General features: G+C 69.2%; 104 protein-coding genes, 1 tRNA gene, 1 pseudogene and 1 riboswitch (2 of these 107 only partly in view). Of the genes and pseudogenes, 51 read left to right on the top strand and 55 right to left on the bottom strand.

Annotation, left to right across the window (positions count from 1 at the left end; translation table 11 throughout):
* On the bottom strand, positions 1 to 347 hold the 5' portion of the coding sequence (locus PVT71_RS10705) for a YeeE/YedE thiosulfate transporter family protein (RefSeq protein WP_353471774.1). The gene continues 79 nt to the left of window position 1, outside the view; the window shows 347 of its 426 coding nt (coding positions 1-347); its start codon is at positions 345 to 347; the stop codon falls past the left edge of the window.
* Between the two features lie 118 nt (positions 348 to 465).
* A complete protein-coding gene (locus PVT71_RS10710) occupies positions 466 to 1,329 on the bottom strand; it encodes an MBL fold metallo-hydrolase (protein WP_353473869.1) in 864 nt (287 codons plus the stop codon).
* 354 nt (positions 1,330 to 1,683) lie between these two features.
* Here PVT71_RS10710 and PVT71_RS10715 point away from each other — a divergent pair, with 354 nt between their 5' ends.
* Both PVT71_RS10715 and PVT71_RS10720 read left to right on the top strand, forming a co-directional pair.
* Entirely contained in the window at positions 1,684 to 1,896 is a 213-nt protein-coding gene (locus PVT71_RS10715; protein ID WP_353471775.1) for a hypothetical protein, read from the top strand.
* A 188-nt stretch (positions 1,897 to 2,084) separates the two neighbouring features.
* Positions 2,085 to 4,070 (top strand): enoyl-CoA hydratase-related protein, encoded by a 1,986-nt coding sequence (locus tag PVT71_RS10720; RefSeq protein WP_353471776.1) that lies wholly within the window; start codon positions 2,085 to 2,087, stop codon positions 4,068 to 4,070.
* A 19-nt stretch (positions 4,071 to 4,089) separates the two neighbouring features.
* Here the strand turns inward: PVT71_RS10720 and PVT71_RS10725 are convergent, their stop codons facing one another.
* Positions 4,090 to 4,305, bottom strand: coding sequence for a hypothetical protein (locus tag PVT71_RS10725; protein WP_226622626.1), 216 nt, complete (start codon positions 4,303 to 4,305; stop codon positions 4,090 to 4,092).
* Between the two features lie 180 nt (positions 4,306 to 4,485).
* Between PVT71_RS10725 and PVT71_RS10730 the strand changes: the two genes are divergently transcribed.
* A complete protein-coding gene (locus tag PVT71_RS10730) occupies positions 4,486 to 4,743 on the top strand; it encodes a DUF2312 domain-containing protein (RefSeq protein WP_353471777.1) in 258 nt (85 codons plus the stop codon).
* A 159-nt stretch (positions 4,744 to 4,902) separates the two neighbouring features.
* Here the strand turns inward: PVT71_RS10730 and PVT71_RS10735 are convergent, their stop codons facing one another.
* Entirely contained in the window at positions 4,903 to 5,784 is an 882-nt protein-coding gene (locus tag PVT71_RS10735; RefSeq protein WP_353471778.1) for a hypothetical protein, read from the bottom strand.
* Between the two features lie 95 nt (positions 5,785 to 5,879).
* Here PVT71_RS10735 and PVT71_RS10740 point away from each other — a divergent pair, with 95 nt between their 5' ends.
* Together PVT71_RS10740 and PVT71_RS10745 are read left to right on the top strand one after the other, a co-directional pair.
* Positions 5,880 to 7,538, top strand: a complete 1,659-nt coding sequence (locus PVT71_RS10740; RefSeq protein WP_353471779.1) for an iron ABC transporter permease — start codon at positions 5,880 to 5,882, stop codon at positions 7,536 to 7,538.
* Between the two features lie 49 nt (positions 7,539 to 7,587).
* Positions 7,588 to 7,663: transfer RNA gene (locus tag PVT71_RS10745), tRNA-Thr, on the top strand.
* 131 nt (positions 7,664 to 7,794) lie between these two features.
* Here PVT71_RS10745 and PVT71_RS10750 read toward each other — a convergent pair.
* The 5 genes from PVT71_RS10750 to PVT71_RS10770 form a co-directional block, all read right to left on the bottom strand.
* Positions 7,795 to 8,076 carry a hypothetical protein gene (locus PVT71_RS10750; protein WP_353471780.1) on the bottom strand — a complete coding sequence of 94 codons (282 nt, stop codon included), beginning with the start codon at positions 8,074 to 8,076 and terminating at the stop codon, positions 7,795 to 7,797.
* Between the two features lie 196 nt (positions 8,077 to 8,272).
* Positions 8,273 to 9,358, bottom strand: coding sequence for an AI-2E family transporter (locus PVT71_RS10755; protein ID WP_353471781.1), 1,086 nt, complete (start codon positions 9,356 to 9,358; stop codon positions 8,273 to 8,275).
* An 81-nt stretch (positions 9,359 to 9,439) separates the two neighbouring features.
* On the bottom strand, positions 9,440 to 10,669 hold the full coding sequence (locus PVT71_RS10760; RefSeq protein WP_353471782.1) for a biotin/lipoyl-binding protein: 1,230 nt from the start codon (positions 10,667 to 10,669) through the stop codon (positions 9,440 to 9,442).
* A gap of 3 nt (positions 10,670 to 10,672) precedes the next feature.
* Positions 10,673 to 11,080, bottom strand: a complete 408-nt coding sequence (locus PVT71_RS10765) for a hypothetical protein (RefSeq protein ID WP_353471783.1) — start codon at positions 11,078 to 11,080, stop codon at positions 10,673 to 10,675.
* A 105-nt stretch (positions 11,081 to 11,185) separates the two neighbouring features.
* Positions 11,186 to 12,826, bottom strand: a complete 1,641-nt coding sequence (locus tag PVT71_RS10770) for a hypothetical protein (RefSeq protein WP_353471784.1) — start codon at positions 12,824 to 12,826, stop codon at positions 11,186 to 11,188.
* Between the two features lie 153 nt (positions 12,827 to 12,979).
* On the opposite strand from PVT71_RS10770, the gene PVT71_RS10775 reads away from it, so the two are divergent.
* From PVT71_RS10775 to PVT71_RS10825, 11 genes and pseudogenes are all read left to right on the top strand, one after another.
* The gene (locus PVT71_RS10775) at positions 12,980 to 13,225 is read left to right on the top strand and encodes a hypothetical protein (protein WP_353471785.1); all 246 of its coding nucleotides are present in this window, start codon (positions 12,980 to 12,982) and stop codon (positions 13,223 to 13,225) included.
* A 118-nt stretch (positions 13,226 to 13,343) separates the two neighbouring features.
* Positions 13,344 to 16,076 (top strand): ornithine decarboxylase, encoded by a 2,733-nt coding sequence (locus tag PVT71_RS10780; protein WP_353471786.1) that lies wholly within the window; start codon positions 13,344 to 13,346, stop codon positions 16,074 to 16,076.
* A 23-nt stretch (positions 16,077 to 16,099) separates the two neighbouring features.
* Entirely contained in the window at positions 16,100 to 17,791 is a 1,692-nt protein-coding gene (aspT, locus tag PVT71_RS10785; RefSeq protein WP_353471787.1) for an aspartate-alanine antiporter, read from the top strand.
* Positions 17,792 to 17,812: 21 nt separating this feature from the next.
* Positions 17,813 to 19,503, top strand: a pseudogene (gene aspT / locus PVT71_RS10790) (aspartate-alanine antiporter).
* Between the two features lie 21 nt (positions 19,504 to 19,524).
* The gene (gene cax, locus PVT71_RS10795) at positions 19,525 to 20,616 is read left to right on the top strand and encodes a calcium/proton exchanger (RefSeq protein ID WP_353471788.1); all 1,092 of its coding nucleotides are present in this window, start codon (positions 19,525 to 19,527) and stop codon (positions 20,614 to 20,616) included.
* The gene (locus PVT71_RS10800) at positions 20,613 to 21,251 is read left to right on the top strand and encodes a hypothetical protein (protein WP_353471789.1); all 639 of its coding nucleotides are present in this window, start codon (positions 20,613 to 20,615) and stop codon (positions 21,249 to 21,251) included. The genes cax and PVT71_RS10800 overlap by 4 nt, the downstream gene beginning before the upstream one ends.
* A gap of 76 nt (positions 21,252 to 21,327) precedes the next feature.
* Complete coding sequence (locus tag PVT71_RS10805) at positions 21,328 to 22,629, top strand: bifunctional aspartate transaminase/aspartate 4-decarboxylase (protein ID WP_353471790.1); 1,302 nt, start codon at positions 21,328 to 21,330, stop codon at positions 22,627 to 22,629.
* A complete protein-coding gene (locus PVT71_RS10810) occupies positions 22,626 to 24,167 on the top strand; it encodes a DUF3300 domain-containing protein (protein ID WP_353471791.1) in 1,542 nt (513 codons plus the stop codon). Before PVT71_RS10805 ends, PVT71_RS10810 begins: the two co-directional genes overlap by 4 nt.
* A gap of 1 nt (position 24,168) precedes the next feature.
* Positions 24,169 to 25,080, top strand: coding sequence for a DUF2950 domain-containing protein (locus tag PVT71_RS10815; protein ID WP_353471792.1), 912 nt, complete (start codon positions 24,169 to 24,171; stop codon positions 25,078 to 25,080).
* 251 nt (positions 25,081 to 25,331) lie between these two features.
* Complete coding sequence (locus PVT71_RS10820; protein WP_353471793.1) at positions 25,332 to 26,282, top strand: hypothetical protein; 951 nt, start codon at positions 25,332 to 25,334, stop codon at positions 26,280 to 26,282.
* A gap of 837 nt (positions 26,283 to 27,119) precedes the next feature.
* Positions 27,120 to 27,482, top strand: coding sequence for a hypothetical protein (locus PVT71_RS10825; protein ID WP_353471794.1), 363 nt, complete (start codon positions 27,120 to 27,122; stop codon positions 27,480 to 27,482).
* A gap of 86 nt (positions 27,483 to 27,568) precedes the next feature.
* On the opposite strand, the gene purU is transcribed toward PVT71_RS10825, so the two are convergent.
* Positions 27,569 to 28,453 (bottom strand): formyltetrahydrofolate deformylase, encoded by an 885-nt coding sequence (gene purU / locus PVT71_RS10830; protein ID WP_353471795.1) that lies wholly within the window; start codon positions 28,451 to 28,453, stop codon positions 27,569 to 27,571.
* Between the two features lie 340 nt (positions 28,454 to 28,793).
* On the opposite strand from purU, the gene PVT71_RS10835 reads away from it, so the two are divergent.
* Both PVT71_RS10835 and PVT71_RS10840 read left to right on the top strand, forming a co-directional pair.
* Complete coding sequence (locus tag PVT71_RS10835; protein ID WP_353471796.1) at positions 28,794 to 30,542, top strand: sugar phosphorylase; 1,749 nt, start codon at positions 28,794 to 28,796, stop codon at positions 30,540 to 30,542.
* Between the two features lie 140 nt (positions 30,543 to 30,682).
* Complete coding sequence (locus PVT71_RS10840) at positions 30,683 to 31,309, top strand: DedA family protein (protein ID WP_353471797.1); 627 nt, start codon at positions 30,683 to 30,685, stop codon at positions 31,307 to 31,309.
* 63 nt (positions 31,310 to 31,372) lie between these two features.
* On the opposite strand, the gene PVT71_RS10845 is transcribed toward PVT71_RS10840, so the two are convergent.
* The 4 genes from PVT71_RS10845 to metF form a co-directional block, all read right to left on the bottom strand.
* Positions 31,373 to 32,758, bottom strand: a complete 1,386-nt coding sequence (locus PVT71_RS10845; RefSeq protein ID WP_353471798.1) for a GntP family permease — start codon at positions 32,756 to 32,758, stop codon at positions 31,373 to 31,375.
* 185 nt (positions 32,759 to 32,943) lie between these two features.
* Positions 32,944 to 34,164, bottom strand: a complete 1,221-nt coding sequence (locus tag PVT71_RS10850) for a glycosyl transferase (protein ID WP_353471799.1) — start codon at positions 34,162 to 34,164, stop codon at positions 32,944 to 32,946.
* A 12-nt stretch (positions 34,165 to 34,176) separates the two neighbouring features.
* A complete protein-coding gene (locus PVT71_RS10855; RefSeq protein WP_353471800.1) occupies positions 34,177 to 34,941 on the bottom strand; it encodes an HAD-IIB family hydrolase in 765 nt (254 codons plus the stop codon).
* Positions 34,942 to 35,153: 212 nt separating this feature from the next.
* Entirely contained in the window at positions 35,154 to 36,020 is an 867-nt protein-coding gene (metF, locus tag PVT71_RS10860; RefSeq protein ID WP_353471801.1) for a methylenetetrahydrofolate reductase [NAD(P)H], read from the bottom strand.
* A 97-nt stretch (positions 36,021 to 36,117) separates the two neighbouring features.
* On the opposite strand from metF, the gene PVT71_RS10865 reads away from it, so the two are divergent.
* Positions 36,118 to 37,023 (top strand): LysR family transcriptional regulator, encoded by a 906-nt coding sequence (locus PVT71_RS10865; RefSeq protein WP_353471802.1) that lies wholly within the window; start codon positions 36,118 to 36,120, stop codon positions 37,021 to 37,023.
* 121 nt (positions 37,024 to 37,144) lie between these two features.
* Here PVT71_RS10865 and PVT71_RS10870 read toward each other — a convergent pair whose 3' ends face one another.
* Positions 37,145 to 37,351: a cold-shock protein gene (locus PVT71_RS10870; RefSeq protein ID WP_353471803.1), complete on the bottom strand. Its 207-nt coding sequence runs from the start codon at positions 37,349 to 37,351 to the stop codon at positions 37,145 to 37,147.
* Between the two features lie 243 nt (positions 37,352 to 37,594).
* Here PVT71_RS10870 and PVT71_RS10875 point away from each other — a divergent pair, with 243 nt between their 5' ends.
* Positions 37,595 to 37,909, top strand: a complete 315-nt coding sequence (locus tag PVT71_RS10875) for an ArsC/Spx/MgsR family protein (RefSeq protein WP_353471804.1) — start codon at positions 37,595 to 37,597, stop codon at positions 37,907 to 37,909.
* A gap of 88 nt (positions 37,910 to 37,997) precedes the next feature.
* Here PVT71_RS10875 and thrS read toward each other — a convergent pair whose 3' ends face one another.
* Complete coding sequence (gene thrS / locus PVT71_RS10880; protein WP_353471805.1) at positions 37,998 to 39,944, bottom strand: threonine--tRNA ligase; 1,947 nt, start codon at positions 39,942 to 39,944, stop codon at positions 37,998 to 38,000.
* 121 nt (positions 39,945 to 40,065) lie between these two features.
* Positions 40,066 to 41,289: an amidohydrolase family protein gene (locus PVT71_RS10885; RefSeq protein WP_353471806.1), complete on the bottom strand. Its 1,224-nt coding sequence runs from the start codon at positions 41,287 to 41,289 to the stop codon at positions 40,066 to 40,068.
* A gap of 308 nt (positions 41,290 to 41,597) precedes the next feature.
* Between PVT71_RS10885 and PVT71_RS10890 the strand changes: the two genes are divergently transcribed.
* Entirely contained in the window at positions 41,598 to 42,266 is a 669-nt protein-coding gene (locus PVT71_RS10890) for a DNA-3-methyladenine glycosylase I (RefSeq protein WP_353471807.1), read from the top strand.
* Between the two features lie 8 nt (positions 42,267 to 42,274).
* Here the strand turns inward: PVT71_RS10890 and PVT71_RS10895 are convergent, their stop codons facing one another.
* On the bottom strand, positions 42,275 to 43,150 hold the full coding sequence (locus PVT71_RS10895; RefSeq protein ID WP_353471808.1) for a LysR family transcriptional regulator ArgP: 876 nt from the start codon (positions 43,148 to 43,150) through the stop codon (positions 42,275 to 42,277).
* A gap of 93 nt (positions 43,151 to 43,243) precedes the next feature.
* On the opposite strand from PVT71_RS10895, the gene PVT71_RS10900 reads away from it, so the two are divergent.
* From PVT71_RS10900 to PVT71_RS10920, 5 genes are all read left to right on the top strand, one after another.
* Complete coding sequence (locus PVT71_RS10900; protein WP_353471809.1) at positions 43,244 to 43,843, top strand: LysE/ArgO family amino acid transporter; 600 nt, start codon at positions 43,244 to 43,246, stop codon at positions 43,841 to 43,843.
* A 45-nt stretch (positions 43,844 to 43,888) separates the two neighbouring features.
* Positions 43,889 to 44,788: a DMT family transporter gene (locus PVT71_RS10905; protein ID WP_353471810.1), complete on the top strand. Its 900-nt coding sequence runs from the start codon at positions 43,889 to 43,891 to the stop codon at positions 44,786 to 44,788.
* A 131-nt stretch (positions 44,789 to 44,919) separates the two neighbouring features.
* Positions 44,920 to 45,117, top strand: coding sequence for a hypothetical protein (locus PVT71_RS10910; RefSeq protein ID WP_353471811.1), 198 nt, complete (start codon positions 44,920 to 44,922; stop codon positions 45,115 to 45,117).
* Between the two features lie 194 nt (positions 45,118 to 45,311).
* A complete protein-coding gene (locus PVT71_RS10915; RefSeq protein WP_353471812.1) occupies positions 45,312 to 45,923 on the top strand; it encodes a thermonuclease family protein in 612 nt (203 codons plus the stop codon).
* A 97-nt stretch (positions 45,924 to 46,020) separates the two neighbouring features.
* Positions 46,021 to 46,278 carry a DUF465 domain-containing protein gene (locus PVT71_RS10920; RefSeq protein ID WP_353471813.1) on the top strand — a complete coding sequence of 86 codons (258 nt, stop codon included), beginning with the start codon at positions 46,021 to 46,023 and terminating at the stop codon, positions 46,276 to 46,278.
* Here the strand turns inward: PVT71_RS10920 and PVT71_RS10925 are convergent.
* Positions 46,275 to 46,793 (bottom strand): glutathione peroxidase, encoded by a 519-nt coding sequence (locus tag PVT71_RS10925; RefSeq protein ID WP_353471814.1) that lies wholly within the window; start codon positions 46,791 to 46,793, stop codon positions 46,275 to 46,277. The genes PVT71_RS10920 and PVT71_RS10925 overlap by 4 nt on opposite strands.
* Before the next feature lie 160 nt (positions 46,794 to 46,953).
* On the opposite strand from PVT71_RS10925, the gene PVT71_RS10930 reads away from it, so the two are divergent.
* Positions 46,954 to 47,223, top strand: a complete 270-nt coding sequence (locus PVT71_RS10930) for a DksA/TraR family C4-type zinc finger protein (RefSeq protein WP_353471815.1) — start codon at positions 46,954 to 46,956, stop codon at positions 47,221 to 47,223.
* On the opposite strand, the gene PVT71_RS10935 is transcribed toward PVT71_RS10930, so the two are convergent.
* From PVT71_RS10935 to PVT71_RS10965, 7 genes are all read right to left on the bottom strand, one after another.
* Positions 47,216 to 47,533: a hypothetical protein gene (locus PVT71_RS10935; protein WP_353471816.1), complete on the bottom strand. Its 318-nt coding sequence runs from the start codon at positions 47,531 to 47,533 to the stop codon at positions 47,216 to 47,218. The two genes, PVT71_RS10930 and PVT71_RS10935, sit on opposite strands and share 8 nt — an antisense overlap.
* Positions 47,534 to 47,626: 93 nt before the next feature.
* Positions 47,627 to 49,441 carry a M3 family oligoendopeptidase gene (locus PVT71_RS10940; protein WP_353471817.1) on the bottom strand — a complete coding sequence of 605 codons (1,815 nt, stop codon included), beginning with the start codon at positions 49,439 to 49,441 and terminating at the stop codon, positions 47,627 to 47,629.
* Positions 49,442 to 49,620: 179 nt separating this feature from the next.
* On the bottom strand, positions 49,621 to 51,915 hold the full coding sequence (locus PVT71_RS10945) for an arginine/lysine/ornithine decarboxylase (RefSeq protein ID WP_353471818.1): 2,295 nt from the start codon (positions 51,913 to 51,915) through the stop codon (positions 49,621 to 49,623).
* 204 nt (positions 51,916 to 52,119) lie between these two features.
* The gene (locus PVT71_RS10950; protein ID WP_353471819.1) at positions 52,120 to 53,712 is read right to left on the bottom strand and encodes an ATP-dependent DNA ligase; all 1,593 of its coding nucleotides are present in this window, start codon (positions 53,710 to 53,712) and stop codon (positions 52,120 to 52,122) included.
* A complete protein-coding gene (locus PVT71_RS10955) occupies positions 53,709 to 54,725 on the bottom strand; it encodes a ligase-associated DNA damage response exonuclease (protein WP_353471820.1) in 1,017 nt (338 codons plus the stop codon). The genes PVT71_RS10950 and PVT71_RS10955 overlap by 4 nt, the downstream gene beginning before the upstream one ends.
* Positions 54,726 to 54,763: 38 nt before the next feature.
* Positions 54,764 to 55,732: an alpha/beta hydrolase gene (locus PVT71_RS10960; RefSeq protein WP_353471821.1), complete on the bottom strand. Its 969-nt coding sequence runs from the start codon at positions 55,730 to 55,732 to the stop codon at positions 54,764 to 54,766.
* Positions 55,732 to 56,022 carry an SCP2 sterol-binding domain-containing protein gene (locus PVT71_RS10965; RefSeq protein WP_353471822.1) on the bottom strand — a complete coding sequence of 97 codons (291 nt, stop codon included), beginning with the start codon at positions 56,020 to 56,022 and terminating at the stop codon, positions 55,732 to 55,734. The genes PVT71_RS10960 and PVT71_RS10965 overlap by 1 nt, the downstream gene beginning before the upstream one ends.
* Before the next feature lie 77 nt (positions 56,023 to 56,099).
* Between PVT71_RS10965 and PVT71_RS10970 the strand changes: the two genes are divergently transcribed.
* The 5 genes from PVT71_RS10970 to PVT71_RS10990 all read left to right on the top strand — a co-directional run bounded on the left by PVT71_RS10970 (position 56,100) and on the right by PVT71_RS10990 (position 61,334).
* Positions 56,100 to 56,651: a hypothetical protein gene (locus PVT71_RS10970; protein ID WP_353471823.1), complete on the top strand. Its 552-nt coding sequence runs from the start codon at positions 56,100 to 56,102 to the stop codon at positions 56,649 to 56,651.
* 77 nt (positions 56,652 to 56,728) lie between these two features.
* Positions 56,729 to 59,740 carry a helicase-related protein gene (locus PVT71_RS10975; protein WP_353471824.1) on the top strand — a complete coding sequence of 1,004 codons (3,012 nt, stop codon included), beginning with the start codon at positions 56,729 to 56,731 and terminating at the stop codon, positions 59,738 to 59,740.
* Positions 59,741 to 59,752: 12 nt separating this feature from the next.
* The gene (locus PVT71_RS10980; protein WP_353471825.1) at positions 59,753 to 60,136 is read left to right on the top strand and encodes an RNA-binding S4 domain-containing protein; all 384 of its coding nucleotides are present in this window, start codon (positions 59,753 to 59,755) and stop codon (positions 60,134 to 60,136) included.
* Positions 60,137 to 60,185: 49 nt separating this feature from the next.
* Entirely contained in the window at positions 60,186 to 60,524 is a 339-nt protein-coding gene (gene fdxA, locus PVT71_RS10985; protein ID WP_353471826.1) for a ferredoxin FdxA, read from the top strand.
* 300 nt (positions 60,525 to 60,824) lie between these two features.
* Entirely contained in the window at positions 60,825 to 61,334 is a 510-nt protein-coding gene (locus PVT71_RS10990) for a CarD family transcriptional regulator (RefSeq protein WP_353471827.1), read from the top strand.
* A gap of 85 nt (positions 61,335 to 61,419) precedes the next feature.
* Here PVT71_RS10990 and PVT71_RS10995 read toward each other — a convergent pair whose 3' ends face one another.
* Both PVT71_RS10995 and PVT71_RS11000 read right to left on the bottom strand, forming a co-directional pair.
* Positions 61,420 to 62,736 carry an NAD(P)/FAD-dependent oxidoreductase gene (locus PVT71_RS10995; protein ID WP_353471828.1) on the bottom strand — a complete coding sequence of 439 codons (1,317 nt, stop codon included), beginning with the start codon at positions 62,734 to 62,736 and terminating at the stop codon, positions 61,420 to 61,422.
* 244 nt (positions 62,737 to 62,980) lie between these two features.
* Entirely contained in the window at positions 62,981 to 64,849 is a 1,869-nt protein-coding gene (locus tag PVT71_RS11000) for a monovalent cation:proton antiporter-2 (CPA2) family protein (RefSeq protein WP_353471829.1), read from the bottom strand.
* Between the two features lie 166 nt (positions 64,850 to 65,015).
* Positions 65,016 to 65,092: riboswitch (SAM riboswitch) on the top strand.
* Between the two features lie 74 nt (positions 65,093 to 65,166).
* Between PVT71_RS11000 and metZ the strand changes: the two genes are divergently transcribed.
* The 4 genes from metZ to PVT71_RS11020 all read left to right on the top strand — a co-directional run bounded on the left by metZ (position 65,167) and on the right by PVT71_RS11020 (position 69,515).
* Positions 65,167 to 66,351, top strand: coding sequence for an O-succinylhomoserine sulfhydrylase (gene metZ / locus PVT71_RS11005; protein ID WP_353471830.1), 1,185 nt, complete (start codon positions 65,167 to 65,169; stop codon positions 66,349 to 66,351).
* A 164-nt stretch (positions 66,352 to 66,515) separates the two neighbouring features.
* The gene (folE2, locus tag PVT71_RS11010) at positions 66,516 to 67,613 is read left to right on the top strand and encodes a GTP cyclohydrolase FolE2 (protein WP_353471831.1); all 1,098 of its coding nucleotides are present in this window, start codon (positions 66,516 to 66,518) and stop codon (positions 67,611 to 67,613) included.
* Positions 67,614 to 67,781: 168 nt separating this feature from the next.
* Positions 67,782 to 68,021, top strand: coding sequence for a hypothetical protein (locus PVT71_RS11015; RefSeq protein ID WP_353471832.1), 240 nt, complete (start codon positions 67,782 to 67,784; stop codon positions 68,019 to 68,021).
* Between the two features lie 45 nt (positions 68,022 to 68,066).
* A complete protein-coding gene (locus PVT71_RS11020) occupies positions 68,067 to 69,515 on the top strand; it encodes a TrkH family potassium uptake protein (protein WP_353471833.1) in 1,449 nt (482 codons plus the stop codon).
* A gap of 8 nt (positions 69,516 to 69,523) precedes the next feature.
* Here PVT71_RS11020 and PVT71_RS11025 read toward each other — a convergent pair whose 3' ends face one another.
* From PVT71_RS11025 to PVT71_RS11060, 8 genes are all read right to left on the bottom strand, one after another.
* Entirely contained in the window at positions 69,524 to 70,177 is a 654-nt protein-coding gene (locus PVT71_RS11025; protein WP_353471834.1) for a glutathione S-transferase family protein, read from the bottom strand.
* A 77-nt stretch (positions 70,178 to 70,254) separates the two neighbouring features.
* Positions 70,255 to 70,734, bottom strand: coding sequence for a VOC family protein (locus tag PVT71_RS11030; RefSeq protein WP_353471835.1), 480 nt, complete (start codon positions 70,732 to 70,734; stop codon positions 70,255 to 70,257).
* A 39-nt stretch (positions 70,735 to 70,773) separates the two neighbouring features.
* Positions 70,774 to 71,193 (bottom strand): VOC family protein, encoded by a 420-nt coding sequence (locus tag PVT71_RS11035; RefSeq protein ID WP_353471836.1) that lies wholly within the window; start codon positions 71,191 to 71,193, stop codon positions 70,774 to 70,776.
* Positions 71,194 to 71,250: 57 nt separating this feature from the next.
* Positions 71,251 to 71,673 carry a DoxX family protein gene (locus PVT71_RS11040; RefSeq protein WP_353471837.1) on the bottom strand — a complete coding sequence of 141 codons (423 nt, stop codon included), beginning with the start codon at positions 71,671 to 71,673 and terminating at the stop codon, positions 71,251 to 71,253.
* Between the two features lie 29 nt (positions 71,674 to 71,702).
* Positions 71,703 to 72,146, bottom strand: coding sequence for an SRPBCC family protein (locus PVT71_RS11045; protein WP_353471838.1), 444 nt, complete (start codon positions 72,144 to 72,146; stop codon positions 71,703 to 71,705).
* Between the two features lie 36 nt (positions 72,147 to 72,182).
* A complete protein-coding gene (locus PVT71_RS11050) occupies positions 72,183 to 72,530 on the bottom strand; it encodes a YciI family protein (protein ID WP_353471839.1) in 348 nt (115 codons plus the stop codon).
* A gap of 116 nt (positions 72,531 to 72,646) precedes the next feature.
* Positions 72,647 to 73,882 (bottom strand): RNA polymerase sigma factor, encoded by a 1,236-nt coding sequence (locus PVT71_RS11055; protein ID WP_353471840.1) that lies wholly within the window; start codon positions 73,880 to 73,882, stop codon positions 72,647 to 72,649.
* 139 nt (positions 73,883 to 74,021) lie between these two features.
* Positions 74,022 to 75,395 carry an FAD-linked oxidase C-terminal domain-containing protein gene (locus tag PVT71_RS11060; protein WP_353471841.1) on the bottom strand — a complete coding sequence of 458 codons (1,374 nt, stop codon included), beginning with the start codon at positions 75,393 to 75,395 and terminating at the stop codon, positions 74,022 to 74,024.
* A 73-nt stretch (positions 75,396 to 75,468) separates the two neighbouring features.
* Between PVT71_RS11060 and PVT71_RS11065 the strand changes: the two genes are divergently transcribed.
* The gene (locus PVT71_RS11065; protein ID WP_353471842.1) at positions 75,469 to 77,145 is read left to right on the top strand and encodes a chloride channel protein; all 1,677 of its coding nucleotides are present in this window, start codon (positions 75,469 to 75,471) and stop codon (positions 77,143 to 77,145) included.
* Positions 77,146 to 77,251: 106 nt separating this feature from the next.
* Positions 77,252 to 78,070, top strand: coding sequence for a hypothetical protein (locus PVT71_RS11070; RefSeq protein WP_353471843.1), 819 nt, complete (start codon positions 77,252 to 77,254; stop codon positions 78,068 to 78,070).
* 57 nt (positions 78,071 to 78,127) lie between these two features.
* Here PVT71_RS11070 and PVT71_RS11075 read toward each other — a convergent pair whose 3' ends face one another.
* A complete protein-coding gene (locus PVT71_RS11075) occupies positions 78,128 to 78,556 on the bottom strand; it encodes an organic hydroperoxide resistance protein (protein WP_353471844.1) in 429 nt (142 codons plus the stop codon).
* 103 nt (positions 78,557 to 78,659) lie between these two features.
* Here PVT71_RS11075 and PVT71_RS11080 point away from each other — a divergent pair, with 103 nt between their 5' ends.
* On the top strand, positions 78,660 to 79,133 hold the full coding sequence (locus PVT71_RS11080; protein ID WP_353471845.1) for a MarR family transcriptional regulator: 474 nt from the start codon (positions 78,660 to 78,662) through the stop codon (positions 79,131 to 79,133).
* 46 nt (positions 79,134 to 79,179) lie between these two features.
* Here the strand turns inward: PVT71_RS11080 and PVT71_RS11085 are convergent, their stop codons facing one another.
* From PVT71_RS11085 to cobS, 7 genes are all read right to left on the bottom strand, one after another.
* Entirely contained in the window at positions 79,180 to 79,593 is a 414-nt protein-coding gene (locus PVT71_RS11085) for a RidA family protein (RefSeq protein ID WP_353471846.1), read from the bottom strand.
* Positions 79,594 to 79,790: 197 nt separating this feature from the next.
* The gene (locus tag PVT71_RS11090) at positions 79,791 to 80,135 is read right to left on the bottom strand and encodes a DUF427 domain-containing protein (protein ID WP_353471847.1); all 345 of its coding nucleotides are present in this window, start codon (positions 80,133 to 80,135) and stop codon (positions 79,791 to 79,793) included.
* A gap of 57 nt (positions 80,136 to 80,192) precedes the next feature.
* Positions 80,193 to 81,971 (bottom strand): aminopeptidase P family protein, encoded by a 1,779-nt coding sequence (locus PVT71_RS11095; protein WP_353471848.1) that lies wholly within the window; start codon positions 81,969 to 81,971, stop codon positions 80,193 to 80,195.
* Between the two features lie 187 nt (positions 81,972 to 82,158).
* Positions 82,159 to 84,036 carry a cobaltochelatase subunit CobT gene (cobT, locus tag PVT71_RS11100; protein WP_353471849.1) on the bottom strand — a complete coding sequence of 626 codons (1,878 nt, stop codon included), beginning with the start codon at positions 84,034 to 84,036 and terminating at the stop codon, positions 82,159 to 82,161.
* A 94-nt stretch (positions 84,037 to 84,130) separates the two neighbouring features.
* Entirely contained in the window at positions 84,131 to 84,478 is a 348-nt protein-coding gene (locus PVT71_RS11105; protein ID WP_353471850.1) for a hypothetical protein, read from the bottom strand.
* Positions 84,475 to 85,170 carry an aspartate/glutamate racemase family protein gene (locus PVT71_RS11110; protein ID WP_353471851.1) on the bottom strand — a complete coding sequence of 232 codons (696 nt, stop codon included), beginning with the start codon at positions 85,168 to 85,170 and terminating at the stop codon, positions 84,475 to 84,477. The genes PVT71_RS11105 and PVT71_RS11110 overlap by 4 nt, the downstream gene beginning before the upstream one ends.
* A 132-nt stretch (positions 85,171 to 85,302) precedes the next feature.
* Entirely contained in the window at positions 85,303 to 86,289 is a 987-nt protein-coding gene (cobS, locus tag PVT71_RS11115) for a cobaltochelatase subunit CobS (RefSeq protein WP_108965094.1), read from the bottom strand.
* Positions 86,290 to 86,545: 256 nt separating this feature from the next.
* Between cobS and PVT71_RS11120 the strand changes: the two genes are divergently transcribed.
* The 3 genes from PVT71_RS11120 (at position 86,546) to msrB (ending at position 88,638) form a co-directional block, all read left to right on the top strand.
* Complete coding sequence (locus PVT71_RS11120; protein WP_353473870.1) at positions 86,546 to 87,049, top strand: sigma-70 family RNA polymerase sigma factor; 504 nt, start codon at positions 86,546 to 86,548, stop codon at positions 87,047 to 87,049.
* A complete protein-coding gene (locus PVT71_RS11125) occupies positions 87,046 to 87,738 on the top strand; it encodes an anti-sigma factor (RefSeq protein WP_353471852.1) in 693 nt (230 codons plus the stop codon). The genes PVT71_RS11120 and PVT71_RS11125 overlap by 4 nt, the downstream gene beginning before the upstream one ends.
* A gap of 426 nt (positions 87,739 to 88,164) precedes the next feature.
* Positions 88,165 to 88,638 (top strand): peptide-methionine (R)-S-oxide reductase MsrB, encoded by a 474-nt coding sequence (gene msrB, locus PVT71_RS11130; RefSeq protein WP_353471853.1) that lies wholly within the window; start codon positions 88,165 to 88,167, stop codon positions 88,636 to 88,638.
* A gap of 334 nt (positions 88,639 to 88,972) precedes the next feature.
* Here the strand turns inward: msrB and PVT71_RS11135 are convergent, their stop codons facing one another.
* Positions 88,973 to 89,599, bottom strand: coding sequence for a J domain-containing protein (locus tag PVT71_RS11135; protein ID WP_353471854.1), 627 nt, complete (start codon positions 89,597 to 89,599; stop codon positions 88,973 to 88,975).
* Between the two features lie 72 nt (positions 89,600 to 89,671).
* Here PVT71_RS11135 and PVT71_RS11140 point away from each other — a divergent pair, with 72 nt between their 5' ends.
* Positions 89,672 to 89,929: a BolA family protein gene (locus tag PVT71_RS11140; protein WP_353471855.1), complete on the top strand. Its 258-nt coding sequence runs from the start codon at positions 89,672 to 89,674 to the stop codon at positions 89,927 to 89,929.
* Positions 89,930 to 89,968: 39 nt separating this feature from the next.
* Here PVT71_RS11140 and PVT71_RS11145 read toward each other — a convergent pair whose 3' ends face one another.
* On the bottom strand, positions 89,969 to 90,418 hold the full coding sequence (locus PVT71_RS11145; protein WP_353471856.1) for a DUF4177 domain-containing protein: 450 nt from the start codon (positions 90,416 to 90,418) through the stop codon (positions 89,969 to 89,971).
* A gap of 276 nt (positions 90,419 to 90,694) precedes the next feature.
* On the bottom strand, positions 90,695 to 91,858 hold the full coding sequence (locus tag PVT71_RS11150; protein ID WP_353471857.1) for a benzoate/H(+) symporter BenE family transporter: 1,164 nt from the start codon (positions 91,856 to 91,858) through the stop codon (positions 90,695 to 90,697).
* Positions 91,859 to 91,993: 135 nt separating this feature from the next.
* Between PVT71_RS11150 and PVT71_RS11155 the strand changes: the two genes are divergently transcribed.
* Positions 91,994 to 93,220: a GTP-binding protein gene (locus PVT71_RS11155; protein ID WP_353471858.1), complete on the top strand. Its 1,227-nt coding sequence runs from the start codon at positions 91,994 to 91,996 to the stop codon at positions 93,218 to 93,220.
* Positions 93,217 to 93,471, top strand: a complete 255-nt coding sequence (locus PVT71_RS11160) for a DUF6525 family protein (RefSeq protein WP_353471859.1) — start codon at positions 93,217 to 93,219, stop codon at positions 93,469 to 93,471. The genes PVT71_RS11155 and PVT71_RS11160 overlap by 4 nt, the downstream gene beginning before the upstream one ends.
* Before the next feature lie 18 nt (positions 93,472 to 93,489).
* On the opposite strand, the gene PVT71_RS11165 is transcribed toward PVT71_RS11160, so the two are convergent.
* On the bottom strand, positions 93,490 to 94,059 hold the full coding sequence (locus PVT71_RS11165) for a carboxymuconolactone decarboxylase family protein (protein ID WP_353471860.1): 570 nt from the start codon (positions 94,057 to 94,059) through the stop codon (positions 93,490 to 93,492).
* A gap of 164 nt (positions 94,060 to 94,223) precedes the next feature.
* On the opposite strand from PVT71_RS11165, the gene PVT71_RS11170 reads away from it, so the two are divergent.
* Together PVT71_RS11170 and PVT71_RS11175 are read left to right on the top strand one after the other, a co-directional pair.
* Positions 94,224 to 94,817, top strand: a complete 594-nt coding sequence (locus PVT71_RS11170; RefSeq protein WP_353471861.1) for a TetR family transcriptional regulator — start codon at positions 94,224 to 94,226, stop codon at positions 94,815 to 94,817.
* A 144-nt stretch (positions 94,818 to 94,961) separates the two neighbouring features.
* On the top strand, positions 94,962 to 96,575 hold the full coding sequence (locus tag PVT71_RS11175; RefSeq protein ID WP_353471862.1) for a glucan biosynthesis protein D: 1,614 nt from the start codon (positions 94,962 to 94,964) through the stop codon (positions 96,573 to 96,575).
* Positions 96,576 to 96,677: 102 nt separating this feature from the next.
* On the opposite strand, the gene gatB is transcribed toward PVT71_RS11175, so the two are convergent.
* Entirely contained in the window at positions 96,678 to 98,192 is a 1,515-nt protein-coding gene (gene gatB, locus PVT71_RS11180; RefSeq protein ID WP_353471863.1) for an Asp-tRNA(Asn)/Glu-tRNA(Gln) amidotransferase subunit GatB, read from the bottom strand.
* The gene (locus PVT71_RS11185; protein ID WP_353471864.1) at positions 98,180 to 99,361 is read right to left on the bottom strand and encodes a hypothetical protein; all 1,182 of its coding nucleotides are present in this window, start codon (positions 99,359 to 99,361) and stop codon (positions 98,180 to 98,182) included. The genes gatB and PVT71_RS11185 overlap by 13 nt, the downstream gene beginning before the upstream one ends.
* Before the next feature lie 552 nt (positions 99,362 to 99,913).
* Between PVT71_RS11185 and PVT71_RS11190 the strand changes: the two genes are divergently transcribed.
* Positions 99,914 to 100,588, top strand: a complete 675-nt coding sequence (locus PVT71_RS11190; RefSeq protein WP_353471865.1) for a transglycosylase SLT domain-containing protein — start codon at positions 99,914 to 99,916, stop codon at positions 100,586 to 100,588.
* A gap of 99 nt (positions 100,589 to 100,687) precedes the next feature.
* On the opposite strand, the gene PVT71_RS11195 is transcribed toward PVT71_RS11190, so the two are convergent.
* Together PVT71_RS11195 and pepN are read right to left on the bottom strand one after the other, a co-directional pair.
* Positions 100,688 to 101,428 (bottom strand): SDR family oxidoreductase, encoded by a 741-nt coding sequence (locus PVT71_RS11195; RefSeq protein WP_353471866.1) that lies wholly within the window; start codon positions 101,426 to 101,428, stop codon positions 100,688 to 100,690.
* Positions 101,425 to 103,974 carry an aminopeptidase N gene (gene pepN, locus PVT71_RS11200; protein ID WP_353471867.1) on the bottom strand — a complete coding sequence of 850 codons (2,550 nt, stop codon included), beginning with the start codon at positions 103,972 to 103,974 and terminating at the stop codon, positions 101,425 to 101,427. The genes PVT71_RS11195 and pepN overlap by 4 nt, the downstream gene beginning before the upstream one ends.
* Before the next feature lie 177 nt (positions 103,975 to 104,151).
* Between pepN and PVT71_RS11205 the strand changes: the two genes are divergently transcribed.
* Positions 104,152 to 104,349 (top strand): hypothetical protein, encoded by a 198-nt coding sequence (locus PVT71_RS11205; RefSeq protein ID WP_353471868.1) that lies wholly within the window; start codon positions 104,152 to 104,154, stop codon positions 104,347 to 104,349.
* A gap of 19 nt (positions 104,350 to 104,368) precedes the next feature.
* On the opposite strand, the gene PVT71_RS11210 is transcribed toward PVT71_RS11205, so the two are convergent.
* The 3 genes from PVT71_RS11210 to PVT71_RS11220 all read right to left on the bottom strand — a co-directional run bounded on the left by PVT71_RS11210 (position 104,369) and on the right by PVT71_RS11220 (position 109,813).
* Positions 104,369 to 104,728 (bottom strand): hypothetical protein, encoded by a 360-nt coding sequence (locus PVT71_RS11210; RefSeq protein ID WP_353471869.1) that lies wholly within the window; start codon positions 104,726 to 104,728, stop codon positions 104,369 to 104,371.
* Between the two features lie 106 nt (positions 104,729 to 104,834).
* Positions 104,835 to 108,530: an efflux RND transporter permease subunit gene (locus PVT71_RS11215; RefSeq protein WP_353471870.1), complete on the bottom strand. Its 3,696-nt coding sequence runs from the start codon at positions 108,528 to 108,530 to the stop codon at positions 104,835 to 104,837.
* Complete coding sequence (locus PVT71_RS11220; RefSeq protein WP_353471871.1) at positions 108,527 to 109,813, bottom strand: efflux RND transporter periplasmic adaptor subunit; 1,287 nt, start codon at positions 109,811 to 109,813, stop codon at positions 108,527 to 108,529. Before PVT71_RS11220 ends, PVT71_RS11215 begins: the two co-directional genes overlap by 4 nt.
* A gap of 306 nt (positions 109,814 to 110,119) precedes the next feature.
* Here PVT71_RS11220 and PVT71_RS11225 point away from each other — a divergent pair, with 306 nt between their 5' ends.
* Positions 110,120 to 110,776 (top strand): hypothetical protein, encoded by a 657-nt coding sequence (locus PVT71_RS11225; protein WP_353471872.1) that lies wholly within the window; start codon positions 110,120 to 110,122, stop codon positions 110,774 to 110,776.
* Positions 110,777 to 110,834: 58 nt separating this feature from the next.
* Positions 110,835 to 111,486, top strand: partial view of a PQQ-binding-like beta-propeller repeat protein gene (locus PVT71_RS11230; protein WP_353471873.1) — the 5' portion only. It continues 671 nt past the right edge of the window; 652 of the gene's 1,323 nt are visible here — the first part of the coding sequence; its start codon is at positions 110,835 to 110,837; the stop codon falls past the right edge of the window.

Raw genomic sequence — 111,486 nt, forward strand, 5'->3', positions numbered from 1 at the left:
CCGCGCAGCGACAGGCGCGACATGCCGCAGACACCGTGCCCCGAGGTGCAGCCGTTGGCGAGCCGCGTGCCGAGGCCTACGAGCAGCCCGGCGGCGACCAGCACGGGGATGTTCGCGGTGATGTGCGTGTCCACCCCGCCGAAGACCGGCAGCAGCAGGATCGGCAGCAGGATCACCCCTGCGAGGAAGCTCAGGCGCTCCCATTTGGTGTCGCCGGCCGAGCCGTCGACCAGCGCGCCGATGATCCCCGAGGCGCCCATGATCCGCCCGTTGAAGAGCAGGTAGACGGCGCCCCCGGTGCCGATCAGCAGGCCGCCGATGAGGCCCCAAATCCAGTCAGGTTGCATGCGTGCGGTTCCTTGTGTCCTGCGGCCCTCTGCCGGGCGGGCCGCTGTGCAGAATGGGAGGGGCGCGCGCCGCCCGGAGGCGGGGCGCGCTTCTTGTCAAAGGCCGTGGCCGGGCCGGTCAGAGCTTGTTGACCGGCACCTTGAGGAAGACGTCGCCCTTCTCGTCGGGCGGCGGCATCCGCCCGGCGCGCATGTTCACCTGCAGCGACGGGATGATCAGCTTGGGCATGGCGAGGGTCGCGTCGCGCGCGTCGCGCATCCGGACGAACTCCTCGGCGGACTTGCCCTCGCCGACGTGGATGTTGAGCGCCTTCTGCTCGCCCACCGTGGTCTCCCAGGCGTAGTCGTCGCGGCCCGGCGCCTTGTAGTCGTGGCCGACGAAGATGCGCGTGGAATCGGGCAGGGCGAGGATCTTCTGGATCGAGGCGAAGAGCGTTTCCGACGAGCCGCCGGGGAAGTCGCAGCGGGCGGTGCCGAAGTCGGGCATGAAGAGCGTGTCGCCGACGAAGGCGGCATCGCCGATCACGTAGGTGAGGCAGGCCGGCGTGTGGCCCGGCGTGTGCAGCACGTCGCCGCGCAGCTGGCCGATGTGGAAGCTGTCGCCCTCCTTGAAGAGCTGGTCGAACTGCGAGCCGTCGCGCTGGAACTCGGTGCCCTCGTTGAACACCTTGCCGAAGGTGTCCTGCACCACGGTGATGCGCTCGCCGATGCCGATCCTGCCGCCGAGCTCGCGCTGGATGTAGGGCGCGGCCGAGAGGTGGTCGGCGTGGACATGGCTCTCGAGCAGCCACTCGACCTTCAGGTCGTGCTCCCGCACGAAGGCGATGATGGCATCGGCCGAGCGCGTGTCGGTGCGGCCCGAGGCGTAGTCGAAGTCGAGCACGCTGTCGACGATCGCGCAGGCGCTGCCACCGGGATCGCGCACCACGTAGGAGATCGTGTTGGTGGCCTCGTCGAAGAAGGCGGTGACGTCAGGTCTCATCATGGACTGATCCTCCGTTTGGAGTTCATATAGGTAAACGTGAATATGTCTTCAAGGATTCGTTGCGATTGACCCATATCATGGTCATCATTGGCGTGTTGGTGCATGATTCTGGCTGTCCGGGGACCCCGGTTACCGACCTTTCGCCCGTCACAATCCCGATGCGCCGACGCGGGAGGACTACACAGGACATGGAAGACCCTGCGGGGCGGCCGCACTGGCCGTTTGCCGGGGGATCGTGAACTTGCCGGCTGCTGCCCTCGGGCGCGCGTGCGGGCATGGCGTCGGCTCCCGTTCCGGGTCCGGCGCTGGTGACAGCATGGCGGGCGCTGCCCCGCAAGGAGGAGAAAGACCATGGACGACAGGTTGAAACGCCGCATCGACACGGTCGAGCGTGCCCTTTGCGAGGCGCGCGGCGCCGAACACGCCGCCCTCGTCGCCGAACTCGAACGGCTCGCGGTCGAGGCGCGGGTCCGCGGCCTCGCCCTTCCCGCGCATGTGCGCGACCGGCTGCGCAGCGAGGTCGACGCCGAGCTCGAGGCTCGCTTCGACAACATGCCGATCTGATCGGCAGCTCCCTGCCTGCCACGCGCGCAGGCGCGACCGCCGCGCGGCCCGTCAGGGGCGGCGCGGCGAATTCTCGTCTTGCCGCGCCTTCCGGAACCCACTAGCTCGCTGTGATGCCGAAGAGGCACAAGGATCGGGCAGGGACCACGGGCGCGGCTGCGCGCTCCGGACGGCGGAAAGGCGGGACGATGGCGCAGACGGCAGGCGCGGTTGAGGAACGGATCGGCGACGGCATCGCCTGGATCGGCGTGCCCAGCGACGCGGCCAGCCATCTGACACCGGCGCTGCGGGCGGAACTCCTCGCGGCGCTGTCCCGCGCCGAGGCCGACGGATCGGTCGCCTGCATCGTGCTGACCGGCAGCGGCAGCGGCTTTTCGGAGGGCGAGGACCCGGCCAGCTTCGAGGCGCCCCATGCGGCACCCACCCCGGCCGAGCTCTGCCTGCGCGTCGAGCGCTGCGCCAAGCCGGTGATCGCCGCGCTGCACGGCCGGGTGCTCGGCACCGGGGCCGAGCTCGCGCTCGCCGCGCATTACCGCATCGCCGCGCCCGGCACCCGCTTCGGCCTGCCCGAGGTGGTGCTCGGCCTGCCGCCCTCGGCGGGGGCGACGCAGCGCCTGCCGCGGCTGGTCGGCGCGGCGGCGGCGCTCGAGATCCTGCTCTCGGGCCGCCCGGTCGATCTTGGCGCCACCCCGCCTCGGGGCCTCGTGGATCACATCGCCGCGGGCCCGCTCGAGGAGGAGGCGCGCGCCTTCTGCGCCGAGCTGCGTGCCGAGGGGCTCGGGCCGCGTCCCACCGCGCTGCGCCGCGACGGGCTCGCCGATCCGATGGCCTACCAGCAGGCGGTCGCCGCGCGCCGCGCCGAGGCGGCGACGAGCCACAACCCGGCCCGGCCCGAGATCGTCGCGGCGGTCGAGGCGGCGCAGCTCCTGCCCTTTGCCAGCGGCCTCGACTTCGAGGAGGACGCCTTCGAGACCTGCCGCGACTCCGAGCCCGGCCGCGCGCTGCGCGCCGTGGCCGCCGCCGAGCGCGCGGCGCTCGCGGCGCGGGTGCCGGGCCCGCTCGGGCCGCGCCGCATCGCGGTGCTCGGCGACGGGCCGCTGGCCGTGCCGCTGGTGCAGGCGCTGCTGCCGGTGCCCGCCTCGGTCGACTGGGGCTGCCCCGCGCCCGAGGCGCTGCACGCGGGCGTTGTGCAGATCCGCGACCGCCTCGAGGCGGCGCGGAGCAGCGGCGCGCTCGGCGACGACGAGGCCGAGCTGCACCTGTCGCGGCTGCGCATCGGCACGCCCGCGGACATGGCCGGCGAGGCCGAGCTGGTGCTGCTTGCGGGCCCGGGGCAGGAGGGCGTGGCCGTGGCGCCGGGCGCGAGCCGCCTTGTCGCCTTTCCCGGCCCGGTGACCGGCGTCGGGCTGCGCTTCGCGCCGTCGCCCGTCGCGGCGCGGCTGGTCGAGGTCATCGCCGGGCCCGAGGCCGGCGCCGCCGGGATCGCCGAGGCCGAGGCGCTGGCGCTGCGCATGGGCAGCGTGTCGATCCGCGTGACCTCGTCGGGCGAGAGCGTCGGCGGCCGGCTCTTCGACGCCTGCTGCCGCGCCGCGGACGCGCTGGTCGACATGGGGCAGAGCCCCTTTGCCATCGACGCCGCCTGCCGCGACTGGGGTTGGCGGCGCGGGCCGTTCCTGCGCCGCGACCAGATGGGGCTTTCGCGGCTCGGCGCGCAGACCCGCGCAGCGGGGGCGGTGAACTGGGCGTCGGATCTGGCGGCGGAAGGGCGGACCGGTCGCGACGCCGGGGCGGGGTTCTACGACTGGACCGGCGCGGGCGCGCCCGCGGCCAGCGCCGAGGTCGAGGCGCTGCTCGCGGCGCGGCGGCCGGCGGCGGAGCCCTGGCCGGCGGCGCGGCTGCGCCTGCTGCTCATCGGGGCGATGGCGAACGAGGGCGCGCGGATGCTGGGCAGCGGCATGCTGCACCGGGCCTCCGATCTCGACCTCGTGGCGCTGCAGGTGCTCGACCTGCCGCGCTGGCGCGGCGGTCCGATGCATGTGGCGCTGCGGCTTGGCGCGCGCGCCGTGCGCGAGGCGCTGGCCGGCGTCGCGCATCCCGACCGCGCCTTCTGGACGCCGCACCCGCTCTGGGACGATCTCGTCACCTCGCGCGCGGCGCAGTGGCCGGAGGGCTGAGCGCCGCCGGCCGTCCGGCTCAGCCGAGCAGGATGCCGACCATCACCATCGCAAGGCCGAAGACCGACAGCAGCAGCGTCGCCATGTTGAGCGGCACGATCTTGCGCATCACCTCGCGCAGCCCCTCGTCGTCGAGCCCGGCGCGCTTGGCGCTCCAGACCTTGATGATGCACCCGAAAAGCCCCAGGAGCCCCGCGAGCGAGACCGCCGCGCCCAGCCAGATCAGCCATTCCATGCCGCCATTCCCTCCGTTTGCGCGGCCCGTGCGCGCTTTCGGGGGCGGGTACTGCATCGCCGCGCGCGGCGCAAGCCTCGCAGCCCGTTGCCGCACCCGGTGATCGGCCCTTGATGGGCGCGCGCCCGGGCGGTAGTCAGACCGGCGATACCGGCAGAAAATCTGGCAGGAGATGAAGTGATGCAGGATAATGGTTCCGACGCCTACGGCGTCGCCGCGGGCGAGCTGAAGCAGTTCATCGAGCGCTTCGAGCGTCTCGAGATCGAGAAGAAAGAGATCGCCGACCAGCAGAAGGAAGTCATGGCAGAGGCCAAGGGCCGCGGCTACGACACCAAGGTCATGCGCAAGGTCATCGCGCTGCGCAAGCGCGACAAGGACGACATCGCCGAGGAAGAGGCGGTGCTCGAGATGTACAAGGCCGCGCTCGGCATGGACTGAGCCTCGCGCTCGGTTACCAGGACACTCTGGAGCTCGGGGCCGCGTGCCCCGGCTCCACCCCCGGAAGGTGATCCCTTATCCGGTCAGGATTTTCCCGTCAGCGTCAGCGTCCCCTTGAGGCGCCCCGCTCAGGGCGCCAGCACCCGTGAGGCGCCCCGCTCAGGGCGCCAGCACCCGCACCCCGTCGATGCTGCCCATCTGCCAGACATCCTCGTCGTAGAGCCCGGTCAGCATGTCGACGTAGGGCGCGTCCCAGCCCGGCATGTCGAGCTCTTCCTCCATCGCCCCGGGCAGGGCGTATTTCTCCATGAAGACGGTCATCACCCGGCGCTTCTGCGCCTCGCTCACCGTGGGGTTCTCGCGCAGGAAGCCGCGGAAGCGCTGCATGGCCTCGGGGCTGACGATCTCGGAGAAGAGGTCGAAGCTGCCGGTGATCTTGCGCTCGGCGTCGATCCCCGCCGCCTCGCGCAGGATCTGCCCCCAGAGCAGCGGCGTGTCCTCGTTGCACCAGAGCGTGATCGGCACCTCGGGCAGGGCGCGGCGGAGGCGCAGCACGAGGTCGGACCAGCGTAGCCGCATCGGGTCGGCGCCCGACAGGAAGCTCTGCAGGTCCTGGTGCGGCGTCGCGCGCAGCATGGCGGGCAGCCAGGTGGCGAAATCCCGGACCCCGAGGAAGATCTGCAGCTCATCCCCCTCGAAGAGCCGCGCCAGCGCCTGCAGCCGCCGCTCGGCCTTGCGGTAGAGCACACCCTCCTCGAGCGCCAGCTTCGGCACCGAGAGCAGCGTCTCGTGGCTGAGGATCAGCCGCTTCACCTGGCCCGGGTCCTCGCTGAGGATGGCGTCGAGCAGCACCTCGCGGGCCTCCGGCGCCGGCTCGCCCGCGCCGAGCGTGCCCACGGCCTCGGAGAGCAGCAGGCGGTAGCGCGACGGGCCGGGAACCGAGATCCCCTCGGCGTGGAACTCGCCCGCGTTGCGCAGCAGGCCCTTCAGCAGGCGATCCTCGTCCGAGCACTGGACGCCGAGATGGAGAATGACCTGCATGACCTGCACTTTCGGTTACCGACGCCAGGCACTATAAGCGGATCGCAGCCGAGGAAAACCGCGCGCCGCGCCGCGCGGGCCACGAAGGAGCCGTCATGAGCCTTGCCGACAACAACCCCCCGCGTCCGCGGCTCGCAAGCCTCGTGCCGAGCCCGTGGTCGCTTGGCGCGGCATTGATCGCCGCCGTGGTGATCGCGCCGATCCTCGCGGTGTTCTGGATCGCGCTCTTTCCGTCCGAGAACATCTGGCCGCACCTCGTCTCGACCACCTTGCCGCGCTATTTCGGCAATACGGTCAAGCTGATGGCCGGGGTGGGCCTGCTCGCCGGCGCGGCCGGGTCGGGCGCCGCCTGGCTGGTGACCCGCTACGAGTTCCCCGGGCGGAAGTGGCTGGAATGGCTGCTGCTGCTGCCGCTGGCGATCCCGGCCTACGTCGGGGCCTACGCGCTGGTCGATTTCCTCGAATACGCCGGGCCGGTGCAGACCGGGCTGCGCGGGCTCTTCGGCTGGAAGACCTCGCGCGACTACTGGTTCCCCGAGATCCGCTCGATGGGTGCGGCGATCCTCGTGCTGTCGGCGGCGCTCTATCCCTACGTCTACCTGCTCGCCCGGAACGCCTTCCGCGAGCAGCCGGGCAGCGCCGACGAGGTGGCGCGCTCGCTGGGGCAGGGTGCCTTCGCGCGGTTCTGGCGGGTCGGCCTGCCGCTCGCCCGCCCGGCGATCGCCGCGGGCATGGCCATCGCGATGATGGAGGCGGTGAACGATTTCGGTACGGTGGACTATTTCTCGGTGCAGACGCTGACCACCGGCATCTTCTCGGTCTGGCTGCAGAGCAACAACGCCGGCGGCGCGGCGCAGATCGCCGGCACCGTGCTGGCGCTGGTGATCGTGCTGGTGCTGCTCGAGAAGGGCTCGCGCCGCCGGATGCGCTTCTTCAACCTCTCGTCGCGGCACCGCCCGGTGGCGCGCACCGCGCTGCGCGGCGGCTGGGGCTGGGGGGCGACGCTGGCCTGCCTCATCCCCTTCGGCATGGGCTTCGTGCTGCCCGCCTGGGTGATCCTCGGCCACGCGCTCGACAATGCCCGGGTCTGGAGCGACCCCGAGCTCTGGCGGGCCGGGGTGAACACGCTGACCGTGGGCGGCATCGCCTCGGTGCTGACGGTGCTGGGCGGGGTCTTCCTCGTCTACGGGGTGCGCCTGTCGGGGCGGCAGCTGCCGCGCCTGCTGCTGCCGGTCTCGACCATCGGCTACGCCGCGCCGGGGGCGGTGCTGGGCGTGGGCATCCTGATCCCGCTGGCGGCGGTCGACCATGCGCTGGCGGACGCGGTCGAGGCCGCGACGGGCACCGACATCGGCCTCGTGCTGACCGGCTCGGCCTTCGCGCTGGTGCTGTCCTATTTCGTGCGCTTCTTCGCCATCGCGCAGGGCGCGGCGGACGCGGCAATGGGGCGGGTCTCGCCCAACCTCGCGCGCGCGGCGCGCTCGCTCGGCCGCAGCCAGGGCCAGACCCTGCGCGAGATCTACTACCCGCTGATGCGCGGCTCGATCGGCTCGGCGCTGCTGCTGGTCTTCGTCGATTGCGTGAAGGAACTGCCGGCGACGCTGCTCCTGCGCCCGTTCAACTACGAGACGCTCGCGACCCGGGTGCACGACCAGGCCTCGCTCGAGAACCTCGGAGGCGCCGCCCCGGCGGCGGTGCTGGTGATCGGCGTCGGCCTCGCGGCGGTGGCGCTGCTGGCGCGCGCCAACCGCTGAATCGCTCTTGCACTCGGGGGCAGAGCTGGCATATCCCTCTGCCCACGGTGCCCCTATAGCTCAGCTGGTAGAGCAACTGATTTGTAATCAGTAGGTCCGCGGTTCGAGTCCGTGTGGGGGCACCAAGAATCTTCCCCCAACTCGTTGTTCTGCATCGGCTTTTGCTCACGCGCAGCTGAGGCGTAGTACATTTTGGCGTACACATCCGCACTGAGCTGACCCCAGCGTCTTCTGTGCCGTGAAGGTGTTCCCTGCCTCAGTTCGGCGGGAAGATGATGATGGTCGTCGAAATGCCGTAGGGCTCAATCCTGATGTCGTGAACTTCCTGTTCATCGGTCGGGACATCGAATTGCCCGGCGGCCTCGCAGATATTGCTCTCGGCCTGCTCGAGGCTGCCGGCCTTCTCTTCGGCCATCTTGACGATGTCGGCATCGACCGAGATGATGAATTTGTCGCACTTGACCTGATCCATGTCGGCAAGCGCGGGGCCGCACGAAACCATAATGGCGATCATGCTGCAAATGGACGACCTGATCATCGGGTGATCTCCTGTAGGAAGAGGGGTGCCTGAAGACGGGCTCCGGCGATCATTTGGAACGTGCGCCGTCGCCTTTGGCTGGTTTGAAACCTGGCTCATGCTACCTTGGCTGCCGCGTGAATGCAGTGAGGCGGAGTGTAACTTACCGTATTCTACGGCAACTTCCGTGATCCGCCGGGTGCCCGCGACGCTTGAGTCAGCGACCCTCCGGGGCAGGATCCTCGTAGTTCAGCCAGGTGACGACGAGGTCGTGGCAGACCGCCAGCACCACCGGCCCGAGGAACAGCCCGGTCAGTCCGAAGCCGAGCGTTCCGCCGAGCACGCCGAGGAAGATGACCAGCGTCGGTGTCCGCAGGCCGCGCCCCATCAGGATCGGTTTCAGCAGGTTGTCCATCAGCGTCAGCGGTACCAGCAGCGCCGTGAGGAGCAGCGCCTGGCCCGTGGCCAGCGCGGACCAGGCCCATATCAGCACCGGCAGGACCACGGGGGCGGGGCCGACCTGCAGGATGCAGAGGATCAGGATGAGGAAGGCAAGCAGGCCGGGGTTCGGAAGGCCGAAGGCAAGCAGCACGACACCGATCGCCAGCGACTGCAGCAGCGCCACCCCGACCACGCCGCGCGACACGTTGCGGATGGTCATGGCGGCCAGCGCGACGAACTCCGCTCCCCGCGGCGAAACCACGCGCGAGACGACGCGCCCGGCGCAGTGCGCCAAGGCCGGTCCCGGCACCAGCAGCAGACCCGCGATGACCGCCGAGACGAGGAATTTCAGCAGGTCGAGGCCGACGGTCGACAGGAGGGCCACGAGTCGCGAGACCAAGGGGACGAGCGCCTCCCGGTGGGTGGAGACGAACCCGTCGAGGTTGCTCGAAAGCTCGCTCCATGCGGCGTCGATCCGCGGGCCGGCGAGCGGCCAATCGGCGACGCTGGCCGGCAGGTCGGGCAGGTGGACGCTCTCGCTGCGCAGCCGCGCGACGAGTGCCTGTGCGGAGTCGGCAAGGTTCGCGGCCAGCGCCGCTGCCGGGCCGGCGACCAGCGCCAGCAGGAGCAGCGCGATCAGCGCCGCCGAGAGCCGCCGGCGTCCTCCGAGCCCGGTCGCGAGCCGTTCGTGCAGTGGTGCCAGCGCCACGGCGAGGATCACCGCCCAGACCAGCATCGGCAGGAAAGGCCTCACGATCGCGAAGGAAAGCCAGGCGAAGAGACCGAGCAGGATCAGGCGGATGACGAGGTCGGTGACCCGCGCCTCGAGCCGGTCGAGGTCTGTGCCGTACCCTTCAGCCAAGGTGCCGCCCCCCGATTGGCCGCCGGGTCCCGGCGTGGCCGTGATGCCTGACCGATGCCATCTGCCTGCCTCCGCCTCCGTTCAATGTCCCTTCAGCACCAGCGTCTGGACCGGCAGGAGCAGGGCCTGCATGCGCAGGATCAGGGCATGCACCAGCCCCACAGCGTCGACCGCGTGCAGGGCGAAGCGGTGCAGCGTGCCGAGGCTCTGGTCCTCCAGCCGGTCGTGGTTGCTGCTGTAGGCGTTGGCGATGCAGGTCGCGCCCTGCGGCAGCCCGTCGAGGGCGCCTTCGTAGAGCGGCTCCATGATCACCGTGATCGTGCCGCCCGGCCTGACCTGGTCGAGATCGAGCAGCGTGTCGGTGGGGCGGATCTGCCCCGCCGCGATGACGTTCTGCACGTCGGTCACCACCATCGGGATGATCTGCCAGGGCTTCGCCATGCAGGCGACTTCGCCGATCATCCCCGGCTTCATCACCTGCGCCTCGATCTGCCCGAAGCCCGCGGCAAGCCCGGTCACGTGGCTCGCGGGCACGAGGATGCCCGCCGGCCTCAGCATCGGGTTGACCACGTCGCCCGTTCTCAGCGCGAACTGCTGCACGATCCCGTCGGTCCCGGCGGTGACCAGCGTCTTGTCGAGCTCGACCTGCGCCTGGTGCAGCGCGGCCTCGGCGCTGGCCTTCGCGGCGGGGATCTGGAAGTCGATCTGCGCAAGCAGCGCCTCGCGGCTGCCGACGGCGGCATCGACCAGCCCCTGCTGGGTGTCCACCGCGACCTGTGCCCGCTGCACCTCGCGTTCCGAGATCGCCGAAGACTGCCCCTCGAGCAGCTGGCTGCGCACCTTGTATTCGTCCACCGCCTGCGTCAGCAGGCCCTGCGCCTGCGCGATGCGTCCGGCCGTCTCCTTGAGTTGCGCCTTCGCCACGACCAGCTGCGCATCCACCTCCTCGATCCGGCGCTTCGCCGCCTCCACCGCCGCGCGCTGCTCGACGTCGTCGAGCCGGAAGATCGGATCGCCCTTGCGCACGGCCTGGTTGATCTCGACGAAGGTCTCGGCGACGCGGCCATTGGTCTCGGGCAGGATGGTGACCGTCCGGAAGACCGAGGTCGCCGTCCGGGTCGATGGGTGGAAGTAGAAGATGGCGGTGATCAGGCTGGTTGTCAGGATCAGGCAGAGCACGATCCCCCAGCGCAGCTCGTACCAGATCGAGAACAGGGTCAGCTCGTGGCCGAAGCGCTTGCCCTGCACGTAGCGGCGATAGAGGTAGTCGGGCAGAACGGTCACGCTGGAGCAGAGCAGGAGTTCGAGCATGGCTCAGCTCCCGTCATCCGGGGTGTCGGTCTTTGCGGCCCCGCCCTCGGGCTGACCGGACATGATCCCGAGCGAGCGCGCCATCGAGGCGAGCGGGGTCGAGATGTTGGGGATCGGCACCATCGCCAGCAGCAGCGCGACGATCCAGAAGGCATGGTTGTGGGTGAAGAGCGCGATGAGCGCCAGCACTGCGACGATCTCGAACTGCACCTTCTGCCCGCGATGCGCCATGTGCTCGGGCAGGGCGTGGAGCTTGAGATAGAAGACGCCGATGCCGACGATGACCGCGAGCAGGAAGATCGCCATGGCGACGAGAAACCAGTCGGTCTCGCCCGGCTGGGTGATGAAAGGGGGCAGGTGCTGCACCGCTTCGGGATGCAGCAGGGTGCCGGTGTCGACCGCTGTGGCCACGTCGGTCCTCCGCTCGCAGCGGCCCCGTGCCGCCGGGGAGAAGTCTAGCCGCGCGTCCGTGCGGCACCGACAGCAGGCATGTAAGTTACTGTTAGCGGCGGGCGGCTACCTGCTCCGCCGGGGACCCCTGCCGGCGCCCCTGGCCCAGCCCGGGTCAACGTCCTGAATGGCCGAGACGATCTTTTCGACGAGCTCGGGGTGGATCTGCCGGAACGCGAGATCCGCGCGCAGCATCGGGCGCAGGGCGGGGGAAAGCCGCTCCGCCTCCTCGAGCCGGGCAAGGGCCTCCTTCTGCCGGCCCATGCGGACGAGCGCGGCCGCCGCCGCCGCGTGAACGACACCGAGGCCGGGCGCGCGGATCTCGGCGGTGGCCTGCAGCGCCTTGTCAAAGCGCCCCTCGGCGAAATGGTAGAAGAAGAGCCCCATCCGGTACTGCCCGCTCTGCAGCGGGTTGCGCCGGTAGGCCTCCTCGATCAGCGGCACGGCGGCGCTCCAGTCCATCCGCATGGCGCTGCGGAAGCCCAGTTCCGCCAGCAGCTCGGGGTCATTCGGGTTGAGCGACCGCGCGACCTGCAGCGTCGCGATGCTGGCCTCGGGCTGGCCCGAGAACCACTCGGCCACCGCGCGCGCGTGGTAGGCGCGGCTCGAGTTCGGGGCGAGCTGGATCGCCCGGCGGGCAAGGTCCATGGCGCGCTCCAGCGGCGGATCCCTGATCTCGGCGAGCGTGTAGCCGTAGCGCGCGGCGTTCGAATAGACCATCGACAGGCAGGCATGGGCGGCGGCGAAGCGCGGATCCCCCGCGATGGTCGCCTCGAGATCCTGCCGCAGCGGCTCGAAACGGTCCGGGTCGAGCGTGCGCCAGTAGTCCTGGAAGTCGAGCAGCTTCTGGTAGCCGGCGAAATGCAGCGGCGCGTCCCCGGCGGATTCTCGGGCCTGGCTGTCGAGGATGCCGTCGCGCAGCGCGAGGATGCGCGCGACGTGGCCCGCGATCTCGGCGCAGAGCCCGATGACCCGCGAGGGCTCGCACGCCGTCTCGAGCGCGCGCTCGACGCTGTGCGCCCAGACGTAGCGCCCGTCCTCGGCGTTCTGCAGCAACAGGTCGGTGCGCAGCGCGTCGCTTGATATCACGATTGTGCCGCCGAGCCGGTAGTCGATCGCCAGCGCGCCCGACCTGTGATCCAGCATCTCGGTGGTATCGAAGCCGTAGACGAAGATCTCGGTGAACCGGGTGAGGGCGGCAACCAGCTGGAGCGTGAGCGAGCGGCCGAGGGTCGGAAAGCCGTCCGACGAGCCGATCTGGTCGAAGGTCTCGACCAGGATGCGCGGCGTCGACAGGTGCAGCACGAGGGGCGCTGCCTCTTCGATCCTGACCTCGGGCCCGGCGGTCGCGGCGTGCTCGGGCAGGGAGCCGCAGAACTCGGGCACGTAGGCGCCCTTGGGGATCGAGATGGTGATCGCGCGCGCCGGGGGGTGCCTCAGGTAATAGCTCTCGAGCGCCCGGCGCAGCCGCGCCGCCTCGATCCGCACGATCGGATCCTGCTGGGCGTCGAAATCCTCGCCGCGCCCGAAGACGACGGTGGCGATGCTGTAGGCCTTTATGCGCTCGGCGCGCCCGGCGAGGGTTTCTTCGACGATATGCGCAAGAAACCTGCGGTTGCGCTCGGACGCCTCGAAATCGGACGAGGCAAGAATGTCCGCGAGTTCGCGGCGCACATCCTCGGCTGCGGGAACGGTGTCGCGAGCCATGTCGAAAATCCGCTTGCTATGCTTTCGTGATGCAAAAATGCGATGCTGCTTTTACCGTAACATACCCCATCCGGGGCGCGCCTGTGCGAAACTTTTCGGGCCCTGTGCGGTTTACCGCTGCAACTCTGCCACTGCCCCGGGACGGCCCCTCCGATGCGTGCAGTCGATCATGCCATCGAAAGATTTCCGGATCATGCCGAAGCCGTCAGGAGGCTTTACCTCTCCGACGAGAGGTTCCGCGCGATCTGCGAGGACCTGTCGCTCGCTCTCTCGTCGCTGCACCATTTCGAGCGCCATCCCGACGCGGGGCGCAGGCCCGAGATCGACGATTTCCGCGAAGTGCTGCGCGAACTCGAGGCCGAGATGCGAAGCCACCTGAACGCCGCGCTTGGCGGCTGATCGGCTTTTCGGAGCTAACAGTAACTTACATAGCGGCAATGGAAGCGCGGGACGGCGCTCCCATAGCATTTCCCTGCAAGGCCGCGGCATGCGCGGTCCCGTGTCAGGGGGAATTGGCATGAACAAACCAGCCGCCGCACCGCCGCCGCCGGGGGTGGATCACTTCTTCTCGTTCCCGGGGGCCCGCGCCGATCGCTGGCGCGCGCTGCACGCCGCGGCGCGGGGCTGGGAGCAAGGCGACGCCGCGCCCGCCGAGGTGCGCGAAGCATTCGACGAGCTTCTGCCCTCCGAGGCCTTCTTCGCCTATCCCGGGCGCGGCCTTCTGGAGAGCCTGCGCAAGCGCATCGAGGGCGGGCAGGCCGGGGCGGCGGCGGCCCTCGCGCGGCGCGTCTCCGAGGCGATCCTGACCCGCTCCTACAAGACCGACCCGGCCGACTGGCAGTCGGCCGAGATCGCGGCCGAGGCACCGGCGGACCTCAACACCCCCACTCTCGCGCGGGGGCAGGGACACCGGCCCTATTTCGAGATGCTGCTGGTGGCCCCGGGCGCCGGGTCGCGCGGCGAGAACCTGATCACCCAGATCCGCCGCCTGCGCCGCCCCGAGGACGCGTTCATCTACGAGCCCGTGCCCGTCGGCAGCTTCGAGGAGGCGATCTGCGCCATTCTGCTCAACCCCGCCATCGCCGCAGTGACGCTCTACGAGGGTTTCGGCCATGAAAGCCCCTCGGAGCTGCCGCTGCTGCGGGAATTCCTCGTCTCGGCGGGCTTCGATGCGGGCCATGTCGCGGGCGCCGACCTGCCGCTGTCGCTGGCGGCGGCGGTGAAGCGCATCCGTCCCGAGCTCGACCTCTATCTGCTGTCGGACCGGCACGTCGAGCGCATTGCCGGCGACCCGCGCGCCGCGGGGATCCGCCGCGTGCTCTACGCGGTCGAGGAGCTCCTGGAGCTGCACCTGTGCGTGCTCGAGGGGGTCGGCGAGCGGTTCCGCACGCCCTTCTTCGACAACCTGAAGAAATACGCGATGCGCCCGATCAGCACCTTCCACGCCCTGCCGATCGCGCGCGGCAAGTCGGTGTTCAAGTCCGACTGGATCCGCGACATGGGCGAGTTCTACGGGCTCAACATCTTCCTCGCCGAGTCCTCCGCGACCACCGGCGGGCTCGACAGCCTGCTGGAGCCCACGGGCAACATCCGCGAGGCGCAGGCGATGGCGGCGCGGGCCTTCGGCGCGGACCACGTCTTCTTCGTGACCAACGGCACCTCGACCTCGAACAAGATGGTGCACCAGGCGCTGGTGGCGCCCGGCGACATCGTGCTGCTCGACCGGAACTGCCACAAGTCGCACCATTACGGGCTGGTGCTGGCGGGTGGGCAGCCGCTCTACATCGACGCCTTCCCGATGACCGAATACTCGATGTACGGCGCGGTGCCGCTCGCCTCGATCAAGAAGGCGCTGCTGGACCTGCGGGCCGAGGGGCGGCTCGACCGGGCCAAGATGGTGGACCTCACCAACTGCACCTTCGACGGGCACATCTACAACACCCGGCGGGTGATGGAGGAATGCCTCGCGATCAAGCCCGACCTGATCTTCCTCTGGGACGAGGCGTGGTTCGGCTTCGCCCGCTGGTCGCCCTTCCTGCGGCCGCGCACGGCGATGGGGGCCGCCGAGGCGATCGCCGGGTGGATGCGCGACCCGGCTTCCGTGACCGCCTACGAGGCGCAGCAGGCGGAGCTTGGCGAGGACCCGACGGAGGCTGCGCTGATGCAGGCGCGGCTGATCCCCGATCCGCGCCGGATCCGGCTGCGCGTCTACCAGACCAACTCCACCCACAAGTCCATGTCGGCGCTGCGGCAGGGCTCGATGCTGCTGGTCCGGGACGTCGATTTCGCCGAGGTCGAGGCGCAGTTCCACGAGGCGGTCTTCACCCATGCCTCGACCAGCCCGAACCAGCAGCTCATCGCCAGCCTCGACGTCGCGCGGCGGCAGATGGAGCTCGAGGGCTACGGGCTCGTCGCAAACGCCATCGAGATCGCGCTCGACATCCGCAAGGAGGTGAACGCGCATCCGGTGATCTCGAAATACTTCCGCGTGCTCGGCGCCGACGAGATGATCCCCGCCGAGTACCGGCAGACCGGCTTCGAGGATTTCCTGAGGCCCGGCGTCAGCTGGACGGACCAGGTCCGCTCGATGCACGAGGACGAGTTCTGCCTCGACCCGACGCGGATGACACTCGTCTGCGGCACGGCGGGGTTCGACGGCACGCAGTTCAAGAAGCTGATGGCGGATGAGTATGACATCCAGTTCAACAAGACCTCGCGCAACTCGGTGCTGCTGCAGTCGAACATCAACAACACCCGCAGCGACGTCGCGAACCTCATCCGGGTGCTGCTGGAGATCAGCAACGGCCTCGAGGCCGACCTTGCCGGGGGCGGGGAAACTGGCCGCGCCTCCTTCGCGGGTCGGGTCAAGTCGCTGATGACCGACGTGCCGGACCTGCCGAACTTCAGCGAGTTCCACGAGGCCTTCCGCTGGGATGCCGGCAAGACGACCCCCGAGGGCGACATGCGCTCGGCCTTCTACAGCGCCTATTACGCCGAGGGCTGCGAGTACCTGCCCCTCGACAGTCCCGAGGTGGACCAGCGGCTGAAGGACGGCCCGGCGATGATCTCGGCCAATTTCGTCATCCCCTATCCGCCAGGCTTTCCGATCATGGTGCCCGGGCAGGTCATCAGCGCCGAGACCATCGATTTCATGCGCAAGCTCGACGTCAAGGAGATCCACGGCTTCGAGCGCGCCAGGGGCCTGAAGCTGATCCGCCCCGACAACGCCAGGGACCACATCCGCAAATAGCGTCCGAGAGGAAAGGCAGACCCATGTTCAGCTACGTCTTCGAGACCCTCCGAGCCAATCCGCAACTGGCGATCTTCCTGACGCTGGCGGTGGGATACTGGGTCGGCGCGATCAGGTTCGGCAGCTTCAGCCTCGGCGCGGTGACCGGCACGCTGCTGGCGGGCGTCATCATCGGCCAGATCGGCATCGAGATCTCGGGGCAGGTGAAGTCGATCTTCTTCATTATGTTCCTCTTCGCCGTCGGCTTCGGGGTCGGCCCGCAATTCGTCCGCGGCATCGCCACCGACGGGCTGCCGCAGGCCCTCTTCGCCGTGGTCGTCTCGGTTCTGTGTCTGGCGGTGGTGTGGATCGCGGCCAAGGTCTCGGGCTACGGCGCGGGGCTTTCGGCGGGACTGCTGGCGGGGGCGCAGACGATTTCCGCCTCCATGGGGCTCGCGACGGACGCGATCACCAGCGCGGGGCTTCCGCCCGAACAGGCCAAGGCGGAGCTTGACCTGATGCCCGTCGCATATGCCATCACCTATCTCTTCGGCACCATCGGCACCGGCTGGATCCTCGCCTTTCTCGGGCCGAAGATGCTGGGCACGAACATCGCCGACGCCTGCGCGCGCTACGAGCGCGAGGTGCTGGCCGGCGGCAGCAAGGACGGGAGCCACCTGAGCGCCTGGCGTGCCCGCGAGCTGCGCGCCTACCGCGTGCGCGAGGGGGGGGCGGCCGTCGGGAAGGCGCCGCTGCGGGTCGAGGAGATGGCGCAGGGCGAGCGTATCTTCATCGAGCGCCTGCGCCGCGACGGCGCGCTGCTTGTCCCCGGACCCGACACGGTGCTGAAGCCGGGCGACGTGGTCGCGGTCTCGGGCAAGCGCGACGTGCTGGTCAACCTCTTCGGGGATACCGAGGAGGTCGATGACCGCGATCTTCTGGACGTGCCGGTCGAGGCGGTGGACGTGCTGCTCACCAGCAAGGATCTGGACGGGAGGGAGCTGATCGACCTTGCCCGCGAGCCCTATACGCGCGGGGTCTATCTCAACTCGATCCGGCGCGGCTCGATGGCGGTGAACATCCCGGTCATGCCGAAGACCAAACTGAACCGGGGCGACATCCTGCGGGTTGCCGGCTCCTCGTCCCATGTCGCCGAATTCGTCAGCAAGGTGGGCTTCGCCGACCGGCCGCTGACCGTGACCAACATGGTGCTGGTGGGGCTTTCCATCTTCATCGGCGGGCTGATCGGGGCCTACGTGCTGCCGGTGCGGGGCATCCCGATCACGCTCTCGACCTCGGGCGGGGCGCTGATCGTCGGCATCCTCGTCGGCTGGTTGCGCACCGTGCGGCCGCAGATCGGCAATATCCCGCAGCCGACGCTGTGGTTCATGAACTCGGTCGGGCTCAACGTCTTCATCGCCATCGTCGGCATCAGCTCCGGCCCGACCTTCATCGCGGGGCTGAAGGAGGCGGGCTTCGGGCTGTTCTTCTGGGGGCTCTTCGCCACCGGCGTGCCGATGCTTCTCGCCCCCTATATCGGCAAGTACATCTTCCGCTTCGACGACGCGATCAACCTCGGCTGCTGCGGCGGGGCGCGCACCTCGACCGCCTCGGTCGCCATGGTCGGCGAGGTCGCGAAAAGCGACGTGCCGATGCTGGGATACACCGTGCCCTACGCCGTCAGCAACACGCTGCTGACGCTCTGGGGCCTTGTCATCGTGCTGCTCATCATCTGACGGGCCGGGGAGGGACCAGACATGGACGCGATCCGATCCTTCTTCGAGGCCTCCCCGATCGCGGTGCTCTTCGTCTGCGTCGCGATCGGCTTCGCCATAGGGCGCATCAAGGTCGCGGGCATCCCGATCGGCGGCATCCCCGGCACGCTCTTTGCGGCGATCATCGTCGGGCAGGTCGGGGTCGAGGTCGACGAGAACATCAAGACCATGGCCTTTGCGCTCTTCATCTACTCGCTGGGCTATGTCTCGGGCCCCAGCTTCTTCCAGAGCCTCGGGCGCAGCACGCTAAACCTCGTCAACCTGTCGCTGGTTTCGAGCGTGCTGATCTTCCTGACGATCTGGACGCTGGCGCAGCTCTTCGGGCTCGACAAGGGCACCTCGGCCGGGCTGCTCGCCGGCGGGATCACCGAATCCGCTGCCGTCGGCACGGCGAGCGAGGCGCTGGCCAGCCTGCCATTGCCGGACGCCGAGATCACCGCGATGCAGGCCAATATCGGCGTTGCCTATGCCATCACCTACCTCTTCGGCTTCACGCTGGTCGTCTTCTTCGTCAGCCTGATCGCGCCCCGGCTCATGCGGATCGACCTCGCGGCCGAGGCGGCGACATACACCGCGGCGCTGGGCGTCGGCGGCGATGACGAGCTGGGGCCGGGGCAGGAGGCGGCGCTGCGCGGCGTGGTGGCCCGGGTCTACCGGATCACCCGGCCGGAAGCGGCCGAACTGGATGTCGCGCGCTTCGAGGCGCGGTTCAACGGCTACGTGACCGTGCAGCGCATCGTCCGGCGGGGGCGCGTGCTCGAGCCGGCGGGCGAGCGCAAGCTGGCCATGGACGACCGGGTCGCGCTGCTGGGCCGGCTCGACGAGGTGCTTGCGGCCGGTCCCTTCCTCGGCGCCGAGACCAGCGACATGCGCGGCCTCGACCTCGTCGGCGAGACGCGGACGGTCGTGCTGACGAACAAGGACTTCATCGGCGAGACGATCATGGCGGTCCGGGCACGGATCGACCCCGAGCAGCGCCGCGGCGTCCACGTGGTGAAGATCTCGCGCGCGGGCCAGACCCTCATCCCGCGCCCGAAGATGCGCCTCGAGGCGGGCGACACGGTGAGCCTCTACGGCATGCCCTCGGGCCTCGACGGGGCCGTGCCGCTGATCGGCTATGCCGTCGATCAGGGCATCGCCGTCGATTACGTCTACCTCGGGCTCGGCATCCTGATCGGCATCCTGGTCGGCATGGTGACGGTGCCCGTCGCCGGGTCTCCGGTCGCGCTGCATACGGGGGGCGGCTGCCTGCTCTCGGGCCTGCTCTTCGGCTGGCTGCGCTCGCGCCATCCCACGTTTGGAGGGCTTCCGCCCGCCACCGCGCTGCACCTGCGCGATTTCGGCCTCGCCATCTTCATCGCCTGCGTGGGGCTCGGCACCGGCCCGCAGGCGGTGACGCTGCTGAAGCAGCAGGGCGCCTTGCTGCCGGTTCTGGCCATCGTCGGGTCAGCGTGCCGATCGTGCTGTCGCTGCTCCACGCCCGCCACGTGCTGAAGATGAACCCGGCGGTCATCTGCGGTGCGCTGGCGGGCTGCTTCACCTGCACCGCGGGGCTGAACGCCGCGGTGCAGGCCGCCGGGAACGAGGCGCCGGTGCTCGGCTACACGGTGCCCTACGCGATTTCGAATGTGACCCTGACCCTGCTCGGACCGATCCTGGTCCTCACCGTCTGACCGCGAAAGGGGGCGCGCGCCATGACCCAGCTGTTCGGCAAGATCCGCACAACGCCGCTGCTCTGGCTGCTCGTCTTCGTGCCCGTCGTGCTGGCGGTCGAGGCGAGCCGCCCCGGGGCGCACACGCTGCTGTTCCTGCTCTCGGTCGCGGCCATCGTGCCGCTGGCGGCGCTCCTCAGCCTCGCCACGGAATCCGTGGCCGAGAAGACGGGCGACGCGGCGGGCGGGCTGATCAACGCGACCTTGGGAAACCTCACCGAGCTGGTGATCGCGGTGACCGCGCTCGCCGCCGGGCAATACGCGCTGGTCAAGGCCTCGATCGCTGGGGCCATCGTGACCAACGCGCTCTTCATGTTGGGGGCGTCCTTCCTTCTGGGCGGGCTGCGCCACCACGTGCAGGACTTCAACCGTGTCGGGGCGCGCTTCCAGGCAAGCCTGCTCTTCATCGCGACGGTCGCGCTGCTCGTGCCCTCGGCGGTGCTGGCGGCGGACAAGGTGAGTGACGCCGCCGCGATCCAGACGCTGAGCCTGATGCTCGCGGTGCTGCTGATCGGCGGCTACGTCCTCGGGTTGGTCTTCTCGCTCGGCACCCACAAGGAGGCCTTCTCCAGCGCCGGGCACGAGGACCACGGCGAGAGCCTGCCCATCGGCATCGCGCTGGTCACGCTGGCGGCGGTGACGGTGCTGGTGGCGCTCGTCAGCCATATCTTCGTGGCCTCGGTCGAGGTCGCGGGCGAGGCGCTTGGCCTCTCGCCCGCCTTCGTCGGCTTCATCGTCGTCTCGCTGGTCGGCGGGGCAGCGGAGTTCGCCTCGGCCTTCTCGGCGGCCCGCAAGGACCGGCTCGACCTCAGCGTCAGCATCGCGCTCGGCAGCGCCGTGCAGATCGCGCTCTTCGTCGGCCCGGTGCTGGTGCTGCTGAGCTATGTCATCGGGCCTTCGCCGATGGGGCTCGATTTCTGGCCGGGCGCGGTGGTGATGATGCTCATCGCCGCGATCTCGGCGGCGATGCTGACCAACGGCGGGCAGTCGACCTGGTTTCTCGGCGTCGTGGTCCTGATGGTCTACGCGATCTTTGGCCTGACGCTCTACGTCCTGCCGCCGGTGTCGCCATGACCCGGGCGCGCGTCCTCGACCCGGTGTCGCGGGCCAGCGAGATACTCTTCGGCCTCATCATGGTGCTGACCTTCACCGCCTCGCTGAACGCCGCCGAGTCCGGGCCGAGCGACGTGCGCCTGATGCTGATCGCGGCGCTCGGCTGCAACCTGGCCTGGGGTCTGATCGACGCGGCCATGTACCTGATGTCGGCGCAGGCAGAGGGCGCGATGTCGCACCAGGCGCTGGAGCGGGTGCGCATGGCCCGCTCGCCGGCATTGGCGCATGACGAGATCCGCGCGGCGCTGCCGCCGCTCCTGTCGGGCCTGCTCGACGACGGCGATCTCGAGAAGATCCGCGCCCGCCTGACCGCAGGCGAGCCGGGTGACGCCCGCAGGCTGACGTCCGGGGACTGGCGGGCCGCCGTGGCGGTCTTTGCGCTGGTCTTCCTCTCGACGCTGCCGGTGGCGCTGCCCTTCCTGCTGATAGGCGATCCGAAACGCGCGCTTTGGACCTCGCACGCGGTCGCCATCGCCTCGCTCTTCCTTGCGGGCTACTCGCTGGGCCGGCATTGGCTGCGGCCGCTGCGGGTCGGGCTGGCGATGGTGGCGCTCGGCCTCGTTCTGGTCGGGATCGCCCTGGCTCTGGGAGGCTGAGATGAGGTCCGAGCGTCCCGTTTCCGCACCCGCCTTCACGACCCGTGGTTGTCCGTGCAGGGATCGGCCTTCGCCGATGGTCGCCGGACGCACCCGGTTCAGCGCATGGGTGAAGAAGGCCCTCATCGAGCAGGAGGCGGGCCGGGTCGAGGAGGAGGGCGTTCCGCCCGCAAGGACGCTGCCCGACGCGGTCGACCACGCGGTCCGCACGTTCGGCTTCGATCCCGACGCCTTCGTCCACGAGCTGACGAATTCGATTGTCGGCGACCTCTACCCGGTCGAGGGCGGGACGGCGGCGATGTGCTACATGTTCAAGGCATTGAAGAACCTGCGGCTTCTCAATGCGGGCGACACCATCGCCCTCGGCACGCCGATCTTCACGCCCTATCCCGAGATGCCCGAGCTCGAGGATTACGGGCTTCACTGCGTCCGGGTCAGCGCCGAGCAGGAAGACAGGTTCCGGTTCACCGACGCGGATTTCGAGCTGCTGGCCGATCCCAAGGTCAAGGCGCTCTTCCTGGTGAACCCCGGCAACCCGTCTGCGGCGGCGATGGACCCCGACACGATGCGGCGGCTGGTCAGCTTCGTGAAGACGCGGCGGCCGGACCTGATGATCCTGACCGTCGATGTCTGCGGTACCTTCGTGCCGGGCTTTGACTCGGGGATGGGGCACCCGCCGCGCAACACCATCGGCGTCCATTCCTGTTCCAAGTATTTCGGCTGCACCGGCTGGCGCCTGGGGGTGATCGCGGTGGCGCAGGACAATATTTTCGACGCGCGCATCCGCGCCCATCCCGAGGAGGTGCTGAAGCTCATCGAGCAGTGCGACAAGGCGCTCACCCCCGAGCCCCGCGCGCTGCGCTTCATCGACCGCATCGTGGCCGACAGCCGGGACGTGGCGCTGAACCACACCGCGGGGCTGTCGCTGCCGCAGCAGGTGATGATGACGCTGTTAGGTCTCGTCGAGATGATGGACGAGGCGAAGCTCTGCCGGAAGGCCTGCATCGCCATCTGCGAGCGGCGCTTCCGCAACCTCGTCGAGGGCATGGGGATCGAGTCCGTCCCCGGGCCCTATTACGACCACCACTGCGGCAGCGTGGACCTGGAGTTCTGGATCCGCAAATATCTCGGCGACGAGATCGCGGCCTGGATCAAGAAGAACATCCACCCGCTGGATATTCCTTTCCGGCTCGCCGAGGACCACGGTATCATGATGCTGAATGGATCCGGCTTCGCCGCCCCGCGCTGGTCGGTCCGCGTGTCCTTCGCCACTCTCGACGTCGCGGCCCATGCCGAGATCGGCCGCGCCGTACGGTCCATCGCTCGAGGCTATCGCCAGGCCCACCAGGCCGCGACAGGTATGGAGATCACGTCATGAGAACCCCGGACCCGCTTGCCCGCCGAAGTCATACCGCACTCGCGGCGCTGCTCGCGCTTGCCTTGGCCGGTCCGGTCGCGGCGCAGGTGCTTGTCGGCGACGGCTCGATCCCCTGTGGCGCGCCCTATGTGGTCACCGCTGGCGACACGCTCAGCCGGATCTCTGCCCGGGCCTATGGCGACCCGATGCTCTACGGCTTCATCGCGGACGCGAACTGGGACGCGCTTGGCGGAAGTCCCGAGAACATCGCCGTCGGCATGTCCCTGACCATCCCCTGCATCGACGCCAGCGGGCAGCAGGCGGCAGGGGACGCAAGGTCGATGAAGGACGTCGTCGCGGCGGAGGGCCTGCTGAGCGGGGAGCAGCTCGACACGCTCTTCGGGCCGGTGGCGCTGTTCCCCGACCAGGTGCTGACCCCGGTGCTCGTCGCCGCGACCTTTCCGCTCGACGTGGTGAAGGCGGCGCGCTTCGTCGAGGACAGTGCCGACCTGTCCGACGAGGATCGCGTCGCGCAGGCCGCCGGGCAGCCTTGGGACGAAAGCGTGCGCGAACTCGCCGCGGGTTTTCCTGGGCTGGTGACCCGGATGAGCGACAATATCGACTGGACCGAGCAGGCCGGCGAGGCGGTCGTCGCCCAGACCGACGACGTCCTGGCCTCGATCCAGCGCCTGCGCGGCAAGGCGAAGGCGAACGGCTATCTCGTCGACAACGAGGCGCAGAAGGTCGAGGAACAGGGCGACACCATCATCATCTCCTCGTCCTCGCCCGGCGTGGTCTACGTGCCGACCTATGACAGCCAGGTGGTCTACACCACGCCGGTCTCGGGGGCGCCGGTCTACCATTACGATGCCGGCCCCTATTCCCATGACGACTGGAACAATGACTGGGGCGACGCGCTGCTTGCCGGCGGGATCCTTCTGGGCGGCGCAGTCCTCATCGACGAGATCTTCGACGACGACGATCACTGGCACGGCTGGGACGTGAACGACGAGATCGACTGGGATCGCGGCGACATCAACATCGACCGTAACGAGATCAACATCGGCGGCGACCGGATCGACATCGGCAACGGCGCGCTTGGCGGGATCGGGTCCGGGGACCGGGTCAGCATCGGCAACAGCGACCGGCCGCAGGTCGACCGCGACGCGCTGCGCGACCGGGCCGGGGCAGCCGGGGCGGGAGCGGCCGCCGGCGCGCTCGCGGCGCAGCGCAAGTCCATCGCCACCCCGGCCAGCCGCGAGGAGGCGCGCCAGAAGATCGAGAAACGCAAGGCGACCGGGGCGGCCCCGGCACGGCTGCCAAACCCGGGCCCGAAGGTGACGCGATCCCCCACCGGCGGCAGGGTGCAGTCCGCGTCGCCGTCCCGGACGGATCGTGTCAGCCGGCCGAAGAACCCGAAGAAGCCGGCGGCGCGCACGCCCAGCCGGTCGAACACGTTCCAGAAACCGCCCGGAGCGCGCCCCTCCGTCTCCAGCCAGCGGGGACGGGCCAGCTATGGCGGCGGGCGCAGCGGTCCCAGACCCGGAGGGAGGCGTTGAGATGAACATGACCTTTGGATGCGTGCCGGTCCTTCTCGGTGCCGCCTTTGCCGGGCCCGCCCTCGCGGCGCCGCAGACCTTCGACAGCCCCGAAGCGGCGGTCGCGGCGCTTGTCTCCGCGCTCGAGGCGAAGGACGAGCCCCGGGTTCTCGCGATCTTCGGTCCCGAAAGCGAGGACGTGCTCTCGACCGGGGATGAAGCTGAGGACCGCGCCGTCTGGGGCGGCTTCCTGAATGACCTGCAGACCCGGAGCCGCCTCGACGTCGAGGACGAGGGGCGCGCCACGCTCTACCTGGGGCGCGGCCTCTGGCCCTTTCCCGCGCCGCTGGTGGCAAAGGACGGGCAGTGGGCCTTCGATGCCGAGGCCGCCCGCGACGAGATGCTGATGCGCCGCATCGGCCGGAACGAGCTTGCGGTGATCGACATCCTGCGCCGGGCCGGCGCGATCCAGGCCGAGTACCGGAAGACCGACCACGACGGCGATGGCGTGGCAGAATTCGCGGCCTCGATCCTCTCGTCCCCGGGGGAGCGTGACGGTCTCTACTGGCCCGACGAGCCCGGCACCGAGCCCAGCCCCTTCGACGAGACCGCCGCCCGCGCCAGCCTGACCGGATTTCATCGCGATGCCGAGGATCGGGGCGCGGAACCCTTCGACGGCTACTATTTCCGCATCCTGCAGGGGCAGGGAGAGCACGCCCCCGGCGGCGCCTACAGCTACATGGTCAACGGCAACATGGTCGCGGGTCACGCGCTGCTGGCCGTGCCCGCCGCCTATGGCGACACCGGCATCATGAGCTTCATGGTGGGCGAAGGCGGGGTGGTCTACCAGTCAGACCTCGGCGAGGAGACCCTGGACCGCGCCATGGGGATCGAGCTCTTCGATCCGGGCGAGGGCTGGGAGGTGGTCAGGTAGCGGCGAAGGCTTGGAGGCGCTGGCAAGCCACTTGGCATCGCGCACCCGGCGCCCCCATCGCGCCCGCAAGGGCCCGGGAGCGCAAGGCCATGATCCGGGAAATGCGGGCGGCGCCCCCGCAGCGCGATTGACCAAGGTCCCGCATGGCATCACACTCGCCGGGATAACTGTAGGTATTTGAGAAGCGCGGCGCCCTCGGGCGCGACATCTTTCAGCGCTTGGGGTGGGTGAGAGTCATGCGATCCGCTTGCTTGGCAACCATCTTCGGTCTCGTCCTGATGGGCGCCCTGTCGGATGCCCGGCCCGGCCACGCGCAACCTGTTGTCGACCTGATCGGGGGCTCCATCGAAAGCCGCGCCTCCGGCGCGCTGGCCCTGCTCGGCCTCGCCGCCGTTCCGAGCGAGACCGCAAGCACCCTGACGCTCGACACGGGACGGCGGCCGGACAGGGGCGTGGACTTCCGGGCGGGGCAGTTCGGCGGCGGGTTCACCTTCAGCGACGAGCTGCCGCTCTACCTCGAGGGCTACCTAGGCTGGAACCGCTACGATCCGGTCTTCCTCGCCTCTTCGGGGACCGAGCAGCGCCGACTGCCGGTCAACTGGAACAGCTTTGCGGCCTCCGGTGCCATCGGCTGGGATTTCAAGCTGTCGGACACGATCGCGCTGCGCCCGCTGCTCATGCTTGCGCTCGGAACGATCGCCAGCGACGCCACGCTGGGGGCCTTCTACGTCGGCAAGAAGCTCGACAAGGACGTGAACTTCCTTCTCGACGGCAACCTGACGGCAGGCGGGCTGGGGGCGGCACTGGTCCTCGACTACAACCGCAGGTGGGACAGCGACTGGGAGGTCGATCTCACCCTGCGGCAGAACTACCTCTACCTCGAGCCGATCTGGGGAGACCGGGACGTTGTCGGCAGCGCCGAGGCCATCACCACCGCGCTCTGGTCACGCCTGAGGGTTCCCACCCAGGAGACGGCCTTCGGGCGACCCATCCGCGCGGTCGGGGAGTTCTCGGTCGGGCATTACGGCGGCGACCAGGAGGCGATCTTCAACTCGCCATGGATTGCCCAGGTCGGACTAGGAGCCGAGATCGACGTCTCGGAAACCGGGGTCCCCTGGGTGACCACGGCGCGCGCGGTCTTCCGCTACACGAAGGGGGAGAACCTCGAAGGCTACGCCCTGGGCTTCGCGGTTAGCTTCTGACACGTCCGATCGGCGCGGGTCCGGACGGCGGCTTGCGAGGGCGGTCAGCCAGATCCCCCATGCGCTACTTCGCGAAGACCTGGAAAATGTTCGAGGCCACCCATGTGAGCATCGGGGGGAGTTTGCCGCCAGGATATCCGGATCGACACCGTGAACCCTTTCTGGAACGGTGAAGCATTGAGTCCACGTACGCGATGGCTCGAGGCGCTTATGGTAGAAGTATCTGGTGCCGGTTTCGTATATCGGCGCGCCATATCCTTCCCTGAAGCCCGAGACGTCGAACGAAACATATTTGACGGCTCGCTTCGACGCGTTTCTGGCCACTACCATGAGTGGATAGTCCTGCGGGCAGACAGTGCCGCTGTTGTAGTTGATCAACACTTTGACCGCAGACAATTCTGCGGCCCGTCTCGCCTCCTCCCGCTCCATCGCGTAGAGAAGGAGTCCAATACCTGCGACCGCGAGTATCGAAAGGCCGACGACCTTGCGCGGAAACGCGAAGAGAAGAAACAGGAATCCGACGACACCAACCACCCAAACCATGTTTCTCTCTTTCGCACTGCCGTGATTTCGCACTTTCTCAGGCTAAACCGATTTTGACCCGTCGGTATACGATTTCCCCACGCCGGCGAAACACGATGGGCTGGCGGGCTCGGGGCGCGCCTTCCCGCATGGCGCGAATGATCGGGGCCGGTCTTTCCAAATAGGGCCCTGCGTTCGGGCGAGGACTTGCCAAGAAGTGACAGTGCCTTCCGCTTCGGATGCCGTTCCTGCTGACGCGCTCGATTTTGGCGAGACCTTGTGCAAGTTTCCGGGTCAGTGAGGTTCGGAGGTCTTATGCGGTATCTTGTTTTCGGCGCGCTGCTGCTTTGCGGCGCCTGCGCCAGTCAGGTCATGGAAGGCTATGTCGGGAAATCGATCCAGGAGCCGATGCTGGATTACGGCCCGCCCACCAGCACGCTGGATCTCGGCGGGGGCAGGCGGGCGTTCCAGTGGCGGATCGACAGCACCGGCGTGGTGCCGATGACCAGCACCAGCTCCTTCGATGTCCACGGCTCGGACGGCCATACGTCGGCCCATGGCACCACGACGAGCTACGTGCCCTATTCCAAGCAGTGCCTCTACACGTTGACGGCGGTGGAACGCGGCAAGGACTACATCGTCGACGGGTTCCGCAAGCCCAGCTTCGAGTGCGAATAGGCGGCGCGCCCGCGCCAGCTGGACTCTGAGGGCGTCGGGCGGGGCCAAGCGCCCCGCGCGGCAGATGCCGGCGGGGCGTCTTCGCGTCAGCCCATGCGCTCGGAGCTGTAGGAGCCCGGCGAGGCGGGGAAGACCACGGTCTTGTCGCCGTTGAGGAAGACCCGGCGGTGGGCGTGGGCATGGATGGCACGGGCCAGCACCTGCGCCTCGACGTCACGGCCGAGGCTGACATAGTCCTCGGGCGACTGCGCGTGGGTCACGCGCACGATGTCCTGCTCGATGATCGGGCCCTCGTCGAGGTCGGCGGTCACGTAATGCGAGGTCGCGCCGATCAGCTTCACGCCGCGCTGGAACGCCTGCTTGTAGGGGTTCGCGCCCTTGAACGAGGGCAGGAAGGAGTGGTGGATGTTGATGATCCGCCCCGACATCTTGCGGCACATCTCGTCCGAGAGGATCTGCATGTAGCGCGCCAGCACGATGAGATCGGCACCGGCCTCCTCGACCACCTGCATGATCGCCGCCTCGGCCTGCGGCTTGTTCTCCTTCGTCACCTTGATACAGTGGAAGGGGATGTCGGCGTTCACCACGACCTTCTGGTAGTCCATGTGGTTGGAGATCACCGCGACGATCTCGATCGGCAGCGCGCCGATGCGGCAGCGGTAGAGCAAGTCGTTGAGGCAATGGCCGAAGCGGCTGACCATGATCACCACCTTCATCTTGGTGGCCTCGTCGTGGAAGGCGAACTCCATGCCGAAGCGCTCCGCCACGGCTGCGAAGGCGGCCTCGAGCGCGGGCAGGTCCGCGCCGGTCTCGCTCAGGAAGCTCACCCGCATGAAGAAGCTGCCGGTGCCGAGGTCGTCGAACTGGGCGCTGTCGGTGATGTTGCACCCCTGCTCGGCAAGAAAGCCGGCGACGGCGGCGACGATGCCGCGGGTGGAGGGGCATTGCACGGTGAGGGCGTAGGAGCTCATGGGGGGTCCGTTTCTTTCCCGAAATCTGTCTGGAGTTCGCTGCCGCCTGCGCCGCGCGAGGTCAAGCGGATTGCGGGCCCATCCTCGGCCAACTGCGCCCGGATGCGCGGCGCGCGGGCGACATGTTTCCGCCGGGATGCGACAGGGCCGCTTTCGGAAACCCGCGTCGCGCCTCAATCGCGGGCCTTCCCGGGCGCATCCGCCCTCGGGGCGGCAGTTCGGGGAGGAAAGTCTTGTGGACCAGGGGCTCAGCGCTTACCCCAAGGGTAAGTGCCCGGACAACCGCGCCTCCCCCGGCCGTCCGGACCTGCGAAACCCGGACCCGTCGAGACCTGTTTTCATGACCGAGACCTCCTTCAGCGCCCGTCTTTCCGAACTGCTGCACTTCATCTACCCCGGGCTCGACGCCGACATCCTTGCAAGCCAGGTCATCGACGCCTTCTGGCCCGAGACCGGTGCCCATGCGGCGCGGACCCGCCGCCGGCAGCCGCGCAAGCCGGGCAACAACCTCTGGTCGCAGAAGGACGCGGTGCTGATCACCTACGGCGACAGCCTGATCGACGGCAGCCACAAGCCGCTCGACCTGATGAACGACTTCCTGCTGCGGCACATGAAGGGGGTGGTGAACGGGGTGCATATCCTGCCGTTCTTTCCCTTCACTTCGGACGACGGCTTCGCGGTCACCGACTATCGCAAGGTGAACCCGCAGCTTGGCGACTGGGTGGACATCACCCGCATCGGGCAGGAGTTCCACCTGATGTCCGACCTCGTGCTCAACCACGTCTCCTCGCAGGGGGTGTGGTTCAACGCCTACCGGCAGGGGCAGAAGCCCTACGACGGGTTCTTCTTCGAGGCGGAGCCCTCGGATGACGTCTCGATGGTGGTCCGCCCGCGCACCACGCCGCTTCTGCAGGAGGTCGAGACGGCCATGGGCCCGCGCCATGTCTGGTGCACCTTCAGCCACGACCAGATCGACCTCGACTTCCGCAACCCCGAGGTGCTGCTGGAAATCCTGCGGATCATCCGGCTGCACGTCGACATGGGGGTGCGGATCATCCGGCTCGACGCGGTGGCGTTCCTCTGGAAGGAGATCGGCACCAGCTGCATCCACCTGCCGCAGACCCATGCGGTGATCCGCCTGCTGCGGCTGCTCGCGGATTACGCCACCGAGAGCATCATCCTGCTGACCGAGACCAACGTGCCCAAGGCCGAGAACCTCTCGTATTTCGGCAACCGCAACGAGGCGCACATGGTCTACAACTTCCCGCTGCCACCGCTGGTGCTGCACGCGATGATGGCGGGAACGGCGAAGTACCTCAACGACTGGCAGCGCGCCATGCCGCCCGCGCCGCTCGGCTGCGCCTATCTCAACTTCACCGCCAGCCACGACGGCATCGGCATGCGCCCCGCCGAGGGGCTGCTGCCGCCCGGCGAGGTGGCGCGGGTCATCGACACCGCGCGCGAGCTCGGCGGGCTCGCCTCGATGCGCTCGCTGCCGGGCGGCGGCGAGAGCGTCTACGAGCTCAACTGCGCCTTCTTCGCCGCCATGGCCCGCACCTTTCGGGGCGAGGACGACTTGCACCTGCCGCGCTTTCTCTGCTCGCAGACCATCGTCATGTCGCTCGAGGGCATCCCGGCCTTCTACATCCACTCGATGCTCGGCACGCCGAACGATCTCGAGGCCGTGCAGCGCCGCGGCATGAACCGGGCGATCAACCGCCACCGCTGGAACTACGCCGAGCTGAACGCGCTGCTGGACGAGCCGGAGACGCTGCACGCGCGGGTGCTGGCGATGCTGTCGGAGCGGCTGAAGCTGCGCGCCGCGCAGGCGGGGTTCCACCCCAACGCGACGCAGTTCACGCTGAACCTCGACGAGCGGGTGTTCGGGCTCTGGAGGCAGTCGCTCGACCGGGCGCAGTCGATCTTCGCGCTGCACAACTGCTCGGGCGAGGAGGTGGTGATCCCGCAGGAGGGGCTGAACCTCATCGCGGACGAGCACTGGGTGGACCTGCTGTCGGGCGAGACCGTCGCCGCCGGGCCCGTGACGCTGGCGCCCTACCAATGCCGGTGGATCTCGAACAAGGGCTAGGGCGGGGCAGGAAGAGGGGGGCTCCGCCCCCGACCGCTGCGCGGTCTCCCCCGGGATATTTGAAACATGTGGAAGCCGGGATGCGGTGAACCTTCCGGCCGGTCCCTGCGTTGGGATCGGGCAAGCGAGCGGAGGGTGGCATGTTCGACTGGATATCGGGGTTCATCGACGCGGTGGGTGCATTGGGCATCGGCGTGCTGATGTTCCTCGAGAACGTCTTCCCACCGATCCCGTCGGAGCTGATCATGCCGCTCGGCGGGTTCAACGCGGCGGCGGGGCGCGAGCACCTGCTGGCGGTGATCGTCGCGGGCTCGCTCGGCTCGCTGGCGGGGGCGCTCTTCTGGTACTGGATCGGCCGCCGCCTCGGCACGCAGCGACTGAAGCGACTCGCCGCCAGCCACGGCCGCTGGCTGACCATCCTGCCCGAGGATCTCGACCGCTCGAACGACTGGTTCAGCCGCCACGGCGGCAGCGCGGTGCTGATCGGGAGGCTCATCCCGACGGTGCGCACCTTCATCTCGGTCCCCGCCGGCGTGGCGCGGATGCCGATGGCGAGTTTCCTCGCCTTCTCGGCGGTGGGCACGGTGAGCTGGACCGCGCTGCTGGCGATGGCGGGCTACCTGCTGCAGGCGCAATATGGCCTGGTCGCGGGCTGGCTCGATCCGGTCTCGACGGCAGTGGTGGCGGGGATCGTCGGGCTCTACCTCTGGCGCGTCGCCACCTACGGGCGGCGCAAGCGGCGCAAGGCGGGCGAGGGGCAGGTCTGAGCCGGGCCTGAACGGAACGGGGCGCCCGAAGGCGCCCCGCTGCTGTCTGGCATGGTGCCGGGATCAGAGACCCATGGAGCCGAGCAGGATCACCAGGATCGTCGCGACGACCGGGATCGCCACGGCCACCACGAAGACGTCCGAGTAGCTCTTCTTGTGGGTCATGCCGGTGATCGCCAGCAGGGTGATGACGGCGCCGTTGTGCGGCAGCGCGTCGAACCCGCCCGAGGACAGCGCCGTCACGCGGTGCATCAGCTCCATGCTGATGCCCTGCTCGGCGCCCATGGCGGCGAACTGCTCGCCGAGCGCCTTGAGCGCGATCGACATGCCGCCCGAGGCCGAGCCGGTGATGCCGGCGAGCACGTTCACCGCGACCGCCAGCGAGGCCACCGGGTTGTGCGGGAAGAGGCCGAGCACCGCGTCGCGGATGATCGCGAAGGCGGGCAGCGAGGCGATGACCGCGCCGTAGCCGACCTCGGAGGCGGTGTTGAAGATCGGCAGCAGCGAGCCCATCGTGCCCTTGTTGACCGTCTCCTTGACGTCGGCGAAGCGCTTCCAGTTCAGCGCCAGCGCCAGCACGATCGACACGACCAGCGAGACGATGATCGCCCAGATGCCCGCGACGCTCTTCAGCGAGGTCTCGCCGTATTGCGGCTGTGCGAGGTAGTCGGCGCTCATGCTGGGGATGATCAGGTAGGTGAAGGCCGCGTTGAGCGCGATCACCGAGATCACCGGCAGGATCGCCGCGAAGAAGCCGGGCATGTCGGCATCCTCGGGCAGCGAGCTGTCGGCTGCGGTGCGCTCGTGCACGCCGTAGCCCTCGCCGCGGCCCTGCGCCGCCTTGGCGCGGCGGCCGAGCCAGAGCGTGCCGCCGCCGAGCATGATGAGGCCCGCCAGCGTGCCGAGCAGCGGCGCCGCAAAGACGTTGGTGCCGAAGAACGGGATCGGGATCGCGTTCTGGATCGCCGGGGTGCCGGGGAAGGCGGTCATGGTGAAGGTGAAGGAGCCGAGCGCGATCGCCGCGGGCAGCAGGCGCTTCGGCACGTCGGCGCGGCGGAAGAGCGCGTTGGCGATCGGGTAGATCGCGAAGGCCACCACGAAGAGCGACACGCCGCCGTAGGTGAGCACGCCGCAGGCGAGGACCACGGCGAGGATGGCGCGGTCACCGCCCACCCATGCGACGATCTTCTCGGCGATGCTGCGCGCCGCGCCGCCGTCGGCCATGACCTTGCCGAAGATCGCGCCCAGCAGGAACAGCGGGAAGTAGGTGATCACGTAGCCGCCGAGCGACTTCATGAAGACCTGGGTGTAGGTTGCCAGCACCGGCAGTCCGCCGGAAAACAGCACGGCCAGCATGGCCAGAAGCGGTGCCAGGATCAGCACGTTGATGCCGCGGTAGGCCAGGTACATAAGCAGGCCGAGCGACAGAACGATCCCTAGGAGACCCATTCTTATCCTCCTCTCGATGTGAAGGGCCCTGCGGGGGAGGGCCGCGGCGATGGGAGGGGCCGGGCCGGCAGGGCACGCAGGTTCTTCTACTCACGGGCGATGACGCGCGCGTCAACGCGACCGGAGCGGAAAAAGCGGGCATTTTCCAGAGGACGTCGCGGCACTTACGCCACGGCAGGCGGTTTTCAGCCGAACTCGGCGTCGTCCGCCGCCACGGCGGCGCGAAAATCGGCAAGCAGCGTCGGGTCCGCCGAATGCACGCGATTCCACGTCGGGATGAAGGGGGTTTCCTGCGGGTTCTCGATGAAGAGCTGCCCGGCGCGCACGATGTTCTCGCCGAACATCTCGATGCTGCGCTCCTCGGCGTGGCGGTCGATGGCGAGACCGTTCATCTTGGCATCGGCGGAATAGGCCTCGAGCAGGTCGAGCGCCGAGCGGTAGTAGGTGGCCTTGAGCGTGCGGAACACATGCGGGGTGAAGACCGTGCCGTCGGCGGCGAGCTTGCGGAAGATCGCCTTGCAGATGTCGACCGACATGCGCGAGAGCCCCTGGCTCGCGTCCTCCGGCGAGAGGTCCTGGTGCTTGTGGTCGTAGACGTCGGCGATCTCGACCTGGCAGACCTGCCGCGGGCCGAGGTTGCGCCAGGCTTCCGAGAGCACGCCGATCTCGAGCCCCCAGTCCGAGGGAATGCGCAGGTCGGGCAGCAGCCCGGTGCGCAGCGCCATCTCGCCCGAGAGCGGGTAGCGGAAGGCGCGCAGGTAATCGATGTAGTCGCGATCGCCGATGGTGCGCTTGAGCGCGATCAGCAGCGGCGAGACCAGCAGGCGGGTGACGCGGCCGTTCAGCTTGCCGCCGCCGACGCGCGGGTAGTAGCCCTTGGAAAGCTGGTAGGAAAAGCTCGGGTTGGCGACCGGGTAGACCAGCCGGTCGAGCATCTCGCGCGTGTAGGTGGTGATGTCGCAGTCGTGGATCGCCATCACCGCGCTGTCGGCGCAGGAGATGAGATAGCCCATGCAGCCCCAGACGTTCTTGCCCTTGCCCTGCTCCTGCGGCGCGAGGCCGAGCGCCTCGAGCCGTTCCATGATCGCCAGCATCCGCGGGCTGTCGTTCCAGATCACCGTGGTCTGCTGCGGCAGCACCGAGAAGAAGGAGCGGGCGTGGCGGTACTGCGCCTCGTCGGCGCGGTCGAGCCCGACGATGATCCGGTGCAGGTAGGTGACGCGGCTCAGTTCGCGCAGGATATGGGGCAGCGCGTCGCCCTCGAGCTCGGAGTAGAGCGAGGGCAGGATCAGCGAGATCTTGCGGCTCTGCGCGAAGGTCTCGAGCTCGTAGACCATCTCCTCGAGCGGGCGCGAGCGCAGATTGTGGAACTGGGCGATGTTGCCGTTCTGCTGGAAGTCGGCCATGGCGGTGGTCTCCTAGAGCCCGAGGTCTGCAAGTAGGTCGAGGATCGCGGCGTTCCAGCCGTCGGGGCCGGGCAGGGCGCTGCGGCGGATGCGCCCCGTGGCCTCGCCGGGCAGGGGCGGGATGGGGGTGCCGTGATCGTTGCGGATGATGACGCCGTGGTCGGCGGCCTCGATCATCTCGATGTCATTGGGCGCATCGCCGAGCGCGAGGGACGTCTCGCAGCCGAGCTCGGCCATGATCGCCGCCATCTGCTGCGCCTTGGTGCCGCCGAAGGACAGCGTCAGGAACCGCCCGCCCTTGCGCGCGTGGATGCCCTTGCCGGCCAGCGCGGCGAGAAAGGCATCCTGCCCGGTCTCGCTGCCGGACCAGAGCCCGGGCTCGGTGAAGCGGCGTTTGCGGGCGAGGGCGGCGCCGTCGAGGGACAGGCCGGTGATGCGGGCCACCTCGGCGACGTCCATGTCGCCGAAGCCCCGGAAATGACTGGCATGATCGGGAAGCTCCGCCAGCGCGGCGCGCAGCCTGTCGTAGACGGGTGCATCTTTGGCAAGGTCTCCGGGCCGCACCCGGTCGGCCCCGTTCTCGACGATGGCGGGCCAGTCGCCGAGGCCAAGCTCGGCCTGCAGCGGCGCGATCTCGGCGGCGGTCTTGGAGGAGGCGAGGATGAGCGGGATGCGCCGCTGCCGCAGTGCCTCGAGCGCGGGCCGGGCGGCGGCGTGGGAGTAGCTGCCATGGTCGAGCAGCGTCCCGTCGAGATCGGTGAATACCGCCAGCCGCATGTCCCTGCCTTTCCCCGAGCCTTTCCCCCGGGGTCAGTAAACCGGATGGGACGCGGCAAGGGAACCGCAGGGGGCCGGGAAAATGGCTCCGCGCCGCGACTTGCCCGATTCAGGGCAGCCACGGGGCGGGGCGGCGGCGACCGCGAAACGGAAAACGCCGCCCGGGGAGGGCGGCGTCCGTGGTCGTTCCGATGCGTGGGCCGGGTCGCGGCTCAGGCGACGTTCTCGAGCTTGTTCTCGGGCGTCACGCCAAGCGCGAAGCAGACGTCGCGGGTCAGCTCGGGGCGGTTGAGCGTGTAGAAGTGCAGCTTGTCGACGCCGCCCTCCAGCAGCTCGTTGCAGAGCTCGGTGCACATGGCGGTCGCCAGCAGGTCCTGCCGGTCGTCGCGCTCGGCCTTCTCGAAGGCCTCGATCACCCAGCCGGGGATCTTGGTGCCGGTGGCCTCGGCAAAGCGGCGCGCGCCCTTCCAGTTCTCGATCGGCAGGATGCCCGGCACGATCGGCTTGTCGATCCCGGCCTTCACGCATGCGTCGCGGAAGCGGAAGAAGCTCTCGGCCTCGAAGAAGAACTGGGTCAGCGCCTCCGACGCGCCGGCGTCGAACTTGCGCTTGAGGTACTCGACATCGGCGGTGGCCGAGGGCGCCTCGGGGTGCTTGTCGGGATAGGCGCCGACGCGGATGGTGAAATCGCCGGTCTCGCGCAGCGCCTCGATCAGCTCGATCGACGAGCCGAAACCCTCGGGGTGGGGGGTGAAGCCGCTGGCGCCCTTGGGCGGATCGCCCCGCAGCGCGACGATATCGCTCACGCCCGCCTCGTGGAACTGCCGCGCGATGGCCAGCGTCTCTTCGCGCGTGGCGTCGACGCAGGTCAGGTGCGCGGCCACCTTCAGGCCGGAGTTCTTGTGCAGGGTGGCGACGACGTCACGGGTCAGCTCGCGCGTGGTGCCGCCCGCGCCATAGGTGACCGACACGAAGCGCGGACCGAGCGGCGAGAGCGCCTGCACCGTGTCCCACAGCCGGAAGGTCGCCTCGATGTTGCGCGGCGGGAAGAATTCGAAAGAGATGTCGGGGCGCGTCATGGGCCGGGACTCCAGTTTGGATTTCGGTCCTTGTGACATATGAGCCTTTGTGAGACAAACTCATACTTCTCAAGAACAACATGAGGCGAACACTGGGATGCACATCGAGTTTCGTCATCTGCGCACGATCAAGGCCATTCACGAGGCCGGGGGGCTCGCGCGTGCTGCCGATCAGCTGAACATAACGCAATCGGCGCTGTCCCACCAGATCAAGGGGCTGGAGGACCAGGCCGGCGTCGAACTCTTCGTGCGCCGCTCCAAACCGATGAAGCTTTCCGCCGCCGGGCTGCGCCTGCTGCGGCTCGCCGACCAGGTGCTGCCGCAGGTCGAGGCGGCGATGGCCGAGTTCGACGGGCTGCGCAAGGGCTCGGTCGGGCGGCTGCACATCGCCATCGAGTGCCACGCCTGTTTCGAATGGCTGTTCCCGGTGCTCGAGGGCTTCCGCAAGAGCTGGGGCGAGATCGATGTCGACATCCGTCCGGGGCTCGCCTTCGACGCGCTTCCGGCGCTGGTGAAGGAGGAGGTGGACGTGGTGATCTCGTCCGATCCCGAGGATCTGCCCGGTGTTACCTTCACCCCGCTCTTCGAATATCACCCGGTCTTCGTCGCCGCCGCCTCGCATCCGCTTGCCGGCAAGCCCTGGATCGAGGCGCAGGATTTCCGCGGCGAGACGCTGATCACCTACCCGGTGGACCGCGCGCGGCTCGATATCTTCTCGCAATTGCTGACCCCGGCCAAGGTCGAACCGGCGGCGATTCGCCAAGTCGAACTCACGGCCGTGATTCTGCTATTGGTTGCGTCGAATCGCGGTGTCGCGGTGCTACCCGATTGGGTCGTGCGCGAGGTGAAGTACAATTCCGATTACGTCACGCGGCCGCTGACCGAGGCCGGGATCACCCGGCACCTCTATGCCGCGACGCGCACCGAGGACCTCGACAAGCCCTACATGACCGACCTGATCCGGCTGGCCGGTCAGGAGGCGCGGCGGCTGCAGGCACAGTAGCGCTCAGCGCAAGGGCATACATGGGCCATGGCGCCGGAAGCTCTCACTCCGGCGGGCAGACGGAAACTGCCGGAACCCGACCCCGGGTAGGGGTAGGGTTGTTCGCTATATATTGTTGTTTTTAAATTGTTTTCAGGTCGGACGCCATCATGCGCCCGTCGCGACCTTCCTTGAGCTCGTAGCTCACTTTCTGATTGTCCGCGAGACCTGTGAGGCCCGAGCGTTCGACGGCCGAGATGTGAACGAAAACGTCCTTGCCCCCTTCTTCGGGCGCGATGAAGCCGTAGCCTTTGGTGGTATTGAACCATTTCACGGTGCCGTTCGGCATGTTTCCCGTGCTCCTTCCAACTTTCCTGTTTCTACCCGTAATGCGGGCGCCCCGTCACGTTCGCCTCTCAGGGGGAGGATCGCCTGTCCCGGTGAAAAACGCGGGAAAATCGTGGCTTTCCGGGTCTGATCATCGAAGGTAACGGGGCAAGAGTTGCACGGTGCCTGTAAAAATCAAGAGAAACGCTTCGCACCTGCGGCATTAGGCAATAAATGGTGTCCCGGAAGATCAAGGAGATGGCGGATGCTGATTTACGGGCTCAAGACCTGCGACACGTGCCGGAAGGCGCAGAAGGCGTTGCCGGACGCGGAATTTCGCGATGTCCGCGCGGATGGCGTGCCGGCCGAGGTGATCGCCTCGGCGCTGGCGGAATTCGGCGACAAGCTGGTCAACACCCGCTCGACCACCTGGCGCGAACTCGACGAGGCCGAGCGCGCCCGCCCCGCGCCCGACCTGCTGGCGGCCCACCCGACGCTGATGAAGCGCCCGCTGATCGTCGACGGCGCCACGATGCACCTCGGCTGGACCAAGGACGTCGAGGCAGCGCTGGTGAAATAAGCCCGCGTCGCTCTCGGGCCTCATGGGACCCGAAATGAAAAAGCCCCGGGCAGGTGCCTGGGGCTTTTTCGTTGTCAAGAAGACCGGCTCAGCGCAGGTCGGGGGCGGTGGCGTCCGAGGACAGCGCCGCGACGATCTCGTCGAGGCTCTGCACCGCGGTGTCCTTCTCGCCGAGACGGCGCACGGTGACGGTGCGCTCCTCGACCTCGCGGTGACCCACGGCGAGGATCACCGGCACCTTGCCCACCGAGTGCTCGCGCACCTTGTAGTTGATCTTCTCGTTGCGCGTGTCGGCCTCGGCGCGGACGCCGGCGGCCTTCAGGGCGGCGACGACCTCGAGCACGTAGTCATCCGCCTCGGACGTGATCGAGGCGACCACAACCTGGCGCGGCGCCAGCCAGAAGGGCAGCTTGCCCGCGTGTTCCTCGATCAGGATGCCGATGAAACGCTCGAACGAGCCCAGCACGGCGCGGTGCAGCATGACCGGGCGGTGCTTTTCGCCGTCCTGGCCGATGTAGCTCGCCTCGAGCCGCTCGGGCAGGTTGGGGTCCACCTGCAGCGTGCCGCACTGCCAGTCCCGGCCGATCGCGTCGGTCAGGGTGAACTCGAGCTTGGGACCGTAGAAGGCGCCTTCGCCCTCCTGGATCTCGTACTCGTAGCCCGCCGCGCGGCAGGCGTCGCCAAGCGCCGCCTCGACGCGGTCCCAGCTCTCGTCCGAGCCGATGCGCTTCTCGGGGCGGGTCGAGAGCTTGATCGTCCAGTTCTCGAAGCCAAGGTCGGAGTAGATCGACGCGAGGAACTCGATGAACTTCTTGGTTTCCGTCTCGATCTGCTCGTCGGTGCAGAAGATGTGCGCGTCGTCCTGGGTGAAGCCGCGGACCCGCATGATGCCGTGCAGCGCGCCCGAGGGCTCGTAGCGGTTGCACGAGCCGAACTCGGCCATGCGCAGCGGCAGGTCGCGGTAGGACTTCAGGCCCTGGTTGAACACCTGCACGTGGCAGGGGCAGTTCATCGGCTTGAGCGCGTTGATCGCCTTCTCGCGGGCGTGCTCCTCGTCGACTTCGACGATGAACATGTTTTCCTGGTAGTTGTCCCAGTGACCGGACTTCTCCCAGAGCTTGCGATCGACGACCTGCGGCGTGTTCACCTCGACGTAGCCGTCACGCTCCTGCCGGCGGCGCATGTAGTCCTGCAGCGTGGTGTAGATCTTCCAGCCGTTCGGGTGCCAGAAGATCTGCCCGGGCGCTTCCGGCTGGAGGTGGAACAGATCCATCTCGCGGCCGAGCTTGCGGTGGTCGCGCTTCGCCGCTTCCTCGAGGAAGTTCAGGTACTTCTTCAGCTCGTCGCGGTTGCGGAAGGCCACGCCGGTGATCCGCTGCAGCATCGGGCGCGAGACGTCGCCGAACCAGTAGGCGCCCGAGACGCCCATCAGCTTGAACGCGTCGGCCGGAAGCTGCGCGGTGTTCTGCAGGTGCGGGCCGCGGCAGAGGTCCTGCCAGTCGCCGTGCCAGTACATGCGGATCGGCGCGCCCTCGGGGATGCGGTCCACCAGCTCGACCTTGTAGCTCTCGCCGCCGTCCTTGTAGAACCGGCGCGCACGCTCGCGATCCCAGATCTCGGTCTTCACCTCGTCCCGGGCGGCGATGATGTCCTTCATCTTCGCCTCGATCTGGCCGAGGTCCTCCGGCGTGAAGGGCTCGGCGCGGTCGAAGTCGTAGAACCAGCCGTGGTCGGTGACCGGGCCGATGGTGACCTTGGTGTCGGGCCAGATCTCCTGCACGGCGCGCGCCATCACGTGCGCGAGGTCGTGGCGGATCAGCTCGAGCGCCTGGTCCTCGTCCTGCATCGTGTGGATCGCGATCGTGCTGTCCGCGTCGATGGGCCATTGCAGGTCCCAGTGCGCGCCGTTCACGGTGGCGGAGATGGCCTTTTTCGAAAGGCTCTTGGAAATGGCTGCGGCCACGTCGGCAGGGGTCACGCCCTTGTCGAACTCGCGCGCATTGCCATCGGGGAATGTCAGGGAAATCTGGCTCACTGGCCTTGTCTCCTCGTCGGTCTGGCGCCCACGGAACGCCCGGTTGCGGGTTATATGTCGTGCCGCCTTGTGGCCTTCGGGGGAAGGGGTGTCAAGCCGCCGGGCGGGAGGGCGTCGCGCCCTAGGGCCGCAGGATCCTCGGGGCGGGGGCTTCGAAGGTCATCCTGCCGCCGCGCATCCCCCAGACCGGGCGCCGTATCTCGGCCATCGCCGCGGCGCGGCTCGCGCAGGGCAGCAGCACCAGATCCGCGGGACCGCCGACCTCGATGCGGTCCTCGACGCCGAGCAGGCGGAAGGGATCGCGGCTCACCATGTCGAAACAGGCGGCCAGTTCCTCGGCCCCGCCAAGCTGCGCGACATTGGCGAATAGGTTCGCCATGCGCGGCAGCGAGCAGTCGCCATAGGGGGTGAAGGGGTTCAGCACGTTGTTCGTCGCCACGGTGCAGCAGACGCCGGCCTCGTGGAAGCGGTGCGCAGGCGCAACGCCGCGCGGCACGGCGTGGTCATGCCCGCGCCCGGTGATGAAGAGGTCCGTCGCGGGCAGCACGGTGAGCGCGATCCCGGCCTCCTTCAGCAGCGCGACGCTCCGCGCCAGCTCGGCGGGGGGCAGCATCGAGAGCTTGGTGACATGGCCGATGGCGACGCGCCCCTGCATCCCGAAGGCGATGGTCTGCCGCGCCACCTCGTCGAGGTGCCGCCAACTGGTGTCGAGGTCGAAGTCGAGGTGGAAGTCGAGGTCCACGTCGAATTCCCGCGCCATGGCGAAAAGGAGGGCGATCTGCCCCTCGGGGTCGGTGTCGGTGTAGGGGCAGCCGCCGAGCAGGTCGGCGCCATCCGCCAGCGCCGCGCGCAGCAGCGCCTCGGTGCCGGGGTAGTTGAGCAGCCCTTCCTGAGGAAAGACGCAGATCTGCAGATCGAGCGCCCATGCGTAGTCGGCCTTCAGCCGCTTCACCGCGTCGAACCCTGCCAGCCCGATCACCGGGTCGATCTCGACCTGCGTGCGGATGAGCGTGGTGCCCTGTCCGATGGCCTGCTCGAGCACCCGCGCGCCGCGGGCATGGACATCCCCGGCGGTGAAATCCTTCTTTGCGGCGGTGACCGCCGCGAGCGCGCCCTTGAGATCGCCGGTCAGGTTCACCGCGCGTTCGAGGATGCAGGCCTTGTCGAGGTGCAGGTGGCTGTCGGCAAAGCCGCGGAAGACCAGCCCTCCGCCCGCGTCGAGCGCCGGGGCATCGGTGGCGAGGTTCGGGGTGACAACAGCGATCCGGCCCTCGGCGATGCCGATGTCGACCGGCGCCGCGCCGTCCTCGAGGCGCGCGCCCCGGATGACCAGATCGAGTGTCATTCTCTGTGCTCCCGCCTGCGTGCGAACTTGCCCGCGCTCTGCCTCCGGCTCTGGATAGGCGCCGCGCAAGCCCCTGTCACGCCGGAATTCCTTGCCCGTTTCCCGCTCCGTGACCGGACGGGACCGGCCTCGCAAGGCTTGGCGCGGGCGAAAGCATGGGCGCTGCACGGCAAGGTGACTCCGGACGCCGCGCGTGCACAAGGAACCCGCAGTCTGCCGGGATTTCCGGCACCTCGCGGACGCCCGCGCAGCGCTTCCCAAGCGCGCCCGAATGCGCCACGCTGCGCGCAGATCGAGAAGGGGGTCCCATGCGCACATTCGACGACATCCTCGGCATCGCCGCCGAGCGCCACGGCGGCCGCGAGGGCGCGCTTGCCGGGATCCCAGTGCCGCTCTCCGCGGACGCGATCGCCGCCCAGCCCGACGCGCGCTTCCTCGCCGCCATGGCGCGGGGCATCCTGCAGGCCGGGATCAGCTGGACCGTTGTCGATGCCAAGTGGCCGGGCATCGAGGAGGCCTTCCACGGCTTCGAACCCGGCCGCGTCGCGATGATCGAGGGGGATGCCTTCGACGCGCTGCTGTCCGACACCCGCGTGATCCGCTCTGGGCCGAAGCTCGCCGCGATCCGGGACAACGCCGTCTTCATCACCGAGGTCGCCGCCGATGCGGGCAGCTTCGCGCGCAGGATCGCCGACTGGCCGGTGACCGAGTTCGACGCGCTGCTCGACTGGCTGAAGACCCGCGGCGCGCGGCTCGGCGGCAATACCGGGGCCTACATGCTGCGCAGCGTGGGCAAGGACGGCTACGTGCTGAGCCGCGACGTGGTAGGGCGGCTGATCGCCGAGGGGGTGATCGACAAGCCCCCGACCTCGCGCAAGGCGATGGCGGCGGTGCAGGGGGCGTTCAACCACTGGGCGGAGGAAAGCGGGCTGCCCTACACCACGATCAGCCGGGTGCTGGCGCGCAGCATCGGCTAGGTGCCGGTTCAGCCGGGCAGCAGCGCCTGCCGCGCCGCGGCCCGCACAGCGCGGGTCAGCGGGGCAAGCGCGCCCGACACCAGCCGGTTCACCTGCCAGGTGAGCGCAAGGTCCTCGGGCTCCTCCGGCAGCATTGCCACCAGCGCGCCCGAGGCGAGCAGGGGCGCGGCGAGGCTCTCGGGGTTGAGGCACCAGCCGAGCCCCAGCCGCGCCGCGTCGAGAAAGCCCTGCGTCGAGGGCAGGCGGTGGCTGGTCGGATGCAGCGCCTTGCCGGTCACCCGCCGCAGCCAGTGGTGCTGCAGCACGTCCTTGCCGTCGAACTGCACCAGCGGCGCGGTGGCGAGCGCCTCGGGCGTCACGCCCCCGGCGAAGTGCCGGGCGTGGAACTCCGGCGCGCAGGTCGCCACGTAGCGCATCCGCCCGAGCGGCACCGCGTCGCAGCCCTGCACCGGCCGGGCGTGATCGGTGATCGCCGCCGAGACCTCGCCCCGCCGCAGCCAGTCGGCCGAGAAGGCCTGATCGTCGAGCACGATCTCGTAGAGCAGGTCGAGCCCCGCCAGCGCGGGCAGGAACCACGTGCCGAGACTGTCGGCATTGACCGCCAGCCGCAGCCGCGCCTGCGGGGCGGGCTGGCCGAGATCGCGCGCCAGCGCCGCCTCGAGCAGCGCCACCTCCGACGCGTGGCGCGCCAGCCGCGCCCCGGCAGGGGTCGCTGTGCAGGGCGCAGCGCGGATCACCAGCGCCGCCCCCGCGCGGTCCTCGAGCGCCTTGATCCGCTGGGAAATCGCCGAGGGGGTGACCGACAGCGCCCGCGCCGCCGCGTCGAAGCTGCCAAGGCGCAGGACGGCGTCGAGCGCCGCGAGCTGGGAAGGATCGTACTGCATTAGCGCATCTTAATCAGGATGAAACTCTTTAACTAGTCTTTCTCTCGCGCCGCGTGATAGCCCGGCCTCCGGACCAAGGAACGGAGACGGACAATGCAGGCAGCGGTGGCGGGATTTGCGCTGGGACTTTCGCTGATCGTGGCGATCGGGGCGCAGAACGTCTTCGTGCTGCGGCAGGGGCTGCGTCGCGAGCACGTGCTGCCGGTGGTGCTGGTCTGCGCGATCTCGGACGCGGTGCTGATCGCCGCCGGGGTGGCGGGTTTCGGCATGCTGGCCGCGCAGCTGCCGGGGCTCGAGACGGTGATGCGCTGGCTCGGCGCGGGGTTCCTCGCCTGGTACGGCGCGCGGGCGCTGCGCTCGGCGGTGCGCGGCGGCGAGGCGCTGCGGGCCGGGGACGCAGCCGGGCAGGTCTCGCTGCGCCGCGCGTTGCTGACCTGCCTCGCGCTCACATGGCTCAACCCGCATGTCTACCTCGACACGGTGATGCTGCTCGGGGCGATCTCGGCGCAATACGACAGCCGGGCGCTCTTCGGCCTCGGCGCGGCGGCGGCCTCGGGGGTCTTCTTCTTCGCGCTCGGATACGGCGCGCGGCTGCTGGGGCCGGTCTTCGCGCGGCCCGTCGCCTGGCGCGTGCTGGACCTCGGGATCGGGCTCACCATGTGGCTCATCGCGGCGAAACTGCTGCTTGGCTGAGCGACGGGCCTTGCACTGGTCGTCAGGGGCGCTACCAAAGCCATCATGAGCACGACGCACGCGAACCCGGTCCGGGGCATCCTCTTCATGGTCGTCACGGGGCTTTGCTTCGTCGGCGTCACGGTGACAGTCAAGATCCTCGGAGGCCGGGTCCCGGCGGCGGAGTCGGCGTTCCTGCGCTACTTCTTCGGCCTCGTCTTCCTGATCCCGGCGTGGAACCAGCTGCGCGCGCTGCGCATGACCCGGCGCCAGTGGAGCCTCTCGGCGGTGCGCGGCGCGGCGCAGACGCTGGGGGTGATCTGCTGGTTCTTCGCCATGTCGCGCATCCCGCTCGCCGAGGTCACGGCAATGAACTACCTCACCCCGATCTACGTGACCGTTCTGGCGGTGTTCGTGCTGCGCGAGCGGCTGGCGATGCGCCGGATCCTCGCCATCGTCGCGGCCCTCGGCGGGGCGCTGCTGATCCTGCGGCCGGGGTTCCGCGAACTCGATCCGGGGCATTTCGCCATGCTCGGCACCTCGCTGATGTTCGCCATCTCCTACCTCATCGCCAAGATCATCACCGACGAGCTCTCGCCCGCGATCGCGCTGGCGCTGCTGTCGATCTCGGTGACGCTGGGGCTGCTGCCCTTCGCGCTGGCGGTCTGGGTCTGGCCGAGCTGGGGCGACGTGGCGATCCTGATGACCACCGCCGCCTTTGCCACCGCCGGGCACTACGCCATGGTGCTCGCCTTCGCCAGCGCGCCGGTCACCGTGACGCAGCCGGTGACCTTCCTGCAGCTGGTCTGGTCGGTCGCGATCGGGGCGCTGTTCTTCGCCGAGCCGGTCGATCCCTTCGTGGTCGGCGGCGGGCTGGTGATCATCGGCTCGGTGCTCTTCATCACGCTGCGCGAGGCGATGCTGAAGCGGCGGGTCACGCCGTCGGGACCCGAGACCAAGTTCTGACCCGGGAGCGGAGGCGGGCACGGGAAACAGATCGTTTCCCGTCCATGAAAAATCCCCGACCGCATCGCATTTCGGCCTCATTCCCGGGCGAGGGTTTCCCCCAGTGAAACAGTTTGACCGGGTGAGTAACCATGTTTGCCAACAACCATCTGACCGAGAACCTCGACGAGATCCGCGCCTTCCTGCTCGATGAGCGCCGCAAGTCGCTGTCCGAGACCGAATGGCGCTTCCGCATGAAGGGCTACGGCTACCAGCTGCGCCGGACCACCGGCGGCGTTGAGGTCTCGCGCCTGCCGCAGAACCGTCTTCTCGGCACGCTCGACGCCTGACCCGTACGGGCGTGGCGCGCGGCGCACGCATTAACAAAGATTAAGCTCCCTGCCTTGCGCTCGCCGTCGGGCGCAGTGAAATTGGCCTGATGATCAGGCTTTGTTCACGCTTTGTAAGCGTTTCATTCATCATCGTTTCCCTTGCGTCACCCTTGGGTGGCCTGGGAGTCCCTTCCGCGAGCGCGGCGCAACCGGTGATCTCCGGCACCCTCCGGGTGATCGACGGCGACACGTTCGACGTGGGCGACGTGCGCGTGCGGCTCTTCGGGGTCGACGCGCCCGAGAAGGACCAGACCTGCCGCGACAAGGCGCGCGCCAACTGGCCTTGCGGCGCCTGGGTGACGCAGGAGGTCCGCAGCCGCTACGAGGGCAAGCGCGCCCGCTGCGAGCGGGTGGACACCGACCGCTACGGCCGCGCCGTGGCGCGCTGCTCGGTCGGCGGGCAGGACATCGGCCGCGCGCTGGTGACCGACGGGCTCGCCTTCGCCTACCGCGACTACTCGATGGATTACGACCTCGACGAGAAGGGCGCCGTGGTGCGCGGCGTCGGGCTGCATGGCGCGCAGGTGCAGCGCCCGGCGGAGTACCGCGCCGAGACCCGCCGCGCCGCCAATGCCGCCGCGCTCGAGGAGGCGCCACAGGGCTGCGTCATCAAGGGCAACATCAACTCCAAGGGCGCGCGCATCTACCACATGCCCGGGCAGCAGCATTACGGGCCCACGCGCATCGACGAGAGCGAGGGCGAGCGCTGGTTCTGCTCCGAGGCCGAGGCCCGCAAGGCCGGTTGGCGCAAGGCGCGCCAATGATCCGCCGCTGACCGCGCGGCAGGTTGATCCGGATCAAGGTGGGGGGCTGCGGCGCATGCCAAGACAAGGGCAAGACACGTAAAAGGAGGCACACGCCATGTCCCACGTTCCGCACGCCCTCGCCGAGGAATTCCCGCAATTCGCCGCGCGCATCTCGGCGCTGAAGCAGCAGGGCGGGCATTTCGCCACGCTGGCCGAGCGCTACTACGAGGTGAACCGCGAGGTGCACGGCGCCGAGTCCGGGCTCACCCCGATGGACGGGCTGGCCGAGGCCGAACTGCGCAAGAAACGCGCCGCGCTGAAGGACGAGATCTACGCCCTCCTGGTGGCGGATGCCGAGGGCATCGAGGGTTAATCGAGCAGCGGCTCGATTGTCCCGGTGATCGGCTCGGACAGGGGCAGCGTGGTGCTGCCCCACCCGGCGACGAACTCGCCCTCGGGGCCGATCAGCACCTTGTTGAAGTTCCACGAGGGGGCAAAGCCCTCCTCCTCGGCCAGCTCCCGGTAGAAGGGATGCGCCTCGGCCCCGGTCACATGGGTGATCGTGGTCATCGGCAGGTCGAGATCGAAGTTGATCTCGCAGAAATCCTTCACCTCGGCCTCGCTCCCCAGCTCCTGCCTGAAATCGTTCGACGGCACCGCCAGCACCACCAGCCCGCGCGCGCGGTAGCGGTCGTAGAGCGCCTGCAGCCCGTCATATTGCGGCGTGAAGCCGCAGCGCGAGGCGGTGTTGACCACCAGCACCGGCCTGCCGCGCCAGCTTTCCAGGTCCAGGTTCCCGCCGTCGATCGACTCGAAGACCGTGGTCTCCGAGGCAAGGGCGGGCAGGGCACAGGTGGCAAGCACGGCAACGAGAGAGAGGGCACGCATGGGAGGACTCCTTTGCGTTCACAGATAGTCTCGCCCGCGTGAAGTCAACGTCGCGTGACCTTGCGGAAAGCGCGCCCCGGTTGTGCGAAAATGCATCGCCCTGAATCCGCTTGGAGCTTTGCCACCCCGCGCCTATCTTCAGGGATCAGGAGGTGACGCCATGGCCGGAGGCTGGAGCCGCGACGGAGCGGTGCAGGAGCAGATCGAGGACAGCATCAAGGACGAGCTGTCCCGGATGCAGGCGCGCAGGCGCCCGGTGGGCGAGAGCGCGACCCATTGCGCCGAATGCGACGAACCGATCCCCGAGAAGCGCCGCGTGGCGATCCCGGGCGTGAAGCTCTGCATCGACTGCCAGCAGGAGCGCGACGGCGTCTACCAGGCGCGCGGCGGCATCAACCGGCGCGGCTCGAAGGACAGCCAGCTCAAGTAAGCTCGTCGTCCCCGGGATCCGTGGGGTCGCGGTCCGGATTGTCGCGCCGCCGCAGCGCCCTGCCACGCTCGAGGCCGCGCCGGTAGAGCGGCATCACGTCTAGCATCGCCACGGCAAACCCGAGCGGCAGCATCCAGAAGCCGAGGATCGGCAGGAAGCCGAGGATCCCGCCGCAGATCAGCAAGAGCCCCAGCACGAGCCGCAGCCCGGGTGGCACGCGCCGCCGCACGTGCACGAGAAAGCGCTGCATGCGCGCCTTGATCGTGCGCTTCACGCGCGGCTGTGTCGGCTCTTGCTGCGGCGGGGGCATGAGGCGGATCCTTCTCGGGCCTCGGGAATGGTATTCTGAAAGGGGATTTTGAAAAGGGTGAGGGCGGACGCCGCAGCGCCCGCCCCCGCAAGGTCAGTCTTCCATCGCCTCGAGCTCGTCGATGAAGCCCTCGATCATCGACAGGCCCTTGTCCCAGAACTTCGGGTCGGTGGCGTCGAGGCCGAAGGGCTCGAGCAGCGCCTTGTGGTGCTTCGAGCCGCCCGCCTTCAGCATGTCGAAATACTTGTCCTGGAAGCCCTCGGGGTTGGCCTCGTACTCGGCGTAGAGCGCGTTCACCAGCCCGTCGCCGAAGGCATAGGCGTAGACGTAGAAGGGCGAGTGCACGAAATGCGGGATATAGGCCCAGAAGGTCTCGTAGCCCGGCATGAAGTCGAAGGCCTCGCCGAGGCTCTGCGCCTGCACCGACATCCAGAGCACGTTGATGTCCTCGGGGGTCAGCTCGCCGGCGCGCCGCGCCTCGTGCAGCTTGCACTCGAAGTCGTAGAAGGCGATCTGCCGCACCACGGTGTTGATCATGTCCTCGACCTTGCCGGCGAGCATGACCTTGCGCTCCTTCTGGTCCTTGGCCTTGGCCAGCATGGTGCGGAAGGTCAGCATCTCGCCAAACACCGAGGCGGTCTCGGCCAGCGTCAGCGGCGTCGAGGCCAGCATCTCGCCCTGGCCCGCCGCCAGCACCTGGTGCACGCCGTGGCCGAGCTCATGCGCCAGCGTCATCACGTCGCGCGGCTTGCCGAGGTAGTTCAGCAGCACGTAGGGATGCGCGTCGGTCACCGTGGGATGGGCAAAGGCGCCGGGCGCCTTGCCGGGCTTGGCGGCGGCGTCGATCCAGCCCTTCGTGAAGAAGGGCTCGGCGATCTCGGCCATGCGCGGATCGAAGCTGCCATAGGCCTCCATGACCACGGTCTCGGCCTCGTCCCAGCCGACGATGCGGTCGCTCTCCATCGGCAGCGGCGCGTTGCGGTCCCAGACCTGCATGCGGTCGAGCCCGAGCCACTTGCGCTTCAGCTCGTAATAGCGGTGCGACAGGCGCGGGTAGGCGGCGACCACGGCGTTGCGCAGCGCCTCGACCACCTCGGGCTCGACGTCGTTGGCAAGGTGCCGCGCGTGCTGCGCCGAGGGCATCTTGCGCCAGCGGTCCATCACTTCCTTCTCCTTGGCCTGGGTGTTGTGCACCCGGGCAAAGGTCTTGATGTTCTCGCCGAAGACCCGCGCCAGCTCGTGCGCCGCCGCCTCGCGCTTCGACCGGTCCTGCTCGGTCAGCAGGTTGAGCGTGCTCTCGATGCTCATCTCCTCGCCGTCCACCTCGAAGGTGAGTCCGGCGATGGTCTCGTCGAAGAGCCGCTCCCAGGCGTCGCCGACGACGCCCATGTCGTGCAGGAAATGCTCCATCTCGTCCGACAGCTGGTGCGGCTTCATCGCGCGGATGCGGTCGAAGGCGGGCTTGTAGCGGCCGAGCTCGGCATCGGCGGCGAAGAGCCCGTCGAGCAGGTCATCGTCGAGCCGGTTCAGCTCGAGCGTGAAGAACACCAGCGGGGTGGTGTAGTTGGTGATCTTCTCCTGGCAGTCCGACAGGAACTTTGCGCGCTCGGCGTCGATGGTCAGCTGGTAGTAGCGCAGCCCCGCAAAGGACATGATGCGCCCGCCCACCGCCTCGATCTTCTCGTGGCGGCGGATCATCTCGAGGAAGCCGGCGGCGTCGAGCGTGCCGAGTTTGCCCTCGTAATCGGTCGCGAAGCGCGCGCAGGCGTCCTCGAGCCAGTCGAGGTCCCGCTTGACCTCGGGCGCGTCGGGCGCGGGATAGAGATCACTCAGATCCCATTCCGGCAGATCGCCCAGGTTCTTGCCCCCGGCGGCGGCATGCGCATCAAAAACGGGCCGAACGGTCATCGCGTCTCTCCTTGTTCTCGTTGTTGCAGGACAGGTAAGGGCCTGCCCCCCGCAGGTTCAAGGGCAAAGCGCGGCGCCGCCCCCGTTCCTTCCATATGTCCCAAATATCCCGGGGTGAGGCGCGCAGCGCCGAGGGGCAGAGCCCCTCCCTTGCTGCGCGCCGCCGGGACGCCGGTGTCTCACTCGGCCACGCAGTCGGCGAAATACTCCACCGTGCCGTCCGGCATCTCCTCCTGCACGAGCCCGTGGATGTCGGTCTCGAAGCCGGGGCAGGCCCGCGCGAACTCGCGGTTGAAGCGCAGGTAGTCGACGATGCGCTTGTTGAACACCTCGCCCGGGATGAGCAGCGGGATGCCCGGCGGGTAGGGGGTCACGAGCGAGGTGGTGATCCGCCCCTCGAGGTTGTCGATCGGCACGCGCTGCGTGGTGCGGCGCGCGATGTGCGAGAAGGCCTCGCCGGGGTTCATCGCCGGGGTGAGGTCCGAGAGGTAAATCTCGGTGGTCAGCCGCGCCACGTCGTACTTGGCGTATTGCGTGTGCACGTGCTGGCAGAGGTCCTTGAGCCCCATGCGCTCGTAGCGGCGGTGCTTGGCGCAGAACTCGGGCATCGAGCGCCACATCGGCTGGTTCTTCGCGTAGTCGTCCTTGAACTGCTGCAGCGCGGTCAGGAGCGTGTTCCAGCGGCCCTTGGTGATGCCGATGGTGAACATGATGAAGAAGCTGTAGAGCCCGGTCTTCTCCACCACCACGCCGTGCTCGGCGAGGTACTTGGTGACGATCGAGGCGGGGATGCCCCACTCCTCGAAGCGGCCGTCGAGGTTGAGGCCGGGGGTGATGATCGTCGCCTTGATCGGGTCGAGCATGTTGAAGCCCGGCGCCATGTCGCCGAAGCCGTGCCAGCTGTCGGTGCCGCTGGTCTCGACGCCCTCGGCATCGGTCTTCTTCAGCACCCAGTCGCGGGTCCGGCCCATACCGTCGCTGTTGTGGTCGAAGTCCTCGGGGCCCCAGACCTGGAACCACCAGTCATCCGCGCCGTATTCCTCGTCGACCTTGCGCATGGCGCGGCGGAAGTCGAGCGCCTCGACGATGCTCTCCTCGACCAGCGCGGTGCCGCCCGGCGGCTCCATCATCGCCGCGGCCACGTCGCAGGAGGCGATGATGCTGTACTGCGGGCTCGTCGAGGTGTGCATCAGGTACGCCTCGTTGAACAGGTGCCGGTCGAGCTTGGTCTCCTCGCTGTCCTGCACCAGCACGTGGCTCGCCTGCGAAATGCCGGCCAGCAGCTTGTGCACCGACTGGGTCGCGTAGGTCAGCGACTTGCGGGTACGGCCGCGCTTGCGGCCCATGGCGTGGTAGGAGCCGTAGAACGGGTGGAAGGCCGCGTGCGGCAGCCAGGCCTCGTCGAAGTGCAGGTTCTCGACGTAGCCGTCGAGCAGGCCCTTGATCTCCTCGGTGTTGTAGAGGACCCCGTCATAGGTCGACTGGGTCAGCGTCAGGATGCGCGGCTTCACCGTGTCGGCATCGACGTGCTGCAACAGCGGGTTGGCGCGGATCTTGGCCTTGATGCTCTCGATCTCGAACTCGCTGCGCTGGATCGGGCCGATGATGCCCCAGTTGTTGCGCGTGGGCTTCAGGAACACCGGGATCGCCCCGGTCATGATGATCGAGTGCAGGATCGACTTGTGGCAGTTGCGGTCCACCAGCACCACGTCACCCGGCGCCACGCTGTGGTGCCAGACCATCTTGTTCGAGGTCGAGGTGCCATTGGTCACGAAGAAGCAGTGATCGGCGTTGAAGATGCGCGCGGCGTTGCGCTCGGACTCGCCGATGGCGCCGTTGTGGTCCAGGAGCTGGCCGAGTTCCTCGACCGCGTTGCAGACGTCGGCGCGCAGCATGTTCTCGCCGTAGAACTGGTGGTACATCTGGCCGATCGGCGACTTGAGGAACGCGACGCCGCCCGAGTGGCCGGGGCAGTGCCACGAGTAGGAGCCGTCCTCGGCATAGTCGAGCAGCGCCTTGAAGAACGGCGGCTGGATGCCCTCGAGATAGCCCTTGGCCTCGCGGATGATGTGCTTGGCGACGAACTCGGGCGTATCCTCGAACATGTGGATGAAGCCGTGCAGCTCGCGCAGGATGTCGTTGGGCAGGTGCCGCGAGGTCTTGGTCTCGCCGTAGATGTAGATCGGCACGTCCTCGTTCTTCCAGCGCAGCTCCTCGATGAAGTTGCGCAGGTTCAGCACGGCGGGGTCGAGCTCGGGCCCGGGCGAGAATTCCTCGTCATCGATCGACAGCACGAAGGCGCTGGCACGGGACTGCTGCTGGGCGAACTGCGACAGGTCGCCGTAGCTGGTCACGCCGAGCACCTCGAACCCCTCGCTCTCTATCGCTTCGGCAAGCGCGCGGATGCCGAGGCCCGAGCTGTTCTCGGAGCGGAAATCTTCGTCGATGATCACGATGGGGAAGCGGAACTTCATTCTTGTCTCCAACCGGGTGTCTTTCGTTGGGTGTCTGTTCGGTCGCCGAGGCCTTTGGCCCCTGTTCCGGGCGGGTCGTCGAGGCTGACAAATCAGCCCTATAATGATCGGATGTTTCTTTCTTTTGAACCCGGCCCCGTCAAGGGGGCGCGGAACGGCAAGTCGGCGGGAAAACGCGCGACGCGGGCGCGGCGCGAAGGGCTCTCAACCATAGGTGTGCAGCAGCGATTTCAGCCCCTCCAGCGTGTCGATCTCGTCCACCGGCTTGTCACGGCGCCAGCGCGCCATGCGCGGGAAACGCAGCGCGATGCCGGACTTGTGGCGCGGGCTTTCCTGTATGCCCTCGAAGGCGATCTCGAAGACCAGCTTGGGCGTCACCTGCCGCACCGGGCCGAAGCGCTGCTGGGTGTTGCGCCGCACCCAGTGGGTGATCTCGTCGAATTCCGCGTCGGTGAGGCCGGAATAGGCCTTGGCGAAGGGCACCAGCCCGTTGCCGTCGCGCACGGCGAAGGTGAAGTCGGTGAAGAGGTTGGCGCGCCGCCCATGGCCCTGCTGGGCGTAGATCATCACCGCGTCGACGCTGAGCGGGTCGAGCTTCCACTTCCACCACTCGCCGCGCCGCCGCCCGCCAAGGTAGGCAGACTCCCGGTGCTTGAGCATCAGCCCCTCGGCGCGTTGGGCGCGGGCATCGGCGCGGCGTTCGGCGAGCGCGGTCCAGTCGGCCTGCGTCAGCAGCGGCGAGGGGGTCACGGCGGCATCCTCGGGCAGGCCGCCGAGCAGCGCCTCGAGCCGGGCGCGGCGCTCGGACAGGGGCAGGGCGCGGATGTCCTCGCCCTCGTGTTCCAGCAGGTCATAGGCCAGCATCCGCACCGGCGCCTCGGCCAGCAGTTTCTTCGGCACGGTCTTGCGGCCGATGCGCGGCTGCAACTGTGCGAAGGGCAGCGGCGCGCCGTCCCTCCACGCGAGGATCTCGCCGTCGAGCACCGTGCCCGGCGGCAGGAAATCCGGCGTGCGGGCGAATTCCGGGAACCGGTCGGTGATCAGCTCCTCGCCGCGCGACCAGAGGTGATGCGCGCCGCCGCGCAGGATCAGCTGGCCGCGGATGCCGTCCCATTTCCACTCCGCCAGCCAGTCGGCGGGATCGCCCAGCGTCTCCGCCCCGCTCTCGAGCGGCGAGGCGAGGCAGAAGGGGTAGGGGCGGCTCTCGTCCTCGCGCGCGTCCTCCTCGGCGGTCAGTTGCTCCCAGCTGGTCTCCTCGGGCTGCCATTGCCCCATCAGGCGCAGCGCCATAGCGGGCTCGTCCACGCCGGTCGCCTCGGCCAGCGCGCGGGTCATCAGCTTGCGGCTGATGCCGATGCGGAAGCCGCCGGTGATCAGCTTGTTGAACAGGAACCGCTCGGCCGGGTCGAGCTGGTCCCAGGCATCCAGCACCGCCGCCTTGCGCGCCTCGGGCTCCAGCTCTGCCAGCCCCTTCACCACGTCTATCCACTCGGCAAGGTCGCGGTCCTGCGCCGCGCCGGGCGGGGGCAGGATCAGCGCGATGGTCTCGGCGAGATCGCCGACGATGGGATAGCTTTCCTCGAAGAGCCAGAGCGGGATGCCGGCCCGCTCGGCCGCCCATTCGCGCAGCAGCGTGGTGGTCACCGTGCGCTTCGGACGGCGGCCCGAGAAGAGCGCCACGGCCCAGAGCCGGTCAGCCTCGGGTGCCTCTCGGAAGAACGCGGCCAGAGCGGCGGTTTTCTCTGAAGTTCTCGTGGTTTGGTCGAGGTTGGTGAAGAGGCGCGCGAAGTCCTTCATGCGGCGTCTCCACTTTGCGTGGCCGCGTCCTCGTCGCCGCCGAACTCGGTGGGCACCGGGGTGGCGTCGTAGCCCTCGCTGCGCAGGTACTGCGCGAAGATGTCGACGTAACCATGCGTGGGATATATCTTTTCTGCGCCGGTTTCCTTGATGGCGCGCAGCAGCGCGGGCCAGTCGGCGTGGTCCGAGATGACGAAGCCGCGCTGCACCCCGCGCCGCCGCCGCACGCCGCGCAGACGCATCCAGCCCGAGGCGAACCCGGTCTCGGCGGGCCCGAATTTCCGCGCCCATGAGGAACCGAAGGCCGAGGGCGGCGCGACCACCATCGGCGCGGGATGCGCCTTGCGGTCGAAGTCCGGGGTCACCGGCACGGTCGCGCAGGAGAAGGCTCCCGCCGCGCGCAGCACCGCGTTGCTGCCCTCGACCGCGCCATGGGTGAGGATCGGGCCGATCTCCGGGTCGAGCATCGAGATGAGCCGCTGCGCCTTGCCGAGGCTGTAGGCCCCCAGCAGCGAGGCGCGCCCGGCGTCGCGGTTGGCGCGCCACCAGGCGTTGATCTCGCCCGCCACCTCGGCCTGAGGCTGCCAGCGGAACACCGGCAGGCCGAAGGTGCACTCGGTGATGAAGGCGTGGCAGCGCACCGGCTCGAAGGGCTCGCTCAGCCCGTCTGCTTCGAGCTTGTAGTCGCCCGAGACCACCCAGACCTCGCCGCCGACCTCCACCCGCACCTGCGCCGAGCCCGGCACGTGCCCGGCGGGGTGGAAGCTGACCGTGGCGCCGCCGATCCGCAGCCTTTCGCCAAAGCCCAGCTCCTGCACCTCGACCCCCAGCCGGTGGCGGATCATCGCGGCGGTGAGGGGCGTGGCGAGGTAGGCGCCGTGGCCGGGGCGGGCGTGGTCGGAATGCGCATGGGTGATCAGCGCCCGCGGCACGGGGCGCCACGGGTCGATGTAGACATCCGCCGCGGGGCAGTGGATGCCGCGCTCGGTGAAGCTGAGGACCGGATCCGCCATGGGGCGGAAGGATAGGGCGCGCGGCGGGCGCGGCCAGTTCAGGCGCGCGCCTGCGCCTCCGCCGCCTCGGCCCCGGAACGGAAATGCGCGACGAGCTGCGAGACGATGCGGCCGCGCGTCACCATGTCCTCCATCAGCACCTCGTGCTCGCCGCCCTGGATCATCTCGAGCCTGCCGCCGGGCCAGCTGGCCATGCGCGCGCGGATGCGGGTGGGGTCGATCACCCGCTCGTTGCTGCCGAGGTACGTGAGGCAGGGCACGTCGGGCGCGCGCAGGCGCGAGAGCGACAGGCATTCGGCCAGCGCCTCGTGCAGCCAGCGCAGCGAGGGGCCGCCAAGCTGCAGCTCGGGCACCTCGGTCACCTGCCGCAGCATGTAGTCCCAGCTGGCGCGGTCGGTGGTCAGCACGTTGCCCTCGAAGGCGGTGCGGGCGAGGTAGCTGCCGGGGCCGGTCGAGGGGGCGTAGAAATGCCCCATGCCCATGCGCGCGCCGGACCAGCTCAGCGCCCAGGCGGCGGGGCGCACCGGGCCGAAGAAGCGGATGCCCCACATCGGCGCGGTGAAGCCGGCGGCGGCCACCGGCAGGCCGCGGGTCAGCGCGCGCAGCCCGATCGCGCCGCCCATGGAATGGGCAAGAAGGTGCAGCGGGCGCGGCAGGTCCAGCATGTCCACCGCGTCGAGCAGCGCCGCCACGTCCTGCTGGTAGTCGGCGAAAAGGTGCACGTGACCGGTGCGCGCATCCTCGAGCATCCGGTCGGCAAGCCCCTGTCCGCGCCAGTCGATGGTCAGCACGTGAAAGCCGCGCGCCGCGAAGTCGCGGGCGACATGGCCGTATTTCTCGACGTATTCGGTCCGGCCGGGGAAGAGCAGCACCGTGCCCTCCGCCTCGTCGGGGCCGGGGTAATGGGCGATGCGCAGCCGCAGCCCGTCCGCCGCGCGGATCCAGAAGGCGCGGGCCCCCTCGGGGCCACCCGCCAGCTCGGCATGGAAGGGGGCGGCGTCCAGCATCAGGCCAGCGTTCCCGCCAGCCGCATCGCCGCGCCCATGTCGCCGTCCACCTTGAGCTTGCCGGTCATGAAGGCGGTGGTGGGGTTCTTCTCGCCCTCGATGATGGCGCGGAAGGTCTCGGTATCGGCGGTCAGCGTGACGTCGGCCGGATCGTCGCCGACCCGGGCGCCGCTCTCGTCGACGATCAGGCTGCCCTTGCCCTCGATGACGAACTTGGCCACCCCGGCGAATCCCCTGCCGTCCAGCTTCTTGTTCAGCGCGGCGACCGCCGCCTTGACCGTTTCGCTCATGTGCCCGGCACTCCTCACGAATTCCTGTGCTGGCAAAGCGCCAGCTGTGGGTTACACTTCCCTCTATGAGCAACCTCTTGCGCGAATTCAAATCTAGAACGGCAGCGGCGCTGGCCCTAGTCACGTTTTCCCTACCCGTCGCGGCGCACGCGGACCGGGCCGAGGAACTGCTGGCCGAGCTCGCAGGGGCCACCAGCCCCGAGATCGCCGACCGGGCGGAGCGGGATCTCTTCAACGAATGGTCGAAATCCGGCTCCCCGGCGATGGACCTGCTGCTCAAACGCGGCCGCGACGCGCTCGAGGTGAGCGATTTCCAGACCGCCATCGAGCACCTGACCGCGCTCACCGACCACGCGCCCGACTTCGCCGAGGGCTGGAGCGCGCTGGCGCTGGCCTATTACGCCGCCGACGCGCTCGGCCCGGCGATGGATGCGCTCGAACACACGCTGGCGCTCAACCCGAACCATTTCGGCGCGCTGCAGGGCGTGGGCGCGATCCACGAGGAGCTGGGCGATCTTGATCTTGCCTACCGCGCCTATTCGCGGGTAGTTGAGCTTCGGCCCTTTGACAGCGATGTCACCGAGGCGATCGAACGGCTCGAGACGCGGGTGAACGGCGTTTCGCTCTGAGGCACCGGCGCAAGGCCCGGGCGGGCTGACCCCGCCCCGGGACCAAGACCGGAAGTGGAAAGACAAGGCCCCCTCCCATGGCCCAAAGCGCACGGATCGCGGCCGTCCTCGGCCCGACCAACACAGGCAAGACCCACTACGCCATCGAACGGATGCTGGCGCACAGGACCGGCATGATCGGCCTGCCGCTGCGCCTGCTCGCGCGCGAGGTCTACGACAAGGTCGTGGCGGCGCGCGGCCCCTCGGTGGCGGCGCTGGTCACCGGCGAGGAGCGCATCGTCCCGCCCCGCGCGCAGTACTGGATCTGCACCGTCGAGGCGATGCCCGAGGGCATGGGCTGCGATTTCGTGGCGATCGACGAGATCCAGCTCTGCGCCGATCCCGAGCGCGGCCATGTCTTCACCGACCGGCTGCTCAGGATGCGCGGCCTGCACGAGACGCTGTTCCTCGGCTCGGACACCATGCGCGGGCCGATCTCGCAGCTGGTCAAGGGCGTCGAGTTCATGCGCCGCGACCGGATGAGCCAGCTCTTCTACTCGGGCTCGAAGAAGATTTCCCGGATGCCGCCGCGCAGCGCCATCGTCGGCTTCTCGGTCGACAACGTCTATGCCATCGCCGAGCTGATCCGCCGCACCAAGGGCGGGGCGGCGGTGGTCATGGGAGCGCTCAGCCCGCGCACCCGCAACGCGCAGGTCGACCTCTACCAGAACGGCGACGTGGATTACCTCGTGGCCACCGACGCGATCGGCATGGGGCTCAACCTCGACGTCGATCACGTGGCGTTCTCCTCGCTGACCAAGTTCGACGGGCGGCGGATGCGCGAATTGCAGCCGAACGAGCTGGCGCAGATCGCCGGCCGCGCGGGGCGGGGGATGCGCGACGGCTCCTTCGGCACCACCGGCGAGGCCGGGCAGATCCCCGAGGAATGGGTCGAGGCGATCACCAGCCACAGCTTCACCCCGCTCAGGAAGCTCAACTGGCGCAATCCGCAGCTGAACTTCGGCTCGCCCGAGGCGCTGATCGACTCGCTCGAGCGCGCGCCGGACGACCCCAGCCTCGTCCGGGCGCGCGAGGCGGACGACCTGATGACGCTGAAATCGCTGAATTCACAGGCGGAGGTCCGCGCAAGGGCGTCGGATCCGGCCTCGGTCAAACTGCTTTGGGACGTCTGCCGTATTCCCGATTTCCGCGGGATCAGCCATAATGAGCACGCGGCGCTGCTGCAGGTGATCTACCAGCACCTGCACGAGCGCGGAGAAATCCCGCGCGACTTCATGGCGCGGCAGGTCAAGCGGATCGACCGGACCGACGGCGACATCGATACGTTGTCGAAACGTCTGGCATTTATCCGCACTTGGACTTACGTGGCGCAACGCAACGGTTGGGTCGATGACGAAAGCCATTGGCGCGAAGCAACCCGCGCGGTAGAAGATGCCCTGTCCGACGCGCTGCACGCGCGTCTCACGCAAAGATTTGTTGACCGGCGCACATCAGTGCTGATGCGGCGGTTGAAGCAGAAGGAGGCCCTCTTGGCCGAGGTGAACGAGAACGGAGAAGTGACCGTCGAAGGCGAATTCGTCGGTCGGCTCGAAGGGTTCCGCTTCCGGCAGGATGCCGGCGCGACGGGACAGGAAGCCAAGACGCTGAAATCGGCGTCGATGCAGGCGCTGGCGCCGCATTTCCACCTGCGGGCGGATCGCTTCTACAACGCGCCCGATACCGAGATCGACTTCACCGAGCAGGGTGGCCTCATGTGGGGCGACCAGGCCGTGGGCAAGCTGGTCAAGGGCGACGACCCCCTCAAACCGCGCATCGCGGTCTTCGTCGATGACGAGGCCGGCGCGGACGTGGCGCAGAAGGTCGAACGCCGTCTGCAGCATTTCATCGACCGCAAGGTCGCGGCGCTGTTCGAGCCCCTGCTCGCCATGCAGCGCGACGAGGCGCTGACCGGGCTCGCCCGCGGCTTCGCCTTCCGCCTGATCGAATCGATGGGCATCATCCCGCGCGGCCAGGTGGCCGACGAGGTGAAGCAGCTCGACCAGGACTCGCGCGGCGCGCTGCGCAAGCACGGCGTGCGTTTCGGCCAGTACACGATCTTCATGCCGCTGCTGCTCAAGCCCGCGCCGACGCGCCTGCGGCTGGTGCTGTGGTCGCTGTCGAACGATCTCGACACCTTCCCCGAGGCGCCGCCGCCGGGCCTGGTGACCGTGCCGAACATCCGCGAGGTGCCGATGGCGCATTACACCCTGTCGGGCTACCGCCCGGCCGGTGAGCGCGCGATCCGCATCGACATGCTCGAGCGTCTCGCCGACATGCTGCGCAGCGAGGACAGCCGCGGCGGCTTCGAGGCCAAGGCCGACATGCTGTCGATCACCGGCATGACGCTGGAGCAGTTCTCGGACCTGATGCAGGGCCTCGGCTACCGTGCCGAGAAGGGCGAGCGCAGCAAGGTGCGCGCGGCCGACAAGGTGCTGACCGAGAGCTCCGAGCCCTCGGGCATCCCGGGCGAGGACGAGCCGGTCTTCGACGCCGCGCAGGAAGAAGAGGCGACCCCCGCCGCGATGGCCGACCCGGCCGAAGCGCCCGAGGCCGCCGACCTGGTCGCCGGCTCCGAGGGCATCGACGACGAGGGCATCGCCCCGATCGCCGAGACCCCGGACGCGGTGGAGGTTGACGACAACATCCCCGAGGCCGATGACACCGACCTGCTGCCGGGCGATGCCCCGGACGCGGCGCTGGCCGGGCCCGAGACCGAGGTGTTCTACACCTTCACCTGGGCCGGCAACCGCGGCGCACGCGGCGGACGCCAGGGCGGCCGCGACGGCGCGCGTGACGGGGCCCGCGAGGGTGGCCGTGACGGCGGGCGCGAAGGTGGCCGCGAGGGCGGTCGCCAGGCACGCGGCGGCGGCAAGGGTGGTCCCAAGGCGGGCGGCGGCAAGCCGCGCGGCAAGGGCGGCCCCAAGGGTGGTGGCCCCAAGGGCGCTCCGAAAGGTCCCAAGACCTTCGAGTCCCGTCCCGAGAAGAAGGACCGGATCGATCCGGACAACCCCTTCGCGGCGGCACTCATGGGCTTCAAGGGCAAGTCCTGAGGCGCATCGCGCGTGGCTGAGCAGATCCAGAAGATCCGCATCGACAAGTGGCTCTGGCAGGCCCGCTTCTTCAAGACGCGGGGCCTGTCGGCCAAGGCGGTCTCGGCGGGTCTGCGGGTCAACGGTCTGAACGTCTCGAAACCGGCCTTCAACGTGGGGCCGGGGGACGTGCTGACCTTCAGCCAGGCGCGCCAGGTGCGCGTGATCAAGGTCGTGGCGCTGGGATTGCGCCGCGGCCCGGCGCCCGAGGCGCAGCAGCTCTACGAGGATCTTGATCCTCCGCAGCCCAGATCCGAGGACGACGTTCCGCCGGTGATGCGGCTGGAAGGCAATTCTCGTCCGACCAAGCGGGACCGCAGGAAACTCGATCTTGATCGCGGTCGGGCGCTTGAATGATCGCGTTTGCTGGTCTAGCTAAGCGCTTATCAGCCTTTGAGAGACAGCAATGACCTACGTCGTCACCGAGAATTGTATCGCCTGCAAATACACCGATTGCGTGGAAGTCTGCCCGGTGGACTGTTTCTACGAGGGCGAGAACACGCTGGTCATCCATCCCGACGAATGCATCGACTGCGGCGTCTGCGAGCCGGAATGCCCGGCTGACGCGATCCGCCCGGACACCGAGCCGGACATGGAGAAATGGGTCGAGTTCAACCGCAAGTACGCGGAACTCTGGCCGGTGATCATCACCAAGAAGGACCCGCTGCCCGGCGCCGAAGAGCGCGACGGCGAGGCCGACAAGCTGAACAAGTACTTCTCCGAAGCCCCCGGCGAGGGCGACTGAGACCACCCGGCGCGGGGCGCGATTCGTGCCCGCCGCGCCGGATCTCGCACCCGGGGGCGTGTTTTTCCCCGTAACATATTGGTTTAGAAAAACATCTTTCCGGCCCGGGCGCTCCTAGGAAAGACGTTCATTTTGTGCTATGTTCTGCGCCACTCATGTTGAAACCATGCACACATGGCCGGGTCGGTCTGCACCCCGGGGGTTAAGCTCGTCGCGTAAAACGGACGAACGGAATGCATCGCATCCCGTCCGTCTTTCTGTCGCGTGTGCTCAAGGTTTCGCTGCTAAGGACGCTGTTGGATGACCAAGACCAAGAAGAACGAATTCCGCCCGAATGATTACGTGGTCTACCCGGCCCATGGCGTGGGTCAGATCATGTCGATCGAAGAGCAGGAAATCGCCGGCATCAAGCTGGAGCTTTTCGTGATCTCCTTCGAAAAGGACAAGATGACGCTGCGGGTCCCGACCCACAAGGCGACCGAGATCGGCATGCGCTCGCTGTCCTCCCCGGACGTGGTGAGCCAGGCGATGAAGACTCTCAAGGGCAAGGCCAAGGTGAAACGCGCCATGTGGTCCCGCCGTGCCCAGGAATACGAACAGAAGATCAATTCCGGCGACCTGATCGCCATCGCGGAAGTGGTGCGCGACCTGCACCGCGCCGATGACCAGCGCGAGCAGAGCTATTCCGAGCGTCAGCTCTACGAAGCCGCGCTCGAGCGCCTGACCCGCGAAGTGGCCGCCGTGACCGGTGGCGACGAAGTGGCAGCCGCCCGCCAGGTGGACGAGGTGCTGGGCCTGCGCGCCGCCTGAGCGCGCCGCACCGGACCAACAGGAAAGGGCTGTCCCCGCGGGGACAGCCCTTTTTTCATGCCCGCTCGATGACGCGGGGCCGTGCTCAGTGCAGCTTCAGCTTGGGCCGGATGCGGCTCGAGGCGCCGCCGAGCAGGGCGCTCATCGTGGCGCGCCAGGGGCCCAGCACCGACTTGCGGTGCAGGAAGTGCAGCGAGCGGTAGGCGCGCCGCGCCAGCCAGCCCTCGATGGTGATCGTGCCGATCGCCTTGCCCATCAGCGAGCCCACCGCGCCCTCGTTGCTGATCGCCACCAGCGAGCCGTGGTCGGCATAGGAGAACTCCTTCAGCGGCTTGCCGGTGACCTGCGCCACGATCTGCCGCTCCATGAACTCGGCCTGCTGCGTGGCGACCTGCGCGCGCGGCGGCAGCGAGGTCTCCTTGGCCGGCCAGGGACAGTCGGCGCAGTCGCCGAGGGCGTAGATGTGATCGTCGGCAAGCGTCTGCAGGGTGGGGCGCACCCTCAGGCGGCCGAGGCTGCCGGTCTCGAACCCCTCGAGCTGGCCGATGACCTCGGGCGCGCGTACGCCTGCGGCCCAGACCGTCAGGTTCGAGGCAAGCTGCGTGCCGTCGCCGAAGACCACCGCGCCGGGCTCGATCCGGGCGACGCGGGCGCCGGTCATCACGTCGATGTGCAGCTCGCGCAGGTGGCGCGCAACCTTGGCCGAGATCGTCTCGGGCAGGGCGCTGAGGACGCGCGGGGAGGCCTCGATCAGGCGGATGCTCACCGCGTCGGGGCGGCGCACCTTGTGGATGCCGTTGCGGGCGAACTGCCCGGCGGCCTCGCGCAGCTCGGCGGCGAGTTCCACCCCGGTGGCACCGGCGCCGATGATGGTCAGTTCCAGCTTCTCGGTCTGCGGGCCGAGCGCGCCGGTCTGGAAGCGCAGGAAGAGGTTCAGCAGCTCGGCCTGCAGGCGCTTGGCCTGCGCGGGCGTGTCGAGCATCATGCAGTTCTCGGCGACGCCGGGGATGCCGAAGTCGTTCGAGCGGCTGCCGATCGCCAGCACGAGGATGTCGTAGGGCAGCGAGCGCTTCGGCGCGAGCGGGCGGTTGGCGGGGTCGTTCACCGCCTGCAGCTCCACCAGCCGCTTCTCGCGGTCGATGCCGGTGAACCGGCCGAGGCGGAAGTTGTACTCGTTGCGGTGCGAGTGCTCGAGAAGGCTGATCTCCTCGTCGAAGCCCTTGGTGCCGGCGGCGAACTCGTGCAGCGACGGCTTCCACATGTGCGAGAGGTTCTCGTCGACGAGGGTGATCTCGGCCTTGCCGGCATGGCCGAGGCGGCGGCTGAGGCGGGTCGCGAGGTTCAGCCCGGCGGTGCCGGCGCCGACGATGACGATCTGGGGGGGCTTGGTGGCTTGAGGCATGGTCGAGGCTATTCGCATCTGTCGGCCGGAGGGCGGGACGTGGCCGGCGCCGCATGCGCTCGGTCTTGGTCCACCTCCGGCGCGGCCCGATTAGCCCAATGCTGCAGGCGCAGCATGCGCGAAATGGCCGCGGGCAATGACAATGCCGCGAGCGGCGCGGCGGGTCGCGTGAGCTGCCTCAAATTTGGGCCAACATTCCGTGAAACAAGGCGATTTTCACGGTATTGCATGCCGCGGCATGCGGTCAGGCCGCGTCGTCCCGCTGCGCCTCGAGCGCGCTGAAGAGCGCCGTTTCGAGGTCCTTCTCCAGCTCCCGCGCGCGTTTCACGTAGGCCGGGTTCTGCGACGGAGGGGTGTTCGGGTCCCAGAGCGTCGCCAGCTCGCGCATGGTCTCGCGGTCGTGGTGGTAGAAGGTCTCCTCGGCGATCGCCGCCTCGTACTCGGTCAGCCCCACCTCCTCGAGCACGTAGCGCCCGGCGCGCAGCGAGCTGTCGAAGAGCTCGCGCACGATCTTGTCGGCCCCGGCCTGGTAGAGCTCGTAGACATGGGTGCGGTCGCGGGCGCGGGCGACGACGAAGATCTCGGGCCGGATGCGCTTGGCGAAGCGCACGAGCTTGGTGGTGGCCTTGGGATCGTCGAGCGCGGCGACCAGCACCTTGGCCTTGGAGATGCCCGCGGCGTGCAGCAGTTCGGGGCGGGTGGGGTCGCCGAAGAAGCCCTTCACCCCGAATTTGCGCATCAGCTCGATGGTCTGCATGTCGTGGTCGATGACCACCGTCTTGAAGCCCGAGCTCTGCACCAGCCGGTTGACGATCTGCCCGAAGCGCCCGATCCCGGCGAGGATGATCGGCCCCTCGCGGTCGATCTTGTCGTCCGGGCGCGCCTCGGCCTTGTCGTCGAACTTGGCCGAGAGCCTGTCGTAGAGGATGAAGAGCGCGGGGGTGATCAGCATCGACAGCGCCACCACCATCAGCAGGCGCTGGCCGAAGGCCTCGGTCATCACGTTCTGCTGCAGCGCGAAGGAGATCAGCACGAAGCCGAATTCGCCCGCCTGCGCCAGCGACAGGGTGAAGAGCATCCGGTCGCGCCCGTGCAGGTCGAAGAGCCCGCCCAGCAGGTAGAGGATCGCGCCCTTGACGAGGATGAGCCCGAGCGTGATGCCGAGCAGCAGGAAGGGCTCGCGCAGGAAGTCCTGCACGTTGAGCCCGGCGCCGACGGTGATGAAGAAGAGCCCCAGCAGCAGCCCCTTGAAGGGCTCGATGTCGCTCTCGAGCTGGTGGCGGAACTCGGAGTTGGCCAGCACCACCCCGGCAAGGAAGGTGCCGAGCGCGGGCGACAGGCCCACCAGCCCCATCAGGAAGGCGATGCCGACGACGATCAGCAGCGCGACGGCGGTGAACATCTCGGGCAGGTGCGACGAGTTGATGTGCCGGAAGAGCGGCCGCGCGCCGTAGATGCCCGCGACGATGATCAGCGCCACCGCCCCCAGCGTGACCAGCGCCACGGCCCAGCCGGGCAGGCCCGCGACCAGCGACATGCCGTGCCCGGCGCTGCCGTGGTCGGCCATCTGGATCGCGCCGTCGGGGCGGATCATCGCGACCAGCGGCGCGCCGAGCAGCGGCAGCAGGATCAGCATGGGGATCACCGCGATGTCCTGCGTCAGCAGCACCGAGAAGGCCGAGCGCCCGCCGGGGGTCTGCATCAGCCCCTTCTCCGAAAGCGTTTGCAGCACGATGGCGGTGGAGGAGAGGCAGAACACCATGCCCGCCGCCAGCGCCGGGCCCCAGTGGGTGCCGAAGGCCATGACGAAAGCGGTGATCGCCGCCATGGTCAGCAGGATCTGCAGCCCGCCAAGCCCGATCAGCCGGTGCCGCATGTCCCAGAGCGCCCGCGGCTCCAGCTCCAGCCCGATGATGAACAGCATCATCACCACGCCGAACTCGGCGAAGTGGCGCAGGTCGTCGGTGTGCGACACGAGGTGCAGCCCCGGCCCGATGATGATCCCCGCCAGCAGGTAGCCCAGCACCGAGCCGAGCCCGAGCCGCGTCGCGATCGGCACGGCGATGACCGCGGCGGCGAGGTAGATCGAGGCTTGAAAGAGCGCGCTTTCCATGTCGGGTCCGTGCCTGCCTTTTGACTGCCTTTGCGTCAGCATGATGGGGGAGTGCAAGCGGGAAAGACAAGCGCCCGCAAGGTGGCCCGCCGCGCCGCGTGACATTCCGGCGCAGCGCCGCGAGGGCGGGCACCGTGGCGCTTGACCGAAAGGCACAGGAGGCGTATTTGGGCGCCGTGGCGATTTGTTGACGGATTGCGGGCCACGTAAAACATGCCGCTAAAAGGTCGGACGAAGGAGCCTCTTTCGCTTGACCGCGGACGGGGCTTTTTCATTTCCGGGCGCAGGGACGGCCCGGCACAGAAAGGTGGAAGATCATGGCAGATTTCAAGAAGGCATCGCGGACCGAGCTGGTGCACGGCGGGACCAGGCGCAGCCAGTGGGGAGAGCTCAGCGAGGCCATCTTCCTCACCCAGGGCTTCGCCTATGACAGTGCCGAGCAGGCCGAGGCCCGCTTCATCAAGACCGAGCCGGACGAGTTCATCTACGCCCGCTACGGCAACCCCACCGTCGCCATGTTCGAAGAGCGCATCGCGCTGCTGGAAGGCGCCGAGGATGCCTTCGCCACCGCCTCCGGGATGGCCGCCGTCTCGGGCGCGCTGACCGCCATGCTGAAGGCCGGCGACCGCGTCGTCGCGGCGCGCGCGCTCTTCGGCTCCTGTCTCTACGTGCTGGAAACCATCCTCGGCCGCTTCGGCGTCGACGTGGTCTTCGTCGACGGCGCGGATCTCGCGCAGTGGGAAGAGGCGCTGAAGCCCGGCGCCGCGCTGGTGTTCTTCGAGAGCATGTCGAACCCGACGCTGGAACTCGTGGACATCGAGGCCGTCGCCAAGCTCGCCCATGCGGCCGGCGCCAAGGTTGTCGTGGACAACGTCTTCTCGACCCCGGTCTACAGCCGCGCCATCGAGCAGGGCGCCGACGTGGTGGTCTACTCGGCCACCAAGCACATCGACGGCCAGGGCCGCACGCTCGGCGGGGTGATCCTCGGCAGCCGCGAGATCATCCGCGGCACCATCGAGCCCTACATGAAGCACACCGGCGGCTCGATGAGCCCGTTCACCGCATGGGTCATGCTGAAGGGTCTCGAGACCATCGACCTGCGCGTGCGCGCCCAGACCGCCTCGGCCGAGGCGATCGCCAAGGCGGTCACCGGCCATCCCAAGGTGATCCGCGTGAGCTACCCGGGCCTTGCGTCGCACCCGCAGAACGCGCTGGCGCAGCGCCAGCTCGGGGCAGGGGGCACCATGGTCGCCTTTGAGATCGAGGGCGGAAAAGAGGCGGCCTTCCGTTTCTGCAACGCGCTCGAGGTGATCCTGATCTCGAACAACCTCGGCGACGCGAAGTCCATTGCCACCCACCCGGCCACCACCACGCACCAGCGCCTCTCGCCCGAGCAGCGCGCGGGCCTCGGCATCGGCGACGGCCTGATCCGCCTGTCGGTCGGCATCGAGGACACCGGCGATCTTGTTGCAGATATTCAACAAGCCCTTGGCGCTGCGTAAATTCTGGGCGGCCAGGGTAAATTAACAATTGCCCTGGCCACATTTTTGCCCGCAATAGGTGATCCATAGGAATAGGTGTGCCCGCATAAGGGTCGTAAATGGTGGTTTTTTCGGTAAAACATCCTAAGTACGTTGGAACGAACCCCCGCCTCGGAGGGCAGGACATGAATGTGTATTCGCCGGTAGTTGACCGTAACCCAAGCCGTGATGACGCAGAGGCCGCGCTGGCCGTCCTGCGCAAATGGACCGAGGCAGCCGACGACAGTGAAATTACCGATCTCGACCCCGCGCTCCTGAAGCTTTTGGGCGCCGCGCAGGACTACCCGATCTTTTCGCGTCAGTACCCCGAGGGTTTCACCGTCGACGAGGCGTACAAGACGTCTCTGCCCGACCTGCAGAATGGTCCGGCCTCGCTCATTCGTGGCGAGAATGTGCGCATCCAGCACGTCGGCATCTCGAACTTCCGCCTGCCGCTCAGCTACCGGCTGAAGCAGGGCGCGCCCCTCACGCTCGAGACCTCGGTGACCGGCACGGTCAGCCTCGAGGCCGACAAGAAGGGCATCAACATGTCGCGCATCATGCGCAGCTTCTACACCCATGCCGAGAAGAGCTTCAGCTTCGGCGTGATCGAGGCGGCGCTCGACGACTACAAGTCCGACCTCGAGAGCTTCGATGCGCGCATCCAGATGCGCTTCCGCTTCCCGCTGAAGGTCGAGAGCCTGCGTTCGGGCCTGTCGGGCTACCAGTACTATGACATCGCGCTCGAGCTGATCGAGCAGCACGGCGTGCGCCAGCGCATCGCGCACCTCGACTATGTCTACAGCTCGACCTGCCCCTGCTCGCTGGAGCTTTCCGAGCACGCCCGCCAGTTCCGCGGCCAGCTCGCCACGCCGCATTCGCAGCGCTCGGTTGCGCGCGTGTCGGTGGTGCTGAAGGACGAGGGCGACTGCCTGTGGTTCGAGGACCTCGTCGGCCTCTGCCGCTCGGCGGTGCCGACCGAGACGCAGGTCATGGTCAAGCGCGAGGACGAGCAGGCCTTCGCCGAGCTCAACGCCGCCAACCCGATCTTCGTCGAGGACGCCGCGCGGCTCTTCGCCGAGGCGCTGGCCTCCGATCCGCGCATCGGTGACTTCCGCGTGCTGGCGAGCCACCAGGAAAGCCTGCACTCGCATGACGCGGTGGCGCTGCTGACCCAGGGCCCGACCTTCGCGCAGGCCAGCCTCGATCCGACGCTCTTCCCGAGCCTGATCCACCACGGCTGATCGAGCCTGCGGCGCTGCCGCAATCCTGAGCAATCCCTCGATGCCGCCGGTCACTCCGGCGGCATTTTGCTGCACTGCAGAAGAAATTCATCCGCCGGTCATGATTTCCCCATCCGGACGGCCCATCCTGCCAGAGCGAGGGCAGGGCAAGCCGGCGGAGGGCTCGGAATGGCCACGGGCAGCAGAGCGGAGAACGTCACGATCGGCATGGGCCACGGCTCGGTCCGCGCCCGGATCGACGCCTATTTCGCCGGGGTCGGGCAGGGGGTGAATGCCTATGCGCTGCGCCGCGCCCGGATGTACGAGATCCTCGTGCTCGAGAGCCAGAGCGACGAGCGCCTCGCCGAGATGGGCCTGACCCGGGACCAGATCCTGCCACATGTGTTCCGCGACCTCTTCGGCGACTGAGGGGCGGCGCTTGACAGCCACGGGATGCCGGGCGAAGGCTCGCGGATGTTCGATATCCGCCCCGTCGCCTACGTTCTTGGTCTTCTGGTCACCACGCTCGGCGGCTGCATGCTCGTTCCGTTCCTGGTGGACGTGGCGGAGGGGCGCGGGCAATGGCCGGTCTTCCTGCAAAGCGCGCTCATTACCATGCTCTGCGGCGGGCTCGTGAGCCTCGCCTGCGCCAATGCCGGGCGGCAGGGGCTGACGCTGCAGCAGATCTTCCTGCTGACCGTCGGGGCCTGGGTGGTGCTGCCGCTCTTCGGCGGCATTCCCTTCATGCTGGGCGCGACCGAGGCGCGCATGGTCGATGCCTTCTTCGAGGCCATGTCGGGCATCACCACCACCGGCTCGACCGTCTTCGTCGGGCTCGACGCGCTGCCCAAGGGCATCCTGCTCTGGCGCGGCATCCTGCAATGGCTGGGCGGCATCGGGATCATCGTCGTCGCCATGGTCTTCCTGCCCGAGCTGCGGGTGGGGGGCATGCAGATCTTCCGCTCCGAGGCCTTCGAGACCATGGGCAAGATCCTGCCCCGCGCCACCGAGATCGCCTCGTCCATCTCGACCATCTACGTCGGCATGACGCTGGCCTGCACCGCCGCCTACATGATCTGCGGCATGGACGCCTTCGACGCCACGGTGCACGCGCTGACCACGCTCTCGACCGGGGGGTTCGCCAATTACGATTCCTCCTTCGGCGGCTTCCAGGGCCCGGCGGAATACGTCGCGGCCTTCTTCATGATCGCCGCCGCGCTGCCCTTCGTGCGCTACGTGCAGATGCTGAACGGCCATCACACGGCGCTGTGGAAGGACAGCCAGGTGCGCGCCTTCTTCGGCACGATCCTCGCGCTGGTGGCGGTGATGAGCGCGACGCTGCTCTTCCTCTTCCCGCACCACCCCGAGCAGGCGATCCGCGAGTCGCTGTTCAACATCAGCTCGGTCATCTCGGGCACCGGCTACGCCTCGGTGGACTACATGGGCTGGGGCTCGTTCCTCGTCACGCTGTTCTTCTTCATCGGGCTGATCGGCGGCTGCGCGGGCTCGACCGCCTGCTCGGTGAAGATCTTCCGCTACCAGCTGCTGTTCTCCTCGATCCGCGTGCAGCTCAAGCGCATCCGCGCGCCGCACGGCGTCTTCACCCCGCGCTTCGACGGCCGCCCGGTCAGCGACGAGGTGCTGAGCTCGGTCATGGCCTATTTCGTCTTCTTCGTGGTCTCGCTGGGGGTGCTCTCGGTGGCGCTCGGCTTCACCGGGCTCGACTTCGTGACCTCGGTTTCGGGCGCGGCGACGGCGCTGGCCAACGTCGGGCCGGGGCTCGGCGACACCATCGGCCCGGCGGGCAACTTCGCGACGCTCAACGACACCGCCAAGTGGCTGCTGTCCTTCGCCATGCTGGTCGGGCGGCTCGAGATCATGGCGGTCTTCGTGCTCTTCACTGTGCGCTTCTGGCGCGGCTGAGGGGCGCTTCAGCCCGCCGCTTCGGCCCGCGTGTTGAAGGCCAGCTGCGCGGCAAAGGCGCGGGTGTAGGCCGGGCGGGCCTCGGCACGGGCGACATAGGCCGCGAGGCTCGGAAACTCCGCCAAAAGGCCCGACGGCCGCAGCCGCAGCAGCGCGTGGACCATCACCAGGTCCCCCGCGCTGAAGGCCCCGCCCAGCCAGTCGGAGGGGCCGAGCGCGTCCGAAAGCTCTGCCAGCCGGGCGCGGATGCGCTCCAGCACCACCGGCAGCCGCGCCGCGGCCCAGGGCTCACCCCCCTCCAGCAGCCGCGCGGTCTGCAGATCGAGGATCGGCGGCTCCACCGTGCCGATCGCGGCGAAGAGCCATGAGATGGCGCGGGCGCGGGCGGCGGGGTCGCCGGGCAGCAGCCCGGGCCGGGTCTGCGCGATGTGCAGCACGATCGCGCCGGATTCGAAGAGGCGGAGCTCGCCCTCCTCGTAGGTCGGGATCTGCCCGAACGGGTTCAGCGCCAGATGCGCGGGCCCGCGCAGCGCCGCAAAGCTGACCGGGCGCACCGCGTAGGGCGCGCCCACCTCCTCGAGCGCCCAGCGGACGCGCATGTCGCGGGCAAGGCCCATGCCGCCATCGGGCGAGCGGTCGAAGGCGGTGATGGTGATCTGCATGGCGGTGTCCTCCCGCGTAAGGTCGGGCCCCCGCGCGTGGCGGGAACCCGCGGTATCGGCCTTGCGGCGGGGCCGGGTCAGCCCCGGCGCGCGGCCTCGATCGCGGCGACGTCGATCTTGCCCATCTCCATCATCGCGGTGAAGGCGCGCCGGGCCTCCTCGCCGCCCGCCGCCATGGCGTCGGTCAGCGCGCGGGGGGTGATCTGCCAGTTCACGCCCCAGCGGTCCTTGCACCAGCCGCAGGCGCTTTCCCGGCCGCCGTTGCCGACGATGGCGTTCCAGTAGCGGTCGGTCTCCTCCTGGTCGTCGGTGGCGATCTGGAAGGAGAAGGCCTCGCTCTGCGCGAAGATCGGCCCGCCGTTGAGCCCGAGGCAGGGGATCCCCGCCACGGTGAACTCGACGGTGAGCACGTCGCCCTCCTTGCCCGAGGGGTAGTCGGCCGGGGCGCGGCGGACGGCAGTGACTTCGCTGTCCGGAAAGACCTCGGCGTAGAAGCGCGCCGCGGCCTCGGCCTCGCTGTCGTACCAGATGCAGATGGTGTTCTTCGGTGCGGACATGGTGCCCTCCCTTGGCTGATGCGGCTCCGGCGGCGCCGGTCACATGGCCTTGCTGCCGGCGTAGTTCAGCATCCAGGGGGTGCCGAACCGGTCGGTGAACATGGTGAAGCGGTCGGCCCAGAAGGTCTCGCCCGGGGGCATCATCACCGCCTGCGCGTTCTCGGCGAGCGCCGCGAAGAGCCGGTCGAACTCCTCGACCGAGGCGGGGGCGAGCGAGATCGAGAAGCCCTGCGGCTTTGCGTACCACGCCTCGGGCGCGTCGGAGGCCATGACCGTGGCGCTGCCGAGCCGCATCGACATGTTGAGGATGATGTCGTCGCTGCCCTGCATCCGGCTTTCGGCGTCGGGCGCGTCGGAGTTGCGGAAGATGCCGGTGATCTCGCCGCCGAGGGTCTGCTCGTAGAAGCGCATGGCCTCGAGGCAGGTGCCGTTGAAGGTCAGGTAGATGGTCGGTTCCATGAAAGGTCTCCTTTCGGGTGCCGGGCGGCGCCAGCCGCCGCCCGTGCGGTCAGGGGGTCAGGCGGTCTGTCCGGCCCCGGGGCGGGGCCAGAGGTGCCAGCGGAGCGCGAGCGCGCGGCCCGGCCCGTGGACGGCGGCAAAGAGCAGCCCGGCGAGGAAGGTGAAGTGATCGACGAAGAAGCCGAACTCCGCCTGGTTTGCCTCCCAGTGCGCGGGGCCGTGGAAGGCAAAGGCGAGGAAGATCACGTAGACCCCGGCGGCGAGCGCCGCCTCGGAAAAGGCCGCGCCGGTCAGGAAGGCGAGCGCCAGCCCGATCTCGAAGATCGCGGCGAGCCACGCGAGGAGCAGCGGGGCAGGGAAACCGGCCGAGGCGATGTAGTCGGCGGTCATCCCCATGTCCGCGAACTTGAAGCCCGCGGCCATGAGGAAGATGCCCGCGAAGATCAGCCGGGCGATGAGGAGTGCGATGGTCTTGAGCATGTCGGGATTCCCTGTGCGAGAGAGAAGCGTCATTGCGGGATGTCGGGCTCGGCGAGCCGGGCGAGACTGGCGAGGGATTGCTGCCAGCCGAGATAGCAGGCCTCGGGCGGGATCACGTCGGGCACGCCCTCCTGCACGATGCTGATGTCGGTGCCGACAGAGACGGCGCGGAGCGTCACGGTCACGCGCATCTCGCCGGGCAGGTTCGGGTCGTCGAAGACGTCGGTGTAGACGAGCTTCTCGTTCGGGATCAGCTCGACATAGGTGCCGCCGAAGGAATGGCTGCCGCCGGTGGTGAAGTTGCGGAAGCTCATCCGGAAGCTGCCGCCTTCCTGCGGCTCGAGGCTGTGCACGGTGCAGGTGAAGCCGTCGGGCGGCAGCCACTTGGCCAGCGCGTCGGGCTCGAGGAAGGCGCGGTAGAGCTTTTCGGGGCTGGTCGAGAGGACCCGGTGAAGCGTGATGGTGCTGGGCATGGTCGTGCCTCCGTGAGGATGGGGGGAGCGCCCGTGTCAGGACGCGGCGGTGCCGAGATCGAGCTGGCGCACCGGGCGGACCTCGATGCTGCCGTATTTCGCCGGGGGGATGCCGCCGGCGATGCGGATCGCCTCGTTCAGGTCGCGCGCCTCGACGAGGTAGAATCCGGCCAGCAGCTCCTTGGTTTCGGCGAAGGGCCCGTCGTAGAGCTGCGCCTGCCCGTTCCGCACCCGCACCGTGGTGGCGCTGCCCACCGGATGCAGCGCCTCTCCGGCGACCAGCACCTGACGCTCGGCCAACTGCTGCGCGTAATCGGCGCAGACCGGGTCGGGGCAGGCGCTCCAGTTCTCGTGGTCGAGATAGACAAGGCAGAGGTATTTCATCGGACAACTCCCGTTTGCGACGGCCGGGACAGCCCGCCGGGCCGTCCTCATCGGTCATTCTGCAGAGTAGTCGAACGGCCCGGCCCGGAATCGACAGGGCCGGAGAAATTTTTTCGTCAGCCGCCGATTTCCGCCAGCCGGGCAGTCAGGAAGCGCCGCTCGGGCTCCTGCCGGGCGAGCTTCAGCGCCGCTTCGTAGGAGGTCCGCGCCGGTCCCAGACGGCCCGCGCGGCGCAGCAGGTCGGCCTTGGCGGCATGGGCAAGGTGGTAGCCCCCCAGCAGGCCCGGCGCGAGCAGCGGCTCGATCAGCGCCAGCCCCGCATCCGGCCCGTCGCGCATCGCCACCGCCACGGCACGGTTGAGCGCGATCACCGGCGAGGGCTCGATGCGCAGCAGCGCGTCGTAGAGCCCCGCGATCTCGGCCCAGTCGGTCGCCCCGGGGGTGGGGGACTCGGCATGCAGCGCGGCGATGGCGGCCTGCAGCGCGTAGGAGCCGAAGCCGCGCGTCCCCAGCGCCCGCCGCACCAGCGCCGTGCCCTCGGCAATGGCCTCGCGGTCCCAGAGCGTGCGGTCCTGCGCCTCGAGCGGGACGAGATCGCCCGCCCCGGTGACCCGGGCGCGGCGGCGCGAGTCCTGCAGCAGCAGCAGCGCCAGCAGCCCCAGCACCTCGGGATCGGGGATCAGCTCGGCCAGCAGCCGGGCGAGGCGGATCGCCTCGGCGGTGAGGTCGGGGCGCAGGAGGTCGCTGCCCTGCGCGGCAAGGTGACCCTCGTTGAAGACGAGGTAGACGACCCGCAGCACCCGTCCGAGCCGCGCCGGAAGCGCCTCCGTCTCGGGCACCTCGTAGGGGATGCGCGCGTCGCGGATCTTGGACTTGGCGCGCACGATGCGCTGCGCCAGCGTCGATGGCGCGACGAGGAAGGCGCGGGCGATGGCCTCGGTCGAGAGCCCGCAGATCTCGCGCAGGGTCAGCGCCACCGCCGCTTCCTCCGAGAGGCTCGGGTGGCAGCAGGTGAAGATCAGCCGCAGCCGGTCATCCTCCACCGCCTCGCGGTCCTCGGGGGGCATTGCGCCGTCGGGGATCTCTGCGGCGGCCTCGGCGGCCTCGCTCCACGGGGTCATCCGCCGGTCGCGCCGCAGCGCGTCGATGGCGCGGAAGCGCCCGGCCGAGACGAGCCATGCCACGGGGTTGCCCGGCACGCCGTCGCGCGGCCAGCGTTGCGCGGCGGCGAGGAAGGCGCTCTGCAGCGCGTCCTCGGCAAGGTCGAAATCCCCCAGGAGCCGCACCAGCGTCGCGAAGACGCGGCGGTTCTCGCGCCGGTAGAGGTCCTGGACTGGATCGGTTGGGGTCACTTCTCGGCCGGGATGTCGCTGAGGGGTCGGCGGGTCTCGACCGGCACTATGAAGGAGCGGCGCCGTCGCGCAACCCTTCGCTGCGGGACGGGCGCGGGGAGGGCAAGGGCCGGGTCCCGTAGGTCCCGGCCCCCGCGCGTCAGTCCTGCGGTACCAGCTTGCCGGGGTTCATGATGTTCTGCGGATCGAGCGCGCGCTTGATCTCGCCCATCACGTGCCAGCCCTGCCCGTGCTCTTCTTCCATGTAGGCCAGCTTGCCATGGCCGACGCCGTGCTCGCCGGTGCAGGTGCCGCCGAGGCGCAGGGCGCGCTCGGCCATGCGGTGCGACAGGCGCTTGGCCTCGGTCAGCTCCTCGGGCCTGTCGGGGTCGACCAGCAGGATGGCGTGGAAGTTGCCGTCGCCGACGTGGCCGAGGATCGGGCCGGGGATGGCGCTTTCGGCAATGTCGGCCTGCGTCTCCTCGACCGCCTGCGCAAGGCGCGAGATCGGAACGCAGATGTCGGTCACCACCGCCCGCGCGCCCTTGCGCGAGGCGAGGATGGCGTAATAGCCGTTGTGGCGCAGCGCCCAGAGCGCGCGGCGCTCCTCCTCGCGGGCGGACCATTCGAACGGGCTGCCGCCGTTGTCGGCGACGATCTCGGCAAAGCGCTCGGCGTCCTGCTTGACGCTCTCGGGCGAGCCGTTGAACTCGACCAGCAGGTGCGGGCGCTCGGCCATGGTCATGCCCGAGTAGGCTGAGAAGGCGCGGGCGGTGGCGGCATCGACGAACTCGATCCGGGCCATGGGGATGCCCATCTGGATCGTCTCCATCACCGCGGTGACCGCGCTGCCCATGTCGGGAAAGGCGCAGATGCCCGCCGAGACCGCCTCGGGGATGCCATGCAGGCGCAGCGTGAGCTCGGTGACGAGGCCGAGCGTGCCCTCGGACCCGACGAAGAGCGCGGTGAGGTCATAGCCCGCCGCCGATTTGCGGGCGGGGGTGCCGGTCTCGATCGCACGGCCGTCGGCGAGCACGACCTTCAGCCCCAGCACGTTGTCGCGCATCGAGCCGTAGCGCACCGTGGTGGTGCCCGAGGCGCGGGTCATCGCCATGCCGCCGAGCGTGGCGTTCGCGCCGGGATCGACGGGGAAGAAGAGCCCGGTGGCGCGCAGCTCCTCGTTCAGCGCCTCGCGGGTGACGCCGGGCTGGATGGTCACGTCCATGTCGGCGGGGCGAATCTCCAGCACCTTGTTCATGCGGGTGAAATCGACGACCACGCCGCCCTTCACCGCCTGTCCGTGGCCCTCGAGCGAGCTGCCCGCGCCCCAGCCGATCACCGGGCAGGCGTGCTCGGCGCAGATCTGCACGATGCGCTGCACCTCCTCGGCGGTCTCCGGGTAGGCGACGCCGTCGGGCGGGGTGAGGGGGAAATAGGACTCGGAACGGCCATGCTGCTCCAGTTCGGACTTGGAGCGGGTAAATCGTTCGCCTAGGAAGGCATCAAGAGCCTCCAGGGCTGCGGCGACGGGCATTGAGAAACCTCCGTGGAAAATCGGGGTGACCTTATCCCCGCCACGCGCCCTGCGAAAGCCATGGGACCGAGGAATGCCGTACCAGTTAGCCGATCAGTGGCGCGAGACACGCGCGCTTTGCAGCCGTGGATGGGACACGCTGCGCCACAAGGGGCCGGGGCAGGTCACCTTCTGGGTGATCGCGCTTCTGGTCGGGGCCGCCGCGGGCTTTGCCGCGCTGGTCTTCCGCGTCGCCATCCACCGGCTGCAGGCCTTCGTCTACGGCACCGAGGACGTGAACCTGCTGCACAGTTTCGCGCAGACGCTGCCGTGGTTCTACGTGCTGCTGATCCCGGCGGCGGGCGGTGCGGTGGTGGGCATCATCCTGCAGATGTTCACCCCCGACGGGCGGGTGCGCAGCGTCTCGGACGTGATCGAGGGCGCCGCGCTGAACGACGGGCGGGTCGAGAAGAAGGCGGGCATCGCGTCGGCGCTCTGCTCGTGGATCACCCTCTCGACCGGCGGCTCGACGGGGCGCGAGGGGCCGGTGGTGCATATCGCCGCGATGATCTCGTCGTCGGTGTCGAACCTGCTGCGCGTCGACGGCATCACCGGGCGCGACCTCCTGGGCTGCGCCGTGGCGGCGGCGGTCTCGGCCAGCTTCAACGCGCCCATCGCCGGGGCGCTCTTCGGGCTCGAGGTGGTGCTGCGCCACTTCGCCTTCCACGCCTTCGCGCCGATCGTGGTGGCCAGCGCCGCGGGCACGGTGATCAACCGGCTCTACTTCGGCGACGTGACCGAGTTCGTGCTGCCCGGCACCACCACGGTGCAGTTCTACCTCGAACTGCCGGCCTTCTTCCTCATGGGCCTCGTCTGCGGGCTGGTGGCGGTGCTGATGATGAAGGCGCTGTTCTGGTCCGACGCGCTCGGCACCTCGGTGCAGAACCGGCTCGGCCTGCCGCACTGGCTGCGCCCGGCGGTGGCGGGGCTGCTGCTCGGGGCCATCGCCATCGCCTTCCCGCACATCATCGGCGTCGGCTACGAGACCACCTCGCGCGCGCTCTCGGGGCAGCTGACGCTCAGCCAGGCCTTCCTCTTCGCGGCGGTGAAGGTGGCGGCGGTGTCGATCACCATGGCGGGGCGGATGGGCGGCGGGGTGTTCTCGCCCTCGCTGATGGTCGGGGCGCTGACTGGGCTCACCTTCGGCCATATCGCCACGGGCCTCTTCCCCGAGCAGAGCTCGGTCTTCACGCTCTACGCGCTGGCGGGCATGGGGGCGGTGGCGGCGGCGGTGCTGGGCGCGCCGATCTCGACCACGCTCATCGTCTTCGAACTCACGGGCGACTGGCAGACCGGGCTCGCGGTGATGGTCTCGGTGTCGATGTCCACGGCGCTGGCCTCGCGCCTCGTCGACCGCAGCTTCTTCCTGTCGCAGCTCGAGAAGCGCAACGTCCACCTTGCCGCCGGTCCGCAGGCCTACCTGCTGGCAATGTTCCGGGTGCAGGGGGTGATGCGCAAGCCGACCGACGAGGGCGCGGCGGACGAGGAAGCCTGCCTGCGGATGATCGAGCAGGGGCTCTTCCTGAACGCCCACGCGACGCTCGAGGCGGCGCTGCCGCTCTTCGACAGGTCCGGCGTCGCCTACCTGCCGGTGGTCACGCGCGCCGGCCCCGACGACGCGCCGGTGCTGCAGGGCGCGCTCTTCCACGTCGACGCGCTCAAGGCCTACAACCGCGCGCTGGCGGCCACGGCCGAGGAAGAGCACAGCTAGACCGCGAAATTTTCCTGTTCCCGAAGCGCGGCGATTCGCGGTTCACTGGAGCCATTGTCTCCGGGCGAAATTTCGTCGCCCGGCTTTTGCGGGTCGGATGTGTTTCATGAAAGTCATTTGGGCGCTCGTCCGGGCGATCTTCGTGGCGCTGTTCGCGCTGTCGGTCCTTCTCAACATGGCTGTCCTCGGCGGCGGGGCGCTGGCCTCGCTGGGCGGCGCGCTGCTCGATCACCTGCCCGGGCTGACCAACCCCGCCGCGGCGCTCGAGCGGGAGAGGCAGGCGAGCCGCGCGCTGGACGACAAGCTGCGCGGGCTCGCGGCGGAGATCGAGGTGGAGCGCGGCAGGACCGGCACGCTCGAGACGCGCCTGCAGAAGACCGGCAAGGAGCTGGTCGACGCGCAGAACCGGGGCCGGCTGCTTGAGCAGTCCACCGTCGCGCTGCGTGCCGAGCGGGCGGCAGCGGCCAAGGCGGTGGGCGAGGCCAGCGCGCGCATCTCGCGCCGCGCCGTCGCCACGGCCTCGCGCGAGACCGCCGCCATGTTCGGCGAGGCCATCCCCTATTTCGGCGCGGCGGTGATCGTCGGCAGCACGGCGCTCGAGCTGAACGACCTCTGCGAGACGCTGAAGGACATGGACGCGATCCGCCGGGCGGTGGCGCTCGATGTTGCGGAAAGCGCGGCGACGGCCACGGTCTGCGCCGTTGAGGTGCCGACGCGCGAGGCGCTCTGGACGCAGGTGAAGGTCGCGCCGGGCGAGGCCTGGGGGATGGCGGGCGCGGTACTGGACGGCATCCCCGAGATCGAGCTGCCGAGCATCGACTGGGTCCTGCACCTGCTCCCCGACAGCTGGCCGTGGAGCGAGGCGCCCTCCGATGCCCTTGCCGATACCCATGCCGAGGCGCCGGAGCAGGCGACGGAGGACTGAGCCGCGCCGCCATGGTCCGGAGAAGGATCTCCGGGCCATGGGCTGACGCGGCGGGCCTCAGGCCAGTTCGAGCGCCACCTCGATATTGCCGCGGGTGGCGTTGGAATAGGGGCAGACCTCGTGGGCGCGGGCGAGGATTGCCTCGGCCACGTCGCGCGCGAGCCCCGGCATCTTGGCGACCAGCTTCACCGTCAGGCCAAAGCCGCCCTCGGCGCGCGCACCGATGCCCACATGCGCGTCCACCGTCGTCTCGGCGGGCATGGTGCCCAGCTTCTCGGCCTGCGCGACGAAGCGCATGGCGCTGAGGAAGCAGGCGGCATAGCCCATGGCGAAAAGCTCTTCGGGGTTGTGCCCCTTGCCCGAGCCGCCCAGTTCCTTCGGGCTGTTCATCGTCACGGTCAGCATGCCCGAGGCAAGCTTGGTCACGCCGTCACGGCCGCCGCCGGAGGCCTGCGCCTCGGTCCAGTATTTCACGTCGAGGGACATGGGAGATTCCTTCGTTGGCGATTGTATCGTACACGATAGATATTCCTCCGGCGCGTGAAGTCAATCGCTTGTGAAAGGATCGCGCACGATTTATATTCCCGGCATGACCCGGACCGACAACATTTCTGATCCGCTGACCGCTGCCCCGCAGGTGCTTTCGCCGCAGGACATGGTGTGTTTCTCGCTCTATTCGGCGGTGCACGCGATGAGCCAGGCCTACCGGCCGCATCTCGAGAAGCTGGGCCTCACCTATCCGCAGTACCTGGTGATGAGCGCGCTCTGGTCGGCCACGGAGCCGCCGACCGTGGGGATGCTCTCGCGCCAGCTGCAGCTCGAATCGAGCACGCTGACCCCGCTCCTGAAGCGGCTCGAGGCGACCGGGCTGCTGACCCGCCGCCGCGACGCCGAGGACGAGCGGCAGGTGCGCATCGCGCTCACCGCGGCGGGGCAGGAGATGCAGGCACGCACCGGCCACATCGCCGGCTGCATCGCCGCGCAGAGCGGCATGGGCGTGGAGGAGCTGCTGGCGCTGCGCGATCAGGTCACCCGGCTGCGCGACAACCTGCGCAAGGGCTAGCGCGCGCGGCGGAAGGGGCTTCGCTGCCGAAGACCCGGGCGGAAGGTCAGTCCCGCAAGGCGGCGACGGCGCGGATCTCGACCTTGAGTTCCGGCCGGCTGAGCCCGGATATCCCGATGATCGACCACGCCGGGTAGGGGCTCCGGATGAACCGCTGCTTGACCTCGACAAACTCGGCGAGCGTCGTCTCGATGTCGACGTGGTAACTGGTGACATCCACGAGGTCCCGGAAATCCAGCCCGGCGAGCCGCAGCAGTTCCCCGATCCGCTTCAGCGCCCATTCGGTCTGTTCGGCAACCCCGTCCGCGGCGCTGCCATCCGGCCGCGCACCGACCCGCCCGGAGATGAAGAGGAAGCCCTTCGACTTGATGGCGGGTGAGAACCCGTATTTCTCGAAGGCGGCGCGGTAGCCGTCGAACATCGCGTTGCCCGGCGGAATCTGCAGAACTTCCGAGGTCATGAGCCTCTCCTCTCGTGGTCCTTGCGATGTCTTGGGGAAGCGCGCCAGACTGCTCCGAATCCGCCCCGCGCAAGGCCCCGGGGTCCGGTGAGCCGATCTCGGAACGCCGCCACCCGCGCCTCGCGGTCAGCGGGTGCGCAATTTGGCAAGGGGCCGGTCCCCGCGGACCGGCCCCTCTATCTGCACTAAGCTGAGGCTCAGACCTGTTCCACCGCCACGCCGTCCTGCAGGTCGAAGGCGAGGTAGCCCTTGATCCCGGCCGCCTCGGGCTTGGGGTCCATGTAGGAAAACACCGCGTTGGCATAGGTGCGGCTCTTCGAGGCGATGTGGTAGTGCTCCGCGTCGCCGAGCGCCGCGCTGGTGCTGCGGTAGGCGCTCGGCTCGAGGAAGGCCATGGCCACGTCCTCGCGCGGGAAGTAGATGGTCAGGGGCTTCTCGCCCTCGGTCAGTTCCAGCGCGCGGCTGCTTTCCCCGAGCACCGCACCGCCGGCGCGGATGACCCAGGTGCCCGTGGCCGGGCGGACGGCAATCTGTTTCAACATCATGTCACTCCCCGTTGTCCGCCCATGTTATACCGGAGCCTTGCGGGCAGTCCTGTGTCAAAGCGGCGCGCAGGCCGCCTCGAGCCAGTCCCGCACGGCGCCTGTCACAAGCGGAGCGATGCGTTCGAGAACCCCGGCGTGATAGGCGTCGAGCCAGTCACGTTCCGCGGTGGTCAGCAGCCCCGTCTCGATCAGGCGCCGGTCGATCGGCACCCAGGTCAGCGTTTCGAAGCGCAGCATCTTCGCCACGTTCTGGCCGGGAAGGGAGGGCGCGGGTTCCACCGCGATGAGGTTCTCGATGCGGATACCATAAGACCCCTCGCGATAGAACCCCGGCTCGTTGGAAAGGATCATCCCGACCTCGAGCGGCACGGTGCCGGTGCGCGCGATGCGCTGCGGCCCCTCGTGCACCGACAGGTACGAGCCGACGCCGTGGCCGGTGCCGTGGCCGTAGTCGAGTCCCGCCTCCCAGAGGCTCGCCCGCGCCAGCGCGTCGATGTCGCGCCCGGCGAGCCCCGCCGGGAAGCGCAGCCGCGAGAGCGCGATCATGCCCTTGAGCACGCGGGTGAAGGCGTCCTTCTCCTCGGGCCCGGCCTCGCCCAGCACCATGGTGCGGGTGATGTCGGTGGTGCCGTCGACGTATTGCCCGCCGCTGTCGATCAGCAGGAGCTCGTCCGGCTGGGTCGTGCGGTTGGTCGCCTCGGTCACCCGGTAATGCACGATGGCGCCGTTCGGCCCGGCGCCCGAGATCGTCTCGAAGGAGATGTCGCGCAGCGCGTTGGTGGCGCGGCGTTCCTCCTCGAGCGCGACCACGGCGTCGATCTCGGTGAACGCGCCGGGGGTCTGGCTGTCGACCCAGTGCAGGAACCGCACCATGGCCGCGCCGTCGCGCAGGTGCGCCGCGCGCGTCCCGGCAAGCTCGGCGGCGTTCTTGCAGGCCTTGGGCAGCAGGCAGGGATCGGCGGCCTCGACGATGTCGCGGCCCTCGAGCGCGTCGAGCACCGCGACCGGGCAGGTGGCGGGGTCGATCTGCACCGGGCCCTCCAGCGCCGCGAGCGCGGGCAGGAAGTCCTCCGGCGCCTGCACCTCGACCAGCGGGCCCAGATGATCCCCGAGCCCCGCCAGCTTCCGCGCCGCCATGAAGAGCGTCACGCGGCCACCCGCGTGCAGGATGGTAAAGCCGTGCGGCACCGGGTTGCGCGGCACGTCCGAGCCGCGGATGTTGAGCAGCCAGGCAAGGCTGTCGGGCAGGGTGATGACGCAGGCCGCGGCCTTGCCGAGCGCCTTGGCAAGCCGGGCGATCTTGGCGTCATGCGGCTCGCCGGCCAGCTCCACCGGCTGGGCGAAGACCGCGCCGGCGGGCGGTGCCGGCTGGTCGGCCCAGACCCGGTCCACGAGGTTGTCGCAGCGGCGCAGCGCCACCGCGCCGAGGCCGCGCTCGAGCGCGCGCATCTGCTCGACCGAGAAGAGCCAGGGATCGATCCCCACCGTGCCGCCGCCGGGCAGCGCCGCGGCGATCCACTCGGCGAGCGAGACCTCGGGCCAGTCGACCGGGGTGAACTCCCTCGCCACCTGCGCCTTCACCTGCACCCGGTAGCGCCCGTCGACGAAGACGCCCGCCTTCTGCGCCAGCGCGGCGCAATAGCCCGCCGAGCCGGTGAAGCCGGTGAGCCAGGCCAGCCGGTCGTCATGCGGCGCGACGTATTCGCCCTGGTGCGCGTCGGCGCGCGGCACGAGGAAGCCGTCGAGCCCCTCGGCGGCTAGCTCGGCGCGCAGCGCGGCAAGCCGCGGCGGGCCCTGTTCGGGGGAGGCGCTGGACTCGAATGTCTGGAACATGCGGAGGTCTCCTGCGGTCGTTGGTGGTCTTTGTGTCTGGGTCGGGGGGAGGGGCGCTGCCCCTCTTGGCCTGCGGCCAATTCACCCCGGGATATTTCCACCATGTGGACGGGCGGCGCGGCGCCCCCTTCCATATGTCTCAAATATCCCGGGGAGCCCGAGGGGGTGGCCCCTCGGCCTTGCGGGATCACATCGCGCGGCGGATGCCCATGACGCGGGCCCGCGCGCGCGGGTCGGAATCAAAGAGCGCGGCGAGCTGTTCGGTCATCGCTCCGGCGAGCTGTTCGACGTCGGTGATGGTCACCGCGCGCTCGTAGTAGCGCGTCACGTCATGGCCGATGCCGATGGCGAGGAGCTCGACCTGCTTCTTGCGTTCGACCATGGCGATCACGTCGCGCAGGTGCTTCTCGAGGTAGTTGGCGGGGTTCACCGAGAGCGTGGAATCGTCGACCGGCGCGCCGTCGGAGATCACCATGAGGATCTTGCGCGCCTCGGGGCGGTGCGCCATGCGGCGGTGCGCCCATTCCAGCGCCTCGCCGTCGATGTTCTCCTTGAGGAGCCCTTCCTTCATCATCAGCCCGAGATTGTCGCGGACCCGGCGCCAGGGCGCGTCGGCGCTCTTGTAGATGATGTGGCGCAAATCATTGAGGCGGCCGGGCTGCTGCTCGCGCCCCTCGGCCAGCCATTTCTCGCGGGCGAGCCCGCCCTTCCAGGCGCGGGTGGTGAAGCCGAGGATCTCGACCTTCACCGAGCAGCGCTCGAGCGTGCGGGCAAGCACGTCGGCGCAGATCGCCGCGATCGAGATCGGGCGGCCGCGCATCGAGCCCGAATTGTCGATCAGCAGCGTCACCACCGTGTCGCGGAACTCGGTGTCCTTCTCGACCTTGAACGAGAGCGGCGTGGTGGGGTTGGCGACGACGCGGGCAAGGCGGCCGGCATCCAGAACGCCCTCTTCCTTGTCGAATTCCCAGCTGCGGTTCTGCTGCGCCTGCAGCCGGCGCTGCAGCTTGTTGGCAAGGCGCGAGACCGCGCCCTTCAGCGGCTCGAGCTGCTGGTCGAGATAGGCGCGCAGGCGTTCGAGCTCCTGCGCGTCCGCCAGCTCCTCGGCGGGGATTTCCTCGTCATGGGTCGAATCGTAGACCTTGTAGCCAGGGTCGGCCTCGGAGACGGGGGCGGGGGGCGGCGGCTCCATCGGCGCGTCGCCCTCGGGCAGCTCGGCTTCCTCGCCCATCTCCTGGTCGGCCATCTCGTCGGCCGAGACCTGCGCCTGACTCTGGTCCTGGGTCTGGTCCTGCGACTGCTCGGGCGAGGCTTCGGTCTCGTCCGGGTCCTGGTCGTCCTGGCCGGTCGAATCGGGCTGCTGTTCGTCCTCGGTGCCGGGCTCGGCCTCGTCCTGGGACTCGTCGTCGAGCTGGTCCGGATCCTCGCCCAGCTGGTCGCCGTAGCCGAGGTCCGAGATGATCTGCCGCGCGAAGCGGGCAAAGGCCGCCTGGTCCGCGAGCTTGGCCTGCAGGTCCTCGAGCGTGCCGCCGGCCTGCTCCTCGATGAAGCCGCGCCAGAGTTCCATCACGTGGGCCGCGTCCTTCGGCAGGTCGCGCCCGGTGGCGAGGTGGCGGATCATGTAGCCCGCGGCGACCGGCAGCGGCGCCTCCGAGGCCTGGGTGATCTGGCCGTAGCCGCGCCGCGCCGCCTCGTGGCCGATCTTGGCGTCGATGTTGCCCGCGGTGCCCGGCATGTCGCGCGCGCCCATGGCCTCGCAGCGGGCGGTCTCCATCGCCTCGTAGAGCTCGCGCGCCATCTCGCCCTGCGGCGCGTAGCGGGAATGGGTCGCCCCGTCGTGGTAGCGGCGGTAGAGCGCCAGCGCGTCGGCGGTGCCGCGGGCCAGCAGCACCTCGTCGCGGGTCATCCGGCGCGACACCTGCGGCAGGCGCATGATGTCGCCCGAGACGCCCGAGGGGTCGACGGAGAAGTTGACCGTGAGCTCGGGGTCGTCGGCCATGACCTTCGTGGCCTCGGCCAAAGCCTTCTTGAACGGATCTGCGGGGTTGTCGGTGTCGCGTGCCATGGCGACAGGTTTCGCGCCGCGGCGGGGAATTGGCAAGGGGGGATGCGCGCGGGGCGGCGAGAGTCTTGCGCCCCGTGCCCCGCCTCAGCTGGCCTCAGCCAGCCTCGAGCAGCGCGTTGCAGTCGACGGCGCGCTGCTCGAAGATCTCGCGGCTGTCGTCGTCCTCGGCGATCACCCCGCGGTAGAGCAGCCGGTAGCCGGGCAGGGCCTCGAGGATGGTTGCGCGGAGCGGCTGTCCGGCCAGCCCGGCGGCGGCGGCGCTGAGGCTGAACTGCCGGGCGAGCAGGCTCGCGCTCTCGGCGGAATCCTCCTCGTCGGGGTTGTCGGCGGCCTCGAGCGCGACGCCCTGCCAGAGCGCGGCGCAGTCGGCGGCAGCCTCGCCATGGGCCTGGGCCTGGGCGGCGCCGGAGAGGAGGAGCAGGGTGGGAACGAGATACTTCACAGGTCTGCCTTTCCGGTGGCCAGCCGCGCCAGCAGGTCCACGTGTACATCGAGCGCGTCGATCACCCGGTAGCCGGGGTCGTGGCGCGTGTCAAAGGCGAGATTGAGATCGGTGCCGGCAAGCACGATCGCCTCGGCGCCCATTTCCTCGACCATGCGCCGCCCGGCCGCGAAGAAGGCCGCGCGGTCGGCCTCGGAACAGGTGCCCGCCACCGCCATCTCCTGGTAGCGCTGCCCGAGCGCCTCGGTCTCGTCGTCGAGCGCCACGGCCTCGGTGCGGGCAAGCTGGCCGTAGAGCCGCGTGCGCATCACCACGCGCGTGCCGAGCAGGCCAACGCGCGAGAGCCCCTCGGCGGCGAAGAAGGCGTCGAGCGGCGCCACCGCCGAGACCAGCGGCAGGGCCGAGCGCGCCACGGTCTCCTCGAAGCAGAAATGCCCGCCGAGCGAGGTGATCGCCGCGCAGTCGCAGCCGGCCGACGCCAGCCGGTCGATGAGCCGCGCGTAGATCTCCGCCTGCGGCTCGCGCGCGTCGGCGAGGTTGTTGCGGATCAGCTCGTGCACGTCCGCCTGCACGATGGTCAGCTCGAGCGGCGCGCCCATGGCGGCCACCGCGGCGCAGAGCCGCTGGTAATAGACCACGGTCGCGGCGACGCCGATGCCGCCGATCAGCCCGATATGGAGCGGTTTACCCATGCGCTGTCCTCCCGGCCGCGTTCACCCGGCCCTTCTAACCCAAGGGGCGCGGCCCGTACCGGCCCGCGCCCCTCGTTGTTCCAGGCGGAAATCCCCGCGCGCGGGGGCAGGGCCCCCGGTGTCCGGTCGCGCTCAGGCCAGCGACAGCGAGGCGGCGCTTTCGGGAAGTTCCTCGTCGAAGCAGCGCTGGTAGAACTCGGCCACGGTCTGGCGTTCGAGTTCGTCGCACTTGTTGAGGAACGACAGGCGGAAGGCGTAGCCCACGTTGCGGAAGATCTCGGCGTTGGCGGCCCAGGCGATCACCGTCCGCGGCGACATCACGGTCGAGAGCTCGCCGTTCATGAAGGCGCGGCGGGTGAAGTCCGCGACGGTGACCATCTGGCGGATGGTCTTGCGGCCCTTCTCGTTGTTGTAATGCGGCGCCTTCGACAGGACGATGTTCACCTCGGCGTCGATCGAGAGGTAGTTCAGCGTCGCCACAAGGCTCCAGCGGTCCATCTGGCCCTGGTTGATCTGCTGCGTGCCGTGGTAGAGCCCGGTGGTGTCGCCGAGGCCCACGGTGTTCGCGGTGGCGAAGATGCGGAAGTACTTGTGCGGCGTGATGACCTGGTTCTGGTCGAGCAGGGTCAGCTTGCCGTCGGTCTCCAGCACGCGCTGGATCACGAACATCACGTCGGCGCGGCCGGCGTCATACTCGTCGAAGACGATCGCGGTCGGGTTGCGCAGCGCCCAGGGCAGGATGCCTTCCTGGAACTGCGTCACCTGCTTGCCGTCGACCAGCTTGATCGCATCCTTGCCGATCAGGTCGATCCGGCTGATGTGGCTGTCGAGGTTGACGCGCACGCAGGGCCAGTTGAGCCGCGAGGCGACCTGCTCGATGTGGGTCGACTTGCCGGTGCCGTGGTAGCCCTGGATCATCACCCGGCGGTTGTTGCGGAAGCCCGCGAGGATCGCCAGCGTGGTGTCGGGGTCGAACTTGTACGTGCTGTCCAGATCCGGCACGCGGTCGGTGCGGTCGGGGAAGCCGTGCACCACCATGTCCGTGTCGATTCCGAACACCTCGCGGACCGAGATTTCCTCGGTGGGTTTCGCATTGATGTCGATCGTGCCATCCGCCATGGTCGTGCCCCTGTCCGGTCGTTAGATACTCTTGCGCACCGTCGTGCCCCATATCGCAGGCAAGGGCAAGGGGGGCGGGCGCGGGGCTTGCATCCGGGCCACGGCAGGGGCCCGGACGGGGCGCGGACGCCACGGATAGTGTTTGCACCGGCTGCCGCAGGGGCATTACTCTGGGTCCACGAGCAGAGGCAGGCAGGCGCGGTACGTGGCGAGTTCATCCCATCCCGACATCGAGGAACTGATCGCGCGCGTGGCCATGGCCGACCGTGCCGCCTTTGCCCGGCTCTACGAGCGCACCTCGGCGAAACTCTTCGGCGTCTGCCTGCGTGTCTTGCAGGACCGGGCGCAGGCGGAAGAGGCGCTGCAGGACACCTACGTGAAGGTCTGGAAGAACGCCGGCAGCTACCGGGTCAACGGCTACTCGCCGATGACCTGGCTGATCACCCTGGCGCGCAATGCCGCCGTCGACCGGCGCCGCCGCAGCGACGCGGGGCGCGCCGTCCAGCCTCTCGAGCTCGACGATCGCCTCGCCGATCCCGCGCCGGGCCCGGCGCAGCAGCTCGAGGCGCGGGCCGAGGCGCAGGCGCTGGCGCTCTGCATGGACGAGCTGCCGCCCGACCGCGCCGAGATGGTGCGCCGCGCCTATCTCGAGGGCGCGACCTATGCCGAGCTTGCCGACGCCACGGGGGTCAAGCTCAACACCGTGCGGACCTGGCTGCGCCGCAGCCTGCTGAGCCTGAGGGAGTGTCTGAGCCGATGACCGGGGCGCCGCAGCCGGACCTGCCCGGAGGGGCCGAGGCCACTGCGGCGGAATACGTGCTCGGCCTGCTCACCGACGAGGAACGCCGCGACTTCGAGGTGCTGCTGGCGCAGGATGCGGACCTGCAGCAGGACGTCGCCAGCTGGTGCGCCTATTTCGCCGCGCTCACCGACCCGATCCCCGAAACCCCGCCGCCCGCCACGGTCTGGACCCGGCTCGAGGCGCGGCTGAACCCGCCCGCGCCGTCCGGGCTCTGGCGGCAGGTGCTGCCCTACCTGCTCGGTGCCGTGGTGGCGGCGGGCATCGCCTGGGCGGCCATGGTCGCGGGGCTGCTCGTGCCGGGCGGCACCGGGCCGGAGCTTCATGCCGAGCTGGTCGCCGAGGCGCAGGGCCTGACGGTGCGGGCTGACTACGCCCCGGCGCGCGGCACGCTGCTCCTGCGCCGCGAGGGCGGGGACTACCCGCCCGACCGCGCGCTCGAGGTCTGGCTGCTCTCCGACGCGGCGCAGGCGCCGGTGTCGCTGGGCGTGATCGCGCCCGAGGGCGAAAGCTCGGTCGCCATCGACCCGGCGCTGGCGGCGCAGCTTGCCGGCGCGACCATCGCGCTGTCCGAGGAGCCGCCCGGCGGCTCTCCGACCGGCGCGCCCACCGGCCCGGTCATCGCCCTCGCACGGCTTGACCCGCGCTGAGCGACACGCGGGCGTGAGAGGGATGTGACCCGCCCCGCTGAAACTCTTTGACCCGCCACCGCGTGTCTTCCCCCGAGCGCGCCCGAACGGGGCGCGTCGCCGTCGCGCGAAAGGCGCAAGGGCGCTCCGGCGCCGCCTTTGCCGACGCACGGGCCGCGGGCGTTGCCAGCCGCCGCGGCCCCGGCGATCCCGGGTCCGGCGCGCAAGACTGTCCCAGCGCGCCGGCCAGCCCGGAGGGTTCCTCCCGGCCCTCAGCCCCACCGCGCAAGCGGGAGGGCCGGGAGGACGCCGCCCCGCCGCGGACCGGAAATTGGGTAGATGGTGACCGTTTCCGTGACCGGATCCCCCGGCGGGGCGCGTGCTCCCGGCTTGACCTCGGCCGGGCCGGGGGCGCATCTGTGGGGCCGGAGGAAAAGGGAGGAGAGGATGAGACGCCGAGGATTTCTCGCGGTGCTCGCCGGATGGGTCGCCGGGGTGTTCGGCCTGCGCGGCCGCGCCCGCGCGGCGGAGGGGTTCGAGATCACCCGCAGCGCCGCGGAGTGGCACGCAAGGCTGGACCCGGGCGCCTACCGCGTGCTGCGCGAGGCCGGGACGGAGCGCGCCTTCAGCTCGCCGCTCAACGCCGAGAAGCGGGTCGGCACCTTCCTGTGCAAGGGGTGCGACCTGCCGCTCTACAGCTCTGAGGCGAAGTTCGACAGCGGCACCGGCTGGCCGTCCTTCTACGAGTCGCTGCCGGGCGCCATCGGCACGAAGCGGGACCGGTCGTTCTTCATGACCCGCACCGAATGCCATTGCCGCCGCTGCGGGTCGCACATGGGCCACATCTTCGACGACGGCCCGCCGCCCACCGGCAAGCGTCACTGCATCAACGGCATCGCGCTCAGCTTCGTGCCCGCCTGACCCCGGAACGATCCCGGCCCGACCGGGTGGGCCGGTCAGGCCGGAAGGGTGGTGCAAGGGTTTCCAAGAGGCCTGCACAGCCAGGGGGAGTGGTGTGCAGGCCAACTTGGTCCGTGAGTGGACACGACAGGGAGCTCGCGTCACCTTAGGCCAGCGGCAGGAATGACCGCCGACAAGTCAACGCTAGCACAACCTTAGGGCAGGTGTCGAGAAAAACACACCAATAGGTTGTGACGGAGTTGGGGGCTGCGCTTGGGCGCGGCGGCGGGTCGATGCCGGGGGGACCCGAACCCCCGGCAGACCACGCGAAAACGGGCCCCGCAGGGCCCGTAAGTCACTTGAAGTTCCGGCTTTCCTTGATCTGGTCCCAGGCCCAGACGACTTCCTGCAGCTGCTCTTCCTGAGAGCGGTCGCCGCCGTTCATGTCCGGGTGAAGCACCTTGATCAGCTTCTTGTAGGCCTTGCGCACCTCGGCCTTGGTGTCGGCGCTCTCGACATCGAGGATCTCGAGCGCGCGCTTCTCGGTCGGGGGCAGGCGGCGGCCGCCGCCCGGGGCCTTGCGGCCGGGGTTGCGCGTCGCGTTGTCGCCCAGCACCTGGTGCGGGTCCTCGATCCCGAGACGGGCCCAGGCCCGGGCCTCGGGGTCGCGGTAATCCTTGGTCTTGCGCTCCCACACCTTGTCCGCCGTGGCCTGAGCGTTCATCTCGGCCTCGGTCTTGCCGTGGAAGAAGTTCCACTGGTTGTTGTACTCGCGCACGTGGTCCTTGCAGAACCACAGGAACTCGTCGAGCACGTCGGGGGCCTTGGGTGCGCGGAACTTGCCGGGCTCCTCGCAGCCCTCGTGCTCGCACAGGCGGGTGGATGTTTCCTGTTCGCCGGTCATTCCGCGCCGGCCGCGTGGGTTCTTTTTCTTAGCCGACTTAATCGACATGTCGAAACCGAAGGGGTCGGGTCTGCTCATGGTCTCACCTTTTCGACTCGGACGAGGGAGTTTAGACAATCCTGACCGAGTTTGAAGAGGCAGGAGCCAAAAATGTCGCGAGCACACGAGATCGAAACCCGCCTGCGGGATGCCTTCGACCCTTCCGAACTCGAGGTTCTCGACGAAAGTCAAAAGCATGTGGGCCACGCCGGCTATCAGGACGGCGGCGAGAGCCATTTCCACGTGCGCATGCGCGCGGCGGAACTTGCCGAGATGAGCCGCATCCAGCGCCACCGCGCGGTGCACGCGGCGCTCGGGAGCGATCTCGTCGGGGCGATTCACGCCCTCTCGCTCGACCTGCAAGGGTAAGCGGGACAGCCGGTCCCGCCTGTCAGCCGGTCAGCTGGATCAGCGCGGCTCGTCCTCGTCCCGCACGGCCGGGGCGGGCACGATCCGCGGTGCCGTGCTCAGCGGCGGCTCGACCGGGCGCACCGAGGACGCGTGCCGGAAGGGCGGCTCCAACACGGGCTCCGGCGTCGCCACGAGCGGCGGCGGCGCGGCGACGTCCTCTGCATCGACATCGACCTCGGGCAGCGGGCCCGTCTGCGGCAGCTGGACGGCCTGCGGCACCGGACGGCGGAACACCAGCAGGGTGCGCCAGACCGTCGTGCTCGAGGTCAGGCCGCTGCGCTCCTCGCTCGGCAGGGTGTCGGCGCGGATGTATTCCCAGCCTTGTTCCGCCATGTCGTTGAGCAGCCGCGACATCGAGACCGCGAAACGGCCCTCGGGGCCCTTGGCGGCCTTGGCCTTCTCGCCCTTGGTCGGGGCCGGGATCACCTTGTATTCGTGGGTTTTCATCTCGGTGCGTCCCCTTCCGTACATTGGTCACCAAAGGGGTATGTCGGGGGGAGCGGCAAGTAAAGACCGGGAGCGCGCCGGAACGCGGCTCCCGGTTGCGTCATGAAGTCGGGTGAGTATCCCGAAATCAATCATTTGACCCCGTGACCCCGATCAATGCTGGGGGCGGGACCGCGGCCTCACGGAGCCCCGGTAGGACTCCAGTTAAGGCGCTTTCCGGCGATGAAAAGGGGCAGGGGGCAAGTTACAACCTGCGCGTTAAACTTCTGCGGGAACTCACCTTTTCAGATGGCGCACCGCCAGCACGGTGCCGCCTAGGGCCAGCCCCCAGACCGCCGCGCCCAACCCCCAGAGCGTGAGGCCCGAGGCGGCCACGAGGAAGGTCACCGCCGCGCCCTCGCGGCTCTCCTCGGCCTGCAGCGCGCCGCTGGCCGAGGCGGCGAAGACCGGCAGCAGCGCGACCCCGGCCAGCACCTGCAGCGTCATCGGCGGGGCGAGCGCCGCCACCGCCGTCACCGCCACCGCGAAGAGCCCGAAAAGACTGTAGAAAACCCCCGCCATCACCGCCGACCAGTAGCGCCGGGTGGGGTCCGGGTGGCTGTCGGCATTGGCGCACATGCTGGCGGTGATCGCCGCGAGGCAGGTGGCCGGGTTGCCGAAGGGCGCGGTCAGCAGCGAGATCCCGCCGACCCCCGCCAGCAGCGGCCCCGGCGGCGGCGTGTAGCCGAAGCTGCGCAGCACCGCGACGGCGGGGATGTTCTGCGTTGCCATGGTCACGATGAAGAGCGGGATGCCGAGGCTCAGCACCGCCTCCAGCGAGAAGACCGGCGTCACCCAGACCGGGTGGCTCATCCAGCCGCCGCCCAGCGGCAGCGAGAAGTCATGCGCCCAGAGCGTCACCCCGAGCGCCGCCAGCACCGCCGCGGGCACGGCGAGAATGCGTTTGATCCGGCCGACGAGGAACCAGCTCAGGAGGATCGGCAGCGCCACCTGCGGCGCCTCGGCCAGCGCGCGGAAGGGCGCCATGCAGAGCCCCGCCAGCACGCCCGCCAGCATCGCCTGCGCCAGCGCCGTCGGCACCGAGGTCACCAGCCGCGCCAGCGCCGGCCAGAGCCCGGCCAGCGCGATCAACGCCCCCGCCACGATGAAGGCCGCCACCGCGCCGGCGAAGCCGTCGGCCAGCGGCTGCGAGGCGGCCAGCAGCGCCACGGCCGGGGTCGACCAGGCGCAGGAGACGGGCTCGCGCCGCCACCAGGCCAGCACGATCCCTGCGATGGCCATCGAGAGCGCCGCCGCCGCCAGCCCCGCGCCGGCCTGCTCGGGGCTCGCGCCCACGGCGGTCAGCCCCTGCAGCACGATGGGGAAGGAGCTGAACACCCCCACGATCGCCACCATGGCCCCGGTCGTCACGTTCTGCAGGTCGGGTCCGGGGCGGCGCATCTGGGGGCTCCTAACGCAAGGTCCCGAACGGCTTAGGCAGCGCGCCGGGGAATGGCAAGCGGGGGCGGGGCTTGCGGGCCGGGGGCGTGTCCTGATATCTGCAATGTTATAACGTAACGAATCGAGAGAGCCGCCATGACCCGTCCCGTTCCCGCCAATGATCCGCGCCTTCCCGTCACCGTGCTCTCGGGCTTTCTCGGGGCGGGCAAGACCACGCTGCTGAACCACGTGCTGAACAACCGCGCGGGCCTGCGGGTCGCGGTCATCGTCAACGACATGTCCGAGGTCAACATCGACGCCGATCTCGTGCGCGCGGGCGGGGCGGAGCTGTCGCAGACCGAAGAGACGCTGGTCGAGATGACCAACGGCTGCATCTGCTGCACCCTGCGCGACGACCTGCTGACCGAGGTGCGCCGCCTTGCCTCAGCGAACCGCTTCGACCACCTGCTGATCGAAAGCACCGGCATTTCCGAGCCGCTGCCCGTCGCCGCCACCTTCGAGTTCCGCGACGCTGAGCGGCAGAGTCTTTCGGACATCGCCCGGCTCGACACGATGGTGACCGTGGTCGATGCCGCGAACCTGCTGCGCGACTATTCCAGCCACGACTTCCTTGCCGACCGGGGCGAGAGCCTCGGCGAGGGCGACAGCCGCACGCTGGTCGATTTGCTGGTCGACCAGATCGAGTTCGCCGACGTGGTGGTGCTCAACAAGGTCGCGACCGCTGGCGAGGACGCGCGGCACGCGGCGCGGCTCATCGTCACCGCGCTCAACCCCGACGCGCGGATCGTCGAGGCCGAGTTCGGCCGGGTCGATCCGGCGCGCATCCTCGGCACCGGGCTCTTCGACTTCGAGACCGCGCACGCGCACCCGCTCTGGGCCAAGGAGCTCTACGGCTTTGCCGAGCATGTGCCCGAGACCGAGGAATACGGCGTGACCTCTTTCGTCTACCGCGCCCGCCGGCCGTTCGTGCCCGAGAGGATCCACGCGCTGCTGAACGGCCCGCTGCCGGGGGTGATCCGCGCGAAGGGGCATTTCTGGATCGCCACGCGGCCGCACTGGCTGGCGGAGTTCTCGCTGGCGGGCGCGCTCAGCACGGTGCGCCCGATGGGCCGTTGGTGGGCCAGCGTCCCGGCCGAGCGGATGCCGGGCCACGAGGGGTTCCACGACTATCTCGCGCAGCACTGGCAGGAGCCTTTCGGCGACCGGCGGCAGGAGTTGGTGTTCATCGGCGCGGGGCTCGACCGCGAGGCGATCACCGCGGCGCTCGACGCGGCGCTGGTCGAGGGGGAGGGCTTCGAGCCGCTGATCTGGCAGGGCTTGCCCGATCCCTTCCCGCTCTGGCGCGAGGCGCAGGCGGCATGAGGCGGCGCAATCTCGGCGCCACGCCGAACCGGCGGCGCGCGTCGGATGCCATGTCCGCCTACGACCGCCTGCCGCCCGAGCTGCGCGCCTGGCTGGCGCAGGCGGCGCTGCCCTGGTCGCCGCGCTCGGCCCTGCGCGCCTGGCGCGGGGCGCTCACCCGCACCGGCTGCGCCGAGGCGGCGGCGGCACGGCTGAGCGCCATCGAGGCGGTACAGCTGGCACGCGCGGCGGGCAGGCCGGGGCGCATCTGACCCCGGCCCGGCGGCGCTTCAGGCGGCCTCGGCGCCCTTCTTCTCCCAGGCGAACTTCTGCATCACCTGGTCCACGGGCGTGTCGGCAAGGTGGTTGGTGTAGTTCGACATGACCTTCTGCGCCACGGCGAGGATCACCTCGAGGATCTGCCGCCGCGTGTAGCCTGCCCCCAGGAACGCCTGCACCTGCGCCTCGTCGAGCGCGCCGCGCTGGCGCACCACCTGCAGCGTGAAGCTGCGCAGCGCCTCGAGCCGGGCGTTCGGCAGCGGCGTCTCGTCGCGCAGCGCGTTGGTGATCGCGTCGTCCACCTGCATCATCCTGGCGATGCCGGTGTGCGCGGGCACGCAGTAATGGCAGGCGTGCTCGACGTTGATCGTCTGCCAGACCACGGTGATCTCGTCCTTGTCGAAGCTGGTCTCCTCGGCAAAGAGCCGGTGCAGGTGCTTGTAGCCGTCAAGCAGCGCAGGCGCCTCGGCCATCACCGAATGCAGGCCGGGCAGGCGGCCGAAGGCCTTCTGCGAATGTTCGAGCAGCGGGCGGCTCGCCTCGGGCGCGGTGTCGAGCGTGTGGATGGTGAAGTCGGTCATCTCGGTCTCTCCCATGATTCTTGAGCGATCACTCAAGATATGTGCATAGGGGTAGCTTTACTTGAGCGATTGCTCAAGATAGATTTTGAGCAACCGCTCAAGCTCGGCACGGTCCGGCCGGGCGGAACTCCATGGGTGGCAGGCAGCGAGGCACGGGCAGGGCGATGGCCAGACAGGCGCGACATGACAGGCAGGAGGTGCTGGCAAGGGCGCTCGATCTCTTCTGGTCGAAGGGCTACCACGCCACCTCGCTCAAGGATCTCGAGCAGGCGCTCGACATGCGCCCGGGCTCGATCTACGCCGCCTTCGGCTCGAAGGAGGCGCTCTTCGCCGAGACGCTCGAGCTTTACGCCGCAAGCTCCTACGCCCAGTTCCGCGAGACGATCGAGGCCGGGCCGAGCCGCCTCGAGGGGCTCGCCAACCACGTCCGCCGGCTCGGCTGCGCGGGGGATGCCGGCCCGTCGCGCGCCTGCATGCTGGTCAAGACCCTGCTCGAGACCCCCGACGACGACCCGACGCTGCGCGCCCGCACCGAGGAACTGATGCGCCGCATGGAGGAGATGTTCGCCCGCACCTTCCGCGAGGCGCAGGAGCGCGGCGAGCTTGGCCCCGAGGCCGATCCGCAGCGCCTTGCAAGCCGCCTGCAGGCCGAGATCTTCGGGCTGCGCGCCTATGCGCAGCGCACGGATTCGCGCGCGCGGGTGGCGCAGCTTGCCGAGGACATCGCGCGCGATCTCGAGGCACGCGCCCACGCCTGAGCCGTGCGCCCTGCGGGCCCGCGCGGCTCGCTTGACGGAAGATCGAAAATCGGCAAAGCCTCGCGCATCCGGGGCAAAGCCAATTGCTGCGGCGCGGAAAAGCGCCGATTTTTGCTCGGGAACCTACGCTTTCCGGAGTCACGCATGTCCGACGCTTCGCTCGACCGCCGCGCCTTCCTCGCCTCCGCCCTCGGCACCGGGGCCTTCTTCCTTCTGCCCGAGCTCGCCCGCGCCCAGACCGGCGCCATCGCCTCGGGCATCCCGCTCGGCCCGCCCAAGCCCTTCTCCTTCGACACGCTGCGCGAGCTCGCCGCGAATCTCGCCAAGGAGGAGTTCGTCCCCATGGCGGTGCCCGACGCCGAGATCCTGCAGCAGATCGACTATGACGCCCATGGCGCGATCCGCTTCCGCGAGGACCGCGCGCTCTGGGCCGACCAGGGCGAGGCGCAGCCGGTGCGCTTCTTCTTCCCCGGCCGCTACTTCCCCGAGCCGGTGCACGTCTACGCGCTCGAGGAAGGCACCGCGCGCGAGGTGCCCTTCTCGCGCGATCTCTTCGAGATCCCGCAGGGCAGCCCCGCGAACCGGCTGGAGAAGACCGACGGTTTCGCCGGGTTCGCCGTGCAGGACCCCGAGACCCGGCTCGACTGGATGGCCTTCCTCGGCGCCTCCTACTGGCGCACGGCGGGCTACTCGGGTCAGTTCGGCCTCTCGGTGCGCGGCCTGGCCATGGACACGGCAATTGCGGGCGGCCCCGAGGAGTTCCCGCGCTTCACCCGCTTCTGGCTGGAGCAGGGCGCAGGGGGTGAGCTGACCACCTACGCGCTCTTGGAAAGCCCGCGCGCCACCGGCGCCTACCGCATCGCCTCGCGCCGCGAGAACGGCGTCATCCAGGACGTCTCGGCCGAGATCTTCCTGCGCGGCGATTGCCAGCGGCTCGGCATCGCGCCGCTCACCTCGATGTTCTGGTTCGGCAAGCACAACCGCCACGTCGCCGCCGACTGGCGCCCCGAGGTGCATGACAGCGACGGGCTCGAGATCCACACCGGCAACGGCGAGCGCATCTGGCGCCCGATCAACAACCCGCCGCGGGTCATGGCCAACGCCTTCGGCACCACCGATCCCGCCGGCTTCGGCCTCATGCAGCGCGAGCGCAGCTTTGCCGAATACGAGGATGACGGCGTGTTCTACGAGCGCCGCGCCTCGGCCTGGATCGCCCCGAAGGAGGGCTGGGGGCAGGGCGCCGTGACGCTGGTCGAACTGCCCACGGATGACGAGATCCACGACAATATCGTCGCCTTCTGGACCCCGGCGGAACCTGCCAAGGCGGGCAGCTCCTACAGCATGAACTACCAGCTCACCTGGCTCGAGGACTGCCCCGTTCCGCCGCGCAACGCCCGATTCATCGCGGTGCGCATGGGCAAGGGCGGCATCCCCGGCCAGCCGCGCCCGGCGGATACGGTCAAGATCGTCTGCGATTTCGACGGCATGGGCATGGAGGGGCTGGACCGCGGTCCCGACACGCTGCCCGTGGTCTCCGCCTCGCGCGGCGCGATCTCGGGCGAGGTCGCCTACCCGGTGGTCAGCACCGACAACTGGCGGGCGATGTTCGACCTCGACTTCTCGGCCATCGCGGCCGAGGACGACGAGCCGATCGACCTGCGCGTCTACGTCTCGCACGAGGGCGAGGCGATGACCGAGACGATGATCCTGCAGCTCTTCCCGAGCCAGCTCCGCCGCCTGCTGGAGGCGCGCGGCTAGGGCGAAGGCCCGCCCGGTCTCACGCCGAAGCCGCCGGGCATTCCGACAAACGAAAAAGGCCGCCCCATCGGGCGGCCTTTGCGTTTTCACAGGGCCGGGCCCTCAGAGCCCGAGCTTTGCCGTGACGATGTCGTTCACCGCCTGCGGGTTGGCCTTGCCGCCGGTGGATTTCATCACCTGGCCGACGAACCAGCCCGCGAGCTTGGGGTTCTGCTTGGCCTTCTCGACCTGCGCCGGGTTGGCCGCGATCACCTCGTCCACGGCCGCCTCGATGGCGCCGGTGTCGGTGACCTGCTTGAGGCCCTTCTGCTCGACGATCTCGGCCGGATCGCCGCCTTCGGTGTAGACGATCTCGAACACGTCCTTGCCGATCTTGCCCGAGATGTCGCCCTTCTTGATGAGCGAGATGATCCCCGCCAGCTGCGCCGGCGAGACCGGGCTCTCGGTGATGTCGTGGCCTTCCTTCTTGAGGCGGCCGAAGAGCTCGTTGATCACCCAGTTGGCGGCCAGCTTGCCGTCGTCGCAGCCCTTCAGCACGTCCTCGAAATAGGCCGAGTTCACCACTTCCGCGGTGAGCACGCCGGCATCGTATTCCGACAGGCCGAAGTCAGTGACGAAGCGCGCCTTCTTCTCGTCCGGCAGTTCCGGCAGCGAGGCCTTGATGTCGTCCACCCAGGCCTGCTCGATCTCGAGCGGCAGCAGGTCGGGATCGGGGAAGTAGCGGTAATCGTGCGCCTCTTCCTTCGACCGCATCGACCGGGTCTCGCCCTTGTCCGGATCGTAGAGACGGGTCTCCTGGTCGATCTTGCCGCCGTTCTCGAGGATGGCGATCTGGCGACGGGCCTCGTACTCGATGGCCTGCTGGATGAAGCGCATCGAGTTCATGTTCTTGATCTCGCAGCGCGTGCCGAGGTGCGAGAAGTCCTGCGTTTCCTGGTACTTCTCGTACTGGCCGGGACGGCAGACCGAGACGTTGACGTCCGCCCGCAGGTTGCCGTTCTGCATGTTGCCGTCGCAGGTGCCGAGATAGCGCAGGATCTGCCGCAGCTTGACCACGTAGGCCGCCGCTTCCTCGGGACCGCGGATGTCGGGGCGGCTGACGATCTCCATCAGCGCGACGCCGGTGCGGTTGAGGTCGACGAAGGACATTGCCGGGTCCATGTCGTGGATCGACTTGCCGGCGTCCTGCTCGACGTGGATGCGCTCGATGCGCACCTTGCGGGCGATGCCGGGCTCCATGTCCACGATCACCTCACCTTCGCCGACAAGCGGGTGGTAAAGCTGGGAAATCTGGTAGCCCTGCGGCAGGTCGGGGTAGAAGTAGTTCTTCCGGTCGAAGGCGGATTTCAGGTTGATCTGCGCCTTCAGGCCAAGCCCGGTGCGCACGGCCTGCTCGATGCAGTACTCGTTGATCACCGGCAGCATGCCGGGCATCGCCGCGTCCACGAAGGCGACGTTCGAGTTGGGCTCGGCGCCGAACTTGGTCGAGGCGCCGGAGAACAGCTTCGCCTCGGTGGAAATCTGGGCGTGGATTTCCATCCCGATCACCAGCTCCCAATCGTATTTGGCGCCGGCGATGACCTTGGGTTTGGGGGGCTCGAAGCTCAGGTCAAGCATGGGGGGTCCTCGTCTCTCAGGTTGCGACGGGGATACGCCAGAGCGGCACAGGGGGCAAGGGTGCAGGAGGCGCAGCCGCCGGGCTGCAACGTCACACCCGCCGCGGTGAAGATCACCCGGCGCCCGCGGGCGAGCTGGTGGGCGAAAAGATCGGCAAGGACCGCCTGCGCGCGCGCGGCACCGTCGGCCCCGAGCCCGGCGTCCGCCGCGCCGGGGCAGGTCCAGAGCGCGGGGTGGATCTCGCGCAGCTGGTCGGTGACGATCCAGCCAAGGCAGTTGCCGATGCGCGCCCGCGCGGCGCTGGGGGCGGTCTCCTCGGCGAGGCGGGCCGCGCACCAGGCGGCGAAGAGGTTGGCGAGGTGCTGGTCCGGCGCCTCTTCGGGCCAGGCGCGCAGGATGTCGTGCAGCCCGGCGACGAAGAGCTCGGCCTCGACATGGGCAAATCCCTCGGGATGCCGCGCCAGCACGTCGAGCCAGACCCAGGCATAGCCGCCGAGCCGCCTGGGATCCCCGGTCAGCATCGCGATCCGCCGGGCCGCCCGGTCGAGCTCGGGCCAGGTGCCGAAGCGGCCCGGCGCGAGATCGAGGCCGTAGGCGCGCAGGTGGTCGGGACAGCCGGGCTCGGCGGCGATGAGCACCTCGTAGGCCCCGGCGACGCGCGCCTCGGGCCAGGGTAGCGCGGCGAGCGTGGCGCAGCGGGCGGCGGCCAGCGCCGCGGAGCCGAGCGCGGAGGGATCATGCGGGCGCAGGATGAGATGTGCCGTGTCCATGTGCTCGCGCTCGGCCGCCAGGCAGTGCGGAGCGGGCAGGCGGCCCGCGTCGGCCGCGTGCCAGAGCCGGGCGGCGGCAAGGTGCGCGGCGGCGGCGAGCAGCGCATGCCATGGCGCCTCGGTGGTGGGGCCGAGCGGACCGGCGAAGCCGAGCACCGCCGTCCGCGCCGCACCGGGATCGCCGCGCGCCACCGCCTCGGCGGCGCGGGTCATGGCGTCCTGCACCGCGCCCTCGCAGAGCAGGCAGGCGGCGGGCGTGCCGCCCGGCGTCCGGCTGCGCGACAGGTCGGCCTCGCGCAGCGCCTCGGCGAGGCTGCGCCAGCGCTCCTGCCGGGCGAGCATCCGTCCCCGGCCGAGCAGCGCCTCGCGGGCGGCGGTCTCGGGCGGGGTGTCGCGCACCGGGATCTCGATGGCGCGAGGCGCGGCCCCCTCGGATCGGGGCGCGCCGGACGCACTTCCGGGCGCCCGGAAGGGGCGCCGGGACAGTCCCGGAAGACGGGGAGGGAAGCGGGATACATCGCGTGTCATGGCCGTCAGGCTGGCGCGAGAATCAGGCCGGAATGCGGCAGACGGTGCCTCTGTCACGGGCGGTTTCGCGGCGTGCAAGGGGCTAATTGTTCAATTTGGAGAGGTGAGCTCTTTAGGAATATATTCAGAGATTCAATTACTTCCGGGCCGGGTAGGCGATCCGCCGCGCATAAATTTTCGAAAGACTTGCCGGAATTGTCCGTCGCGGGCAACTTCTGCGCCATGCTGAACCGTTTCATTCCAGCCCTCACGGCGTTGATGATCGCGCCGATGGCCCAAGCGAATACCGGCCCTGCACCCGTCACGCAGGCGGCCTTCGCCGTGGCCGCCCCAGCGATCCCCCGGGTCTCGCCCCACGCGGTCCCCGGTGCCCCGGAGTCGCTCCGAGCCGTGTCCGTGTCGCCGCGCCCGCTGGCCCGGCGCATGACCATTCCCAAGGCCCGCTGGGGCACGGCCGGAGGCCGCAGCACCTGGTCCCTGGCGGTCCTGTCGTCGCTCCGCGGCCACGCCAACGCACTCCCCGACGTTGTGCCCGCCGACATCGACACCTGGTGCCCCGCCTACGAGAGCGGATCGCGCGAACAGCGCGAGGCCTTCTGGCTCGGCCTCGTCTCGGCGCTGGTGAAGCACGAGAGCACGTTCAAGCCGACTGCCGTCGGCGGAGGCGGCAAGTGGATCGGCCTCATGCAGATCCTGCCCTCGACCGCGCGGCTCTACGGCTGCCAGGCGACCACCGTGGACGGTCTCAAGGATCCGCGCGCCAACCTCTCCTGCGGCCTGCGCATCATGGCCCGCACCGTCGCCCGCGACGGCGTGGTCAGCGCCAACATGCGCGGCGTCGCCGCCGACTGGGGCCCGTTCCATTCCCGTGCCAAGCGCGAGGACATGATGGAATGGACCCGCGCCCAGGCCTATTGCACCGGCCTCGGCCGCTCGCTGCGCCCCGTCGAGCGCCCGGTGAGCCTGCTGCCCGGCATCATGGCCTCGAACGAGGTCGGCCCGGCGATGCGCCCGCTGGCCCGCACCCGCGCGCTCGATGCGAGCTACTCGAACACCTTCATCTCGACCCAGGGGCAGCTCCTGGAGAACGACGGCTGATCTGCTGAAGATCGTTTCGCAAATTCAACGGGCGGACCCTCGAAAGGTTCCGCCCGTCTTCGTTTCCGTCTTTGCGATGTGGCCTCGGGGAGGGCGCGCTCAGCGCCCGCCACCCACGTCGAGGATGCTGCGCGTGACGTAGCCCGCGCGCTCCGACAGCAGCCACAGGATGCTCTCGGCCACCTCGGTCGCCGTACCGGCGCGGCCCATGGGCGGGGTGTGCCCGATGCGGGCCAGCCGGTCGGGCTCACCGCCCTTGGCATGGATCGCGGTCTCGATGAGCCCCGGTCGCACCGCGTTCACCCGGATGCCCTCGGCGGCCAGCTCGTCGGCAAGGCCGAGCGTGAAGGTGTCGATCGCGCCCTTCGAGGCGGCGTAGTCCATGTACTGCCGCGCCGAGCCGAGACGGGCGGCGACGGAGCTGACGTTGACGATGCCGCCGCCCGCGTGGGCGCGCATGTAGGCCACCGCCTGACGTGCGACCTCGATGGCGCCGAAGACGTTGACCTCGAAGACCCGCCGCACGCGCTCGGGCGTGAGGTCGGCGAGCGCCCCGGTGGGGGCGACGATCCCGGCGTTGTTCACCAGGTCGAGCGGCCCCGGCGCCAGCGCGGTCAGCTCGGCGAAGAACTCGGCTACCTGCGCGGGGTCCGACACGTCGGCGCCCAGCACATGCGCCTCGGCGCCCTGCGCGCGGACCTCCGCCGCCACGGCCTCGGCGCCGTCGCGGTCGCGGCCGTAGTGGACCACCACCCGCTCCCAGCCGCGGGCCGGGGCGAGGCGGCAGCAGGCGGCGCCGATGCCGGCGCTGCCGCCGGTGACCAGCAGCAGCCGGCTCATGACAGCAGCCGCGTGACCATCTCGGTCACGTCGCGCGAGAGGCCCGGCTTGGCGGCGATCTTCTCGAGCTCGGCCTGCATGAGGCCGCGCCGCGTCACGTCGTAGCGCTTCCAGGTCTGGAAGGCCGAGCACATGCGCGCTGTGGTCTGCGGGTTCTTCTCGTCGAGCTTGATGAGCCAGTCGGCCAGCAGCCGGTAGCCCGCGCCGTCGATGCGGTGGAAGCCGGCGTGGTTCATCGCCAGCGCCCCCATCACCGCGCGGAAGCGGTTGGGGTTCTTCCAGTCGAAATCCGGATCCTCGGTCAGCGCCTTCGCCCGGTCGGCGGTCTCGGCCGGGCCGGAGGCGGCGACCTGCAGGCCGAACCACTTGTCCATCACCAGCCGGTCGCCGTTCCACTGGCTGCGGAAGCGCGCCAGCGCCTCCTCGCCGACGCCTGCCTGCACGAGGCATCCCAGCGCCGAGAGCTGCAGCGTCATGTTGTCGGCCGCGTCGTACTGCGCCTGCGCCGCCGCGCCGCCGTCGAGCCGGGTGGTCAGCGCCAGCACCGCGCCGCCAAGCGCGCGCTTGCCGGACTGCTCGGCGTCGGGCTGGTAGGGCTCGGTGACCTTCGCTTCGTCGGCGAGCTGCGGCAGCAGCTTCGACCAGCGCTCGGCGCGGGTGGTCTTCAGCGTCTCGGCGGCGGCCCAGATCGCGTCGGGGTCGGGGGTCACGCCGCGCTGGTGCAGCACCTGCGCGAGTTCCGACTGGGTCGGCGTGCCCAGCATCAGCGCCCGGTAGGCCGGGTCGAGCGCGCTGTCGCGGATCACCGCCTCGAGCCCGTCGAGCCAGGCGGTGTCGGGCGCGGCGCCCTTGGTCACCATGTCGACGAGGCACTCGCGGGCGAGGTCGCGGTTGGCCTCCCAGCGGTTGAACGTGTCGGTGTCATGGGCGAGCAGGAAGGCGCGCTCCTCGCGGCTGCTCCTGCGGTCGAGCACCACCGGTGCCGAGAAGCCGCGCAGGATCGAGGGTACGGGCTTCGCGCTCAGCCCCTCGAAGGTGAAGCTCTGCTCGGCCTCGGTCAGCTCCAGCACCGTCGTCGGCACCACCTCGTCACCATTGGGCGAGAGCAGGCCCACGGCCACCGGGATCACCTGCGGCGCCTTGTCGGGCTGGCCGGGGGTGGCGGGCGTGTGCTGGCGCAGGGTCAGCGTGTAGGTGCCGTCCGCGAAGGCCTCGGAGACACCGAGATGCGGCGTGCCGGCCTGGCTGTACCAGCGCTTGAACTGCGTCAGGTCGCGGCCCGTCGCATCCTCGAAGACCTTGAGCCAGTCCTCGATCGTCGCCGCGTCGCCGTCGTGCCGGTCGAAGTAGAGATCGAGCGCCTTGGCGTAGGCCTCGTCGCCGACGAGGCGCTTGAGCATGCCGATCACCTCGGCGCCCTTCTCATAGACGGTGGCGGTGTAGAAGTTGTTGATCTCCTGGAAGCTCTCGGGGCGCACCGGGTGGCTGAGCGGGCCCTGGTCCTCGGGGAACTGGCGGCCGCGCAGGTCGATCACGTCGGAGATGCGCTTCACCTCCTCGCCGCGCATATCGCTGGTGAACTGCGCGTCGCGGAACACCGTCAGGCCCTCTTTCAGGCACAGCTGGAACCAGTCGCGGCAGGTGATGCGGTTGCCGGTCCAGTTGTGGAAATACTCGTGCGCGATGATCGCCTCGATGCGCTCGAAATTGGCGTCGGTGGCGGTCTCGGGCGAGGCGAGCACGGCGGAGGAATTGAAGATGTTCAGCCCCTTGTTCTCCATCGCGCCCATGTTGAAGTCGTCGACGGCGACGATGTTGAAGATGTCGAGGTCGTACTCGCGGCCGTAGACGTCCTCGTCCCACTTCATCGACTTCTTCAGCGCCTCCATGCCGAAGGCGCACTTGCCCTCGTCGCCGGGGCGCACCCAGAGGTTCAGTTCGACCTCGCGGCCCGACATGGTGGTGAAGCTGCCGGGGTGGTTCACCAGATCCCCGGCGACCAGCGCGAAGAGATACGCGGGCTTCGGCCAGGGATCGTGCCACTCGGCCCAGCCCTCTCCGGAGCCCTGCGGGTTGCCGTTCGACAGCTTGACCGCCTCGGCCCCCTCGATGCGCACGGTGAAGACCGACATCACGTCGGGCCGATCGGGGTAGAAGGTGATCTTGCGGAAGCCCTCGGCCTCGCATTGCGTGCAGTACATGCCGTTCGACATGTAGAGCCCCTCGAGGGCGAAGTTCTCCACCGGCGCGATCTCGACCTCGGCCTCCCAGGTGAAGGCACCCTCGGGCACGGCGCAGGTGAGGCCGGTCTCGGTGACCTCGGGCGTGACGGGCGCGCCGTCGATGGCGAAGGAGATCGGCTTCAGCTGCTCGCCATGCAGGAAGAAGTCCTGCTTCGGCGCGTCCGGGTTGGGCGCGAAGCGGATGCGCGAGCGGACGCGGGTCGCCGAGGGCGCAAGCACGAAGGTCAGGTGCACCTCCTCGGCCTGCCAGCCGAAGGGGGTGTAGTCCTTGAGGTAGATGGTCTGCGGGCTTGCGTCCTTCATTGGGCGTCTCCTTGCCTGAAGTGGGGGGCGGGACCGGTCGGAACCGGCGCTTCTGCGGGACGTTATGCCCATGCGAGGGGCGCGGCAACTGCCGCGCCGGCGAAACCTCGAAGTGCTTTTCGTTGTGACGAGTTTCCGTGGCGCCGCCCGTCGGTTCCGCGGAGGAGGAGGAAGGACATGTCTGCACCCGACACCGGCTCCAAGTCCGAGGAGGCGCGGGAGCGTGACCGGTTGGTGGCACTCTGGGGCGGGCTGGTGGTCGCCGCGCTGCTGCTGGCGCTGTGGCTGCTCTACGGCCCGAACGGCGATCGGCCGCAGCCGGGAGAGGCCGACCCCGTCATCGAGATCGAGGAGGGCGCCGTGCAGGGCGGGTAGGCCCGGGGCAGGCCCCGGCTCATTCGCAGCGCACGATGCCCTGCTGGTCGGTGGTGCAGTTCTTGTCGCTGCGCCGCGTCGTGGCGGGCGGGCGGGTCGGGCTGACCGTGCCGCCACGGTCGGCCGTGGGATCGCCGGGCGAGATGAAGTAGCCCTCGCCGGTGTTGTCGCGCACGATGCCGTTCCGGTCGACGGTCTGCGGCGCCGAGCGTCGCTCGCGGGTGATGCCGAGGTGATCGGTCGAATAGGTCGAGGGGCCGGGGCAGCGGGTGATGCCGTTCCTGTCGGGCACGCATCCCTTCAGCTGCGCGGCAAGCGGGCCGGGCAGGGAGCCGAGAGCGAGGGTGGCGAGGACAAGCGTGACGGGCAGCGGATTCATGGCGGGCTCCGGGACGGGGCGGCGCCGGGGGCCCGGCGCCTGACCTTGTATCGACCTTATATATAGGGGCGCGGCGGCACCGCCAAAGGGCGTCGCGGCGCCTGCGCTATTCCGCCGCGCGCATCGTGGTCCTGGCGCCCGGCGTGCCGGTGTCCTCGGCGTCGGGATCGTCCCAGAGGATCAGTGGCGCCTTCACCTTGCGGGCCTCGCGCTGCAGCGCCCAGTCCCGCGCCGCCCGGCTGCCGCGCCCGAAGGAGGCGATCGCCAGCAGCCGCGCCAGCCAGTGCGCGTAGGTCGAGAGCCAGATCCGCAGCGCCAGCATGGCGGGGGTGAAGACCAGCGTCAGCACCGTGGCGATCGACAGGCCGAAGACCACCGCCGAGGCCAGCGGCTTCCACCACAGCGAGGTCGGCGCGTCGATCGAGTAGCCGCCGCCGAAGAAATCGAGGCTGAGCCCGATCATCATCGGGAAGAGCCCCGCGATGGTGGTGATCGTGGTCAGCAGCACCGGGCGGATGCGGTCCTCGGCGGTGCGGATGATCGCCTCGATCCGCGGCATGTAGCGCGCGTAATCCTGGAAGGTGTCGATCAGCACGATGTTGTTGTTCACCACGATCCCGGCAAGCGCCACGACCCCGGTGCCCGACATGATGATCGAGAAGGTCTGGTCCATGACGATCATCCCGAGGAACACGCCCGCGGTCGAGAGCACCACCGCCAGCAGCACCAGCACCGAGTTGTAGAAGCTGTTGAACTGCGCCAGCAGGATGATGAACATCAGCCCCAGCGCGGCGAGGAAGGCCTGCATGAGGAAGGCCTGGCTCTCGGCCTCCTCCTCCTGGTCGCCGGTCCATTCCCAGCTGATGCCGGGCGGGAAGGGGGCATCGCCCAGCCATTCGCCCAGCTCGGCGATGCGCTCGTTGGGGGTGACCGGGACGGTGGCGAGCGTGCCGCCCTCGGCCGCCTGCCGGATCGCGTCCTCGCTGCTGCCGGGCTCGGCGCGGGTGATCTCGTAGCCCGTGCCATGCACGCTCAGCGCGCCGCCCTCGGCCTCGCGCCCGTAGCCCAGCACCTCGGTGCCGGAGGTGAACTTCACCAGCCCCTCGGCCACGCCCGCCTTGACGTCGAAGTAGCGCTTGCGCCCCTCGCGGTTGATCTCGGCCAGCTTGGGCACCGGGGTGCGGGTGATGAAATGGGACAGCGGGATCAGCCCGTCGTTGGTGCGCACCCGCAGGTTGTCGAGCGTCGAGAGCACCCGGTCCTCCTCGGGCAGGCGTACGCGGATGTCGATCTCCTCGTCCGAGCTGTCGACCGGCATGGTGTCGAGCGTCACGCCGCGGGTCACCAGCTGCACCATCGCGCCGACGGTGGCGACGTCGGCGCCGTAGCGCCCGGCCTCCTCGACGTCGACGTCGATCTGCCAGTCGATGCCGGGCAGGGGGCGCGTGTCCTCGACCAGCCGCAGCCCGGCCATCCGGTCGAACTCGGCCCGCGCGGTCTCGGTCGCGGCCAGCAGGTCCTGCCAGTTGTCGCCCTTGATGCGCAGGTGCACGGGCTTGGCCGAGGCCGGGCCCATGGCGAGGTTGAGGATCTCGGTCTCGATGCCGGGGATGGTCGCCAGCTTCTCGGTCAGCTCGGCCAGCACCAGATCGCCGTCGAGCTCGGGCCGGTCGCGGCGGTCCTCCCATGGCACGATCTCGAGCTGGATCTGCCCGATCGTGTCGGTGGGCGGCTGCGCGCCGCCGGTGTTGGATTCGAGCCCGCCATCCCCGGCAAAGGAGAAGGCGGTCTTGATCCCCGGGTGGGCCAGCACGATGTCCTCGGCCCGCTTCACCAGCGCATCCTTCTCGGCCAGCGAGAGGTTGCCGCGCGCACGCACGTAGACGATGGCCTGCTCGGGCTCGCTCTCGGTGAAGAACTCGGTGCCGTTGTTGTTCTGCCCGTAGTAGCCGAAGACCGACACGACGAAGAAGATCACAGCGCCGATGGTCACCAGCGGCATCACCGGGTTGGCGGTGACGAGCTGGATCAGCCGCCCGAAGAGCGTGCGGCGGTAGGTCTTGCGCACGCGCTCCTGCCGGTGCGAAACCTGCGCGGCGTCGAGGGTGATCGAGGCCATGACGGCGAAGATCAGGAAGACGACGATGCCCGGCACGCGCGCGCCGCGCCCCTCGACCGGCGTGAAGCCGAGGAAGGAGGGGTTCAGCACCAGCAGCGCGCCCAGCAGCATCCCACCCAGCGCCAGCACCACCAGCCCCGCGCGGGCGGGCCACGAGTGCACCGTCTTGCGAAGCGTCAGCGAGGCGTTGTGCAAGAGGCGTGAGAACCGCCCCGAGACGCCGCCCATCACCGGCAGGTAGACCAGCGCCACGATCAGCGAGGCCGAGAGCACGAAGATCAGCGTGACCGGCAGCATCCCCATGAACTCGCCCGCGACGCCGGGCCAGAACAGCATCGGCAGGAAGGCGCAGAGCGTCGTGGCGGTCGAGCTGACCACGGGCCAGAACATGCGCTTTGCGGCCTCCACGTAGGCGTGCATCGGGCCCACGCCGTCCGAGATGCGCTTGTCGGCGTATTCCACCACCACGATCGCCCCGTCGACCAGCATGCCCACGGCGAGGATCAGCCCGAACATCACGATGTTCGACACGGTGATGCCCATGACCGCCAAGAGCACGAAGCAGAGCAGGAACGAGGTCGGGATGGCGAAGCCCACCAGCAGCGCCGCGCGGGTGCCGAGCGAGCCCAGCACCACGATCATCACCAGCGCGATGGCGGTCAGCACCGCGCCCTCGAGCTGGCTGACCATGGAATCGACGATGCGCGACTGGTCGTTGCTCTCCTCGACCACCACCGTCGCCTGCAGCTCGGGCGGCCAGGTCTTCTGCGCTTCGGCCACGGTCTCGCGCACCGCCTTGGCGGTGTCGATGAGGTTGAAGCCCTTGCGCTTGACCACCTGCAGCGCCACCGCCGTGTCACCGTTGAAGCGCGCGGTGCCGGTGCGGTCCTCGAAGGTGAGGCGGATGTCGGCCAGATCGCCGAGCGTCACCACCCGGTCGCCGTTCACCTTGATCGGCAGGTTGAAGATGTCCTGCGGCTCGCGGAAGCTCGAGGGGATCTTGACCGAGAAGGTGCCGCGTTCGGAGCGCACCTCGCCCGCCGCGATGAGCTGGTTGTTGTTGCGGACGATCTGGATGAGCTCGCTTGCCGTAACGTTGTAGCTTTCGAGCTTCAGCGGGTCGATCACCACCTCGACCATCTCGTCGCGGTTGCCGGCGATCCCGGCCTCGAGCACCGAGTCGAGGCTTTCCACCCGGTCCTGAAGGTCCTTGGCGACCTGCGCCATGGTGCGTTCGGGCAGCGGTCCGGTGAGCGAGACGATGATGATCGGGAACTCCGAGAAGTTGATCTCGGAAATGGTGTACTGCTCGGCGCCCTCGGGGAACTTGGCCTGCGCCTTGGTCATCGCGTCGCGCACCTCGGCCATGGTCTCGGTGCGGTTCCAGCCGAACTCGAACTCCATGGCGATGCCCGCGTAGCCCTCGGCCGCGACGCCGCTGATCTTGTCGAGCCCGTCGATGTCCGAAAGCTCGGTCTCCATCGGCTTGACCATCAGCGTCTCGGCATCCTCGGCCGAGATGCCGGGGAAGGGGACCGAGACGAACAGCGCCGGGATCTCGATGTCGGGCTCGCCCTCCTTGGGCAGGGTGACATAGGCGAAGGCGCCGGCGACGATCGACAGGACGATGAAGGCCAGCACCATGCGGGCGCGCTGCGCGGCCCAGTCGACGATGCCGGTCACTGGAGGATCTCCTGGAAGCTGGGCGCGACCGGCACGCCGTCGGTGACGTATTCCTGCCCCAGCGTGATGACGTCCACCGTGTCGGGCAGGCCCGCGACCCAGACCCCGTCGGGCGTGTCGCGCAGGATGCTGACCGGCACGAACTGCGCGGTGCGCTCGGCGCTCACCGTGCGCAGCCCCATGCGGCCCTCGTCGTTCAGCGTGAGCGCGCTCTGCGGCAGCAGGTGCGCCCGCGCGCCCTCGGCCTCGATGAGGATGCGCGCGGTCTGCCCGGCGCGCAGCGCGAGGTCGGGGTTTGCGAGCGTCACCTCGATGCGGAAGGTGCGGGTGGTCTCGTCGGCCTGCCGCGACACGAAGGTGACCTCGCCCTGCATGACCTGCCCGCCGGCGAGCTGCGCCCCGGCGCGGGCGCCGAGCCGGATGCGCGCGACGTCGGCCTCGGGCGCATAGCCCACCAGCCGGATCGGGTCGAGCTGCAGGATATGCGCGCAGCTGGCGTTGGAGGTGGGGTTCATCAGCAGGCCAAGCTCGGCCGTGTCGCTTTCGAGCACGCCGCCGAAGGGCGCGGTGATGGTCAGGTTCTCGACCGCCTTGCGGGCGCTGGCGACGGTCGCCTCGGCGCTCTGGATCGCGGCCTCGAGGCTGTCGGTCCCGGCGCGCGCGGCTTCGAGCCCGGCCTCGGCGCTGCGCACGCTGGCCTCGGCGGCACGCATCTTGGCCTCGGCCGAGGCCACGGAGGTGCGCGAGGAATAGCCGCCCTGCGACAGCTCGCGCGCGGCGGTGAGATTGATGTCGGCCTCGGCGACGGCGGCCTCGGCCTGCGCCAGCAGCGCCTCGGCCTCGGGCAGGGCCGCCTCGGTCTGCGGGCGCTGCGCCCGCGCCTCGGCGAGCCGGGCCTCGGCCTCGGTCAGTGCGGCGCCGGTGGTGCCGGGGTCGAGCCGGCAGAGCACCTCGCCGGCCTCGACCATGCTGCCCTTGCGCAGCGGTGTCGAGATCACCCGGCCCGAGGCCTCGGAAAGCACCTCGACCTCGCGCGAGGGCTGGGTGTCGCCGCGCAGCAGCACGGCGTCGTCGATCTCCTGCGCCTGCGAATGGCGCGCCATCACCGAGACCGCGCCCGGGACCGGGGCTTCCGCGGCGGGGGCCGCCTCTGCCGGAGCCTCGGCGGCGGGCTCGGTCGGCGCGTCGCCGCGCGCCCATCCCATGAGCCTCTCTCGATCGAGAACGACCGCGTAGAGCGCGGCCGCGACAAGCAATGCGGTGAGGATCGAAATCGGCTTCATGATGACCTTCCCATGTTCTGGGACAGTTACGCGCGCGACGCGCCCCCGGATCAGCCCGGGGCCCGGCAGCGGGCCGGACGGGGACGGGGCGGGGCCACGCGGAGATGTGACTAAACTCTTCAGTTCAGAATAGTGGATTTGCAAAACCGTTCAAGCGGCGTTCTGCCGCGTCTTCAAGGGGGCGCACCGCCGCGGGGCCGCCGCGGGGCCTCGGCGGGAAGTGGCAATGCTGGCGCGGGCTTGGCCTTGGCAGGCTGCGCCCGCCGCGTTAAGAGAGGGGCAACAATCGAAAGGTGAGGCAGCCCCGTGAGCAATACCGACAGTTTCATCGACGAGGTGACCGAGGAGGTCCGTCGCGACAAGCTCTTCGCGCTGCTCAAGCGCTACGGCTGGATCGGCGTGGTTGCGGTGCTGGCCATCGTCGGCGGTGCGGCATGGCGCGAATACAGTGCGGTGCAGCGCGAGGCGCAGGCCGAGGCCTTCGGCGACGCGCTGCGCGGCGCGCTCGAGGCGGATGCCCCCGCGGACCGCGCCAAGGCGCTCGAGGCCGTCGCGGCCCCCGGGGCCGAAGCCGAGGCGGTGACCGACCTGCTCGCGGCGAGCGAGCTGGCCTCGGCCGAGGATGCCGCCGGGGCGACCGCGCTGCTCGACGCGGCGGCGGCCAACGGCACCCTGCCGGAAATCTACCGCGAGATCGCCGCCTACAAGGCCGTGAGCCGCACGGACTCGGGTCTTTCGGCGGACGAGCGCCGCATCCGGCTCGAGGCGCTGGCCGTGGCCGGCAAGCCGCTGCGCCTGCTCGCCGAGGAACAGCTCGCGCTGCTCGACATCGAGGCCGGCGACAGTGCCGCGGCGCTCGAGAAGCTGCAGCGCCTGATGCAGGATGCCGAGATCACCGCGGGCTTGCGCCAGCGGGCGGCACAGTTGATTGTGGCCCTCGGCGGCACGCCCGATGCGGGCTGACCGCGCGCGCCAGGCACGCGGGGCCGCGGCAGGGACCAAGTACGACGGGGGCAGTGTTTTGCGCATCACCACGATTTCCGCGGCGCTTCTGGGGCTGACGGCGCTGGCCGCCTGCGAACGCCCCGAGGCCGTCCTGCCCGGCGACCGCCTTGGCGCACGCGAGATTCTGTCCTACGGCGGCGCGGATGACGTCACCCCGGCGAACCGGGCCGTGGCGATCGCGCTCGCGGGCCAGTCGAACGGCAGCGCGGCGCAGAGCCCGGTCTCGCCCTTCGCGCGCACCAATCACGCGGCGCTGTCGCTGCCGCTGCAGCCGGTCTTCGCCACCGCGATCGGCCAGGGCGACACCAAGCGCAACCGGCTCAACGTCGATCCGGTCTCGGACGGCAGCCGCATCTTCACCATGGATTCGGCCCACACGGTCAGCGCGGTCAGCACCGGCGGCCAGGTGCTCTGGCAGAAGAGCATGGTCCCGGTGCGCGACCAGGCCAAGCAGGCGCAGGGCGGCGGGCTCGCGGTCGAGGACGGGCGGCTCTACGTCGCCTCGGGCTTCGGCAAGCTGACCGCGCTCGACGCGGCCACCGGCGCCGAGGTCTGGACGCAGCAGCTTGGCGGCACCGCCACCGGCGCGCCCACGGTGCGCGGCGGGCTGGTCTACCTCACCTCGTCGGATTCCACCGGCTGGGCGATCGAGACCGGCAACGGCCGCA

Source organism: Salipiger sp. H15 (assembly GCF_040409955.1).
In the GTDB taxonomy this organism is placed as follows: domain Bacteria; phylum Pseudomonadota; class Alphaproteobacteria; order Rhodobacterales; family Rhodobacteraceae; genus Salipiger.

Bases quoted from the DNA above. Each gene is read 5' to 3' on its own strand.
- PVT71_RS10855 (WP_353471800.1), bottom strand. From the start codon at position 34,941: ATGCGGCTGGCGGTATTCACCGATCTCGACGGGACGCTGCTCGACCAT.
- PVT71_RS11175 (WP_353471862.1), top strand. From the start codon at position 94,962: ATGTCCGACGCTTCGCTCGACCGCCGCGCCTTCCTCGCCTCCGCCCTC.
- PVT71_RS10935 (WP_353471816.1), bottom strand. From the start codon at position 47,533: ATGCCCCCGCCGCAGCAAGAGCCGACACAGCCGCGCGTGAAGCGCACG.
- PVT71_RS10900 (WP_353471809.1), top strand. From the start codon at position 43,244: ATGCAGGCAGCGGTGGCGGGATTTGCGCTGGGACTTTCGCTGATCGTG.
- PVT71_RS11075 (WP_353471844.1), bottom strand. From the start codon at position 78,556: ATGTCCCTCGACGTGAAATACTGGACCGAGGCGCAGGCCTCCGGCGGC.
- PVT71_RS11120 (WP_353473870.1), top strand. From the start codon at position 86,546: ATGGCCGACCGTGCCGCCTTTGCCCGGCTCTACGAGCGCACCTCGGCG.
- PVT71_RS10955 (WP_353471820.1), bottom strand. From the start codon at position 54,725: ATGGCGGATCCGGTCCTCAGCTTCACCGAGCGCGGCATCCACTGCCCC.
- PVT71_RS10870 (WP_353471803.1), bottom strand. From the start codon at position 37,351: ATGCCGAACGGCACCGTGAAATGGTTCAATACCACCAAAGGCTACGGC.
- aspT (WP_353471787.1), top strand. From the start codon at position 16,100: ATGTTCAGCTACGTCTTCGAGACCCTCCGAGCCAATCCGCAACTGGCG.
- PVT71_RS10945 (WP_353471818.1), bottom strand. From the start codon at position 51,915: ATGAAGTTCCGCTTCCCCATCGTGATCATCGACGAAGATTTCCGCTCC.
- PVT71_RS10895 (WP_353471808.1), bottom strand. From the start codon at position 43,150: ATGCAGTACGATCCTTCCCAGCTCGCGGCGCTCGACGCCGTCCTGCGC.
- PVT71_RS11035 (WP_353471836.1), bottom strand. From the start codon at position 71,193: ATGGAACCGACCATCTACCTGACCTTCAACGGCACCTGCCTCGAGGCC.
- PVT71_RS10825 (WP_353471794.1), top strand. From the start codon at position 27,120: ATGCGGTATCTTGTTTTCGGCGCGCTGCTGCTTTGCGGCGCCTGCGCC.
- PVT71_RS10930 (WP_353471815.1), top strand. From the start codon at position 46,954: ATGGCCGGAGGCTGGAGCCGCGACGGAGCGGTGCAGGAGCAGATCGAG.
- PVT71_RS11210 (WP_353471869.1), bottom strand. From the start codon at position 104,728: ATGAATCCGCTGCCCGTCACGCTTGTCCTCGCCACCCTCGCTCTCGGC.
- PVT71_RS11125 (WP_353471852.1), top strand. From the start codon at position 87,046: ATGACCGGGGCGCCGCAGCCGGACCTGCCCGGAGGGGCCGAGGCCACT.
- PVT71_RS11090 (WP_353471847.1), bottom strand. From the start codon at position 80,135: ATGTTGAAACAGATTGCCGTCCGCCCGGCCACGGGCACCTGGGTCATC.
- PVT71_RS10960 (WP_353471821.1), bottom strand. From the start codon at position 55,732: ATGCTGGACGCCGCCCCCTTCCATGCCGAGCTGGCGGGTGGCCCCGAG.
- PVT71_RS10950 (WP_353471819.1), bottom strand. From the start codon at position 53,712: ATGAAGGACTTCGCGCGCCTCTTCACCAACCTCGACCAAACCACGAGA.
- PVT71_RS10805 (WP_353471790.1), top strand. From the start codon at position 21,328: ATGGTCGCCGGACGCACCCGGTTCAGCGCATGGGTGAAGAAGGCCCTC.
- gatB (WP_353471863.1), bottom strand. From the start codon at position 98,192: ATGCTTGACCTGAGCTTCGAGCCCCCCAAACCCAAGGTCATCGCCGGC.
- msrB (WP_353471853.1), top strand. From the start codon at position 88,165: ATGAGACGCCGAGGATTTCTCGCGGTGCTCGCCGGATGGGTCGCCGGG.
- PVT71_RS10910 (WP_353471811.1), top strand. From the start codon at position 44,920: ATGTTTGCCAACAACCATCTGACCGAGAACCTCGACGAGATCCGCGCC.
- PVT71_RS10715 (WP_353471775.1), top strand. From the start codon at position 1,684: ATGGACGACAGGTTGAAACGCCGCATCGACACGGTCGAGCGTGCCCTT.
- PVT71_RS11025 (WP_353471834.1), bottom strand. From the start codon at position 70,177: ATGCAGATCACCATCACCGCCTTCGACCGCTCGCCCGATGGCGGCATG.
- PVT71_RS11155 (WP_353471858.1), top strand. From the start codon at position 91,994: ATGACCCGTCCCGTTCCCGCCAATGATCCGCGCCTTCCCGTCACCGTG.
- PVT71_RS11195 (WP_353471866.1), bottom strand. From the start codon at position 101,428: ATGAGCCGGCTGCTGCTGGTCACCGGCGGCAGCGCCGGCATCGGCGCC.
- fdxA (WP_353471826.1), top strand. From the start codon at position 60,186: ATGACCTACGTCGTCACCGAGAATTGTATCGCCTGCAAATACACCGAT.
- PVT71_RS10990 (WP_353471827.1), top strand. From the start codon at position 60,825: ATGACCAAGACCAAGAAGAACGAATTCCGCCCGAATGATTACGTGGTC.
- PVT71_RS11000 (WP_353471829.1), bottom strand. From the start codon at position 64,849: ATGGAAAGCGCGCTCTTTCAAGCCTCGATCTACCTCGCCGCCGCGGTC.
- PVT71_RS11095 (WP_353471848.1), bottom strand. From the start codon at position 81,971: ATGTTCCAGACATTCGAGTCCAGCGCCTCCCCCGAACAGGGCCCGCCG.
- PVT71_RS10710 (WP_353473869.1), bottom strand. From the start codon at position 1,329: ATGAGACCTGACGTCACCGCCTTCTTCGACGAGGCCACCAACACGATC.
- PVT71_RS10905 (WP_353471810.1), top strand. From the start codon at position 43,889: ATGAGCACGACGCACGCGAACCCGGTCCGGGGCATCCTCTTCATGGTC.
- PVT71_RS10850 (WP_353471799.1), bottom strand. From the start codon at position 34,164: ATGGCCGACTTCCAGCAGAACGGCAACATCGCCCAGTTCCACAATCTG.
- cobT (WP_353471849.1), bottom strand. From the start codon at position 84,036: ATGGCACGCGACACCGACAACCCCGCAGATCCGTTCAAGAAGGCTTTG.
- PVT71_RS11135 (WP_353471854.1), bottom strand. From the start codon at position 89,599: ATGAGCAGACCCGACCCCTTCGGTTTCGACATGTCGATTAAGTCGGCT.
- PVT71_RS11220 (WP_353471871.1), bottom strand. From the start codon at position 109,813: ATGAAGCCGATTTCGATCCTCACCGCATTGCTTGTCGCGGCCGCGCTC.
- cax (WP_353471788.1), top strand. From the start codon at position 19,525: ATGACCCAGCTGTTCGGCAAGATCCGCACAACGCCGCTGCTCTGGCTG.
- PVT71_RS10885 (WP_353471806.1), bottom strand. From the start codon at position 41,289: ATGACACTCGATCTGGTCATCCGGGGCGCGCGCCTCGAGGACGGCGCG.
- PVT71_RS10810 (WP_353471791.1), top strand. From the start codon at position 22,626: ATGAGAACCCCGGACCCGCTTGCCCGCCGAAGTCATACCGCACTCGCG.
- PVT71_RS11140 (WP_353471855.1), top strand. From the start codon at position 89,672: ATGTCGCGAGCACACGAGATCGAAACCCGCCTGCGGGATGCCTTCGAC.
- PVT71_RS10975 (WP_353471824.1), top strand. From the start codon at position 56,729: ATGGCCCAAAGCGCACGGATCGCGGCCGTCCTCGGCCCGACCAACACA.
- PVT71_RS10925 (WP_353471814.1), bottom strand. From the start codon at position 46,793: ATGCGTGCCCTCTCTCTCGTTGCCGTGCTTGCCACCTGTGCCCTGCCC.
- PVT71_RS10815 (WP_353471792.1), top strand. From the start codon at position 24,169: ATGAACATGACCTTTGGATGCGTGCCGGTCCTTCTCGGTGCCGCCTTT.
- PVT71_RS10725 (WP_226622626.1), bottom strand. From the start codon at position 4,305: ATGGAATGGCTGATCTGGCTGGGCGCGGCGGTCTCGCTCGCGGGGCTC.
- purU (WP_353471795.1), bottom strand. From the start codon at position 28,453: ATGAGCTCCTACGCCCTCACCGTGCAATGCCCCTCCACCCGCGGCATC.
- PVT71_RS11205 (WP_353471868.1), top strand. From the start codon at position 104,152: ATGTCTGCACCCGACACCGGCTCCAAGTCCGAGGAGGCGCGGGAGCGT.
- PVT71_RS11040 (WP_353471837.1), bottom strand. From the start codon at position 71,673: ATGCTCAAGACCATCGCACTCCTCATCGCCCGGCTGATCTTCGCGGGC.
- PVT71_RS11045 (WP_353471838.1), bottom strand. From the start codon at position 72,146: ATGCCCAGCACCATCACGCTTCACCGGGTCCTCTCGACCAGCCCCGAA.
- PVT71_RS11050 (WP_353471839.1), bottom strand. From the start codon at position 72,530: ATGAAATACCTCTGCCTTGTCTATCTCGACCACGAGAACTGGAGCGCC.
- PVT71_RS10865 (WP_353471802.1), top strand. From the start codon at position 36,118: ATGCACATCGAGTTTCGTCATCTGCGCACGATCAAGGCCATTCACGAG.
- PVT71_RS11070 (WP_353471843.1), top strand. From the start codon at position 77,252: ATGAAAGTCATTTGGGCGCTCGTCCGGGCGATCTTCGTGGCGCTGTTC.
- PVT71_RS10835 (WP_353471796.1), top strand. From the start codon at position 28,794: ATGACCGAGACCTCCTTCAGCGCCCGTCTTTCCGAACTGCTGCACTTC.
- PVT71_RS11170 (WP_353471861.1), top strand. From the start codon at position 94,224: ATGGCCAGACAGGCGCGACATGACAGGCAGGAGGTGCTGGCAAGGGCG.
- PVT71_RS11150 (WP_353471857.1), bottom strand. From the start codon at position 91,858: ATGCGCCGCCCCGGACCCGACCTGCAGAACGTGACGACCGGGGCCATG.
- PVT71_RS10780 (WP_353471786.1), top strand. From the start codon at position 13,344: ATGAACAAACCAGCCGCCGCACCGCCGCCGCCGGGGGTGGATCACTTC.
- metZ (WP_353471830.1), top strand. From the start codon at position 65,167: ATGGCAGATTTCAAGAAGGCATCGCGGACCGAGCTGGTGCACGGCGGG.
- PVT71_RS10775 (WP_353471785.1), top strand. From the start codon at position 12,980: ATGCGTGCAGTCGATCATGCCATCGAAAGATTTCCGGATCATGCCGAA.
- PVT71_RS10760 (WP_353471782.1), bottom strand. From the start codon at position 10,669: ATGCTCGAACTCCTGCTCTGCTCCAGCGTGACCGTTCTGCCCGACTAC.
- PVT71_RS10770 (WP_353471784.1), bottom strand. From the start codon at position 12,826: ATGGCTCGCGACACCGTTCCCGCAGCCGAGGATGTGCGCCGCGAACTC.
- PVT71_RS10965 (WP_353471822.1), bottom strand. From the start codon at position 56,022: ATGAGCGAAACGGTCAAGGCGGCGGTCGCCGCGCTGAACAAGAAGCTG.
- cobS (WP_108965094.1), bottom strand. From the start codon at position 86,289: ATGGCGGATGGCACGATCGACATCAATGCGAAACCCACCGAGGAAATC.
- PVT71_RS10840 (WP_353471797.1), top strand. From the start codon at position 30,683: ATGTTCGACTGGATATCGGGGTTCATCGACGCGGTGGGTGCATTGGGC.
- PVT71_RS10800 (WP_353471789.1), top strand. From the start codon at position 20,613: ATGACCCGGGCGCGCGTCCTCGACCCGGTGTCGCGGGCCAGCGAGATA.
- PVT71_RS11065 (WP_353471842.1), top strand. From the start codon at position 75,469: ATGCCGTACCAGTTAGCCGATCAGTGGCGCGAGACACGCGCGCTTTGC.
- PVT71_RS11015 (WP_353471832.1), top strand. From the start codon at position 67,782: ATGGCCACGGGCAGCAGAGCGGAGAACGTCACGATCGGCATGGGCCAC.
- PVT71_RS11160 (WP_353471859.1), top strand. From the start codon at position 93,217: ATGAGGCGGCGCAATCTCGGCGCCACGCCGAACCGGCGGCGCGCGTCG.
- PVT71_RS11165 (WP_353471860.1), bottom strand. From the start codon at position 94,059: ATGACCGACTTCACCATCCACACGCTCGACACCGCGCCCGAGGCGAGC.
- PVT71_RS11060 (WP_353471841.1), bottom strand. From the start codon at position 75,395: ATGCCCGTCGCCGCAGCCCTGGAGGCTCTTGATGCCTTCCTAGGCGAA.
- PVT71_RS10890 (WP_353471807.1), top strand. From the start codon at position 41,598: ATGCGCACATTCGACGACATCCTCGGCATCGCCGCCGAGCGCCACGGC.
- PVT71_RS10940 (WP_353471817.1), bottom strand. From the start codon at position 49,441: ATGACCGTTCGGCCCGTTTTTGATGCGCATGCCGCCGCCGGGGGCAAG.
- folE2 (WP_353471831.1), top strand. From the start codon at position 66,516: ATGAATGTGTATTCGCCGGTAGTTGACCGTAACCCAAGCCGTGATGAC.
- PVT71_RS10845 (WP_353471798.1), bottom strand. From the start codon at position 32,758: ATGGGTCTCCTAGGGATCGTTCTGTCGCTCGGCCTGCTTATGTACCTG.
- PVT71_RS10920 (WP_353471813.1), top strand. From the start codon at position 46,021: ATGTCCCACGTTCCGCACGCCCTCGCCGAGGAATTCCCGCAATTCGCC.
- metF (WP_353471801.1), bottom strand. From the start codon at position 36,020: ATGACGCGCCCCGACATCTCTTTCGAATTCTTCCCGCCGCGCAACATC.
- PVT71_RS10735 (WP_353471778.1), bottom strand. From the start codon at position 5,784: ATGCAGGTCATTCTCCATCTCGGCGTCCAGTGCTCGGACGAGGATCGC.
- PVT71_RS10995 (WP_353471828.1), bottom strand. From the start codon at position 62,736: ATGCCTCAAGCCACCAAGCCCCCCCAGATCGTCATCGTCGGCGCCGGC.
- PVT71_RS10750 (WP_353471780.1), bottom strand. From the start codon at position 8,076: ATGATCAGGTCGTCCATTTGCAGCATGATCGCCATTATGGTTTCGTGC.
- PVT71_RS11085 (WP_353471846.1), bottom strand. From the start codon at position 79,593: ATGACCTCGGAAGTTCTGCAGATTCCGCCGGGCAACGCGATGTTCGAC.
- PVT71_RS11190 (WP_353471865.1), top strand. From the start codon at position 99,914: ATGACCATTCCCAAGGCCCGCTGGGGCACGGCCGGAGGCCGCAGCACC.
- PVT71_RS10730 (WP_353471777.1), top strand. From the start codon at position 4,486: ATGCAGGATAATGGTTCCGACGCCTACGGCGTCGCCGCGGGCGAGCTG.
- PVT71_RS11145 (WP_353471856.1), bottom strand. From the start codon at position 90,418: ATGAAAACCCACGAATACAAGGTGATCCCGGCCCCGACCAAGGGCGAG.
- PVT71_RS11020 (WP_353471833.1), top strand. From the start codon at position 68,067: ATGTTCGATATCCGCCCCGTCGCCTACGTTCTTGGTCTTCTGGTCACC.
- PVT71_RS10875 (WP_353471804.1), top strand. From the start codon at position 37,595: ATGCTGATTTACGGGCTCAAGACCTGCGACACGTGCCGGAAGGCGCAG.
- PVT71_RS11110 (WP_353471851.1), bottom strand. From the start codon at position 85,170: ATGGGTAAACCGCTCCATATCGGGCTGATCGGCGGCATCGGCGTCGCC.
- PVT71_RS10720 (WP_353471776.1), top strand. From the start codon at position 2,085: ATGGCGCAGACGGCAGGCGCGGTTGAGGAACGGATCGGCGACGGCATC.
- PVT71_RS10740 (WP_353471779.1), top strand. From the start codon at position 5,880: ATGAGCCTTGCCGACAACAACCCCCCGCGTCCGCGGCTCGCAAGCCTC.
- pepN (WP_353471867.1), bottom strand. From the start codon at position 103,974: ATGAAGGACGCAAGCCCGCAGACCATCTACCTCAAGGACTACACCCCC.
- PVT71_RS11080 (WP_353471845.1), top strand. From the start codon at position 78,660: ATGACCCGGACCGACAACATTTCTGATCCGCTGACCGCTGCCCCGCAG.
- PVT71_RS11030 (WP_353471835.1), bottom strand. From the start codon at position 70,734: ATGTCCGCACCGAAGAACACCATCTGCATCTGGTACGACAGCGAGGCC.